69 protein-coding genes and 3 tRNA genes (1 of these 72 running past the window's edge) are annotated in these 86,167 nt (G+C 39.6%); 20 read left to right on the top strand and 52 right to left on the bottom strand.

Features of this window, described 5'->3' with window-relative positions:
- Positions 1–138: 138 nt before the first annotated feature.
- Positions 139–450 carry a hypothetical protein gene (locus ABJE44_RS10840; protein WP_348110752.1) on the bottom strand — a complete coding sequence of 104 codons (312 nt, stop codon included), beginning with the start codon at positions 448–450 and terminating at the stop codon, positions 139–141.
- Between the two features lie 450 nt (positions 451–900).
- Positions 901–1,362 carry a hypothetical protein gene (locus ABJE44_RS10835; protein WP_348110751.1) on the bottom strand — a complete coding sequence of 154 codons (462 nt, stop codon included), beginning with the start codon at positions 1,360–1,362 and terminating at the stop codon, positions 901–903.
- A gap of 245 nt (positions 1,363–1,607) precedes the next feature.
- Here ABJE44_RS10835 and ABJE44_RS10830 point away from each other — a divergent pair, with 245 nt between their 5' ends.
- Entirely contained in the window at positions 1,608–2,573 is a 966-nt protein-coding gene (locus ABJE44_RS10830; RefSeq protein WP_348110750.1) for an integron integrase, read from the top strand.
- A 26-nt stretch (positions 2,574–2,599) separates the two neighbouring features.
- Here ABJE44_RS10830 and ABJE44_RS10825 read toward each other — a convergent pair whose 3' ends face one another.
- The 12 genes from ABJE44_RS10825 to ABJE44_RS10770 form a co-directional block, all read right to left on the bottom strand.
- On the bottom strand, positions 2,600–3,082 hold the full coding sequence (locus ABJE44_RS10825; RefSeq protein WP_348110749.1) for an Lrp/AsnC ligand binding domain-containing protein: 483 nt from the start codon (positions 3,080–3,082) through the stop codon (positions 2,600–2,602).
- Between the two features lies 1 nt (position 3,083).
- Positions 3,084–6,890, bottom strand: a complete 3,807-nt coding sequence (gene putA / locus ABJE44_RS10820; protein ID WP_348110748.1) for a bifunctional proline dehydrogenase/L-glutamate gamma-semialdehyde dehydrogenase PutA — start codon at positions 6,888–6,890, stop codon at positions 3,084–3,086.
- 346 nt (positions 6,891–7,236) lie between these two features.
- Positions 7,237–8,709, bottom strand: a complete 1,473-nt coding sequence (locus ABJE44_RS10815) for a flavodoxin domain-containing protein (protein ID WP_348110747.1) — start codon at positions 8,707–8,709, stop codon at positions 7,237–7,239.
- Between the two features lie 42 nt (positions 8,710–8,751).
- Positions 8,752–9,585, bottom strand: coding sequence for a DUF4198 domain-containing protein (locus ABJE44_RS10810; protein WP_348110746.1), 834 nt, complete (start codon positions 9,583–9,585; stop codon positions 8,752–8,754).
- A 68-nt stretch (positions 9,586–9,653) separates the two neighbouring features.
- Positions 9,654–10,196 (bottom strand): DUF2271 domain-containing protein, encoded by a 543-nt coding sequence (locus tag ABJE44_RS10805; RefSeq protein ID WP_348110744.1) that lies wholly within the window; start codon positions 10,194–10,196, stop codon positions 9,654–9,656.
- A gap of 24 nt (positions 10,197–10,220) precedes the next feature.
- Complete coding sequence (locus ABJE44_RS10800; RefSeq protein ID WP_348110742.1) at positions 10,221–10,808, bottom strand: PepSY-associated TM helix domain-containing protein; 588 nt, start codon at positions 10,806–10,808, stop codon at positions 10,221–10,223.
- Between the two features lie 41 nt (positions 10,809–10,849).
- Positions 10,850–12,262: a hypothetical protein gene (locus tag ABJE44_RS10795; protein ID WP_348110741.1), complete on the bottom strand. Its 1,413-nt coding sequence runs from the start codon at positions 12,260–12,262 to the stop codon at positions 10,850–10,852.
- Between the two features lie 32 nt (positions 12,263–12,294).
- Positions 12,295–12,999, bottom strand: coding sequence for an energy transducer TonB (locus ABJE44_RS10790; RefSeq protein WP_348110739.1), 705 nt, complete (start codon positions 12,997–12,999; stop codon positions 12,295–12,297).
- Positions 12,996–13,403 carry a biopolymer transporter ExbD gene (locus ABJE44_RS10785; protein ID WP_348110737.1) on the bottom strand — a complete coding sequence of 136 codons (408 nt, stop codon included), beginning with the start codon at positions 13,401–13,403 and terminating at the stop codon, positions 12,996–12,998. Before ABJE44_RS10785 ends, ABJE44_RS10790 begins: the two co-directional genes overlap by 4 nt.
- Before the next feature lie 5 nt (positions 13,404–13,408).
- Positions 13,409–13,804 carry a MotA/TolQ/ExbB proton channel family protein gene (locus tag ABJE44_RS10780; protein WP_348110736.1) on the bottom strand — a complete coding sequence of 132 codons (396 nt, stop codon included), beginning with the start codon at positions 13,802–13,804 and terminating at the stop codon, positions 13,409–13,411.
- Positions 13,804–15,267 carry a MotA/TolQ/ExbB proton channel family protein gene (locus tag ABJE44_RS10775; protein ID WP_348110735.1) on the bottom strand — a complete coding sequence of 488 codons (1,464 nt, stop codon included), beginning with the start codon at positions 15,265–15,267 and terminating at the stop codon, positions 13,804–13,806. The genes ABJE44_RS10780 and ABJE44_RS10775 overlap by 1 nt, the downstream gene beginning before the upstream one ends.
- Positions 15,264–16,139: a DUF3450 family protein gene (locus ABJE44_RS10770; protein ID WP_348110759.1), complete on the bottom strand. Its 876-nt coding sequence runs from the start codon at positions 16,137–16,139 to the stop codon at positions 15,264–15,266. The genes ABJE44_RS10775 and ABJE44_RS10770 overlap by 4 nt, the downstream gene beginning before the upstream one ends.
- A gap of 198 nt (positions 16,140–16,337) precedes the next feature.
- On the opposite strand from ABJE44_RS10770, the gene ABJE44_RS10765 reads away from it, so the two are divergent.
- Together ABJE44_RS10765 and ABJE44_RS10760 are read left to right on the top strand one after the other, a co-directional pair.
- Positions 16,338–18,554: a TonB-dependent siderophore receptor gene (locus tag ABJE44_RS10765; protein ID WP_348110734.1), complete on the top strand. Its 2,217-nt coding sequence runs from the start codon at positions 16,338–16,340 to the stop codon at positions 18,552–18,554.
- Between the two features lie 143 nt (positions 18,555–18,697).
- Entirely contained in the window at positions 18,698–19,378 is a 681-nt protein-coding gene (locus ABJE44_RS10760; protein WP_348110733.1) for a Fe2+-dependent dioxygenase, read from the top strand.
- A 77-nt stretch (positions 19,379–19,455) separates the two neighbouring features.
- Here the strand turns inward: ABJE44_RS10760 and dnaJ are convergent, their stop codons facing one another.
- From dnaJ to grpE, 3 genes are all read right to left on the bottom strand, one after another.
- Complete coding sequence (gene dnaJ, locus ABJE44_RS10755; RefSeq protein ID WP_348110732.1) at positions 19,456–20,595, bottom strand: molecular chaperone DnaJ; 1,140 nt, start codon at positions 20,593–20,595, stop codon at positions 19,456–19,458.
- 169 nt (positions 20,596–20,764) lie between these two features.
- Positions 20,765–22,696 (bottom strand): molecular chaperone DnaK, encoded by a 1,932-nt coding sequence (gene dnaK, locus ABJE44_RS10750; protein ID WP_348110731.1) that lies wholly within the window; start codon positions 22,694–22,696, stop codon positions 20,765–20,767.
- Between the two features lie 155 nt (positions 22,697–22,851).
- Complete coding sequence (gene grpE / locus ABJE44_RS10745) at positions 22,852–23,466, bottom strand: nucleotide exchange factor GrpE (protein WP_348110730.1); 615 nt, start codon at positions 23,464–23,466, stop codon at positions 22,852–22,854.
- Positions 23,467–23,679: 213 nt separating this feature from the next.
- On the opposite strand from grpE, the gene ABJE44_RS10740 reads away from it, so the two are divergent.
- Positions 23,680–27,051, top strand: coding sequence for a PAS-domain containing protein (locus ABJE44_RS10740; protein WP_348110729.1), 3,372 nt, complete (start codon positions 23,680–23,682; stop codon positions 27,049–27,051).
- A gap of 44 nt (positions 27,052–27,095) precedes the next feature.
- Here ABJE44_RS10740 and dld read toward each other — a convergent pair whose 3' ends face one another.
- A complete protein-coding gene (gene dld / locus ABJE44_RS10735) occupies positions 27,096–28,799 on the bottom strand; it encodes a D-lactate dehydrogenase (protein ID WP_348110728.1) in 1,704 nt (567 codons plus the stop codon).
- Between the two features lie 279 nt (positions 28,800–29,078).
- Between dld and ABJE44_RS10730 the strand changes: the two genes are divergently transcribed.
- Positions 29,079–29,324 (top strand): Rho-binding antiterminator, encoded by a 246-nt coding sequence (locus tag ABJE44_RS10730; RefSeq protein ID WP_348110727.1) that lies wholly within the window; start codon positions 29,079–29,081, stop codon positions 29,322–29,324.
- Positions 29,325–29,347: 23 nt separating this feature from the next.
- On the opposite strand, the gene ABJE44_RS10725 is transcribed toward ABJE44_RS10730, so the two are convergent.
- Positions 29,348–29,995, bottom strand: coding sequence for a response regulator transcription factor (locus tag ABJE44_RS10725; RefSeq protein WP_348110726.1), 648 nt, complete (start codon positions 29,993–29,995; stop codon positions 29,348–29,350).
- Positions 29,996–30,104: 109 nt separating this feature from the next.
- Positions 30,105–32,435, bottom strand: coding sequence for a TonB-dependent receptor (locus ABJE44_RS10720; RefSeq protein ID WP_348110725.1), 2,331 nt, complete (start codon positions 32,433–32,435; stop codon positions 30,105–30,107).
- Positions 32,436–32,619: 184 nt separating this feature from the next.
- Here ABJE44_RS10720 and ABJE44_RS10715 point away from each other — a divergent pair, with 184 nt between their 5' ends.
- The 7 genes from ABJE44_RS10715 (at position 32,620) to ABJE44_RS10685 (ending at position 40,325) form a co-directional block, all read left to right on the top strand.
- Positions 32,620–33,915 carry an SLC13 family permease gene (locus ABJE44_RS10715; RefSeq protein WP_348110724.1) on the top strand — a complete coding sequence of 432 codons (1,296 nt, stop codon included), beginning with the start codon at positions 32,620–32,622 and terminating at the stop codon, positions 33,913–33,915.
- Positions 33,916–33,937: 22 nt separating this feature from the next.
- Positions 33,938–35,134: a homoserine O-acetyltransferase gene (locus tag ABJE44_RS10710; protein WP_348110723.1), complete on the top strand. Its 1,197-nt coding sequence runs from the start codon at positions 33,938–33,940 to the stop codon at positions 35,132–35,134.
- Between the two features lie 23 nt (positions 35,135–35,157).
- Positions 35,158–36,156: a PHB depolymerase family esterase gene (locus ABJE44_RS10705; protein WP_348110722.1), complete on the top strand. Its 999-nt coding sequence runs from the start codon at positions 35,158–35,160 to the stop codon at positions 36,154–36,156.
- 2 nt (positions 36,157–36,158) lie between these two features.
- Entirely contained in the window at positions 36,159–36,926 is a 768-nt protein-coding gene (locus ABJE44_RS10700) for a 3-hydroxybutyrate dehydrogenase (RefSeq protein ID WP_348110721.1), read from the top strand.
- Positions 36,927–37,087: 161 nt separating this feature from the next.
- Positions 37,088–37,339 (top strand): hypothetical protein, encoded by a 252-nt coding sequence (locus ABJE44_RS10695; RefSeq protein ID WP_348110720.1) that lies wholly within the window; start codon positions 37,088–37,090, stop codon positions 37,337–37,339.
- A 317-nt stretch (positions 37,340–37,656) separates the two neighbouring features.
- Positions 37,657–38,457 carry a PHB depolymerase family esterase gene (locus tag ABJE44_RS10690; RefSeq protein WP_348110719.1) on the top strand — a complete coding sequence of 267 codons (801 nt, stop codon included), beginning with the start codon at positions 37,657–37,659 and terminating at the stop codon, positions 38,455–38,457.
- A gap of 80 nt (positions 38,458–38,537) precedes the next feature.
- Positions 38,538–40,325 (top strand): sodium:proton antiporter, encoded by a 1,788-nt coding sequence (locus ABJE44_RS10685; protein ID WP_348110718.1) that lies wholly within the window; start codon positions 38,538–38,540, stop codon positions 40,323–40,325.
- Between the two features lie 76 nt (positions 40,326–40,401).
- On the opposite strand, the gene ABJE44_RS10680 is transcribed toward ABJE44_RS10685, so the two are convergent.
- The 3 genes from ABJE44_RS10680 to topA all read right to left on the bottom strand — a co-directional run bounded on the left by ABJE44_RS10680 (position 40,402) and on the right by topA (position 44,486).
- On the bottom strand, positions 40,402–41,088 hold the full coding sequence (locus ABJE44_RS10680; protein ID WP_348110717.1) for a hypothetical protein: 687 nt from the start codon (positions 41,086–41,088) through the stop codon (positions 40,402–40,404).
- A 101-nt stretch (positions 41,089–41,189) separates the two neighbouring features.
- A complete protein-coding gene (locus ABJE44_RS10675; RefSeq protein ID WP_348110716.1) occupies positions 41,190–41,759 on the bottom strand; it encodes a DUF2058 domain-containing protein in 570 nt (189 codons plus the stop codon).
- An 84-nt stretch (positions 41,760–41,843) separates the two neighbouring features.
- The gene (topA, locus tag ABJE44_RS10670; protein WP_348110715.1) at positions 41,844–44,486 is read right to left on the bottom strand and encodes a type I DNA topoisomerase; all 2,643 of its coding nucleotides are present in this window, start codon (positions 44,484–44,486) and stop codon (positions 41,844–41,846) included.
- Positions 44,487–44,775: 289 nt separating this feature from the next.
- On the opposite strand from topA, the gene astB reads away from it, so the two are divergent.
- The gene (gene astB, locus ABJE44_RS10665) at positions 44,776–46,116 is read left to right on the top strand and encodes an N-succinylarginine dihydrolase (protein WP_348110714.1); all 1,341 of its coding nucleotides are present in this window, start codon (positions 44,776–44,778) and stop codon (positions 46,114–46,116) included.
- 64 nt (positions 46,117–46,180) lie between these two features.
- Here astB and ABJE44_RS10660 read toward each other — a convergent pair whose 3' ends face one another.
- Positions 46,181–48,364, bottom strand: coding sequence for an Ig-like domain-containing protein (locus tag ABJE44_RS10660; protein WP_348110712.1), 2,184 nt, complete (start codon positions 48,362–48,364; stop codon positions 46,181–46,183).
- A 190-nt stretch (positions 48,365–48,554) separates the two neighbouring features.
- On the opposite strand from ABJE44_RS10660, the gene ABJE44_RS10655 reads away from it, so the two are divergent.
- Positions 48,555–49,931: a dicarboxylate/amino acid:cation symporter gene (locus tag ABJE44_RS10655; protein WP_348110711.1), complete on the top strand. Its 1,377-nt coding sequence runs from the start codon at positions 48,555–48,557 to the stop codon at positions 49,929–49,931.
- 82 nt (positions 49,932–50,013) lie between these two features.
- Here the strand turns inward: ABJE44_RS10655 and ABJE44_RS10650 are convergent, their stop codons facing one another.
- The 8 genes from ABJE44_RS10650 to dnaQ all read right to left on the bottom strand — a co-directional run bounded on the left by ABJE44_RS10650 (position 50,014) and on the right by dnaQ (position 55,961).
- Positions 50,014–51,249, bottom strand: a complete 1,236-nt coding sequence (locus ABJE44_RS10650; protein WP_348110709.1) for a lipoprotein-releasing ABC transporter permease subunit — start codon at positions 51,247–51,249, stop codon at positions 50,014–50,016.
- Positions 51,249–51,941, bottom strand: a complete 693-nt coding sequence (gene lolD / locus ABJE44_RS10645) for a lipoprotein-releasing ABC transporter ATP-binding protein LolD (RefSeq protein ID WP_348110707.1) — start codon at positions 51,939–51,941, stop codon at positions 51,249–51,251. Before lolD ends, ABJE44_RS10650 begins: the two co-directional genes overlap by 1 nt.
- Positions 51,942–51,956: 15 nt before the next feature.
- The gene (locus tag ABJE44_RS10640; protein ID WP_348110705.1) at positions 51,957–53,021 is read right to left on the bottom strand and encodes a CNNM domain-containing protein; all 1,065 of its coding nucleotides are present in this window, start codon (positions 53,019–53,021) and stop codon (positions 51,957–51,959) included.
- Positions 53,022–53,186: 165 nt separating this feature from the next.
- Positions 53,187–53,263, bottom strand: a tRNA-Asp gene (locus tag ABJE44_RS10635).
- A gap of 29 nt (positions 53,264–53,292) precedes the next feature.
- Positions 53,293–53,369: transfer RNA gene (locus ABJE44_RS10630), tRNA-Asp, on the bottom strand.
- An 87-nt stretch (positions 53,370–53,456) separates the two neighbouring features.
- Positions 53,457–53,533: transfer RNA gene (locus ABJE44_RS10625), tRNA-Asp, on the bottom strand.
- Positions 53,534–53,725: 192 nt separating this feature from the next.
- Positions 53,726–55,147 carry a TIGR03503 family protein gene (locus ABJE44_RS10620; RefSeq protein WP_348110758.1) on the bottom strand — a complete coding sequence of 474 codons (1,422 nt, stop codon included), beginning with the start codon at positions 55,145–55,147 and terminating at the stop codon, positions 53,726–53,728.
- A 106-nt stretch (positions 55,148–55,253) separates the two neighbouring features.
- Positions 55,254–55,961, bottom strand: a complete 708-nt coding sequence (dnaQ, locus tag ABJE44_RS10615) for a DNA polymerase III subunit epsilon (protein WP_133469647.1) — start codon at positions 55,959–55,961, stop codon at positions 55,254–55,256.
- A 111-nt stretch (positions 55,962–56,072) separates the two neighbouring features.
- Between dnaQ and rnhA the strand changes: the two genes are divergently transcribed.
- Entirely contained in the window at positions 56,073–56,534 is a 462-nt protein-coding gene (gene rnhA / locus ABJE44_RS10610) for a ribonuclease HI (protein WP_348110702.1), read from the top strand.
- Between the two features lie 40 nt (positions 56,535–56,574).
- On the opposite strand, the gene ABJE44_RS10605 is transcribed toward rnhA, so the two are convergent.
- The 14 genes from ABJE44_RS10605 to msbA form a co-directional block, all read right to left on the bottom strand.
- The gene (locus ABJE44_RS10605) at positions 56,575–56,928 is read right to left on the bottom strand and encodes a VOC family protein (protein ID WP_348110700.1); all 354 of its coding nucleotides are present in this window, start codon (positions 56,926–56,928) and stop codon (positions 56,575–56,577) included.
- 212 nt (positions 56,929–57,140) lie between these two features.
- A complete protein-coding gene (locus ABJE44_RS10600; protein ID WP_348110698.1) occupies positions 57,141–58,382 on the bottom strand; it encodes an alginate export family protein in 1,242 nt (413 codons plus the stop codon).
- A 126-nt stretch (positions 58,383–58,508) separates the two neighbouring features.
- A complete protein-coding gene (locus ABJE44_RS10595) occupies positions 58,509–59,369 on the bottom strand; it encodes an ABC transporter ATP-binding protein (protein ID WP_348110696.1) in 861 nt (286 codons plus the stop codon).
- Between the two features lie 34 nt (positions 59,370–59,403).
- The gene (locus tag ABJE44_RS10590) at positions 59,404–60,321 is read right to left on the bottom strand and encodes an ABC transporter permease (RefSeq protein WP_348110757.1); all 918 of its coding nucleotides are present in this window, start codon (positions 60,319–60,321) and stop codon (positions 59,404–59,406) included.
- A gap of 122 nt (positions 60,322–60,443) precedes the next feature.
- A complete protein-coding gene (locus tag ABJE44_RS10585) occupies positions 60,444–61,868 on the bottom strand; it encodes a CmpA/NrtA family ABC transporter substrate-binding protein (protein ID WP_348110694.1) in 1,425 nt (474 codons plus the stop codon).
- Positions 61,869–62,189: 321 nt separating this feature from the next.
- A complete protein-coding gene (locus ABJE44_RS10580; RefSeq protein WP_348110692.1) occupies positions 62,190–63,899 on the bottom strand; it encodes a bifunctional protein-serine/threonine kinase/phosphatase in 1,710 nt (569 codons plus the stop codon).
- 93 nt (positions 63,900–63,992) lie between these two features.
- Positions 63,993–65,459, bottom strand: coding sequence for a NarK family nitrate/nitrite MFS transporter (locus ABJE44_RS10575; protein ID WP_348110690.1), 1,467 nt, complete (start codon positions 65,457–65,459; stop codon positions 63,993–63,995).
- A 318-nt stretch (positions 65,460–65,777) separates the two neighbouring features.
- On the bottom strand, positions 65,778–66,863 hold the full coding sequence (locus tag ABJE44_RS10570; protein ID WP_348110688.1) for a CmpA/NrtA family ABC transporter substrate-binding protein: 1,086 nt from the start codon (positions 66,861–66,863) through the stop codon (positions 65,778–65,780).
- A 14-nt stretch (positions 66,864–66,877) separates the two neighbouring features.
- Positions 66,878–67,495: an ANTAR domain-containing protein gene (locus ABJE44_RS10565; RefSeq protein WP_348110687.1), complete on the bottom strand. Its 618-nt coding sequence runs from the start codon at positions 67,493–67,495 to the stop codon at positions 66,878–66,880.
- A 315-nt stretch (positions 67,496–67,810) separates the two neighbouring features.
- A complete protein-coding gene (locus ABJE44_RS10560) occupies positions 67,811–68,473 on the bottom strand; it encodes an SDR family oxidoreductase (RefSeq protein ID WP_348110685.1) in 663 nt (220 codons plus the stop codon).
- Between the two features lie 2 nt (positions 68,474–68,475).
- Positions 68,476–69,237 (bottom strand): 3-deoxy-manno-octulosonate cytidylyltransferase, encoded by a 762-nt coding sequence (gene kdsB, locus ABJE44_RS10555; protein ID WP_348110683.1) that lies wholly within the window; start codon positions 69,235–69,237, stop codon positions 68,476–68,478.
- Between the two features lie 49 nt (positions 69,238–69,286).
- On the bottom strand, positions 69,287–69,484 hold the full coding sequence (locus tag ABJE44_RS10550; RefSeq protein WP_348110681.1) for a Trm112 family protein: 198 nt from the start codon (positions 69,482–69,484) through the stop codon (positions 69,287–69,289).
- Positions 69,485–69,494: 10 nt separating this feature from the next.
- Positions 69,495–70,502, bottom strand: a complete 1,008-nt coding sequence (gene lpxK, locus ABJE44_RS10545; RefSeq protein WP_348110679.1) for a tetraacyldisaccharide 4'-kinase — start codon at positions 70,500–70,502, stop codon at positions 69,495–69,497.
- Complete coding sequence (gene msbA / locus ABJE44_RS10540; protein ID WP_348110677.1) at positions 70,499–72,271, bottom strand: lipid A export permease/ATP-binding protein MsbA; 1,773 nt, start codon at positions 72,269–72,271, stop codon at positions 70,499–70,501. The genes lpxK and msbA overlap by 4 nt, the downstream gene beginning before the upstream one ends.
- A 175-nt stretch (positions 72,272–72,446) precedes the next feature.
- On the opposite strand from msbA, the gene ABJE44_RS10535 reads away from it, so the two are divergent.
- Entirely contained in the window at positions 72,447–73,475 is a 1,029-nt protein-coding gene (locus tag ABJE44_RS10535) for an energy transducer TonB (RefSeq protein ID WP_348110676.1), read from the top strand.
- Between the two features lie 45 nt (positions 73,476–73,520).
- On the opposite strand, the gene ABJE44_RS10530 is transcribed toward ABJE44_RS10535, so the two are convergent.
- The gene (locus tag ABJE44_RS10530) at positions 73,521–75,800 is read right to left on the bottom strand and encodes a DNA internalization-related competence protein ComEC/Rec2 (protein WP_348110675.1); all 2,280 of its coding nucleotides are present in this window, start codon (positions 75,798–75,800) and stop codon (positions 73,521–73,523) included.
- A gap of 51 nt (positions 75,801–75,851) precedes the next feature.
- Here ABJE44_RS10530 and ABJE44_RS10525 point away from each other — a divergent pair, with 51 nt between their 5' ends.
- Positions 75,852–76,385, top strand: coding sequence for a DUF2062 domain-containing protein (locus ABJE44_RS10525; protein ID WP_348110756.1), 534 nt, complete (start codon positions 75,852–75,854; stop codon positions 76,383–76,385).
- A 36-nt stretch (positions 76,386–76,421) separates the two neighbouring features.
- Here the strand turns inward: ABJE44_RS10525 and ABJE44_RS10520 are convergent, their stop codons facing one another.
- From ABJE44_RS10520 to ABJE44_RS10505, 4 genes are all read right to left on the bottom strand, one after another.
- Positions 76,422–77,705, bottom strand: coding sequence for an ATP-binding protein (locus tag ABJE44_RS10520; protein ID WP_348110674.1), 1,284 nt, complete (start codon positions 77,703–77,705; stop codon positions 76,422–76,424).
- A gap of 6 nt (positions 77,706–77,711) precedes the next feature.
- Positions 77,712–78,293 (bottom strand): chemotaxis protein CheC, encoded by a 582-nt coding sequence (locus ABJE44_RS10515; protein WP_348110672.1) that lies wholly within the window; start codon positions 78,291–78,293, stop codon positions 77,712–77,714.
- Positions 78,290–78,655: a response regulator gene (locus ABJE44_RS10510; protein WP_289031405.1), complete on the bottom strand. Its 366-nt coding sequence runs from the start codon at positions 78,653–78,655 to the stop codon at positions 78,290–78,292. Before ABJE44_RS10510 ends, ABJE44_RS10515 begins: the two co-directional genes overlap by 4 nt.
- A 406-nt stretch (positions 78,656–79,061) precedes the next feature.
- Positions 79,062–80,159: a M20 family metallopeptidase gene (locus ABJE44_RS10505; protein WP_348110671.1), complete on the bottom strand. Its 1,098-nt coding sequence runs from the start codon at positions 80,157–80,159 to the stop codon at positions 79,062–79,064.
- A 419-nt stretch (positions 80,160–80,578) separates the two neighbouring features.
- On the opposite strand from ABJE44_RS10505, the gene ABJE44_RS10500 reads away from it, so the two are divergent.
- The 3 genes from ABJE44_RS10500 (at position 80,579) to ABJE44_RS10490 (ending at position 85,719) form a co-directional block, all read left to right on the top strand.
- Positions 80,579–81,511 carry a sugar-transfer associated ATP-grasp domain-containing protein gene (locus ABJE44_RS10500; RefSeq protein ID WP_348110670.1) on the top strand — a complete coding sequence of 311 codons (933 nt, stop codon included), beginning with the start codon at positions 80,579–80,581 and terminating at the stop codon, positions 81,509–81,511.
- On the top strand, positions 81,511–82,962 hold the full coding sequence (locus tag ABJE44_RS10495; RefSeq protein ID WP_348110668.1) for a hypothetical protein: 1,452 nt from the start codon (positions 81,511–81,513) through the stop codon (positions 82,960–82,962). The genes ABJE44_RS10500 and ABJE44_RS10495 overlap by 1 nt, the downstream gene beginning before the upstream one ends.
- Before the next feature lie 90 nt (positions 82,963–83,052).
- Complete coding sequence (locus ABJE44_RS10490) at positions 83,053–85,719, top strand: M14 family zinc carboxypeptidase (protein WP_348110666.1); 2,667 nt, start codon at positions 83,053–83,055, stop codon at positions 85,717–85,719.
- A gap of 82 nt (positions 85,720–85,801) precedes the next feature.
- Here ABJE44_RS10490 and ABJE44_RS10485 read toward each other — a convergent pair whose 3' ends face one another.
- Positions 85,802–86,167, bottom strand: partial view of an amidohydrolase family protein gene (locus ABJE44_RS10485; RefSeq protein WP_348110665.1) — the 3' portion only. Its footprint extends 1,035 nt past the window's final position; the window shows 366 of its 1,401 coding nt (coding positions 1,036–1,401); its start codon lies beyond the right edge, outside the window; its stop codon occupies positions 85,802–85,804.

Genomic DNA, 86,167 nt, shown 5'->3' with positions numbered 1-86,167 from the left:
ATGTGTTTGCTGTAGGCGATTACCTAATAGCCACAAAGACAGATGAAGTAAACGGCTTAGCTCAGAGGTTTAGATTGATCCTGAAAAAATGATCAAAAGATGACTAGTACCTATTGACCAACCAGAGGCTCATATGTGTTAGCGAGAAATGCTGGCAAACCAATGTAAACCCGGTATCCCTAAGATTACTGGCCCCTCAAGAACTTCATGAAGCTTAACCGAATTTGGGGCTGACAATAACTTAACTTTTAATTTCTTGTTGCGACGAATTCCCTTAATAGATTGAACTAGGACTAACAAATAAAAACAAAATCCGATAGTTCCCCACAGACTGGCCTGTGTTAGCGCAAGTATAAATAACCCCAATATCGGTGCAACAACAGCAGAAATCCAATACTTCATGTTTTCTTTACTAATTGCTTCATAAACCTTATTTGCTTCCCTACTCATATATTTTCCCGCTAACACTTAATATAACTGGAAAATACGAGCGCTTTACAGCGAGTAGTTTTCCAGTTGATGTTTTTGTTATGTTTAAATGCTGCATAAATTGAAAAAATTGAAAGACAAAATACATGCTATTACCACAACAATGCTAGTAATAAAGACTGGTCGCCACTTTACCCCTGTATTATTCAAATACTTTGAACTAAGCAGAATGTGAAAAGGGCCAAATAATTCAAACCAAAACCATTTACCTTTCTCAGGTTCAATTTCATTCGTGAATACAATAAATCCACTTACGATTGTCATTAGAGTCGCAATTACGGAAACTAAAAATACAATTTCATCAATCAACTGTGTGCAATCGCTGAAAAATATAGTCATAAACTCTTTTTAAACATAACGCTTCAAATATGGGGCGCGCGCTGTTTGCGCGTCCCTGCCATAATTTGTTTGTTAGCTTTCATCTTCTAAGCCAATTACACTGATTTTGTAGTCACCAGCTTCTTCAATCTTGTCATCAATATCAGTTTTAATTTCCAAGGCATTTACATTCCACTTGTCATTTGGTTTATAGAATTCAAAGTATAAAACTACTGGCTGTCTTTCAAATTTTAATAAGTACCATCTAGCCCAGTAGTCTCCTTTTAAGCCTTGTTCATGAATTAATTTATACGAATAGTAATTTCCAAAAACCTTAAAATAATTCTCGAACTCACCATCGACTTGCTCAAGATCTGCCGGACTAATATATTTGATGGCAGCTCCTTTTGACAAAGCATTGGAAGCTATGTTTTTGTACTTTCCTTTTTCAATTAACTCAAACACTGGCTTTACAAGTTGATCCAGTGTTTCACTTTGTTCCGCGTAAACGTTTAGGGATAAGACAAAAAGTAAAATAATATATAAATTTTTCAAAGATTCCTCCGATGAAAGCTAACAATATTAATAGGCGGAAAAATTCCGTGTTTAAACACGGAATTTTTCCGCCTTTCTACATATCCCATTTCTACCATAACCTCTAACCCTTTGTACAGGCTAACTTTATTGCCCTCTATGGATCTAGCACATGGAGAAATACGGAATATTTCCTAGATCTTGCTGTTATGCGGATTATTAACTATAACTGTATAAATAAACATGCAATTTAGTAAGGATACTTTGTGCCTAAATCAATGTTCTTGAATATGATAAAAGATGAAATGTATAAATTACGTTATTCTAAACGCTCGATTAAAGCTTATCTCAAGTGGATCAGTAGCTATATACATTTTCACCAGAAAAAACACCCAAATTTAATGCATGATAGAGAGGTAGAAGCTTTCCTTTCACATTTAGTATTAGAGTTAGATGTGGCTGCAGCAACACAAAAATCAGCACTAAATGCCTTGGTATTTCTGTATCGGGATATCATTCATCAGCCTTTAAGCTTTAAGTTAAATTTTGTTAAAAGTACTCGACAACAAAAACTTCCAATCGTACTAACTACTGATGAAATGCGGAACTTATTAGTGGTTGTAAACGCTCAACAAAAGCTAGCAGTATCCATTTTATATGCTAGTGGTTTGCGCTTAATGGAATGTATTAGATTGAGAGTCCAAGATATAGACTTTGACTTCAAATCTATTCGAGTTTGGAATGGCAAAGGCGGTAAACATAGAGTAGTTACGTTAGCAGAAGAGCTTATACCTCCTCTGCAACAACAAATCACTGTAGTAAAACAATATTTGGAAGCGGATCTGCTTAATCCTGAATACAGTGGCGTCTATTTACCTCATCGTTTAAGGCATAAATTCAAGCAGGCCAATCGTTCGATACAATGGCAATATCTGTTTGCTTCTAGTCGATTATCAACAGATCCTGAAGACCAGTCATTAAGGCGCCACCATATTGATGCATCTGCGGTACAAAAAGCAGTACGAAATGCCGCCAAAAAAGCCAGCATTCCAAAAACCGTTACACCTCACACTCTACGCCACAGCTTTGCCACTCACCTATTACAATCTGGTGCGGATATTCGCACAGTACAAGACCAATTAGGCCATGCCGACTTGCGTACCACTCAAATATATACGCACATTCTACAACGTGGCGGCAACTCTGTAGTTAGCCCTTTATCTAGGCTTTAATCTCTATCCCATAAGCTTTTAGTAAACTACTTAGTGTCAACTGGCACTATATGGGTAGATTTTATTTCTTCCATCACCACATAGGTGAATGTTTGGGTTACCCCTTTGATATCTGCAAATTTTTCACCCAAGAACTTTCTATAGGTTTCCATATCTTGCACCCGTATTTTAAGCAAATAATCAAAGCCCCCTGCCACTAATGAACATTCTATTACTTCGTCTAACTTTCTAACCTGTTGATTAAACTGGTTCAGTGCTTGGGTGCTGGAGTTTTCTACCGACACCTGCATGTAGGCTGTTAGTTTAGCATTTAATTTTTTAGCATTGAGATGGGCCACATATTTGTCTATGTAGCCATTTTTCTCTAAGCGTTTAACCCTTTCTAAACAGGGAGTTGGACTTAGATTGACTTGATTAGCAAGCTCCACATTTGATATGCGGCAATTACTTTGCAGCATATCAAGAATTTTGTGATCTATACGGTCAAGCTCGGTTGAGTATTTTTTCATATTAGCTTTCTTTTAAATTCAATAACATGGCGTTACCACCTGTCGCCACAATGTTATTGGTTTTGGTTTTTTCAATGGCGTAAGGCGATAACGCAAATTGACTTTGAACATGATTGATCACAGGTACGATTGCCCCGTCTCTTTTAGTTAACACTGGCCAAAGGCCGTTGGTATCATGGCAAGCGATTAAAGCAATTTGGTTATGGAGCAACCACTTGCCCATATCCTCAAACTCGCCTGCTACATGCACTAACCCAGCAGGAATATGACCTTGAAAGATACTCGCGATGCTTGATATAAGGTCGTGGCTAGGTTGATCTCGACCTATAACAACCACACCATTACCAGAAACTAATGCACTGATAAACTGCAGTATTGAGTGCCCATTCGTTAATGACTCTGTATCAGCGATTAACAAAGCGACACCTCTGGCATGTAAGCTAAGCTCATTGGTTTCGCCAGTTGGGCCGGGTAATTCTGTTACGTCTTTAAACAAGGTATTGGCTTGGGTGAGTCTATTTTGACTCAGCGCAACGCGGGCTTTATCAAGCTGCTGATTACCTTCTAACGCACTTATGACTTTTGTTAGTGCATCACATCTCGTAGCCACGGGGGTTTGGTCCCAAGTGTGCTGTATGCCGGTGATATTATTTAAAAACTGCAGACAATCTTGAGAGACTGGTTGTGAGGTTTGCGCTTCTGCTATTGAGTTGTCTCCAATATCTACACTTTGCCATAAATCGGTAAAGCGCAATAAGTAATGAGGCCCGCCTGCTTTAAACCCAGTGCCTGATAAACCATGGCCACCAAATGGGTTTACGCCTACCACAGCCCCTACAATATTACGGTTAATGTAGGTGTTACCCACCTTAGTTTGCTCGAATACTTCATCAGCGAATTGTTTAATACGGCTATGCACACCAAGTGTTAAACCGTACCCGGTATTATTTACGTCTTGGATCACTTGCTTAATATCGGCAGCTTTATAACGAATGACATGCAATATAGGACCAAAGACTTCTCGCTCAAGCTGATTAATATGTTGAATTTCATACACTTGTGGCTCGATAAACGCACCATTTTCACACTCAGCTGTTAACGACCCTTTAGTAACTAAGGTTGCTTCTTTTCGCATTTTAGCACTATGGGCTTGCAGGATTTGCTGGGCTTTGCCGTCGATAACAGGGCCTAAGTCACTATTTAATTGCCATGGGTAACCCACTTTCAAGGTATCGATAGCCCCTTGCAGCATACTTAACATATTATCTGCAATATCTTCTTGTAGGTACAAAACCCGTAATGCCGAGCAGCGCTGCCCTGCGCTCAAAAATGCCGATTGTATAACGCTATCTACCACTTGTTCAGGTAGTGCCGTCGAGTCAACTATCATGACGTTTTGACCACCAGTTTCAGCGATAAACGGTGGCATGCTAGTCCCTCGTTGTACTAAATCATTTTGAATACGTTTTGCGGTTTCTGTTGAGCCGGTAAACGCCACACCAGAGACAAGGGGACTTGCTAATAATTTAGGACCAATATCAGCTCCTGTGCCTGTCAATAACTGCAATGCCTCTACTGGAATACCCGCTTGGTGCATTAACTCTACTGCATACGTTGCCACTAAGGGAGTTTGTTCTGCAGGCTTGGCAATTACACTATTACCTGTTACTAACGCGGCCACCACTTGGCCCACAAATATCGCCAGCGGGAAGTTCCAAGGGCTAATGCACACGAATACACCTTTACCTTGAGTTAAACCATGATTTCTACCATGTTCGGCGTGTAGTAATCTTGCTTGCAAGGCGTAGTAACGGCAAAAGTCTACGGCTTCGCGTACCTCAGATATACCATCACCTAAAGTTCTGCCAGCTTCGTAGCTTATTAGCGTTGTGAGAGTGTGGGTATATTGTTCAAGTAAATCTGCTGTTTTTTCTAAGGTATCAGCTCTTTGTTCAACATTTTGAGCCCCCCATTCGATTTGCGCTGCAGCGGCACTTTGTAAAGCATTGCTAATATCATCGGGAGTCGCATCAGTGCACTGCCCTACTTTTAGATTGGCATCTGCGGGAGAAAAAATGCTGTAGCTAGGCTCAATTCGTTTTATACCATTAACTATGGGGCCGGCAGACCAATTTTGCTTTAAAGCATTATTTACATGATCTTGTAAATCAGAGAAAACCAATGGGTCATCCAAATCAAGACCTGTCGAGTTGTCTCTTTGCTCACCATGGTCAACAAACAAATCTTTAGAAACAGGAATTTGAGTGTTTCGATTGCCAGGCATATTCTCAATAACTTCTTCAACACCCTGTACTAGGTTTTTAGCAGGTACTTTACCGTCTAAGAATTGATTAACAAACGAGCCGTTTGCACCATTTTCTAATAATCGCCTTACCAAATAAGGCAGTAAGTCTTTATGCACTCCAACAGGGGCATACACTCGCAGCGGTAACTCAATGCCCGTTGACTTACTTACTTGAGCATAAAGTAGCTCACCCATGCCATGTAAACGTTGAAACTCAAAGGTCCCCATGCCCTTAGTGCCAGCCAACTGCATAATCAAGGTCATGGTATAAGCATTGTGTGTCGCAAATTGCGGGTAGATGTTTTCTTTATTGGCTAATAACTTTCCAGCACAGACTTGGTAACTCAAATCGGTATTAACTTTACGGGTAAACACTGGGAATTCATCAAAGCCCATTTCTTGGGCATGTTTAATTTCTGCGTCCCAATACGCCCCTTTAACCAGTCTTACCATTAGTTTTCTGTTTGATAACTTTGCAAGTTCAACCAACCAATCTACCACATAAAGGGCACGTTTTTGATAGGCTTGTAGCACAAAACCTAAACCATCCCAGCCTTGTAATTCTGGGGCAAACGCTAAAGCTTGAAAGATATCTAATTCAATGTCTAATCGAGCAGCTTCTTCAGCATCTATAGTCAAGCCTATGCCTAATTCTTTAGCCCGTATGGCAAGCTGCAAAACACTAGGTAATAATTCTTCGAGTACTAACTCCTGATGACTAAATTCGTACCTAGGGTGTAATGCACTTAATTTTACGGATATGCCGTCAGCTGCATAAATATCTGATTCTTTATTCTTTTTACCAATGCTCTCAATGGCATGTAAGTATGACTGAAAATATTTTTCACCGTCTTCGTAGGTTCGCGCCCCTTCACCTAACATATCAAAAGAAAAGCGTGTGCCTTTGGGGTTACCTTTGCGGCCTCTTTTCGCGGCTTCATCTATATCTCTACCTAAGACATATTGCTGCCCCATAAACTTCATCGCTTCTAGTGTTGCACGGCGCACCACTGGCTCGCCAACACGAGCCATAAATTTACGAAGCCAGTTACTAGATTCACCGGGCTTATCATTACTTCGATTGAGGATTTTGCGTGTGAGGGCCAAACCTGTACTGGCTGCATTCACTAAAAACTCCGAAGAGTGCCCAATGTGCGTGTCCCACTCACCCATGTGTATTTTTTCTGCAATTAATTTATCTACTGTAAAGCTATCTGGCACCCGCAGCAATGCTTCTGCAAGGCACATCAGCACTACGCCCTCTTGGCTAGACAAGCTATATTCTTGCAAAAACACATCAAACAAACCTTGTTTATCTGGGTTAGCACGGCATTCTTCAACAAACTTTAAGGCACTCTCTTCTACTCGACTTTGGGCGTCTACACTGAGTGGATTTTGTTGCAGCAAGTTTTCTACACTTTGCTCTTCTTCTGTCACAATATGTTGACGTACTGCTTGCCTAAAGTTCTGTAAACTAGGGTAGTTCTCTGTGATGTTTTGCATGAGCTGTCACTCTGGGTTCGTTAAATAAAGTCAAGGTATATTGGCGGTATTTTAGACACGAATTATTTTATATGACTCTAAAAACACCTAAATAACAAGTTTTTTAAACTGTATTTTTGGTGTTTAACGATATTTATCACTAAGTAATAAAGAAATAGTTGTAAATTAGTGCTTTGCAAACGGTGAACTAGTTCGCAGATATCTATAGGTATTTTCAGATCTTAGTGAAATGATTTACACGACATTAAGCGCAGCATAATCAAGACAATTAAAACAGGGCCGAAATGAGCTGGTTGTATGCAGTGAACAAACCAGTCAATATTTATTTGTTAAGGATCAGCTGCCCTCAATATAAATCTCTACGATAACGACCAGAGCTTAGCAAAGCTGATACATTTTCTTGGCCTAGGTGTTTACTCAATACCTGATGCACGCCGTCACCCATTCCTGCTTTGCTACCACAAACATATATATCTGCTCCTTGATGAACAATTGCTTGTATTTTATCTGCATGATGCGCCACTACGTCTTGCACATACGTTGGGCTTTCTGGGTGCTTTGAATAGGCAAAAAATAAATCAGTGACTACACCTTGTTGTTGCCACTGTAGCAATTCGTCTTTAAGCATTTGATCATGATGCGGGCTTCGTTCTCCATAAAACATGCACACTTTACCGGCTTTCGGGTTTATGGCTCGCTCTGCAAGTTGCGCTCGTAAGCCAGCTAGGCCACTTCCGGAGGCTATTAAAAGCAATGGGTGATTAACGTCAGTGATATGACACCGTTTATTACTACGAATATGCCCTTGGGTGATATCGTTCAACTCACTAAACTGAGTTAACCATCCAGAACCAATACCTGCTTGACCATTAAGCTGTTTTTGTAACCTTACAATTAACTTAAGATGGTTTTCATGGTGGGCCGATGCCACCGAATACTCTCGTTTTGGCAATAGCTTAAGTGAATCTAGCCAATTTAGTGGTTCACTAGCAGAGACCTGCAAATGTTCTGGCAAAGCATACTCAGTTAAATATTCTTTGAGGGTGACAGTTAGGCCACCTTTAGCAATAGCCCGCTCACCATCTAACTTGTTAGCTTGCAGCCAATCTTGTATGTTTTTTGGGTTATGTTTAGGTTGAATTGAAATTACGTCACCTGCACGCCACTTTGGCATATCTACTGATTTAGTGGCCTCTGTTGAAAACGTCAGTAAATAAAGGGGTGCATTGGCACTATTAGGATTTAAGCATTCTCTATGAGTTAGTTTCCAATTAGTGACTGCCGCCACCGATGCCACTTGGGAGCTAAAGCTACCATCCTGTTGGCTATCTATTTCTGTAACAGCGGCTTCTGATTGTGCCCCCAAAGTAGCCAATCGTTTATTGAGGTTATGACCAAAAGCACAAAAATGCTCGTAGCTACTATCTCCTAAAGCAGTTACCGAATACCGCAAATGGGAAAGATCAAAAAATGCATCCTTCTTGGATAGCTCAGTGTAGAACCTATGGCCATTGTCTGGTGGCTCGCCTTGGCCATAGGTACTAACTATAAAATGTGCTTCTTGGGTATTACCTAACGTTTTTCGGCAAACACTATCTAACGGCAGTAAATTAACCTTACCTAATAACTCTAGCTCTTCCGCTTTTTTAGTTGCCAAAGTAGCCGCGGTGCCACTTTGGCTAGCATAAGCCACTAAAATTCGAGCTAGCGGATCAACACTGGGGTTGTTTTGTCTTTGACGCACCAACAACCAAAGACACCACACACACCATGCGCTTACTAAAAGCACTGCTAAACTAATTCGGTTCAGTTCACTCACCGGCTATTCACCTACCCTTTGACACATTTTTAGCAACATTCATTACATTGGTAATACTTCGAAAACAGCAACATAGGTCCCGGTGCGCTTTGTCGCTGGAGCCTTAGCTTGCTCGTCTTCGTAAGATGCTTCTACAAAGTAGCGACCAGCTTGTGGCCAAGTAACCGAAAATTCGCCTTTGTCGTTTGCCGTTACCTTAATTTCATTTTGCTGGTCACGGTAGCGCGAACCACCTTGAATGATTTCAACGCTAGCACCTTTAGCAGGTTTGCCGTCAATCAGTAATGTAAAGGTTGCTTCTTCACCAGAAAACAAATCGTTGGGGTGAGTCACAGGTACCATTTCTAAACCTTGGTTAGTTGGTTCAAAAACTGAATCAGTAGGTGCACCAAGAGTTACAAAGGTTTCAACACGGCGAGAACTTTGGCTTACTTGTAATTTTTTAGCTGTTTTTGGTACTGCTTTAGCAAAATCAGCATCCGTAGTGTTTTGTCCACGTCTAGGCCATCTTTGACGTTTGCCATCTTCATCTTCCCACCTTGCGCGTAAACCACCGCTGGCAGTAGCGACTTTATAAGTACCTTGTTCATTTAGTTGAATATCAAAGGTACTACGGTATTTACCTTTTGACGTATTTTCTAACTCAACAGGGCTTCCTTTTGGATCAACCACAGTCACACCTTGAATATTCAACGCAGCATGATCAATTGAGAAAATGCTATTTGAAACAGCCGCGTCAAATGTCACGTAAGGAGCATCTCCCGAAAGTACGGTTGAGCTTGGTAGAATCCAAGCTTTGTGAGCTTGGGCTTGCATAGTGACAGAACTGGCTATTACACCTGCAGCAATGAGTTTAAGTAGTAATTTAGATTTCATATTGTTTCTCCCAAAAGAATGTATGACTGCCAAAAAAATAGCAGTGTTAGATGAGTAATAAAGTTGTGTTATTGAACACTTAAGCGAATGCTACCTAATTCGGTTTTACCGGTTTCTGCGATAGGTAATAAAGACGTCTCAAGTGGCAAAGTAATTGGAATAACTACGTTCTCGCGACCACCAACTTCGCGTACAGCTTCAATTCGTAATTTGTAATCGCCAGGTGCTAACCCCTTAAAGTCTCCTTTTGATAGGTCTATGGTCACCTCATGACTGCCAGGCCCCTTAGTTGCCGAAGTTAAACCATCATAGGGTAAGTCAAGGCTTCGGCCACCTCGTCTCCACCATTGGCGTAAGTCTTTAAGCCACTCTAAGCCTTCGTTATTCTTTTTATTAATTTGATACCAAACGGCTATTGGTGTGGATTGCCGGGTTGAGTCTTCAAGCCAAACTGCTACATAAGGTTTATGGTATTCGGCTGTATCTAGCTGTGGGATTTCTACAGTCAATGCCAAGGTATCAGCTTTGGCGTATGCTTGACTGACTGCAGATGCAGTTACTATGGCTCCAGCCAAAACACTTAACATAATTAGCTTTTTCTGCTTTTGCATATATCTCTCTCTTTAATACGCTTGTTAATGTACAAATAATAAAATCAAGACCAAGGGAATTAGCACACCTAACACCGCTAATGGCCCAGTAGATTGGCGACTAGACGTCTGACGCCACAATAAAACTAACCCCGTAATACTAAAAATTACGCAGCCACCGGCAAACACATCAATAAACCATGCCCAGGCTGAGCCAGTATCTCGACCTTTGTGCAAATCATTAAAAAATGCGATCCAACCTCTGTCAGTATCTTCATATATAAATTCACCACTCTCAGTATCAATAGCTAACCATGCGTCACCGCCAGGCCTGGCAAGTGGCAGGTAAAATTCACCGTCTTCCCATTCGCCGACTGCACGTTTATAGATTTCAATATCGTGGACCTGCTTAAGCCATTGATTAAGTGCCGACGGCAGATGACTTGTGGATGTTTCTTTACTAACCCATTTTTGCAGCAAAGTATTAGGTACTTCGCCTTCAATACTTATACGCTGAGGCGTACTAGCAATATCAGCAGCATGATTCAAAGTAATGCCCGTTATAGAAAACAAAAACATACCCGCCATACACAAGGACGCACTAATCCAATGCCACTGTCTTATTGATCCCATCGAAATCACCATCACTACACCCTACTCATTATTCGATTACCCTAGCTTTCATTTCTAACTAGGTTATTTAAAGACTGAATATTCGCTAAAACGTCTTGTCTAGCGGGGTTTAGTTGAATGACTTTTCTTAATAACCTCAAAGCGTCAGAGTATTTTTGACGATCAATTTCTAATTGGGCTTGGCCTAGCAGTGCACGCTCTTTAAATGCAGCTAACCCTTGGGCACGTGCGTAATATTGAACAGCTTGCGCTGACCGCTTTTTGCTATGCATTAATTTTGCGAGTGTTAATAAGGCTTCGCCATTAGTTGGGTCGGCGTTAACGCTACTCATTAGGCTTTTTTCAGCTTTCATTGAGTCGCCTTTAAGTAAGGCTAATTTGCTGCGATAGACATCAAAGCGGGATAAAAAATAGCTCGATGTGTGCTTACGGTAAGGCGCTAGCGCTGTAAGCAGTTGTTCTAGTGGTTGCCAGCGCTGGTTGAAAACCAACCATTGACAGATTTGATCAATGGGCTCTACCTCAAAGTGGGTGTTGTTATCCTTTTGGTTCGACTTTTTAGATAAAAATAGCGACAGGTTATTATCTAGTAATTCAACGGCCCGCTGTGCACTACCACTTTGAATATGTAATTGAGCTAGGGTAACTATGTTGTTTAGGTCGTGAGTAATATTAGCATCGTCATTTAACAATAGCGCACTTTCTAAACTGCTAAGTGCTTGTAATGATTGGCCCTGCTTCAAGGCTAGTTGGCCTCTTTGTAACCATAATTCAGCATTATCAGGGCTAGACATTAGCATGCCTTCAAGTAAGGCTTGAGCTTGGCTAAAAGCCTGTGCGTTAATCAATGCGTACAGTAAACCTTGTTTCCACTGCAAGTTGTCTGGTTCTAAAAATAATGCATATTGATAACCTGCTATGGCACTAGCACCTTGTTTTAATTGCAAATTAACAAAGGCTAATTGACCATAGACTTGGGCGTCTGCCACACCAAGTTCAATGCTTTTCTTTAGGTGTGTACGAGCTTTTAGGTAATCTTTATTCACCATATACACCATGCTTAAACTACGGTGTGCTAAGGCTAAGTCTGGCATTAATTGCAAGGCTGATTTAAGGGCAACTTCAGCTTCAGAGTATTGCTTTAAACTAATTAAGACTTGGCCCCGCAGCTGTCTTAAAGCCGCACTGTCTTGTTCAATATCTCTTTCGCTAAAGGCTTGCTCAATTGCCTTATGGTCTTGCGTGGCTAATAAAGGTTGGAGCTCTTTAGCAAAGCTACTTTCAGACGAATCTAATTGTGCCTGAGTTTCACCTGAGGCTATATTTTTTAACAGAAACTCCCACTTTGGGGCGGCAAGGTTTACGGTAATATCAGCGGTGTCATCTGTGGTGGCAAATACAGATGAGGATAGACTCGTCCATAGCACTGCGCATACAGTTAGGTTTTTTATCATCAAATTATAAGTCTTATACATTGGTAAATTTCTCATGAGCCAATATCTACAGGCAATATAAATTTTGCCCTAGCTGGCTGTCCGTCTTTTTGTGGTGGAGTGAATCTAATGCGACGCACTAGATTTTTAATTTCACTTTCTAGCTGTGGATAGGGGTTGGTAACGATTTTGACTAATGTTGCTTTACCTTGTTCGTCAATGACTAACTCAAATGCAACTTTTACTTTTTTAATGCCCTTTCTAGTGAGGCTTTTTGGTAATGTCACTTTTAGGATAGTGAGTAGCGTTGGTAATCCATCTAAATCACTTAAGTCAAACGCATCCCAATCAACCTCTAACGATTGCCACTGGTTCTCTTGAGGCGTGAAATCAGGCATATCGGGCTTATCAATAGTGATATTTTGTACAACTTTAACCATTTGAATACTGGCACCCGCTCCTTCAACCTGCACAGTAACGGGTGCAACGACAGCCTGTTGCTGTACCACAGGTGGAGGTGGCGGCGGAGGCGGTGTCGCTATCGTTATTTCTCTAACCATAACGGTGTCTTGTGGTATTTGGCTTAACCCATGACCTACCCATAGCGTTAATAACGCCAGTACCAAAATGATGATACTGGCGATACTCGCTATAGCTTGGGCTTTTGAAAAAAATCGAAATTTCTGAAGTACAAATAAGCCAGTAGCCTTGCTAATATTGCCATCTGTATTTCCATTTTTTTGCGCGTCTAAAGTCATCCTTTCAGTGCTGCCAAATTTACAGTTTTTGCGCCAGCAAGCTTAGCGCCATCGATCACCTCTAACAGTAATTCTGTAGGTACAGTTTTATCAGCTTGAATAACCACAGGCCTTGGCTCGCGGCGCTGCAGCTGTTCAACTATGCCACGTACCCCGGCCACTCCAACATTACTGCCGTCATAGAACACCTCACCGTTATCTGTGATAGCCAATAAAATTGCAGTTTGTTCCATCTTCTGAATAGAAATAGCTTGAGGCTTGTCTACCTCAACACCTGTTTCTTTAACAAATACTGTAGTGACAATAAAAAATATGAGCAAAATAAACACCACGTCTAATAGCGGCGACATGTCTATACCTTGTTCTGGTTGTTGCTCCAAGCGTCTTTGTAATCTAGTTGGCATTGTTGTTATCTCGATATTTCGTTCGGTACTAATGCAGCATGTACTGAACGCACATAAGAGTGCAGTAACCATGCTGGAATGGCACAAACTAACCCTAGTTGGGTAGTAAGAAGTGCATCAGCTATACCTGCACTCACTAATTCGCTACTGGCACCTTGACTGGCGATACCAATAAAGCAATCAAGTAGCCCAATAATAGTGCCTAACAACCCGAGTAATGGCAGTGCGCCAATCAAAACACCAGTAGATTTTTGTTGAATTTGAATGTTTTCAGCATCAATAACGCCGCGATTAAAGGCGCTAAAAGATAGAATGTAACTCATAGATATTTGGTAATAACAAATCAGCGCTAAACCCAGAATGCCCCAACAAACCCAGTTACCATATATTGGCTCAAGCATTATGTAGCACTCGACTCTTGTAGTGATGCTTGAGCAATACTAGGCTTTGGTATAGTAGTTTTTTCTTTAGCTTGAGTTGTGGCTGTAGACTCATTAATCAGGTTTGCTGTATTGCTAGTATTAACCTGCTCATCAGATTTACTGATTAAAATAGCGAAGCTTTCTAAATCGTTGTAGTAAGACTTAGCTTTGCGAGACAACACCGCATTTAATATCAGTGCAGGAATGGCTACCACTAAACCAAGCTCGGTAGTGACTAACGCTTGTGCAATACCGCCAGATACGACCTCAGGATCTCCTGACCCAAACAAGGTCATCATTTTAAAGGTTTCTATCATACCGCTAACCGTTCCAAGCAAACCTAATAAAGGAGACACCGCAGCGGTCATACCGATAGCGCCAATCCAACGTTCTAAACGGGTTTTGTCATCTTGTAACTGCATAAAGAGTTGATCGTCACGCTCATTTGCAGATTTGGCTGTTACCGCAATATCTAATAAGCGTTTTTGCATACCCTTTACTTTACCTATGATTTGAGATTGCGCAGTGTCTTGATTTTTAGCTAAAGCATTGCTCAAAATTGATGGGGTAAAGCGAATTACCTTAGATAAACGGCCTAGTTGTACAACTTTAACTAGGGCAATGATTAATGCAAATACTGCAAAAAACACAATAGGAATAGCCCATTTACCACCTTTTAGGACATGCTCAAAAAAGCTTTCGGAATGTTGTTGCCGTGCCATAGCGCGATTCATAGTTGGGTCAAATACAATTGAACCTGCGGCCTGCTTATGTAAATCACCAATTGTGCTGTTAGCAGCGCCTTTAAACTGCACGTTACTTTTTAACAAACCAGCTTGACCAGCATGGGCACTAGCAAGGCCTGCATAACCACTAGTTTCGTTCCAATACCATGAGATAGGTCCCATCGATAAAGTTGCTAACTCAGTAATATCCCCACTGGGTAAAATTACTTTTGATTGTTGCCAGCTAGGTGCAAAGTATTGCTCGAATTGCTGACTACTGATTAAGACTTTATCGAGCTTATCTGCTAAAGAGCTTCGGTCGATAATTGATTGGTCGGTACTATCACCTTGTTGCTGTAAAAAGCGGCGCAATAATCCTTGCTGATAAGCTTGTTGTTGGTTCCAACTATTTAAACGCTCTTCAAGTTGCGACAAACTTAAGGTTTTTTCGTCTGACAAACGTCTTACGGCAGCGGTTTTTTCACGTAAAGCCAATACCTCAGTTTCTAATTTAGATAGCTGACTTGACAATGCTTGGCGCTGCTTAGCAATGTTTTGTTCTGCCTTTGTTAATTCTTTTTGGGCAGTACTTATTTTGTTTAATAAACTCTCCGCTAGTTGCTCCTGAGCATTTACAGAAACATTGATTACCAAAGATAACGCCAAGGCAAATACACTGACCTTTGTAATCGTTCGTACATTTACTATGCTAATCATTGTAAACCGCCTACTGTTACTTTTGAGGCTACTAAGTTGACTGGTAGCTCTACAAAATTGGCCTGTTTACGTTTCTCGAATATATCTATCGCTTTTTTGATTTCAGTAGCGCGTATAGATTCACCTTCAGTCCAAACCCATTGATTATCTTGAACCTGCCCTTGCCCTTTAAGCTCTCCATCGGCGCTAACAAACCATGCAGCACTGACCCCTAGATAAAGTTGCTTAACCATAACGTCATCAGTTGTAGATACAGAGATTGGGCCTTCGTGAACAGAAATACGGTTTTGGAAATCCATAAGACTATTCAACTTAGCCAAAACAGCCTGCAAACTTATAGAGGTTTGGTTATCGTCAGAAGAGTCGTCTTGTTGTTGTAACCAAACATTCTTTAACGGCGGCGGCAATAATTCACTAAGGTGCTCTACTTGATTAAGCAGTAAAGCCAATTTATTAGATAAAGCGGCTTGTTGTTGCTCGAGATTTGATTGTTGTTCTAATAATTCAGTACGACGCTTAGTGACATCTTCTTGACTGTCTTTACTGTACTTAAGAACGTCTTCTAGCTGCTTTTTTTCAGCGCTGAGTAAGGTCAGCCTTTGATGTAGAATGGGCTTACTGGCCTGCCAATCCGCCAATAGATGACTGGTTTGTCGCTGAGTATCTAACCACTGACTCGTTAGCCTATCAATTTGAGTTAGGTCTGTAGCGAGTGCTGAAGGCATATTGACTGTGCTACCTAGAAAACTAAAGAACACTACAGTAAATATCGATAAAGCATTGATACTATTAGATATTGTTAGAATAACAACACTACCAGCTCTGATGTTTTGGAGTATTCTATCTAATGTTATACAGATTAACCTTGTCACATATTTCAACTTTTATCTCTCTTACTAGTCACAAACCATGAGCTTTGTAGCCTGGTCTTAATTACCCCATTTTGATAATCCGCCATTATCCACACAACCAATGTAATTGCAAATGATAATTACTTGCATTTAGATTATTAAGTGTTAGTCTGCGCCCCGAGAAATGCAATTAACACATAACAAATGGAGAATTTCTAAATGAGAAACCTAACTGGCATGCCTGCGAATATTGGCGTAAAGCGTAGTGCAATTACCCTAGCTATCGCAGCGGCTTTCCCTCTAGGTACTGCTATTGCGCAAGAAACCCAGCAATTACCTACTGCAAAAGCGACGGTGCAAACAGAAAATAGCTATAAAGTTGATAACTCTGCTTCAGTTAAATATACGCAACCGTTACTTGATACGGCTAAAACAATAACGGTAGTGTCGCAATCTGTTATGCAAGACCGTAATGTTGATAGTTTAAAAGATGCCCTTCGCAACGTTCCAGGCATTTCATTAGCGGCTGGTGAAGGCGGTGCACCTCCCGGCGACAGCATGTCTATTCGCGGTTTTAGTGCTAGTAACAGCATTTTAATTGATGGTGTACGTGATATCGCGGGTTACTCTCGTGATACATACAATGTGGAATCTGTAGAAGTTGCAAAAGGGCCAAGTTCTGCTGTTGCTGGCCGAGGTTCTGCTGGCGGTACAATCAACTTACAAAGCAAAACCGCTAAGTTAGAAGACTTTACTGATGTGAGCCTACGCTTAGGTAGTGAAGGAGATTACCGTGGTCAAGTTGATGCCAATCTTGCATTAGGTGATACCACTGCACTAAGGGTTAATGTATTAACAGATGATGGTGACGTACCGGGACGTGATCAGGTATTTAACTCTAAAAATGCTATTGCTGCTTCTTTAGCAACGGGTATTAATACAAAGTCTCGATTAACTGTGAATGGAGAATATCAAAAACAAGATAACTTACCTGATTATGGTATTCCATGGGTGTCAAATGGCTCTACGCCAGTGGCTGAGTTGGTAGACTATGTTGGTTCTGCGCCACCTGTAGATTTTGATAATTTCTACGGTAATGTTTATCGTGATTTTGAAGACATCACGGCTAGATCCCTTACCGCAAAATATGAATATGACCTGAGCCCTAATACTACTCTTAGAGCGTTAGCTCGAACAGGATCAATCAAGCGACTAAATATAGTAACCGCTCCTCGCTTTATTGATAACTCTACCACTACAGATGTGCGTTTAAGTGATGAAAAAACTCGTGATACACAAGATTCACTGAATGTATTTCAGTTTGACGTAATTGGTAGTTATCAGGTTGGAGACACCACTCATGATTTGGTTGCAGGTGCCGAATTTGCAAAAGAAAAATTCGAACGTTGGAATTATACCGCGGTTGTTGCTGATAACTTGAATGATACCCCCGAACTAGTTGATCTATACAATCCAGATTCGTTTGTTGAATATACAGGAGAATATGCCCGTACTGGCAAAAGCCAAGAGGCAACGGGTGATACCACCGCTATTTATGTTTTTGATACGGTGACCTTAAATTCGCAGTGGGAAGTAACAGCAGGGTTACGTTATGACATCTTTGAAACTGAATATTTCTATGACCTAGATGGCGATGATCCTACTGTAAAATTTGTAAACGAAGTGAAAGAGTTAACATGGAATGCAGGTGCAGTGTATAAACCTGCTGCCAACGGCTCTATTTACTTTGGTGCTGGTACTTCATTCACTCCCGCAGCAGAAGACTTAACCATATCTACCCGAGGAAATGCCGGTGATTTGGAACCAGAAAAAAATGTCAGCTACGAAATTGGGACTAAGTGGGAGCTGCTTGAAGGCAAAGTGTTAGCGAGTGCGGCTCTTTTCCGCAATGAGAAAACCAATGCATTAACCGATGACCCATTTGATGGGGTTGATGGCGATGATACTCGAGCTGATTCGTTAAATGGTGAGCAACGTGTAGACGGGTTAGAGCTGGGTTTGACCGGACAGTTGAGTAAAGAGTTACAAATATCAGCAGCCTATACCTTTCAAAAGAGTGAGGTCTTGAATGCTGAAGGTGATGATGAGACACAAATTGGCCTTGAATTACCGAGAACACCAGAGCACTCGTTCAGTTTGTGGGGAAGTTATGAACTTTCTGATGATGTATCATTTGGCTTAGGTGCTCAGTATATAGGTGACCGTTATAATAGCTCTAGTCTAACAGGCCGTGAACTGGCTGATGATTACTTAATTTTTGATATGATGGTGTCATACCAAGTTACTGAAAAACTAAGTGCTCAGTTAAATGGTAGTAACCTAACCGATGAAGATTACATTGATCAACTCGGTGGTGGTCACTTCTTACCGGGTGAAGGTCGTTACATTAGCGTAACAGCGACTTATTCGTTTTAGTAAGCTGGTAACAGCAAGCTAATTGTACGTATGCAGAGACATGAATACAGGGATGTATTCTTAAGCTGTAAGTTTCAAATTATTTAAAACAAACCGGGTACTTATCCGGTTTTGTCTTTGTTGTATTTCATGGGGATAAAGCCTTGTTAATAAAAGTTGCAAATGTATTAAGCCAAGAGCAAGTGCGGCAAGCCAAAGGGATCATGCTTGATGCCGATTGGACCGACGGTAATGTCACAGCTGGATACCAAAGCTCCCAAGCAAAAAATAATTTACAACTGCCAGAAGACTCTGAAGCTGCCCGTCAGCTAGGTGATATGATTTTACTGGCATTGTCTAAAAGTAATGTGTTTATGTCGGCGGCCTTGCCTAATAAGATATTCCCGCCTTTGTTTAATTGCTATCAAGGAGGTCAGTCTTTTGGTACCCATGTTGATAATGCCATCCGCCAAGTGCCGGGTACCCCTGTTAAAGTGCGTACCGATATATCAATGACCTTGTTTATCTCTGAGCCCGATGAATATGAAGGGGGCGAATTGGTGATAGAAGACACCTATGGCTCACAAAGTGTGAAATTTGCAGCAGGTGATATGGTGTTATATCCATCCACTAGTTTGCATCATGTTACCCCTGTGACTAAAGGTAGGCGGTTAGCTTCATTTTTTTGGCTGCAAAGTATGATCGCCAGTGATGAAAAACGTAGAATTTTATTTGATATGGATACAGCCATTCAAGGTTTAAGGCAGAGTATTCATGACAGCCCTGAAATTGTTCAGTTGACCGGTGTTTACCACAACCTTTTAAGGCAATGGGCACAAACCTAATATTAGGTTTAAACATAAATAACGGACACAAAAAAGCCGCTTACAAGAGCGGCTTTTAAATTATTGCTTTTCAGTACTTAATGGGTCAAATCATCAAAAAACTTTTTAACACCATCAAAGAAACCACTTTCTTTAGGGCGGTTCTTAGCGACATCCTTGCCAGTACCCATAGATTCTTCTAATTCGTTAAGCAGTTCTTTTTGACGAGAGCTTAAGTTAACCGGAGTTTCGATTACCACTTTACAAATTAAGTCACCTACACTGCCACTACGAACAGATTTAACGCCTTTACCACGTAAACGGAACATTTTTCCAGTTTGAGTTTCAGCGGTGACTTTAAGTTTAACCTTGCCTTCAAGTGTTGGTACTTCAATTTCTCCACCAAGTGCAGCACGGGTGAAACTTAGAGGTACTTCACAATATAGGTTATTACCTTCACGGGTGAATATTTTGTGGTCACGTACATGAACTTGTACATACAAGTCACCTGGTGGTGCACCGGTTTCTCCGGCTTCACCTTCACCTGTTAGGCGAATTCTGTCGCCAGTGTCGACACCAGCTGGTACTTTAACCGATAAGGTTTTGGTTTTTTGAACTCGACCTTCACCATGACATGCTTTACATGGATCGGAGATAATCTGTCCTTTACCAGAGCACGTTGGGCAAGTCTGCTGAACAGCAAAAAAGCCTTGACGCATTTGTACTTGGCCTTGGCCATGACAGGTTGGGCAAGTCGTTGGCTTAGACCCTTTTTTAGCACCAGAGCCATCACACACTTCACATCCGACTAATGTAGGAACGCGAATTTCTACGCTTTTACCTTTAACCGCTTCTTCAAGAGAAAGTTCTAGGTTATAGCGTAAGTCTGACCCTTGACGAGCACGAGATTGACGTCCACCGCCTCCCCTGCCACCGCCAAAGATATCACCGAAAACGTCACCAAAAATATCACCAAAGTCGCCACCTTGACCACCGCCACCGCCGCGATTTGGATCGACACCAGCGTGACCGTATTGATCGTAGGCCGCACGTTTTTGCGAATCGGTAAGCATTTCGTGTGCTTCTTGCACTTCTTTAAATTTTTCTTCCATAGCTTTATCGCCCTGCGTTCTATCAGGGTGATATTTCATGGCTAGACGTTTGTACGCCTTTTTTATTTCGCGTTCGGTGGCACTTTTGTCCACGCCTAACACTTCATAATAATCTCGCTTCGACATCTCGATTCGGTATCCTGCGGTCTATGTATGTTCACAAACTAGCTAAATTGCTAACTTGTATGACTACTATTTTTGATAATTCTTAAAACAAACAAGGCGCAAACAATGTGACTTGCTGCGCCGAGTTGTACTGCCGAGAAAACTCGGCAGTCAGTATGTCTAACAACAATTATTTTTTGTCGTCTTCTTTTACTTCTTCAAACTCAGCGTCAACTACATCTTCATCTTGTGGAGCTGCGCCCGCATCTGTTGCTTCTGGGCCAGCTTCAGCACCTTCAGCAGCCGCTTTAGCTTGAGCAACTTCCATCAATTTAGCTGATGCTTGGATAAGCTCTTGAGTTTTAGCGTCGATGGCTTCTTTGTCGCCTTCTTTCACTGCTTCTTCAAGGGCTACAACCGCAGCTTCGATTTGAACTTTATCTTCTTCACTTAACGCATCGCCTGCTTCTTCAACTTGCTTACGTGTACCGTGGATCATACCGTCAGCTTGGTTGCGAGCCTGAACTAGTTCTTCGAATTTAGCATCAGCGTCTTTATTTGCTTCTGCATCTTGAACCATTTGTTCAACTTCTTCTTCACTTAAACCTGAAGAAGCTTGGATCGTAATCTTCTGCTCTTTACCTGTATCCTTGTCTTTAGCAGATACATGTAAAATACCATCAGCATCGATATCAAAAGTCACTTCAATTTGCGGTGCGCCACGTTGTGCTGGGCGAATACCTTCTAAATTAAATTGACCTAGAGATTTGTTACCTTGGGCTTGCTTACGCTCACCTTGAAGTACATGAATCGTTACCGCAGACTGGTTATCTTCAGCTGTAGAGAAAGTCTGTGACTTTTTAGTAGGTACAGTTGTGTTCTTCTCGATTAGCGCAGTCATTACGCCGCCCATAGTTTCGATACCTAGTGAAAGTGGCGTTACGTCAAGTAACAATACGTCTTTAACATCGCCAGACAATACACCACCTTGAATTGCAGCACCTACGGCAACCGCTTCATCAGGGTTTACATCTTTACGTGGCTCTTTTCCGAAGAATTCAGTCACATATTTTTGTACTAGTGGCATACGTGTTTGACCACCAACCAAGATAATATCGTTGATATCACCTACAGAAAGGTCTGCATCAGATAATGCTTGCTTAAGTGGCTCTAGGGTAGCTTTAACCATAGCTTCAACAAGTGACTCTAATTTTGCACGAGTAAGCTTGATAGTAAGGTGCTTAGGACCAGATGCATCAGCTGTGATGTAAGGTAAGTTAACTTCTGTTTGTTGTGCAGAAGACAATTCAATCTTAGCTTTTTCACCCGCTTCTTTTAAACGTTGCATAGCTAATGGATCTTTACGTAAATCCATACCTGAGTCTTTCTTGAACTCATCTACTAAGTAATTAATAACTTGGTTATCAAAATCTTCACCACCTAAGTGAGTGTCACCGTTAGTCGCTAGTACTTCAAAGGTGTGCTCGCCATCTGCTTCGTCGATTTCGATGATAGAGATATCAAATGTACCACCACCTAAGTCATATACTGCAACAACGCTGTCGCCTTTCTTCTTGTCCATACCGTATGCAAGTGCAGCGGCAGTTGGCTCGTTGATAATACGCTTAACTTCAAGACCAGCGATACGACCTGCATCTTTAGTAGCTTGACGTTGAGAATCGTTGAAGTATGCAGGAACAGTAATAACGGCAGCGTCTACTGTTTCACCTAGATAATCTTCAGCGGTTTTCTTCATTTTTTTCAACACTTCTGCAGAAATCTGCGGCGGTGCCATTTTCTCGCCTTTCGCTTCAACCCATGCATCGCCGTTATCAGCTTTAACAATGTTAAAAGGCATAATGTCGATATCACGTTGAACTTCTTTATCTTCAAAGCGACGACCGATTAAACGCTTAATAGCGAATAAAGTGTTTTGTGGGTTAGTTACAGCCTGACGTTTAGCTGGCTGACCAACTAAAGTTTCGCCGTCTTGACTGTATGCAATAATTGAGGGGGTAGTACGATCCCCTTCTGCATTTTCAATAACTTTTGCTTTATCGCCATCTAGTACTGCCACACATGAGTTGGTAGTACCCAAATCTATTCCAATGATTCTACCCATTAGTTTTTCTCCAAAAAATTGTTCATAAAAGCTTGTACACTTTGTGGGGTTATTCTTGTGCTTTTCAACATCTTAATTAAAAAAACCTTCACAAAATCGTAATTATTTTCGCCAATTCGTCTCTATTGGGGTTAAGTCCCCAAATTGCAGACCAATTATGCTTGTGTATCTACACCACCTTCAGGTGCGCGGGTTACCATAACCATGGCTGGTCTTAACAAACGGCCATTTAATTCGTAACCTTTTTGCATCACTGCCATGACTGTATTTGGTGGCAGTTCTGCGTTTTCTTGCATCGACATAGCTTGATGCTGCTCTGGATTAAAAGGCTGACCTTGAGGGTCAATCACTGTCATTCCAAATTTTTCAATAGTGCTTACAAAAGACTTAAGTGTTAATTCAACGCCATCAACAACCGGCTTGATTGCTTCGTCTTCTGGATTAGCAACTTGTAAAGCACGCTCTAAATTATCAGCAACAGGTAATAACTCACCGGCAAATTTTTCTAATGCAAATTTACGAGCTTTGTCTATTTCGCCTTGAGCACGTTTACGGGCATTGTCAGACTCTGCCATAGCGCGAATTACTGAATCTTTTTGATCCGCTACTTTCGCTTCTGCTGCAGCAACGGCCGCTTCCAATTCAACAATACGTTGTTGGTCTTCGGTTAACTCAACTACTTCTTCAGATATTTGTTCTGCTGCGTGTTGCTCAGCTTCTACACCTGCTTCTAATTCTTCACCTTGTTGAGGTGTTTGTTCATTTGACATGCTTAGCTCCGTTTACTGTTTTCTTTAAGCAAAGTTATAACTGCCACTTTTAATGGGGTTATATTTTTAAGCTTCAAGGCAGGTAATTGATGTTTTTTTGATTTAAATTAAATATCGAGACTATAGGGCGATTAAAGCACGCTTTTATATTATTGAAGCTAAAGGTACAGTACAGAAACTTAGTTAGTTTCAAGAGCCCTATTTAAATAAACAATGATTAACGTTTGGACAGTTTCTACAGTAGTAATATGTTACTTACTCGTATTGTTCGGTTTAGCGTTTTGGGCTGAAAAACGCTACAAAGGCCAACAACAGCACCCTTTTATTTATAGTCTAGCATTGGGCGTTCACTGCACTTCTTGGGCTTTTTTTGGAACAACCACACAAGCTACTCAATATGGTTGGGCGTTTATACCTACTTATTTGGGGGCAATTTGTGTCTTTTTATTTGGGTATCCAGTCTTACGTAAAATAAGCTCTTTGTGCCATCAACACCAAGTTAATTCTCTTGCTGACTTTATTAGCTTACGATTCGAGAAGTCTTATTTATTAGCCGCAATTGTCACCTTGTTATGTTTAGTGGGCGTTATTCCATATATTGCACTGCAACTAGACTCAGTTAGTCAAAGCGTTTCATTACTAGTAGGTAATGATGTGACTTGGAGTACCAACATAGGTGCATATGTCGCCATCTTTATGGCAATATTTACTATTCTTTTTGGCCTAAAATCCTTAAGCGCTAGCGATAAACACCCTGGTTTAATGGTTACCATCGCTTTTGAGTCAATTGTCAAATTAGGCGCACTATGCATTATCGGCGGGTACATATGCTACGTCATGTTTGATGGAGTATTAGACTTATTTGGACAAGCTCAGTTGCACCCCAAAAGTCAAAGTATCATACAGGCGGACTCGGCCATATGGGTATACTTAAGCCATATGTTACTTGGGGTATGCTCAATGTTTTGCCTACCTAGGCAGTTTCATATCAATTTTGTTGAAAATAATGGCACTGAAGAACTCAGAACAGCACGTTGGTTTTTTCCTCTATATCTGTGTTTAATGACTATTTTTGTTTTACCTATAGGTGTTGCCGGTCATATTATATTTGATACGACATCTGTAAGTACCGATACTTATGCGTTAGCCCTGCCCTTATATGACCAAAATCCAAGCCTTGCCTTAATTGCATTTATTGGTGGACTGTCAGCTGCTACCAGCATGGTCATTATTGCGACCTTAGCTATGGGTATTATGATTTCGAATAATTTAGTCACGCCACTTAGACTAAAAATTCAATTACAGAGATTGCACCAACATAACCTGACTCCTAAAGCCATGTTATTTACTCGTCGTATTACCGTGGTGTTAGTCATGGGAATAGCCTATCTATATCACCTCGACATCAGTAAAACAGCCCCCTTAGTAAAAAGTGGCATAATTGCCATCGCCTTATTATCGCAAACATTTCCTATTATTATTGGTGGGTTATATTGGCGCGAACGTAACAAAAACGCCGCTATGATTGCTTTAATGGCGGGCTCATTATGTTGGGCTTACTGGTTACTATGGCCTAGTATCACTGCAAGTTACTATTTTGATACCCCTCCTAGCGACTTTCAACTTGCCTTTGGTTTTGTAAAAAGTTTATTAATTAACTTAAGTTGCTTTGTCGCCTTTAGTTTAATTTTTCCTAGCACTAAAAAGCACCCAACCAAAACTTTAGCAAAGCAGAGCTTTTCAACTCAACACAACGCCACGAAAATTTCTAAATTACTAGCGATCACAGAGAAAGTATTAGACAAAGACAGACACCAATATTTATTGAAGAATTTACCTTCAGAACAAACATCTGCCTATGCCAGTCCAAAATTACTCGCCAATTTTGAAAATGAAATAGCCAATCAAGTGGGTAATGTTAGTGCCAGAATTCTTCTGTCTGCTATCGCTGAAAAAAAGGATGTCGCCCTTGCCGAGTTAGTTGAATTGGTTGAAGAGGCCAGCCAAACATTTCACTTTAATCATGAAGTATTACAATCTTCGGTAGAGCATATTCAGCAAGGGATTTGTGTAGTAGACGTAAACTTAAACCTTTTGGCATGGAACCAACGTTATATCCAAATGTTTAATTATCCTCCGGGGTTAGTCACTGTAGGTATATCCATTGAGAACTTGTTAATCTTTAATGCTCAAAGAGGCTTATTTGGCAACAAACAACAAATCGATGCAGAAATTAGTAAACGCATGCAATTTATGCGAGACGGAAGCCTGTATAAATATGTCAGAGAGCAAAAAAACGGTAAAACGATTGAGGTTAACGGCAGCCCTCTTCCCGGCGGTGGGTTTGTCACCACTTATAGCGACATTACCGACTACATTAGTATTCAGCAACAATTACAACAATCAAAACAACATTTAGAATCTAGAGTCGCCCAGCGCACCACTGAACTAGAAACAGCCAATATTGCTCTAGAAGAAGCCAGACAAGAGGCCGAACAAGCTAACGAAAGTAAAAGTAAATTTTTAGCTGCTGCTGGACATGATTTAATGCAACCCTTTAATGCAGCCAGTTTATTTGCGTCTTTGATCAAAGAAAAAGCCCCTAACCAAGATCTAAAAGAAATGAGCCAAAGCTTGGTTCAATCTTTAAGCAATGCTGAGGAGTTACTATCAACCTTATTAGATATGACACGGTTAGACTCGGGAGTACTCGTACCTAAACTACAAAAATTTCCACTCAGTGAGGTACTCACCCCCTTAATACAAGAGTTCTCGGTTTTAGCGACTCACAAAGGGTTAATTATAAAATATGTAGCCTGTAGTTGTGTGGTGACGTCGGATAAAAAATTACTTAGACGTATTTTACAAAACCTTATCTCTAATGCCGTTCGATATACAGACTCAGGAAAAATCTTAGTCGTAGCTAAACGCCTCAATCAAAACCTGAATATTAGAGTGTACGATACGGGTAAAGGAATAGCTGAAAACCAGCAAGGTGCTATTTTTGAAGAATTTAACCAGCTAGACAAGCAGAATAACAATCAGGGATTAGGCTTAGGGCTAACCATAGTAGAAAGGTTTAGTGCATTACTTCATTATTCAGTAGCAGTAGAATCAAAATTGGGGCAAGGAAGTTGTTTTCACATCACGCTACCTAGAACAACAGCGACCCAGACCATTAAACCTATACCTAATATCACGCAATCAAATTCATCAGAATTAATGCGTGGTAAAGTGGTGGTCATTATTGAAAATGACTCAGATACCATTGAGGCCATTCGCCATCTATTTTTAAGCTGGGGCGCTTCAGTATATCCATTCAACAGTGCATCAGAAGCATTAAAATACTGCCCAACCTGCCCTAACCTATTATTTTTAGATTACCACTTAAACAACAACGAGACGGGTATTCAAGCAGCAGAGTTAATTAGAAAAAAATGGCAACAAAGGATACCAGCGGTGCTCAGCAGCGCAGATCGCACTGAAGCTGTCCGAAACCTAGCGGTTGAGGGACAGCTACATTATTTACCTAAACCTATAAAACCCGCAGCATTAAAAAGATTTATCATACAAACGGGTATCTGACGTGATTATGAGCGAAGACAAAATCAACAAAACTCAATTAAGGGTTAAACACAGCAGGCACAATTACGTTTTGTTTTTTCCATCTTACCGATCCCCGGATTAAAGGTATTGGTAGGGTCTAGTTTTCTATAAAACTTCTGTAAATCACTCTCTGCCTCGTACAGGTGGCCAACGTTATGTTCTGCTGGATATTTAGCACCTCTTGAATCAAGTAAAGCTAGCATTTGTTTTTTCACCTGTTTGGCATCTGTACCCTTTTTAAGTACATAGTCTTGGTGAAATACATGGCAAAAAAAGTGGCCGTAATAAAGACGCTTGTCAATATGTTGTGAAATACTCTCAGGAAACTCTTCCACCCACTCCATATCGTTGCGGCGAAGCGCAATATCTAAAGCCAAAATATCGCCGACGCTTTTAGATTTTAAAGTTTGATAACGAATAGCCGCCCCTGCTGCGGCAAAACGATGTAAAAATGCTCTTGAAGACTCATCTTCATCACATGCAAAATAGTCACCTGCTTCTGGGTTGTTAGTAAAAAAATCACTCAAGTACTGTTTTGCTTCAGCAATACCTGCATCACTCATCTTCAGTAAGAGGTGATGCTCGTATTTATCATTATAATCTAGCATCCTTTTCGGCAGGTGAGCTGGAAACAAGTAACTCACACCCTGCATGACTCTGTCTGTTAGGAACTTTGGTAAAAATGGCACCTTGTTAAGTGCGGCATCAATGCGGCCTTTTATAGCGAACATTTTAGGTAACGCGTCAGTTCCTAAGTGTAATATGCTCAAAAAAGTATCTTTACCGTATTGGTTGGCGATATCGAAACAATCTCTGTGCAGGTATTCGCCCACCTCAGGTAAATTTTTGAAGTTTGATAACATATCTTTACGTATGGTGCTAAGTGTATGCGGGTCGTTTGTGCCAATATAAAAAGTTTGTTCTTTTTTAGCCACACTAAATGTATCTAATCTCACAGCAAATACTGCAACTTTTCCAGCACAACCACTGGACTCAAAAAGCCTTTTAGGATCAGCGTTAAAACGACTAGGCGTATCTGCATTTACATCGCGGATAAGATCAACATAATCTGTTGCTGAGGCTTTTTTCTCGGTGCTAAAGTTACTATCATCAAAATTTCCTGACTCTAGGTTCGCCAGAATCTCTTCTGGCTCTTGACCTAAGTCAATACCAAGGTGATTAACCAAATGTAATTCACCTTTAGCGTTTACCCATGCAAATATTGACAACTCTGTATAAGCTGGGCCTCTTTTGACTAGGGCACCACCAGAGTTATTAGCAACACCGCCCACTACAGTGGCTCCTAATGATGATGAACCAATCACAGAATGAGGCGCTCTATTCAATGGTTTAAGTGTTTTTTCAAGAGTATGTAAAGTCGTGCCAGGCAGACCAATAACCTGCTCACCTGCGCCAAGCATTATCAGTTTGTCCATGGCCAAAGTATTAATTACAACCACCTCACGATCATAATCATGACCACTTGGGGTCGAGCCCTCGGTTAGGCCAGTTTTAGCCGCTTGCATAACAATAATACAATCAGCTTTAATGCAAGCTTGTAACACCTTCCAAAATTCAACTAAGGTTTGCGGGAAAACCACTGCAAGTGCTGAGCCTTCCCCTGACCGCCAACCCTTCCGATAATATTCGGTACTACGCTCACCAACTGCGACATTATCAGTCGTTAAAATGGAAACTAACTCACCAATAACTGAGTGTGGTGACATGAAACTCTCCTAATAAAAAATTTAAACTATTGAAACCAACTCTACAGTTGGCAAACTTTATAATTGTATTATGTCAAAAAGGTTAATCTGCGGGCCACATAAATACAGAAATCTTTTTTATGTGCATTTACAAAAGTTAAATTAATGAATATCCCATTAGATTAAGGCAATTATTCTAAAGGCGTAATAAAAAATAAGGTAACCTTGACTTATATCTACACTTATCTTGAATTGACTCATATAGTCGTATCTTGGGCATTCTAACTAGAGATAATATTAATGATATCTTGTGAGTATTATGACTACATAGAAGTAGCTTGCATGTATGGCTACACAATAAGGCTAACGTTAAAGTCCGGGGCAAGCGTGCTCGGTACCGCTGTGGATACCAGCCGGAATGAGCAGTCAGATGAGTGTATAAAAATGAAAGTTGATGATAACCATATGTTAGTGACTTTGAACTCAATCACAACTATGCACGTTCTAGATAATTATGCTCAGTTTAAGGTCGTAAACTTTAAATAGCCCCCTCAAAAAACTCAAATACATTATCCTTCTGTTGTATTCATGACACTTTTAAACATGACTCCGGCTTGGGTTCGGTTGTTAAAGTTGAGTTTATTAAGAACAGCAGAGACATGTTGTTTTATAGTGGATTCACTGACTTGCAACTCATAGGCGATTTGCTTATTTAGTAAGCCGTCAGCCATCATTTGCAATACTCGAAATTGATGGGGAGTGAGCAGTGCTAAGCGATTGGCAAAGCCTTTAAATTCAGAATTATCATGCTCTTGAACATCATTCATCATATCTTCCGGCACCCAAATTTGACCATCTAAAATTTGTGTCACCGCAGACGTAATGAGAGGTAAAGGCGTGGACTTTGGGATATAACCACTGGAGCCGAAATCAATAGCCTTTTTGATAATTTCTGAGCGCTCATCAGCAGATACAATAATGACCAAAACATCGGGATAGTTATTACGCAAGGTAGTTAAGCCAGTTAACCCCATATTGCCTGGCATATTAAGATCTAAAAAAACCAACTCAATTTCTGCATGTACCGAGAGTAAAGCTTCGGTTTCAGCAAAATTAGATGCTTCTAGGATATTATCACCCAAGCTTTCAAATATGGCATGCTTTAGTGCACTTCGAAATATCGGGTGGTCATCTGCAACAATCGCTCGGGCTAGCATGAGTAAGTCCTTAAAAAGCACTGGCACTAAAGCCTGAAGAGTAAAATAGATAGTGGTTTAAAAGCAATAAAAAAGGCAGCCGAAGCTGCCTATATATAAAATACTTGAATTAAAACCTATATCCTACCGTTAAGCTGATTGTTAATGGATCGCCATAATAACCAATCAAGGTGTTATCTCCGCCGGTACCTGCGGTATAACCTGTAGGGTCGTCGGAATTTTCAGTCACAAATTGATAGCCACCTACAACATATTCTTCATCCGTGAGGTTTTTAGCGTGTATACCTCCATACCAATCACCTTCAACACTGGTCCAAGATACACTCATGTTCAGTAGACCGTACCCATCTTGTGTAATTAAGCTATTTGCGGTTTCAGTAATGGTGTAATCATCTCGGTAATAGTAATTAGCACTGAATACTAGATCGCCAATATCAGAAGACCATACATAATTTGCGGCGAAATTTGCGGTGTACTCTGGTGTGTTAGCAATGGCAAATGCGTCAGAAATATCGACAGGTCCATCTACCGTTTCTTGTATCACTTCACTAAATTCAGCATCAATATAACCTAGAGCAATATCAAAAGTTAGGTCGTCAGTCGCTGCATAGGTAAACTCAGCTTCTACCCCTTGACCTGTTGAACTACCCACATTCCCCAATATCTGCTGTAAGTCTTCAGGAGAACTGACGGGCAGCACAGAAATATATTGACGGTCTTTGTGGTCTAACGCAAACAAAGTGACATTAGCCCTTAGGTTGTCATTCCAGTCACTTTTCATCCCAACTTCAAATGAATCAACCACTTCAGGGTCCACTGACGGCTCATTTATGGTCGCCCTAGGATTGAATGTTCCTGATTTAAAACCCTGAGCATAACTGGCGTAAAACATAATGTTTTTAGCATATTGGTATTCAACACTGAAACTAGGGGTTAACCTTGACCAGTCGTCTTTTGCAGGGGCATCTAACACGCCATCATTGTTACTATCTGTCCCTAAAACTTGTGGCACTATGTCACCCTCTGGTCTTACATATCCCGGGATCCAGTCAGAATAAGGGTAAACATTATCAAAAATAAGGCCATTATTTACAGTAGCTGACTTTTCTTCTTTGGTATAACGAAGGCCAACTGACATAGACAGTTTATCTGACACATCGAAACTACTTTGCCCATACACTGCTTGGCTTTCACTATTATTACACCCAGAAACTTCTCTAGTAAGACCTGGTGTGGCAAATGCAGCCCTACCTAAAAATCCTAAAATAGCATCAAAATTGCCGCATGACTCTCCATCATAAAAGTACACCCCCGCGACGAAAGACAAACCATCTACGCCATAACTCAGGTTAACCTCATGTGTATCATTACTATCGTCATATTCAGCCGGAACATCAAAGATATCTAAAGCAGTACTATCAAAATCTATGTTTGTAGCCGAATAGCTCTCTCTGTGGGAGCCTATATATTTTACTTGTAGTGCTTCTAATACATCATATTGGGCTAACCAACTATAGCCGTCTAGCTCAACACTATTAAATGTTGGTAAGCTGGTGTAAGAATCGAACACACTATTAGGAACAGGGGCGTCAGTTAAACGGCTGGGTAATAAACGATACCCCCCTTTAGAATTAGATGTGTCCTCTGTTTTATCCCACCGTACTCTGAAAAATAAATCATCAGTAGCATGAAACTCAACATTGAACCTAGCAGCCCACAGGTCTTTATTGTAATTTTCTAAGTCTTGATTGGGTAAGTCTGACTCCAAATACTGACCAAAGCCATCTCGATTTAGATTGGCATAGCCAAGGCCTACATATAACTTATCTTCAATAACAGGTATTTGACCGGTAACCTTAATATCACGTTGAGCGTAACTCCCAATAGTCCCCGACATATTAAAAGCGGTGTCACCTGACATTTCTTTAGTGACGTATTTTATGGCTCCGCCAATTGTATTTTTGCCATAAAGTGAACCTTGCGGCCCTCTTAGGACTTCAATTCGTTCTACATCAAGTAAATCTAATACGGCTCCTTGAGGACGAGCAACGTATACATCATCCACATAGATACCCACTCCTGGTTCATATCCCCATAGCGGGTCTTGCTGCCCCACACCACGAATGAAAGCCGTTAAGGTAGAGTTGGTGCCTCGACTATTTTGTAGAGTTGTATTTGGTGAAAATTGTTGAATTTCGGTGATCACCGCAATCCCTAAAGCATTCAATTCCATTTCGCCAATCGATGTCACTGCAATTGGTACTTCTTGTAGACTTTCTGTCGTTTTTCGAGCCGTTACCTCAATACGCTCTAGACCAACATTGTCCTGTTGAGCATAGACATTTGTACTAATTATGGCGCCTACGGCCATAGCGCAAAGTGATTGATTGAATAGCTGTTTAGTGTCTGTAATACGGGATGTGTTATTTATAATTTTCATTGTGTCCTCGGATATCAGTTTTATATTGCTCTGTATGCTGCGGTCTTAATTACCTTAATCCAGAACAATCAATTCGTCCTTAGTACCATAGTACTATGGGCTTTTCTCACCCTTTGACACACACTTCAACTCATCCTTTCTGTTGGTCTGCGGTCTCAGACTCAATTTTAAGGAAACATAACATATGCTTAGTTTAATTGGCCTAATAGGTGGATTATTACTACTTATAGTTCTAACTATTCGTGGAATGAATTTATTTATAGCGGCGCCACTTTGTGCTTTGTTGGTTACGATAACCAGCGGTTTACCTGTCTTCATAGGTGAACATAATTTTATTGAAACCTACATGCAGGGATTTTCTGCTTTTATCGCTGCTTGGTTCTTCATGTTCTTACTCGGTTCACTCTTCGGGAAATTTATGGAAGATACCGGTGCAGCTGATGCTTTATCTCAATGGATCATTAATAAGTTAGGGCGAAAACAAGCCGTATTAGCAGTTGTAATAGCTTGCGCGGTTTTAACCTACGGTGGAGTGAGTGTTTTTGTGGTGGCTTTCTCTGTATACCCTATGGCTGTTAGTTTATTTAAAGATGCTAATTTGCCTAGGCGATTCATACCGGCAACTTTGGCTTTTGGTTCAGTCACATTTACTATGACATCTGCTGGCTCACCTGAAATTCAAAATTGGATCCCTATTAAATACCTAGGCACCTCACCTTTTGCTGGCTGGGAAGTGAGCTTAGTGGTAGCTATATTTATGGCTAGCTTCGGTTTTTGGTGGATACGGCGCATGCTTAACAAAGCGGTAGCCAATGGCGAATGTTTTGAAGTACGAGACCATGATCCTATAACTAAGACGCGAGATTACCCACACCCATTTACAGGTATATTACCGTTACTGGTGGTATTAGTTTTATCATTTATTCTACATACACACTTGCAGCAAATGGCATTGATTGTGGCCTTAGGTGGCGGTGTGTTATGCCTTATGCTAGTCAATCGCAACTATTTTAATAATGTACAACATGCCATAACGGCAGGCACCACTGGTGCACTTATCGCTATAGGGAATACCGCAGCAGTCGTGGGCTTTGGCAGCATAGCGAAATCAACCACAGCATTTCAATCTGCAGTGGAGGTTATGACCCATATTCCCGGTAACGAATTAATAGGAGCGGCTATAGCCATAAGTGTTATCGCTGGATTAACAGGCTCTGCATCCGGCGGACAAGTCATTGCTCTACCTCTCATAGCTCCTCACTATGTTGACCAAGGTGTCGACCCCGAAGAATTACATCGTATTGTAGCCATTTCGTCAGGAGCATTAGATTCATTGCCTCATAATGGTTATGTTGTTACAACCATAAGGGCAATTTGCCACGAAACACACCAAAGGGCGTATTGGCCATTGGGGGCGCTAACCGTTGTTGTTCCTTTATGCGGCGTCGCCCTTGCGATTGCCATTTTCAGTTTTGTTTAACTTTTTTAGGAACATAATTTTTATGCAATTCATATTTTTCGTTATCAAGCTTTCATTATTTATCTACCTTACTAGCTTTATTGCTATTGCCGAGACTACGCCACTTGTAATTAAACAACGTTTTGAGACCGAAAATTTCAAAACGTTTAACCAACAAGAAATTAAAAAAGTAGCAGTTGGTTGGGAGAGTTATGGAAAGTTAAATGCTAATAAAGATAACGCTATATTAATAACCCATTACTTTTCAGCGAATTCTCACGCAGCAGGAAAATACTCAGAAGACGATCCCCAAGCGGGTTATTGGGATAACCTAATTGGGCCAAACAAGGCAATTGATACCAATAAATATTTTGTTATTAGTGTGGATAGTTTAGCTAATTTAGGTGTTTACAATGAACATGTAATTACCACAGGTCCCGCGACCCTGAACCCTGACACTGACAAACCCTACGGCCTTACTTTTCCGGTTGTAACCATCAGAGACTTTGTGAATATACAAAAATTAGTGCTTGAAAGTTTAGGGATTGAAAAATTACATACTGTAATAGGTGCATCTATGGGCTCTATGCAGGCTATAGACTGGGCAGCAACTTACCCTAAATGGGTCCCAAGGATGATATCTGTAATTGGTAATGCACAAACTGATGCTTGGACGACAGCACTTATAGAGCGATGGACTATCCCAATAAAGCTCGACCCAGCTTGGAATAATGGTGACTACTACGACCAAACCCCGCCAACAGAAGGCTTAATAGCCGCGCTGATGTTTATTACTCAAGATGCACTGACACCAGAGTTTATTAATGAAGTGGGCGGTTCATCATCAGTAAACCATCGGCCCCTAGAGGCCAAATCATTGGCTTCGATATTAGACTCTCATAGAATCGTACAATGGTTAAGAACCCGGGCCACCACAAGAGCGAAAACCTTTGACGCCAACCACCTACTCTATCTTGCGAGAGCTTCTCAATTATTTATAGCTGGGCACAAAAATAATTTGAATAAATCACTCTCAGAAATTAAAGCTAAGACATTATTTTTACCTTCAGCGAATGACTTATTGCTCATGCCTTACCTTAGTGTAGAAGCACACCAAAGCCTAAAAGAGCTAGGTAAGACAAGTGAACTTGAAACATTGACAGGTAATTTAGGACATTTAAATGGGGTATCAGCTATTACAGAAAAAGCCCTAAAAATAAAAAACTTTATAGAGCAATAGTGGCACCTAACTAGAGATTAACTATGATAAAAACAAGCTTATTAATACTTGGCAGTTTAGTTTCTGTCATCACAAACCTAGATGCAGCACAGTTAAACTTGGACACGCAGAAAATTGCAGTGTCTGGTTTATCTAGCGGTGGATACATGGCGAATCAATTTCATATAGCCCATTCTAAGTGGGTTGATAAAGTAGGAATTATCGCCGCTGGCCCCTATTATTGTGCCAACAATAGTATTAAAGAAGCCCTTGAAAAATGTGTTAATAAAAGTACAGAAACCACTAACAAACACCTTTTTCACCAAGCCAATAACTATGCTCAAAGTGGCGATATTGATCCTCTTGAAAATATAGCAAATAGCAAGGTGTGGTTATTAAGAGGTATCAAAGATAAAACCATTGCCCCTGAGGTAAACCAAGCTTTATTTACTCAATATCAAAACTGGTTAAATGAAGCACACCTCAAATTTATTACAGACCAGCCTTTTGGGCATCACTTTCCTACACTAGCAAACGGCACAAAATGTGATGTTTCTGAGCCTCCATTTATTGGTAACTGCAACTACGATGCAGCTGGTGAAATGTTGAGCTATTTATACGGCTCATTAGCACCGAGAGTCACTGAAACAACAGGCAAACTACAACAATTCGACCAGCATAGTTTAGGAGGCGATTCTGCCCAGTCATTGGCTAAAGACGGTTTTGCTTATATTCCGAAGACTTGCCAACAAGGTGAAATGTGCAATATTCATGTTCACTTTCATGGCTGCCAGCAAAACCTAGAAACCATAGGTACGCAATATATAACCCAAAACGGCATCAATAATTGGGCAGATAACAATCACCTAATTGTCATATACCCCCAAACAAAGAACTCAATATTTATGCCCTTAAATCCACAAGGGTGCTGGGATTGGTGGGGCTACACTGACGATAAATACGCAACAAAAAAAGGACAACAAGTTATGGCTATTAAAAATATAGTGACGTCATTTTCCTCTAAAATTAAGATAGGAGAATAGCCATGGAAAGCAGAAATATTCTCATAACAGGTGGAGCCAGTGGTATAGGTTTTGGCATAGCGGAGCATTTAGGCCGTTTAGGTCATCATATTGTTATTGCAGATATTAATTTAGCTGCGGCAGAATTAGCTTCACTCAAACTGCATAAAAAAAATATCAAAGCTACTGCCCTTCAGTTGGATGTCACTAATGCAATAAGCGTTGCTTCTTTACCCCAAACCTTAGGGCCAATCACAATAGATGTATTGATTAACAATGCTGGAATTCAACACGTTAGTAAACTGGAAGACTTTCCACCACAAAAGTGGCAGCAGTTGATAGATATAATGTTAGTTGCACCAGCATTATTGAGCCAAGCGTTATTACCCGCAATGCGACAACAAAACTATGGCCGTATTATTAATATAGGCTCGGTACATTCTGTTATCGCCTCCCCCTTTAAATCCGCTTATGTTGCAGCAAAACATGGCTTGTTAGGCTTTTCTAAAACCTTAGCCTTAGAAACTGGTGATTGTGATGTAACAGTGAATACACTATGCCCTGCATATGTGAAAACCCCTTTAGTTGAAAACCAGATAGCAGCCCAAGCGATTGAAAATGGCATAAGTCAGCAAGAAGTGGTTGATAAAATTATGTTAGCGCCAATGCCTAAAAAGTCATTTATTGATATAGAGGAACTCGGCGCATTAACTGCTTTTTTATTAACAGGAGCTGCTAAAAACATCACGGCTCAAGCATTAGTCATTGATGGGGGGTGGACTGCCAGATAAATTTATAGTTACTTTGACTAAACATTAGTGAGTTTGACAGATTTATTATCTGCAAAAAACCTTAAAAACAATCTAACCACTTGTTTATATTGCACATTTAAAATATGACGCACACTATGCAGAGTATTTGTAAGATAATTTATAAACGTTAGGAATTTTGTATGGATATTGGGATGATTTTTGTATTAATTATTTTATTCGCTTTTGTGTTACCCATAGTTATTTACGGGACTTGGAGCACCCATAAAAAAGACATGGCTAAATTAAGTGCGAGCTTGAATGATTCTGAAAAAGAAAATTTAAAAAATGAATTAAAGGCGGTTAAAACTAGATTAGAAGTACTAGAAGCCATAGTAACCGACAAAAAATATCAACTAAACCAAGAAATTTCTGAATTGAAGTCAGTTAAATAGTATCTGTATATTGTAAGCTCATTTAGGTTTGAGGTGGCTAAACCACCTAATTAGTGAGTTACAGGCACCATAAGCATACCCTTAAGGTGCCTCTCCTAGGAAGTTTTAAAAAGTGCCAGTTAACATTTAGCTGTTAAAGATTTAGTACAGTTTACTATCACCTAGTAAAATGACACTGCATTCTACATAATCTAATTTGCTAAGGATTACATGGATTTAGAAATCAGTGGAAATAACTAATATCTAGTTCGCTTTTTATTGTTGTTAGCCTTTTTTGTGCGCTTTCAAAATCGGCCCAAGCACCATTGCATAGTCTTATGGTTGAGGCTGACAAACGCTATTACAGACTTTTTATACCTGTAAAATATAATCCGCAAACATCTTACCCATTGGTACTTAATTTTCATGGCACCAATAGTGACCCCTTTAACCAAGAAGTCTTAACAAGGTTCGAGAAATTAGGTCAACAGAAGCAATTTATAGTGGTATCTCCCTTGGCATTATTTACTCGTAATGACGGAGAGCCAATTACGTGGAACGTAGACTATGAGCCGGGACCTGATGACGTAATATTCGTATCGCATTTAATCAAGCACTTGAATCGAACCTTCAACATTGATGGGAATAAAATCTATGCGACAGGCTTCTCAGGTGGAGCAAGAATGTCTAGCAGACTAGCATGTGCAATTCCTGACACAATAGCTGCTATAGCACCCGTTGCTGGGTTAAGGTTTCCAGATGCCTGCAAACCTAGTCATGGTGTGCCAATAATAAGTTTTCACGGTGAAAAAGACACCATTAATCATTACAAACTACAACACGACTCCCCCGTCTATTGGAAGATGGGTTTTGATGAAGCTTTAAGTAAATGGGTAAAAAACAACCAATGCACCGAGACTAATATCCAAAAATATTCAGATACTATACTGGAGCAGCGATATTCAGGCTGCGATGATGGTGCAGATATATTATTCTACAAATCATCAATAGCTGGCCATACTTGGCCTGGTTCATCACAAGCTGATAAATTTTTAGAATACGGTTTGGGTACCACTGAAAAACAATTAGATGCCACTAATTTAATTTGGGAGTTCTTTAAAAACCATCAAAAAAACTAGTTTGCCACGAACTCTGTAACATACATCACTATAACTGGCGCCCAAGTTGAGCGCCTAACTATTTTAATTGAGGACTTAATTTGAGCGATCCTATCATTTCATTAGTCGCAGTGGGACTTATTTCCATAGCCTGCCAATTTTTTGCCTATAAAATAAAATTACCCGCCATTTTACCTTTATTAATTGTAGGTATTACTGTGGGCCCGGTATTGGGCCTACTAAATGCCGACCTTTTACTGGGTGACTTGTTATTTCCTATTGTCTCTTTGTCGGTAGCAATTATTTTATTTGAAGGTTCATTAACCCTCAAAGTTAACGATTTAAGTGGCCATGGCTCCATGGTACGAAATTTATGCACAGTAGGCGCGTTAATTACTTGGGTAGTCGCCGCCCCAGTTGCGCATTATGCCCTTGGAATGTCTTGGGAAATGGCGTTCTTATTTGGCGCAATTGTTACAGTAACTGGCCCTACAGTGATAGTTCCTATGTTACGTACAGTTAGACCCAGCTCCAAAATATCCAATATATTGAGATGGGAAGGCATTATTATCGACCCTATTGGTGCTTTGTTAGCGGTATTAGTATTTGAATACATAGTATCCACCCAAGATGCTTTGACCCATACCCTCTTTGCTTTTGCAAAAACCATAGGTGTAGGTACCGTCTTTGGAGTTTTGTCAGGTTACCTAATGGGGCTGGTATTACGAAATAACCTAGTCCCCCACTACCTAGTGAATACTGCCGTACTCACCTTAATGTTAGGGGTATTTGAAGGTTCTAATCTCATTGCACATGAGTCAGGTTTGTTAACTGTCACGATTATGGGAATGTGGTTAGCCAATATGAAACGGGTTGAAGTTGAAAGTATTTTAGAGTTTAAAGAAACCCTGAGCGTACTATTAATTTCAGGTTTGTTTATTCTTCTTGCATCAAGGATTGAACTTGGCAGCATACTTAACTTGGGTTGGGGATCTGTGATTGTTCTCTTAGCCATAATGTTTGTCGCTAGGCCGATTTCTGTTTTTATCTCTTCTATTGGTAGCAAGTTTACATGGCGGGAGTTAGCACTATTAAGTTGGATCGCCCCAAGGGGAATAGTAGCAGCTGCGGTATCGGCTCTATTTGCGTTGAAACTGGAAGCTTTAGATTACGCCCAAGTGGATTTGTTAGTGCCAATGGTCTTTTTAGTCATTATTGCAACCGTAGTAGTGCAAAGCTTGACTTCAGTGAGAGTAGCGAAACTGCTTGGACAAAGGGCACCTGCCCCACATGGTTTTCTAATCTTTGGAGGCGGCTTATTCGCTAGAATGTTTGCTAAAGAATTAATAAAACTCGATGTTAGGGTTAGCATAGCAGATACAAACTGGGAATCGATAAGCAATGCGCGCATGGAAGGCATTCCCACCTATTTTGGCAATCCTATGTCTGACCACGCCTCTAGAACCTTAGACTTATCTATCTTTGGTAAGGTATTAGTCATATCCCCTTACAAGCAGCTCAACCCATTAATAACCTACCATTTTGAACATTTAATTGGTAAGGGCTCGGCAATCAGCTTAAGCAATGATGAATCAAAAAAACTCGCCAGCCATCAACTTTCAGAATCCTATGCTAAAAAGCTAGTGTTGTTTTCAGAGGATGTAAATTACAGTAAGTTAGCAGGTTATGTTGCCAAGGGTAGCGTTATTAAAACCACTAAAATTTCAGAAGAGTTTACCTATGAAGACTATGAACAAGAATATGGCAGTCGTTTAGTACTTTTATGTGCAGTAGAACCTAAGGGCCGCGTGCACATATACACATCACTTCAGAAAGTAAAAGTTAAACCAGATTGGAAAATTGTCAGCCTAATAAAGGCAGAAAAATAGTAAAATCTTAGGTTAGATAACCTGATAAGTAATCAGGTTATCTAAAGCGAAAACCTCAGTCATATTAAATACTGACTTATAGGCTATTAACTTCAGCCAACTTAACAGTTAATTCAGGGAGCAAGTGTGAATGCTTTTTATGTATGTAAGGATAAAACATATGCTTCTCAACGGCAGGCTCTAACCTTACAACACCGCTTATATCGGCTTGTTTATTTAAGGCTTTAAAAAGACTGGTAGACCCCACTAGCAAGTCAATTCTATCAAACATTAACATTTGCAAAGATTGGTCTAAATTATCAATTGAATATAATTTAAATGGGTATTTTTCAGAAGCAAATTCGATATATTTCATACCTTTACGATAACCTAATAGGTAATCAGCAGGTATGCTTCCCCACCCATCTACAGTGAACTCTTTACCTGACTTAACATAAAAATACACCAGGTGGCTATAACAAGACTCGTTAACTTGAATCAAGTTGGGATAGTCTTTATCAAGCCCTCCTATCCGGGCAACTTCTCCGTTGGTTGTGCCATTGTTCGACATCAATAAGGCACGTTTAGCCGGCATTAAGCTCACTTCAAATTTATAACCTATTTGGTTAAAAGCACGGGTTAATTTATCTTCACAAATAACCCTAGCACTGTTATTTTCAATGGGAGCAGAAAACACAATCCTGCCTTTACTATTAGCGCAAACAGAAGTACTCAAAAAAGCACAACAAACTAATGAAATAATAAAAATCCGTTTAATCAACATCTATCGCTTCCTTAGCATTGAAAGAATCACTTAAATTAGGTCATTCTTGATACTTCACTGTAATACAAACATCATCATAAACAAGGTACTGGAAGGCTGAATTACCAATTTAAATCATCTGGAATTTCATAATCCGCATACCAATCATCATTTTCACTTTCTTGTTGGTCTTGCTGACTGATAATATCAGCTCGGTATACCACTACGTTTTCATCTCGCTCTGCTATTTTATTAGCGACGGGCATAGGCACAAGTTCATAACCATCGTTTAGCTTAACTATGGCAAGCTTACCTTGAGTGATTTGTTTGTGCGTGGCTTGACTTACATACATGCGCTTTATCAAAGTACCATCAGTAAAGTTACACACTAAGTCTTCACCACTTTTACCGGCAAACTTAGGTTGTTTGTTCACCTCTATTAATTGTTTTATTTGCGCAACCACAGCTTTTTTATCGGCCTCTTGTTTGGCCTTTTGATTAAGCTCGCGGTCTTTTGCTTTTTTGGCTTCAATTAACTTTTCAGCGGAAAGTTTTGCTTCGTTAGTTTCTACTATTTGTTTGTTATTCTTTTTAGCAATAGCTTGTTTGTGTTTTTGTTGTCGAACCTGTTTTGCTTTTTTCTTGTCAGCTAAACCAGCCTTGAGTAATTGTTCTTGAAGAGATAGGGCCATATCTAATTGCCATTATTAACAAAGTTATAAAAATATGGCAGCACCCTAGGGTACTGCCATGTTGTTTATCGCAGAAAACCAAGCTTACTTTTTAGGTTTCTTACGTTTATCTTCTACTTGCCATTTTCCGTCGGTACACCAAGCAGACCAGCCAGTTGCTTTACCTTCTTCATTTTCAGACATCACATATTGTTGCTTCGTCTTACGACTATATCGAACAATAGTAGGGTTACCATCTGGATCTTTATCTGGAGCATCCGCTAAATAATAAAACTTAGGTGATATTCTGTCTCTAAATCGTGCTAACTCAGCCACTTGTGGTGCACGAGTCTCTCTAGATTTAGGGAAGTTATGGGCCGCCAAAAATATACCCGAGGCACCATCTCGCAATACAAAGTGAGCATCTGATTTAACACAAGGTAATTCAGGTAAATCTGTTGGATCTTCTTTAGGTGGCGCAGCTTCACCATTTCTGAGTAATTTACGAGTATTTTTACAGTCTTCGTTAGTACACCCAAAATACTTACCAAAGCGCCCACTTTTTAGCTCCATGTCAGATTGACATTTATCGCACTCTATAATTGGACCTTCATATCCTTTAATTTTAAAGGTGCCCGATTCAACCTCAACGCCTTCACAGGTTGGTGTGTTACCACATACATGCAGTTTTCTAGTTTCATCAACTAAATAACTATCCATAGCAGTACCACATAAATTACAACGACGTTTAGAACGCAATGCTTCAGTTTCTAACTCTTCTTCATCATCGACCTTAACGACTTCATCACCAGAAGTAAGGTTTCTGGTGCCAGTACATCTCTCTTTCGGCGGCAGGTTGTAGCCTGAACATCCTAAAAACACCCCTGTACTGGCGGTACGTACATTCATAGGACGGCCACACTTAGGGCATTCTATATCGGTGGGAACAGCTTGATTTAAGCGCATTCCGCCTTCTTCAGGTGCTTTCTCTGCTATATGAAGTTTCTGCTCAAAGTCTTCGTAAAATTCGTTTAACACGCCTTTCCAAGAAGCATTTCCGTCAGCTATTTCATCAAGCTGTTGCTCCATATTCGCGGTAAAGTCGTAACTAATAAGATCATCGAAATTCTCCAATAACCTGTCATTAACAATTTCACCCATTTTCTCTGCATAGAAACGTTTATTTTCAATTCTGGCGTAACCTCTGTCCTGAATCGTTGAAATAATACTGGCATAGGTAGATGGGCGACCAATACCTCGTTTCTCTAGTTCTTTTACTAACGACGCTTCATTAAATCGTGCTACGGGTTTAGTAAAATGTTGTTTGGGATCTAAGCCGTTAAGCGTTAAATTTTCGCCTTCTTTAACATCTGGCAATAATAGATCTTCATCGCCTTTTTTACGCTGAGGATTCTGAACTTTGGTCCAACCATCAAATTTTAAAACACGGCCTTTGGCTGTCAATTCAAATTCTCCAGCCTTAACACGTATGGTACTTGCATCGTATTTTGCAGGTGTCATTTGACAAGCTACAAATTGACGCCAAATTAGTTCATATAAACGCTGTGCATCTCGCTCAACATCGCCTAAAGATTCTGACTTCACCAGAACATTAGAAGGGCGAATCGCTTCATGGGCCTCTTGCGCCCCTTCTTTACTTCCATATTTAAGTGGATTCTCAGGCAAATACTTATTGCCAAAGTTATCGGTAATATAATCACGACAGCTATCAACTGCGTCTTTACTTAAATTGGTAGAATCTGTTCGCATATAAGTAATGTGACCAGCTTCATACAAACGCTGTGCCATCATCATGGTTTTCTTGACGCCAAAACCCAACCTAGTACTAGCCGCTTGTTGTAAAGTTGAGGTAATAAACGGTGCAGAGGGCTTACTTTGAGTAGGCCTAGATTCGCGACTTGCAACTTGATAGTCAGCTTGCTCTAAAAACTTTACCGCTTTATCCGTTTGCTCTTTGTTGGTGGGTTTAAATGCCGCGCCGTTTTCTTTTACGACTTGCATTTTCAGCTTGGCTTTTTGGGCTGTATTTAGATCAGCATGCACATCCCAGAACTCCTCAGGAACAAATGCTTTAATTTCTCTTTCTCGTTCAACCACAAGCCTCACAGCAACTGACTGCACTCGCCCAGCAGATAGACCCCTAGCGACCTTCTTCCATAACAAAGGCGACACCATAAAACCCACGATACGGTCTAAGAAGCGTCTAGCTTGCTGAGCATTCACCCGTTCAATGTTCAACTCACCTGGGGCAGCAAACGCTTCTTGGATAGCATTTTGAGTGATCTCATTAAACACAACCCGTTGGAACTCTTTCCCTGGCTCATCAATGAGTTCACGAAGGTGCCACGCTATGGCTTCTCCTTCTCTATCCAAATCCGTTGCGAGATAAACGGTATCGGCGTTCTTAGCTAATTTTTTTAATTCATTTACAACTTTCTCTTTACCTTCTAGTACATCGTAATGAGCTTTCCAGTCGTGTTTTGGATCGATACCCATGCGATCTACAAGTTTTTTGTATTCGTAATCTCTAAGGTAATTTTCACGTTTCTTTTCTGATAATAGTTTTAATTCTTTTGCTGGTTTTTTAGGCGCAACTTTCCCAACAGCCTTATGAGGAAGATCCCTAACGTGTCCGACACTAGATTTAACAATAAAATTTTTGCCGAGATATTTATTAATTGTTTTTGCCTTTGCCGGTGATTCGACAATGACCAATGATTTTGCCATAAATTGATTTTAACCTTTGATTTTTATAGGTTTTTAATAATAAGAGGGTCTAAAGCTAGTCCCTGCCTCTTTAAAATGCTTTTTAACATATATCGACAAAATGAATAGAAAACAAGTTCTTCTTCATACTTATTTATTTATGCCTTTTACAAACACAAGAATACTGTTTACTTTTTGACCGCACGGATTGGCAGGGCAAACAAAAGCAGTATAATGCCCCGCAAAAGCCAATAAGTTAACTAAAAACTACACCTAATTACTAAGGCACCCTGCCTAATGAGAGATATTTATGAAGCAATTTGAAGCCAATTTTGACGGTCTAGTCGGCCCGACTCACAATTATGCTGGTTTATCTGTTGGGAACGTCGCATCCTTAAGTAATGCTAGCGCTTCTAGCAGCCCTAAACAAGCCGCTAAGCAGGGGTTACGTAAAATGAAGGCCCTAGCCGACCTAGGCATGGTTCAAGGTGTCCTCGCCCCTCAGGAGCGCCCTGATGTAACATCTCTACGTCGCTTGGGCTTCTCTGGCAGCGATGCAAACGTTTTAGCGTCTGCTGCAAAACAAGCTCCGGCTATTTTTCAAGCGTGTTGCTCAGCTTCAAGTATGTGGACCGCCAATGCAGCTACTGTGTCACCTAGTGCCGATACCGAAGATGGAAAAGTCCACTTCACACCAGCAAACTTAACCAATAAATATCACAGGTCACTAGAGCCCCAAGTCACAGGAAACATATTAAAGGCGACATTTAACGATAGTCATTATTTTAGTCATCATACTCACTTACCAGATAATGAGCATTTTGGTGATGAAGGCGCTGCTAACCATACCCGTTTATGCTCTGAGTATGGAGAAGCTGGAGTGGAGCTGTTTGTATATGGCCGTCACGCATTTGATCATAGCAAACCTGCCCCAAGCAAATTCCCTGCAAGACAAACGCTAGAAGCAAGTCAAGCTGTGGCGAGGTTACATGGTTTGTCAGATAAAAACGTGGTTTATATTCAACAGAACCCTGACGTAATTGACCAAGGTGTATTTCATAATGATGTCATTGCAGTAGGTAATCAAAATGTGCTTTTTTATCATGAACAAGCATTTCTAGACTCTGCCTCAGCTATGGACGAAATCAAACGAAAATTTGGTCACAACGAATTACACTTACTATGTGTAAAAACAACTGAAGTAAGTGTTGAGGATGCCATTAAAAGCTACTTGTTTAATACCCAAATTATTACTTTGGCTAATGGTGAAATGGCCATTATTGCGCCCACGAATTGCCAGGAAAATCCAAGGGTTCACAAGTATTTATCAAATATAGCGGCACAACATACCCCCATAAAACATGTTCATTACTATGATGTTAAAGAAAGTATGCGTAATGGTGGTGGACCAGCTTGCTTGCGCTTACGAGTAGCCATGACTGCAGAAGAGCACCAAGCTCTAAATCAACATACTTTGATGAATGATGCTCAATTCGAACGTTTAAATACTTGGGTAGATAATCACTATAGAGATACTTTAAATGTGGCAGATTTAGCCGACCCACAATTATTAATCGAGTCCAGAACGGCTTTAGATGAACTGACTCAATTATTAAAACTAGGTTCCGTATACCCGTTTCAGCAGGATTAAACTTTTAAATCTCTAAGAATAAAGCTCGGATTAACCGAGCTTTACTTTTTACATAATGATTAATTTAATTAACATCATTACAATTAACGCCGGTTCCATAAGGGCTATTAGGGGGAGGTGATGTTTCATCTGTTAGGTCAGAAGACGCAACAGTTAAACTAAAGTTTTGAGTTTCTGATGCTTCACTACCGGCAGATTCGCCATTGACGGCAATGGTTATATCTACCCATGCACCAAACTGTTTAGCATAACTCACATCAATTAACATTTGACCATTTTCATCGGTTAAACCCGTTGCTGGAATTGAAGCTACATTACCTGGTGTTAACTGTTCATCACCATTCTCATCTTCTCCTTCATCTAACAAGCCATTACCATTTATGTCCTCGTTATCGCAGGTAGCGGTGACAATTGAATACCAAACATCTTGATCTTCATCAAATTCCCAATAGCCTTTGCGGTAAACACCCCCAGAAGAAAAAGACTGTGGAGTGGCAGAAAAAGATAAGTCTACGTTTTCAACTGGATTTGAATTGGGGTCCGTTACAAAAATTGAGAACTCTTTTGAATATGAGGAATCAGTAGGGATCTCAATCAACCTACCGGTACCAATAGAGATATCAAATGCACGGTTACCAACAGTTAAACTTACAAATTCAGACACCTCTGGAGATGATCCATCAACGGTAGCGTAAACTTTCACAGCTTCAAAGGTGCTTACCGCATTTGATGTATAAACTGTGGTTGCGATGCCGCTGCCATCAGTAGTTGCTTGATTCACAGAAATATTGCCACCGCTAACATCGTCTACCAAAAAGTTAATGACTTTACCTTTTACTAGGTTACCTTCTTCATCTCGAACTACTGCAGTGATAGTACTGGTTTCACCATCTGGACCCACTGAATCAGGAGACGCATCAACAATAATACTATTGGCTTCGGCTGCAATAAATTCAACTTCGGTTGATGCACTTACTTGATTACCATCACCGTCAACACCTGTGGCTGATAAAGAAGCAAAACCAGCATTATCTGAGCCTAGGGATACGGTGACTTGGCCGTTTGCATCCGTAATTGAATCCGACGCTATAATGTTACCTCGGGAGGTCGTAAAAGATACAGTGCCCCCTGCAAAAGCTTCACTATCTTTAAGCCACGTAAGGGTAAGAGTAACTTGTTCATTTAGGGTCACCTCACGAGCTGGTAACGCAGTAAAAGAGAAGTCATCCTCTTGGATAACAATATCAAAGCTACCTTCTGCATTAAGTGCTGTGGCAGTGACTGTATCTGTACCTGAAACACTACCAGAATATTGGACAGTGGCTTGTCCACTCGTGTTAGTGGTTACGGACGTAGAACTTACCGTCCCATTGATTGTACTAACTGTAACAGGTTCGTTTTCAATGCCATTCCCATCTGAGTCTACCAAACTAATGGTTACTGTGACGGGTGCATCGATAATAGCAGATGACGCGGCATCAACATTCACCTCTGTACCAACAACATCTATATCAATTGATTCAGAAAACACTGAGGACTGTGCTGAAACAACAATAGTGCGGTTTTCTTGGTTATTTTGGGTGGTTAAAGTTGCTCTTGCTGTTCCATCTGCTTCAGTTGTACCTTGTGTTATTTGTAAACTTGCACCTGAATCTGCTGAAAAAGTTACATCTATACCTTCAAGCAACACATTATTTGCATCTTTAACTAAAGCAATTAATTCTATTTCATCTGTACCACTTGAAGCGAGTTGGATAGCACTGGCATATAAGTCTAATGATGCTGGTTGTTCACTCACTTGAGTCGTACCGGTTGAATTGTAAGTAGTTGTTTCTGTTTCACCAGAATCAAGTTGTGCAGTTATCAGTCCTGCTCCAGAACTGGCGCCTACTAAAATTTCTATTGTAGCTACACCATTACTGTTGGTAGAAGCCGTACCCGCATCGTTTCCAAATTCTGCCAGCCCTTCGGGTTGCAACGAGTAGGTAATTAAACTATCGGTTACTGGGTCACCGTTAGAGTCATAAACAAGTGCGGTTAAAGTTAATGGTGTACCTTCTGCTAAGTCCGATGAAACATCTCCATTAGCATCTGTTAATGTTAACTCTATTGTCGTTGTCACTGAGACATCAGTATCAGTATCTGTAGTGCTGTCATCATCATCTCTGGAAATGCTTCCCCCACCCCCACATGAAAAAAGACTCACCAGAGCCAATACACCAAAAAGAGTTTTAAAACGTAAAATCATATACCTTTCCTATCCAATTATAAGGTTTGAGTTTGTTACTGATGTACTTTAACTATTCAGCTTAGCGAACAAACTTGGTAATCTATAGTTGATTACTTTACTAAAGCTAATTAAATGGCTCGTGTATTAAGGTTTATCGCAAACATTTAATCACAGCGTCAACTAACAAAAACAAAAGCTTAGGATTTTCATGACCAAATCTAATCATGTATCACCACCAAAATCAGCAAATCCCAAAATGGGTCTTACCGCTCGTATCTTTATCGGCATGATCGCCGGAATAGTTATCGGAGCATTACTAAATCGGTTATTTGATGATAGCGGAGATTTTTCGTTTAGTGTATTGGGGATACAGGTTTCTACGTATGCACTTTTAGTCGACGGTATATTTAACGTAATTGGTTCAATTTTTATTGCCAGCTTAAAAATGCTTGTTGTCCCCCTGGTATTTGTATCTTTAGTTTGCGGTACATCAAGTTTATCTGATCCCTCCAAACTAGGTCGTTTGGGTGGTAAATCTATTTTACTTTACATAGGCACCACAGCCATTGCCATCAGCTTAGCAGTAGGCTTTGCTCTATTGGTTGCACCTGGAGATGGACTAAACCTGGAAACAAATGCAACCTACGTTGCCAAAGAAGCGCCTTCATTAGGCCAAGTTATTATTAACATGATGCCTACCAATCCAATCAATGCAATGGCCCAAGGCAACATGTTGCAGATCATTGTATTTGCTGTTTTATTCGGTATTGCGATGACTATGACAGGGGCAACAGGGAAACGTCTAACTGCGGTGTTTGATGACCTAAGCGTGGTTATTATGAAGTTAGTCACAATATTGATGAATTTAGCCCCATATGGCGTGTTCGCACTAATGGCAAAGTTATTTTCAACTGTTGATTTTGATACGATAAAAAGTCTAATTAAATACTTTGCGTTAGTAATGTTTGTGTTAGGTGTCCATGCGTTTGTTTCTTACCCAATAATTTTAAAATTATTAAGTGGATTAAACCCTCTAATTTTACTTAGAAAAATGCGAGATGCAGCATTGTTTGCATTTAGTACATCCAGTAGTAGTGCTACCTTACCTATTACTATGGAAACAGCGACCAAAAAATTAGGTGTCAAATCATCTGTTGCATCTTTTACCGTGCCATTAGGTTCAACCATTAACATGGATGGCACCGCAATTATGCAAGGTGTCGCTACTGTATTTATTGCTCAAGTTTACGCTGTAGATTTAAGCTTAAGTGATTATATGATGGTGATCCTAACGGCAACATTAGCATCTGTAGGTACCGCTGGCGTGCCAGGTGTAGGTCTGATTATGCTTGCTATGGTGTTACAACAGGTTAATTTACCGGTAGAGGGGATTGCGTTAATTATCGGTGTGGACAGATTACTGGATATGACTAGAACCGCAGTTAATGTAACTGGTGATTGTATGGTGGCCTGTATTGTAGGAAAAAGTGAAAACGAACTTGATACCCATACCTACAATGATTTAGAAGCAGGATTGAAAGAAGAAGAACTCCACTTGGAAGATATAAATAAAAAATCTAGTTAAAAAAGTGGTGTGATAAAAAAAGGGCTACAAGGTTTAACTTTGCAGCCCTTTTTTAATAAACATAATTTAATTTCTCGGGTTATCAATGACCTAAAACTTTTGCAGGGTTTATTCTAGAAGCCTTAATAGCAGGGTAAATAGTAGCCAAAATACTCAATCCAATCGCTATAGACGCAGTCAAATAAACATCATGCCACTCTAATTTTGATGGCAAAAAATCGATAAAATAAACATCCCCTGATAAAAACTGGATACCAAATAGACCTTCAATAAATAGTGAAATATCTGCCAAATATATAGAGAACATAACGCCTAATACAACTCCACATAAGGTCCCTATAATGCCATTGAAGGTACCTTGCATCATAAACACTAATATAATCAAACTGTTGTCTGCTCCTATACTTTTGAGCATAGCAATTTCACTTTGTTTTTCGTTCACTGCCATGACCAAGCTGGAAACAATATTAAAACACGCTACAGCGATAACCAAAGATAAAGCGATATATACGACCGCTCTTACTAATTGAATATCTTGGTATAAATTCCCATCGCTAATTGTCCAATTAGACATATATACCTCAGGTTTTAATCCATACCCAATTTCTTGAGTTAGGTTCTGAGCTTCAAAAGGATCGTCAAACCTCAAGCGAATACCTTGGGCTCCTTGTGTAATATTTTGGGTCTCTGCTGCCAAAGACATATGCATAAAACCTGTATAGTTATTTAGTTCCCCTCCAAGTTCTAAGCTGCCCACAACCTTAAGAGTTAATGACTTAGGAGCACTCAAACTTAAATCGTCTGTTAACTGAGGTAAGAGTATTTGAACCTTATCCCCTACTTTTAAACTGAGTGTTTTAAGTAAGCCTTTTCCTAAAAAAACACTAGAAGGGTCATCTTTAAAATCTTGCCATTCACTTGTAGAGACCAAAGCCGGTAAAAAACCACTTGCGGCATAAGAAGGTTCGAGCCCAGTTATTTCCACGGTTTTCATTTTATTGCCCTTTTGTAACATACCAGTTGCTTTTACATAAGGCTCAACAAATGTCACTTTTGGATGAGCTTTCAATTGAGTTATTTCACCTTCCCAATCGTTAATACCTTGACGATATACCGACTTAAACTCAGCATGAGGGATTATAGACAGAAGCTGTTCTTTTAACTCTTTTTCAAAGCCATTCATAACTGATAACAGTAAAATCAACACAAAACAGCCCAAACCAATACCAATAGTCGATGAGGCTGAAATAAATGAAATGAAGCCATTTTGGCGTTTATTAGAACGAAAACGCCAAGCTAACAACCAAATTAAGTGCACTAAATGCCACTCACATCATTTGCAGTTAACGTACCTTCAATCAAATTTAGTGAGCGGTCTAAACGGCTAGCTAATTTGATGTCATGGGTGACAACCACAAAGCTGGTTTGCATTTGTGTACGTAAATCACTTAATAATTGATAGATACTTTCACCGGTTTTTTGATCTAGATTACCCGTAGGTTCGTCAGCCAAAATTAATTGTGGCTCTGTCACTAGGGCTCGCGCTATTGCAACCCGCTGTCGCTCACCACCAGACAATTCAGATGGTTTGTGAAGACTTCTGTTTGCTAACCCAACTTTCTCCAACATAGCCGAGGCCCTTTGATTTGATTCTTTGATAGAGACTTTACCAATCATCAATGGCATGGCTACGTTTTCTAAGGCGTTAAACTCTGGTAGTAAATGATGGAATTGATAAACAAAGCCCAAAGACTGGTTTCTAAACTGCGCTTGCTGACGCTGAGAAAACTCGAATATATTTTTACCTTCAAATAATACACGACCTTGAGTAGGCTTATCTAATGCACCTAAAAGGTGTAGCAAGGTACTTTTACCAGAGCCAGAACTGCCTACAATAGCCACCTGTTCCGCTTTGTTAATTGAAAAATTGAGATTACTTAAAACGGTTACGCTATTTTCAGCTTCGTTATATTCTTTACTTAAGCCTACGCAAGACAGTAACTCACCCATAATCAAAATCTAATCCTAATCAACTTTTTGACCCTTAAACTTACTCAATCGTTTTCGTTCTCGTCTTTTAGACAATATTTTAGCTAACTTACGCATACTCACGACCTGATCTTTCTCATCAATAATATCAATGCCGAATAAGCTTTCTACTAAGTCCTCAACGGTTAGTATGCCTTCAAGGCCTCCGTATTCATCAACTAACAACAGCATGTTACTACGCTTAGAATGCAATAATTCAAAGCCTTTTGCTAATGGCATACTACTTAATATTGTTACCATTTCATGGGCGTAAGTTTTAACTAATTTATCACCATGCCCTTTAGAAAAGGCCAACAACAAGTCTGATTTAAGAACATAACCATTAATATTTTCAGGCTCGTTGAATTCATAAATAGGAATACGTGAAAACGTAACTTCCCCATGCTTATCGATAAATTCTGCAACCGTCATAAGCTCAGGAATTGAAAACACCACTGTTCGATGGGTCATCGCTTCCCGAACTTTTATATTTTTGAGGTTGAGCAGATTTTGCATTACTGTCGCTTCAGTAGCCGCAATTTGTCCTTCTTCCTGAGACAAAGCAGCCATAGCCGATAGCTCATCCCTACTCAAGCCTTTTAATGGTGACTCATCGTGCATTCTAGAGGTCAACATATTTGCAAGCCTCACTAAAGGCCACAAAATAAGGATCAAATATTTTAGAAAGTAAGCAGTTGCCGGTGCCAACTGACGCCAATAAGTCGCACCTAAGGTTTTAGGAATAATTTCAGAAAATACTAGTATCAACAAAGTTAAAACAGCAGAAGCAACGCCTAAATAAGCATCTCCAAATACAACAGCAGCTTGAGCACCTGCACCTGCAGCCCCCATTGTATGGGCTATAGTATTCAAACTTAAAATAGCTGCCAATGGCTGATTGATGTCTGTTACTTGTGAACGTAACAAACTCCCTGCTGCACCATTACCTTTTTCGAGAACTGAGATATAGGCGGAAGAAACACTCAGAATAACGGCCTCGGCAACTGAGCAGATAAACGAAAATCCCAATGCAATAAAAATATATAGTAACAACAAAAGCATTTTGATGACTTCTCTGGCGGATATGTAAAAGCTAGTAAATTTAGGAGGTAAAGCTTATCAAAACATTGATCTGCAAGCTAGGTAACAATAACGCCTAGTTAGATAACCCATGAATTAAATTTAATAAAAGAAGTAAATAAGATGATTTAAAACTAGCAAATTTATTGGCGGAGTGGACGAGACTCGAACTCGCGACCCCCGGCGTGACAGGCCGGTATTCTAACCAACTGAACTACCACTCCGCATATAAATTGCATATTTGTTTTGATGTTGGCGGAGTGGACGAGACTCGAACTCGCGACCCCCGGCGTGACAGGCCGGTATTCTAACCAACTGAACTACCACTCCAGCCGTAATCAAAACATTACTGTTTAATCAAATCTATAACACTAAGGTAAAATAAGTCTAAACAAGCAATATTGACAAAATTGAAATTGGCGGAGTGGACGAGACTCGAACTCGCGACCCCCGGCGTGACAGGCCGGTATTCTAACCAACTGAACTACCACTCCACAATCTTCAACATTATCAAACGGTTAGATAAGAAATATTGGATATCCCTCCTCAACCGCGGCGCAGATAATACGGGTTCGCATCATACTAGTCAATAGGTTTTTAGCATGAAATTCGCTTTAAATCGTTGATTGCTGCAGGATTAAGCAATTTGTCTAAATCTACAGCGAAGACACACTTATAAAAAGCATTTAAATGCTTAAATCTTTAAAACCTTCGTCTGCTTGTTTAGGTTTTTCTTTAATTTCATCAGCAGCCTGCTTTACTACTTTTGGTTGGCGCTTAAATAACTTCGCAAAAAATCCAGCGGGCTTTTCTGTTTCAGTCTCATCCTTAATATTAAGTTTCGGTTCTGGCTTTATTCTTTGGACTAACTTCCTAATAGAAAACGTAGGCCTTTTTCCCAATATAAACCAATAAATTAAAGCACCACCAACTAAAATCAACAATCCGTTAATAGCAATCACTAAACTGTACAAACTGGCCTTGGACATCTTTTCATCTTCAAGCACCTGCTGATCCACCTGAAGATTATTGCCTGTGGTATCGTAGGGGTTACCTGCAGCCATAGATGTTTCTGTGACTTCTGGTTCAGGCTCTTCTGATAAAAATGTATACTCAGGAACATCTAAAATAAACTCTCTACCGTCTACAGTATTTCCGTATGCTGTAAGCTTGACGCGATATACCCCATAGTCATAGTTAACGATTAAATATTCCCGTACATCCGCAGACATATCGGTAATAGAAAAATTTTGGATATCTCCATTTGGAAAACGCACTTTGCCATCAATAAGCAAAGTTGAAATATCTACATGTTCTCGCAGAGCATCTACCTTTAACTTATGGTAACCGTCTCCCCCTCCATCTAATTCCACATCTACTTTAATGGGATTTGCAAATAATTTTATTGGGGGGTCCACCTGTTCTCTAGAATACATGGGAGTGGACACCTTAAACATAGGGATCCACTCTCCATCAGCAATGGCCAAATTGAATTGCCCCGTAAATACACCATCTAAAGGAACTTCATCCATGCCCCTACCATCATCTTCAAAAGTGGCTACCGTTTCGATTTTGGCCCCAAAGTTATTAAAGTCTGGGTTATTGGTACTCGCTAACGTAATAGTTAACTCAACTACATCGCGAAAAGCAGCGTAGTCGATTGGTACACCATTATTGGTTAGATAAGCGGTTTGTTTTAGAATTTCACCAGAAAAAACTATGTTAGGTAAAGGATCTGCGTGTAAAGCTAAATCACTTATAACCATAACACGACTACCATCTTGAATTTGACCAACGGCTTGCCATGGACCAGGAGTCGGCTTTTTTAGACTAACCATGTCGTAGGTAGCAGTATCAAACCAGAAAATATCTTCGCCATTAGCACTTGATTGAAATATCTTTGAACCATCCGGTTTTACAAGGACGACGGGCGCTGAGCCATACTCTCGGAAGAAAATCATAGTGACCTCTTCCACTTCATAATCAATTCTAAAGCGGTTTTGCAGTAACTCAATATTATTGTGAAATTCATTTCCTAATTGAGTCAATGGCGGCTCTTTAGTCTGGGGTAACACTGAGCTGTCAGATTGGGAAACAGGCGCTATCATTTCATCCGCGGCATAAGTACATACACTTAGTAATGTAACCACAGATAACAAATATGCAGATATAAGCCTTTTTGACATTTACTTTCAACTCATAATAAAACGGCGATTATTGGCGCCACAAACTGACACCACCTTCTTTCACAACTAAGTCTAAACGGCTTTCATGTTGTTCTAATTCATCGGCCGTTGCCTTTACAACCTTTAGCGGTTTTCTATCTATGGGCAAGCGACGAATCATTTCTACTTGCACACCTGAGTCTCCACTTGACTTACCACTTAGGTTTAGATCAGTTTGTCCGCCAGTCATCATTAGATAAACATCGGCTAAAATTTCTGAATCGAGTAAGGCTCCGTGCTTCTCTCGGTGAGAGTTATCAATACCATAACGTTTACAAAGGGCATCAAGATTATTCTTTTGACCAGGATGAATCTTCCTAGCTAAGTCTAATGTGTCTAAGACAGTGCAAATTTGCGACGTTTCTTTAATATGGTTACCCAGTAACCTTCGAAACTCATGATCCATAAAGCCAATATCAAAGGGGGCGTTATGAATAACCAATTCAGCCCCATTAATAAACTCGATAAAGTCTTTTGCAATATGACTAAATAAAGGTTTATCGGCTAAATATTCATTGGTAATCCCATGTACTTCAATCGCCTCTTGTTCCACTAAGCGTTCTGGGTTGACATATACATGATAGGTTCGACCCGTTAATTTACGGTTTATCATTTCTACGCATCCAATTTCAATGATGCGATGCCCTTGCTTTGGATCTATTCCTGTGGTCTCTGTATCTAATACTATCTGACGCATTTCACTCTCTTTTGCTTGAGTAGCTAGTTTTACTTTAAGTTATTATACTGGGCTAAATTTTTAATTCTCGAAATTTATCTAATTTCTATTTACTTAAACTAATAGGCACTTATGAAACAAGTTGACATTTATACAGACGGCTCGTGTTTAGGCAACCCAGGGCCAGGCGGCTATGGTGCCGTGTTAAAATTTGATAAACACCGCAAAGAGCTTAGCCAAGGCTTTAAACACACCACTAATAACAGAATGGAATTATTAGCCACTATAGAGTCACTGGCAACATTAAGTGAGCCTTGTGCAGTAAATCTAACCACTGATAGCCAATATGTAAAAAATGGAATTAATCAGTGGATAAAAAACTGGCGTAAAAATGGCTGGCGAACCGCGGCTAAAAAACCAGTTAAAAATGTAGATATGTGGAAGCGTCTTGATGAACAAGTTAATCGCCATAAAGTGAGTTGGTTTTGGGTTAAGGGCCACTCTGGCCACCCTGACAACGAAGCTTGTGATCAACTCGCTAGACAAGCAGCTGAGGGTAAAAATTTAATTGAAGATGTGGGCTTTTCAGAATAAAAGACACTCAAAACCATGGCGATAAGGTTACACCCTATCGCTATTTATCGCTCCACATAGCGTATTCGTTATTATTTCTGTCAAGAAAATGAAAGCGCCGCCCTCCAGGGAAATTAAATATAGGTGTTTTGATACTACCGCCGGCAGAAAGAATCGCCTGCTCGCTCTTGATTAGATCATCACTATACAAGACCACTAAAACACTACCGTGATCTGCAGACACACAGTTTTCAGATACATATAAGCCACCGTCAATGCCTGCACCACTTATTGCAGCATAATCGTCACCATAATCCACAAAATCCCAACCAAAAGCCTTTTTAAAAAAAGCTTTACTAGAAGCCAGAGCTTTCACAGGGATTTCAATATAATTAATTTTATGATGTTGACTCATGATTACCACCTTAATTAGTACTGCTATTAATTTCTTCGACAGCTAATAATTAACTTAATAGTTATGAGTAAGCAAGTATCCGTAGCTAAATTCTGTTTAAGTTTTTTGTGAAACATAAAAAAGCCCCCCAGTAATTAGTATATTCAATTATTGGGGGGCTCTTCAAATACCGACCTTAAAGGTAGCTCAAAGGAATAACTCTAGGTCAAACCCTAAAACTTAACGCCTACCCATGCCCACAACTTATCGGTGTCGTACTTTTTAAAAGTATCACTAACATCGCCAGCAGAATAAGCAGCATATTTAATGCCTGCGTTAAAATGTTTTCCAAATGCCTTAGCATAAGACACATTTAATTCAGACCCTAAGTCGTCGATTCCAGTATCAGCGGCATCATCAGCATCAAACATGTGGTAAGCTATTTTCCAGCCTCCACCGAATGCCTTACCAGCGAGTGAAACATTAGTATCCACTAGGCCTTGAGTTGGAGTAGCCAAAAACTGATCTGACCATCCATTGAATTTATGAAGCGTCGCCAGAGGCGTAGAAAATCCATAAGCACCATCATCAGAACCTAAGATCTCATAACCCAATTTTGCAGTGATACCAGAGAAAACCGCACCAGCTTCTAGATTTAAATATGAAGCGTCATATTCAGCAGTAGCAGATTCACTTGTTTGGCTTGCATACTCAGCGCGATAAATAATTTTTGCATCTCCAGCCTTGGTTGCACCAGCAAAACTAATACCAAACGTATCTAGAGCATTGTCAGTATCGTTATCTACTTCAAGTAAATAGCCATACCCTGTCAATGTACCCACTGATGTTTTGTAAGAAGCATTAATAAGGTGATCTTTAGCATCAAAGTCCGCGTCTTGACCAAAAATACGATTACGCTGAGTAATATAAGCGTATTGCAATGTTAAGTCTTTATTTGGTGTAACTTTGAAAGATGCTGCATCAAAAGTTTGTCTGTCTTGCCTCCAACCAACGTGACCAATAAAACGATGACCGTCCATTGTTATCACCTGACGCCCAACTTTTGCTGTTACCACATCATTTTTATATTGAACGTAACCTTGATCTAGCTCTGTATGCTCTGGGTCAGCAATGACCGAATAAACACCGGGATTATATCCACTTGGCCCTACAGTATAATCTCCCTGACCTAACACAATGCGAGAATCTTCTAATTCAACAGTTGCAGAAAATCCGCTTACGCTGCCCGTAGTGTAACCGAGACGTGTTCTTACAGTCAGTGCACTGGCATCTTTTGACTCGTTATCTTGTTCAACACTTTCATAACGTAGATTTAAATTTGCACTAGCCTTACCTGACGTTAACGCTTCAGTAATGCTATTTGCTTGTGCAGCAAAACTAGATGTACCTAATAATGCTAACCCTAGAGCAATGTTAAGGGCCGTTTTTTGAGGTTTAGTATTTAAAGTTTTCATGGTTTCTCTCTAATTTTAGGCGCAGTTAAAGAGTACGCCGATAAAAATCGGCGATCTAATACCGCTATTTTTTATAAATTATTTAACAATATTTAAATCTATATGACTGATTAATATAGACTTTACTTAAGCTACGCTGGCTCCATTGGAACTCGCTTTATTCTGCTTAGCTAATTTTTTACGGTGTTCATCAACCGACTCAACTTTGCGCTGTTTTTCATACAAAAATTTCAGCACTTCGTGGCGGTAATGATTGTATTCAGGGTTATCCGCAAGTTCGATTCGATTTCTAGGTCTAGCCAACTCAATAGGTAATATTTCACCTATCGTTGCAGCAGGCCCATTAGTCATCATCACTATCCGGTCTGATAACAACACAGCTTCATCTACATCATGGGTAATCATAATAACGGTATTGCCCAACTCAGCATGGATTTCCATTACCGAGTCTTGTAAGTGAGCACGAGTCAAAGCATCCAATGCGCCAAATGGTTCATCCATTAATAAGACTTTGGGCTCCATTGCTAATGCTCTAGCGATCCCTACCCTTTGCTTCATACCCCCAGAAATCTCAGCAGGCAATTTATCCGCAGCATGACTCATATGAACCAGCTCTAAATTATGTTCAACCCACTCTTTAATTTCTTTCTTAGAACGGCCATTCGGAGTCTGCTTTACCGCAAGCTCCACATTTTTATAGGCACTTAACCAAGGTAATAATGAATGGTTTTGAAATACTACAGCCCGCTCTGGGCCAGGTTCATTCACTTCTTGGTTATCTAATATCACACCACCATTAGTCGCTTGATAAAGCCCAGCCACTATATTCAACACCGTAGATTTACCACAGCCTGAGTGTCCAATTAATGAAATAAACTCGCCCTTATCAATACGTAAATTTACATTTTGAAGAGCAGTAAATGGCCCTTTAGGAGTAGGAAAATCAATGCCTACTTGAGTTAGTTCTAAATGATGTTTATTACTCATAACCTTTCCTTAAAATCGTTTTTAGTGACTGGATTTAACGCAATACAGCGCTTTTGTCCCAACTAACTTGTTTCTGTAGCATCAACATTAGTCTGTCTAAAATAAAACCAATCACACCTATGGTAAGAACCGCAACCATAATACGAGCTAGTGATTCTGAGCTTCCGTTTTGGAATTCATCCCAAACAAATTTTCCCAATCCGGGATTTTGAGCCAACATTTCTGCAGCAATGAGTACCATCCAACCTATCCCTAAGGACAATCTAAGACCGGTAAAAATAGCCGGTATAGAAGATGGAAGTACAATCTTGGTAACATGAGATAAAGCATTTAAACGTAAGACTTTACTCACATTTATCAAATCTGACTCTATGCTAGATACACCCACAGCCGTATTTATCAAGGTTGGCCATAAACAGCATAAAGATACAGTTACAGCTGAGGTGATAAATGACTTTGAAAACATAGGATCTGACGTGACATACACAGCACTGACCACCATAGTAACAAGTGGTAACCAAGCCAAAGGGGATACAGGTTTAAACAACTGAATAAGCGGATTAATGGCGGTATAAGCATTTTTACTCAAGCCACAAATAATTCCGATTGGTATGGCAATCAAAGACGCAACGACAAACCCAACTAAGACCGTATATAAACTGGTCCATATTTGCTCAAAGAATGTAGGCGCACCTGTAAAAGCTCGAATTTTTGGCTCATATGTTGGATCTTGCGCTACCCTAGCTGCGTTTCGCTCTTCTTGACGGGTGTAAAACACATCAGCTTTATCCATTTGTGCGTTATGTTCGTCAATTAAGGTCGTAGCCTGTTCCCATACGGCTGCAGGCCCAGGAAACTGCCCTAAAGAAGTATCAATATTCTTAGCCATTACACTCCACAAGCCAAGAAAAATAACTAAACCAATGAGAGGTAAAGCTGTAGCCCTCAACATGTCATTGATAGAAGGAATACGGATTTGTTTTACTTGACTAAAAATCATGGGAACCGCTTGTTGTTTAAACATTTTTAACACTCCTCGCAGGCGAGACTCCTCTCGCCTACATAAAAAACCGTTTAGATTTTGCTATCGCTTTTCAGTCCGATAGTAAATTTTTCTAAATAGGCATTAGGTTGAGTACCGTCGTATACTATGTTGTCAATAAAGTGTTTTTGAGCAGGTTTGAAACCAGACTCTGTAGCAAACTCTGGAAATTCTGAAGCCTTTGCCTTACCCTCAGCAATCAAAGACTTAGCAGCTTGAGCATAAATATCAGGGCGATAAACTTGCTTAGCAATATCTTTGAACCACTCATCAGACTTAGGCTCAGAGATTTGTCCCCATCTACGCATCTGAGTTAAGTACCAAATAGCATCACTATAGAAAGGATAGGTCGCGTTATAACGGAAGAATACGTTAAAATCAGGAACAGAACGTTTATCGCCTTTTTCATATTCAAAAGTACCTGTCATGCTGTTTGCAATGACTTCGTAATCTGCACCAACATACTGGCTTTTAGACAATATTTTTACAGCTTCAGGGCGGTTAGCATTATTATTCTCATCTAACCACATGGCCGCTCTGATCATTGCCTTAACCACACGAATATGAGTGTTAGGATATTTCTCAGCCCAAGTTTTACTGACACCAAAGACTTTCTCAGGATTGTCTTTCCAAATTTCGTAATCGGTTACCACTGGCACACCAATACCCTTAAATACTGCTTGCTGGTTCCATGGTTCACCTACGCAATATCCGTATATTGTTCCAGCTTCCATAGTAGCCGGCATTTGTGGTGGCGGTGTAACCGATAACAAAGCGTCAGCATCTAAAATCCCTTTGGTATCAGTACTGATCCCTTTAACGGCACCTTCAAGTGACGCATAGTAACCAGGGTGTATTCCACCCGCGGCTAACCAATAACGTAGTTCATAATTATGAGTAGATACAGGAAACACCATTCCCATGTTGAAAGGTTTACCTTTGCTCTTAAAGTCATCAACTACTGGTTTTAAAGCGTCGGCTTTAATAGGATGAACCGGCTTACCACCTTCGTGTGGCACATGCTTCTTCATCTCTTTCCAAATATCGTTAGAAACAGTGATGGCATTACCATTTAAGTCCATACTAAAAGCAGTAATGATGTCTGCTTTAGTACCATAACCAATAGTTGCACCAAGAGGTTGACCAGCCAACATATGAGCACCATCTAATTGGCCGTCAATAACCCTGTCTAATAGCACTTTCCAATTAGCTTGTGCTTCGATAGTGACGTACAAACCTTCATCTTCAAAGTAGCCTTTCTCATAAGCTACGGCCAGGGGTGCCATATCTGTTAATTTAATAAAACCAAACTTTAATTCTTCTTTTTCAGGCCAGCCCAATTTTTCCGCTGACGCTATATTACTGACTAAAGACCCAGTAAGCACAGCAGAGACTGCACCAACCCGAAGTACTTTAACCGCTGATTTTAATGAACTTAAAACTTTAAGACTTGCCATTACCGACTCCGAATTTTTTCCAAAAAAAAACCCGCAAAGACTCCAGGACATGGAAAGTCTTTGCGGGCTACATTGCCATGTAATCTTTTTTGCGTCATCGCAATAAAGATTACAAATAAATTTTTTAGAGCGCTGAACGCTTCTAATTATATAACGGTTAATATTTTAAGTATTTAAGTACCGTATGTACACGGATTAGCATCAATGATGCCAACTTTTAAAAACCATTAATTTCAATAGGTTACAACAAACTCACAATTTGAAACATTTGATATCTTTACCAAACAGGTGCATTGGTGCACCCATCAAGTGCTGTATTAGTTACTGAAATGCCAACAACATACAAATCAGCACAAACTGCCCGACACACAGAGCTTTATAAAACAACAAAGGGTCACGCTCTAATAAAGGACGTTTTGCCACTGCTCGCAACATGCCTTTATTAGGCTGCGACAAGTCCTGTAAAAACTCAGAGTAAGATTGATAACGTAACTCTGGGTTAGGCTGTAAAGCTTTACGTAAGGTTAAATCGAGCCATGGCGGCAAATCAGTTCGATACTTATTAAGAGGCTGATACATCCATTCGCTGTAAGATACGGGGATATAATCTTGATATTTAAATGCTTTGAAGGGTAAGCTTCCTGTCAGCATTTCGTAAATCACTGTCGCGACAGAAAACATATCACTCTGATGCGAACTAGTATGTTTAATCAGATACTCTGGGGCAATATAATGTACTGCGCCTACTACTACTTTTTCTACGGGTAATGAATTGGTTTCGGCTAAGGCCTTTACTAATACAGTTCCAAAGTCGATTAATTTTACTTCGCCTTGGTGGGTTATCATAACATTTTCGGGTTTTACATCTCTGTGTACCATATCTTTGCGCTGTAGCACTCTAAGTGCAGTTATAAGCTGAGTGATGATTTTACGGACCTGTTCTAAACTTGGCTCAGGGTTATCAAGCATCCATTGACGCAACGTTTGACCGTCAATATATTCGCAAATGTGATACATAAATCGAGCATCTTCTTTGCGTTTATATATCCCCATTACATTTGAATTCTTTATATGTTGACCTACCCATTCCTCCCGTAAAAAACCTGCTAAAAATACCGGGTCATCAGCAAAGTTTTGAGAGGGTGTTTTTAAGCCAAACACTTTACCATCTTCATCATTAACGACTTTATACAAACTGCTTCGGGTACCATTAAATACAGTTTGTATTATTCGGTACCCTTCTAACTTCATACCCACTTCTAAAGCAGGTGGTATAGCCAAGCGATTTATTTGCTTAGAGTGTTCATCTAAATCTGCCAAGGGTAGGTTTTGAACCTCAACTAACAAACAAGTCAGGTTGTCATTACTCCCCAATCTGAGTGCTTCATCTACGATATTCTTAGCACGCTCTTCAAGAGAGCCAGCTGCGGTCAAAAGTTGTTTAATTGTTTTATTTGATAAAAATTCATGCACACCATCAGAAGTAAACACAAATAGATCTTTTTGTTGTAACTCTACATTCGTCAAATCAACATCTAGATGAGCTTCAATACCCATAGCTCTGGTCAATACGTTTTTGCCCCCCTGACGTGATACATGATCTTTTGTAAGCTGTTCTAACTCACCACCTTGGAACCTTGTAATTCGACTGTCACCTGCGTGAAAGATAAACCCAGAGGTAGACTTAAAGATCATGCCACTAAAAGTAGTAATCATTTGGCTATGACCACCGTGCTCATAATCATGTTGGCCATGACACCAACGGTTTAACCCGTGAAGAACTTTTCCCGCAGCTCGTTTTACCGTCCATGTGGGTGGTGTTTGGTAATAATCTTGAATAAAGTTAGTGACACAGGTAATGGCGGCCTCTCGACCTCTAGCACAAACACTGACACCATCCGCAAGGGCAGCTACACCACCCTTAACGTCAGCATAATGATCTTTAGGAAGATAAGCTGCAAACGCATCCTGATTTTCTTCTTTAACGCCTTTGCAAGAAAAGCCACCAAACCCTAACTGTAATTTTTCCATGGAAAATCTGTGACCTATTGCAAAAGGTTAAACGCAAAAAAGGATAACAAATGACTGCTATCCTTTTTGATAATCATTAATGCTCTAGTAAATTTAGGTAACGTCTATTAATTCCACACTACCATCTTCACGTACTTCAGTCATAGAGCCTTTTGGCTCTTTCATAAACAACAAGGTCACAAATCCCAATACAGCTGTAGCTGCGATAACCATAAAGAAAGTTGAAGTATCGACTATCGAATAAACAGTAAGATACACCACTGCGCCAACATTACCATAAGCTCCGGTCATACCCGCAATCTGCCCTGTTAATCGGCGTTTAATTAATGGTACAGCAGCAAAGACCGCACCTTCGCCAGATTGCACAAAGAAAGAACACGCCATAACGGCTACCACTGCCAACCAGATAGGCCAAGTAGCATCAATGAAGCTCAAGCTCCAATAACCTAATGCTAAACCCGCAGTGAGAATTAACAGTGTTTTTTTACGGCCAAACTTGTCTGACAACCACCCACCACCAGGACGAGACATCAAATTCATAAATGCATACATACCAGCTAATAATCCAGCAGTAGCCATACTTAACTCAAAGGTTTCAGCAAAAAACGCTGGTAACATAGACACAACTGCCAACTCTGAGCCAAAAGTAGCAAAATATAGAATATTTAAAACTGCAACTTGCTTAAATTGATACTGATGAATCTCAGGAACTGGATTCACAAAAATATCTTTATTTACCTTATAAGTGGCAAAAGAATCATAAAGATATAAAGATGCTAAGGCCACATATAGCACCAAAGCAACATTCTCACTCAATAATGAAACACCTTGAGGAGATAATTTCCAATTAAGCAATGCTAGCGCCAAATACATAGGGGTTTTCATTAATAACAAGAGGTAGAAGTCTTTCACACTGGTGACTTCCATGCCGCCTAGATTTTTAGGTCGAAAGTACGTTGAACCTTTAGGCGTATCTGTGGTGTTTTTAAAATAAACAACACTGAACAATAAACTCATTAACCCAGTTAGTCCTACAGCATAACGCCAGCCATCTTCACCACCAAATAACAAGGCAAGAGTCGGTAAAGTAAATGCCGCAGCTGCTGAACCAAAGTTACCCCAGCCACCATATACACCTTCTGCAGTACCTAACTCTTTCGGAGGAAACCATTCACTAACCATTCTAATGCCAACAACAAAGCCAGCACCAATACACCCTAAAGCAAATCGAGCAATAACCAACTGTGTAAAGCTGTCAGCTAATGCAAAAGCAAAACAAGGGATAGAGCAAATAGCCAATAGACTTGAGTAAATAATACGAGGACCAAACTTGTCTGTTAAAGCCCCAATGATAACCCGAGCAGGAATAGTCAAAGCCACGTTGATAATCAGTAAAGTTTTCCACTCACTAAGCGTTAAGCCAACACCGTCAACTATGGCTCCTTTTAAAGGAGCCATATTAAACCAAACCATAAAGGTAATAAAAAATGCCATCCATGACAGATGGAGAGTTTTCATTTTCCCTGTAAATGACAGAATATTAAATTTTTCACCGCTCATGAGTTTTACTCTTTTAATGAAATTACAAACAAAAAAAAGCCCATAAAAACAACATAACTTCTATGCTATTTAAATGGGCTTCATTGCCTGCTGTCAGTATTATCTACTGCAACATGGTTTTAATTTTTAAGGCTGCTAACGCCGTGTTAGAACCTGACCTGAAAATAATAATGCAATTTTCAAGCCACATACCTAAGCACATATAGATCAATAACTTATAAAAATAACAAACACAAAATGTTATTAGCAGTAAAACTTCCTGGTGCAATGAGCACTTAATAAGTGCGATTTATATTTAGCTAAATTGAATAGGATTGCTCAAGAGACACTCTCTAAATGCAGCCGCATTTGTTGATAAATATCTGGCCTAAACACATTTTTAACCAAGTCATTTGGCACCTTTACTCCTGACAATTGTCCCGCTTTTTCCATTTGGCTTAGCAACCATTCTCCACGAATATATTCAGGCACATTAATAGAGCCATTATTTGCTTTTGAGAACTGATTGTAGGATGGAATTGCCCTAGGAGGTAGATTTACATGAGTCAAGCAACTACCAATTAAAGACGGGGCAATAACATCAGTCGAAGCATCCAGATACTGTTCTGCACTCAAAAGTCGTGCAGCCTCAAACCTATTGGGGATTGTTTCCAGCCAATTACAAGCTTGCTTTAATGCAGCGCTTAATGCCAAAACAGTGTTTGGTTTCTTTTTTTGCCAACTATCCAACAGACCTAACACTTTTTCTGGAGAATCCTGCCAGATATCAAATGATGTTAAAGCCGTTAGTCCAATACCCGCCCTTACCGCTTTAGCGTTCCACGGACCTCCAACACAACAACCATCTATTTCACCACTTTCTAAAAACCCCACCATATTGACAGGAGGTACAACCATAATATCTACATCGAGCTCAGTAATGTTCGCAGAAGCAAGCCAGTCTTTTAACTGATAATAATGACAGCTATAGGGAAACACCGTACCAAACTTAAGTTTAGGCCTATTTTGCTGCTTTCTAACACTGATAACTTTTTGTAACAAATAGGCGGCTAAAGGTAAGGTTACTTCGGATAGTCCATTATCTTTTAATACTTCTTGATGTAACTTTTCGGATAACGTTATTGCGTTACCATTTAAGCTAAGGACTAAAGGGGTAATAACCTTTGTAGGCGAACAACGCAACCCTAAAGAGCTAGCCAAAGGCATGGGGGCTAACATTTGAGCCGCGTCTAACAGACCTGCATGTAGCTTATCTCTTAAGGTTGACCAAGAATTTTGTTTTTGTAATTTAACATCTAGGCCCCATTGCTCAAAGAACCCCATATTTTTAGCAACAATGAGAGGAGCTGAGTCGGTTAGCGGGATAAAGCCCAATGTTAATTTAGATTGTTCGGGTGTAATCATTATAAATAAAAACCTTAAAAATTATCGAGCAAAGATATTAATGTTTTGGCTACATCATCCAACTTTTGACCTGTATCCATGGCAGTTTTTCGCATGGTTTTAAATGCCTCGTCTTCAGACAGTTTCTTTTTCTTCATTAACAACCGCTTTGCTTGGTCAATTGTATTTCGTGATGCTAGTTGTTGCTTAGTATCACTTAACTCAGTCTTTATCTTTTGGTATTCACGAAAACGCGCAACTGCCGCATCTAAAATAGGTTTAACCCTTTCTGGCTCTAGATCCCCTACCACGTATGCGCTAACACCAGATGCAATAGATTGATTAATAGTATTGGTATCTTCTTGCGCTGAAAACATTACAACGGGTTTGGGGTTATAGTGAGAAATGGTACTTAAGCTATCTAATATATCTCGACTAGGTGATTCAATATCAATTACAATTATATCTGGCTTAATGTCGTCTACCTGTTTTAATAAAGCCATATCAGGGCTCGCCAAATGAATAACTTTATATCTTGAGTTATTTAAAACAGATGTAATAGAGTCTGCACGCTGTTGATCATCATCAATCAACAAGATACGAAGCAATGGTGTCCCTACCTGTTTGTCATTAGTTAAAACATTATGTCGCAAGTTGATACTCCAACCTTGACGGTAAAATCTTATACCGATGGAATAGCAATTCATGAGCCAATTTAAAAATTAATTTAGCTCTTGTATTTATAGGGCTAAATAGCTTTAAGCACTTAGTCCTAAAAACCAAAAAAGTGCAATCGCACCAAATCGGTACAGGCATTAATAAAAGATTAACAATTGAGGTAGGTAATTTAAAATTATCTGTTACTTATTAGGAGGAACGAGTAACTAGATGTTTAAGCTGAAACTACAAAAAATAAGAAGCGATAAATGGCATACGAATACTTGCGCTCACTCTCTAAAAAGGAGTCACTACCAAGGTAACACTTCTCCATTTGCATGCCAAAATGTTCCAGAATTATCTAGGTTTAGCTCATCTATTCTTTCCATTAAACGGCTTGCTGATTGGTTAGCCGAAATATCACCATTATGGTTAACCATCTCAGTCTGCACATATCCGGGGTGTAAAAGTGCCACTGCAACACCAAAGGGTTTTAAGTCATGGGCTAATGAAACTCCTGCGCTATTTAGGGCAGCCTTTGACATACGGTAACCATAACGACCACCTGATGTATTATCAGCAACAGACCCCATTCGGCTAGTAATCAAAGCAACCTTAGCCCCACTACTTAATTGATCTTTTAGTAATTGTGTAACCAACAATGGTCCCAAAGCGTTAACCCGGAATTGATAGTCGATGGTAATAGCCGACATATTATTCAAACTTTCATCAGCTAACACTCCAGCATTATTAATTAAAACATCAATACTAATAGTAGTAACTTTCTCTAGGCTATATTGCAATGAATCAATATTAGCCACATCAACATTATCAATGACGATGGCTTTAGTTTGATTTAATTCATCACTACTATTTCTGCAAAGAGCAAATACCTTGTGTCCCTTCGCTAAATACTGCTTTGTTAAGGCTAAGCCTATGCCCCTATTTGCGCCAGTGATCACCACATTTAACATATTCAATCCTTGTCAATGACTTGCAATAAACGGTTTAAGTCTTCAGGGGTATCGATTCCTGTTGGTGGAGTTATTTTTGCTTCTTCAACATGAATTTTTTCACCATGCCATAACACTCGCAGCTGCTCTAATGATTCAATCTGCTCTATACCAGAGGGAGACATATTAATGTATTGTTTAATGAAGCCGGCCCGATAAGCATAGATCCCAATGTGCCTAAAATAAAAATCGCCAATTTCATCAATAGAATCAGCATCTAAAAATCGCGCTCTATCATAGGGAATAGTCGAGCGAGAAAAATACATTGCATATCCAAGCTTATCCATAACAACTTTAACCGTATTTGGATTAAAGGCCTCTTCAACATCTGTAATCTTCACAGCCAATGTGGCCATTTCTGCTAACCGATGTTGATGCAGGTTTTCAGCAACTTGTTGAATATTTTCTGCGGGTATAAAAGGCTCATCCCCTTGTACGTTGACAACTATTTCATGGGATAACATATTCTGCAGCTCAACAACTTCAGCTAACCTTTCAGTACCTGATTCATGGTGTTCACCTGTCATACAGTATTTACCACCAAACGCCTCAACAGTATTCGCTATCCGTACATCATCTGTAGCAACCACAACATTACTCGCACCTGATTCAATTGCTCTTTCATAAACATGCTGAACCATAGGCTTGCCCTTTATTTTTACCAAAGGTTTACCAGGGAATCTGCTTGAAGCATATCTAGCCGGAATAATGACACTGAATTGCATAGAGTTGTCTCGTTACTTGTTTGTTGTATTTACAATAAAAGGGGGCAGTCTATTTTAAGAGTTGTTCTAATTCATCACTTGAGACTTCTTTCGCTTCAGATTCTAGTAACACCGGAATATTTTCACGAATGGGAAAAACCAACCTATCAAACTTACAAATCAACTGATTATTATTAGACTGGTATATTAACTTGCCCTTGCATGCAGGGCAGGCCAATATTTCTAATAGTTTTTTATCAAAAGCCATAAAGGGTCCTTTATTTAGAGAGTCTCTTTTTGTTCTCTGAAACGTGTTTTAAATTTTGAATAAGTTTTGTATCAAACTGTTGTGGTAAATGAGCATTAACCGGTAAATACCAACAATCCTTATGTGCGAACTCTCGGCACTTTACAGCATCTTTCTCTGTCATTACCACAATGCCATCTGGTATGTCTTTTATAGTAAATTGATGGTGGTCCACAAAACTGGTACAGGCTTTAAGTTTAACCTGCTTTTGCTCTAACATTGTAAAAAATCGCTGTGGATTACCAATTGCTGCAATGGCAGTGACATCTTGACTGAGATCATGTATCGATAAACTTTTATTTGGATTACTGACATTCACTAAACGGCCCGATTCTAGCGCCATTAAATACTCACCATTGTTTGCTAAACCGCCGTTTAAGACCACAAAATCTACTGATTTCAAGCGCCACTGCCCTTCACGTAGAGGACCAGATGGTAGCAGGCAGCCGTTACCCGTAAGACGTTGCCCGTCCATAACTACGATTTCAATGTCTCGCTCTAAGGCGTAGTGTTGTAGGCCGTCATCACAAATAATCACGTTACATTTGTGTTCATTAACTAATTTATTGGCCCCCCTAGCGCGAATGGGATCGATCACCAACGGGCAATTTATATGTTGGCGCATTAATACCGGCTCATCACCCACTTGATCGGCTGTACATGAAACAGTGACAAAATGGGGAAAAGACATCTGTTTCGCACCATAGCCACGGCTAAGCACCCCAGGGTGATAACCTTCTTGTCTCAAGCGTTTTGCTAAATAGACAACTAAAGGCGTTTTTCCATTACCACCCACACTAATGTTACCTACAACAATTACTGGAGCGGCTACAGATGTTGACTTTTTAACTCCCGCATTAAAAGCAAGTCTTCTACTGGCAGACATCCCCCAAAACAACAGAGTTAGTGGCAGAAGTAATATTATTAAAGGCCAATGATACCAACTAGGCGAGTACCAAAGTTTATCAATGAAACTCACGCTTCTTTTGGCTCCTCGCTAAATTGCATTTGATATAATTGAGAATAATGACCATTAAGAGCCATTAAGCTTTTATGCGTCCCCTGCTCGAATATCTTCCCACCCTCAATCACTAAAATGGTATCGGCATTTTCTATGGTTGATAAACGATGAGCTACCACTATGCTGGTACGATCTTTTTGTAGTTTCTCTAACGCATCTTGAATTAATCGTTCAGACTCAGTATCTAAAGCTGAGGTTGCTTCATCTAAAATTAAAATAGGCGCATCCAATAATAAAGCCCTAGCTATGGCTAAACGTTGACGTTGACCTCCGGACAACATAAAACCGTTTTCACCTACCATGGTATCTAAACCATCAGGTAATTCATCTACAAACTCCAATATATGTGCGGTTTTAGCTGCAGCAAGGATTTGCTCACGACTAACGACTCCCTCAGACCCATAAGCAATATTGTTCGCAATAGTATCGTTAAATAACACCACATGTTGCGAAACTAAAGCAAATTGTTTGCGTAGACTTTTAAGTGGCAATTCCTGTATCGGCAAATCATCAATTAATATATCCCCATACTGATGATTATAAAAGCGGGTCAATAAGCTCGAAATAGTCGATTTACCACTACCTGAACGGCCCACTAAAGCGCAGGTTTCACCAGACTTCACCGAAAAAGTAATATCTTGAAGCGCTGCTGTATCTTTGCCGGGGTAGCTAAATGTTACGTCTTTAAAAGTAATTTTTCCTGCCACTCTCTCAACCAAAGTGGTTCCATTATCTAACTCAGGTTGCTGATCTAATACTTCAAAGATACTGACACAAGCTGTCATACCTTTTTGAAATTCACTGTTTACTGTAGTGAGTTGCTTTAAAGGCTTAAGTAACATAGTCATGAAGACTACAACACTAACAAATACCCCAGGCGTTAAAGACTCAACCAAATTAGGGAAGCTAGCGACATACAAAACAACAGCAAGGGCGATAGAGGCAATAACTTGAATTGACGAAACACTTAATATCCTAGCGACAATCAGCTTCATGTTCTGTTGACGATTGTAATTGTTCTTACTGGCGAAGCGCTTAGCCTCTAAATCTTGGCCGCCAAACATCAATACCACTTTATGGCCTTTAATCACCTGCTCTACAGAAGAAGTTAAATCTCCCATCACTTCTTGAATCTTTTTACTTACCTTTCTAAAACGTTTACTTACCACAGAAACAATCACAGCCACCAAAGGGCCGATAAGTACAAAAATTAGCGATAATTGCCATGAGTAATAAAACATTGCAATCAATAAGCCCACAACAAAAGCCCCATCACGTACAAGAGTTAACAATGCTTTAGCAGCGGCTACTTTAACTTGCTCAGTGTCGTAAGTGACTTTAGATATAAGTTGCCCTGTTGCATTTGTATCATGAAACTCTACGGGCAAATGAGTATATCGACTAAACAACTCTTGGCGCATTTCCATCACTACATGATTACCTATCCATGCTACTGTGTAGGTGCCCAAAAAATTGCATATGCCACGTAATACAAAAATGGGCACAATAAAAAATGCAGCTAAACGTAAATACCCGTAATCACCATTGCCTAAACTATCATCTACTATAGGCTTTAATTGCGCTACGACTAAAACGTCAATAACGGAATATCCAATCATCCCTAGAACGGCAAGAAGAAAGGCAAGTTTGAAATTTTTAAGGTAGCCACGAAAGCGCTTAAATACGCTAGAAGTTAAGTCAGGGTTTGCGGGTTTGTTTTTACTCATGAAAATGTAATTATTTGAACTCAATTAGGAAAACGAGGCTAGTGTAACTGGTAGAACGATAATCCCCAAATAATCAGTCACTAATAATTCGCTAATATAGATTTTAGATTAGCCTTAGTTAATTGCACAGTGATACCATTTGCCCAGTTTAGTAAATTCAATTTAGGGAGAAAACTTGAAAAAAGTTAAAATTTCGCTAGGTATTACACTCTTGATATTAAGTACCTATGTATTTGGAAATACCACGCAATTTATAGCCGCTAAAATAATTGATAACGATAACCAAACAGAGGAAGCATTCACCTCACGAGGCGGAATGGAAGGGTGGGCAAAAGTTTCTTTCATTATAGATGAAGATGGTAATACTCGAGATATAGTCGTTTTTGATAATTCAGGAAAAGATAGGTACACCACTAAAACAATTAGATACATAAAGAATCTTAAATATGCGCCAGCACGAGCAAACGACAATCCAGTGAGCAGTGCTAAAAATATGTTCATTACCCACACCTATTCAGAAGCAGGACACAGCGAAGCGAGTATAACGCCAGCATTTGCTAGAGAATACCAACTAATCATGGACTCGTTTGCCAACTCTTCAGCAAATATGAATGATGTAAACCAATTGATAGATAAATTAGTAGATGATCATACTAAAAACCTAAATGAGCACGCTCTCGCTGCATGGTTAAAATCAATTTATTATTATAAAATCCAAGATTTCTTAGAATATATGCGCCAATCTCAAATCACGGTTGACCTATATCAATACTTGCCCATCGCAATACTCGCTAAATCTTCGGTAAACCTGTTTGAATCCCAGCTTTATTACGGTTACTTTTCTGAAGCAAAACAAACCCTTTCTCGCATGGGAAATACTGACGGTCTTAACCTGTCAGAGCAAACACAAGCCGAATTTTTAGGTTTACTTAAAGATAAAATGGCTTCTGAATCAGACAAGGTTATAAAAGGAAAACTAACTCATTTAGGTGCTTGGTCTTATGATCACCAAATACCAAAATTTCAGATCAAGTTAACCAACGGCAATATTGATTCAGTAGAGTTGAGATGCAACCGATTTCAACAAAAATATACGAGTAACAGGCAAAATACAATGGAGATACCATCACAAGCGAATGGATGTATCTTGTTAATTCAGGGTGACGTAGGTACAACTTTCGATGTTATTGAAACTGCCATATAGGGAAACAGCATTTTAAGAAGCCTTCCCATTTAATATGTAAAGGCTTTACATATTGGCATACCAATAGGGATAAATGTCTTGCCTGTGGGTTTTCACTTGAATTGGTCCGACTGAATCAAAGGGCAAACTGAAAGACACTTGCCCTGTTTCAGACGTAGTATAAGTCCCCTTTAGTGGGATGTGGCTCTGCTTAAATACTTGTTGGTATCTTTCAATTACCTCTGTACGAGGAAATCGCCAGCGATTCATAAAGCCTTGACTAAAAACCACAAATTGTGGATTAACCGCTTCTATAAATACTGTTGAAGAGGATGTGTTACTACCATGGTGAGGGGCGAGTAAAATATCTGCGTTAAGATTTTCACCATATTTTTCGACTAAGAGATCTTCTATACCTTTATCTATATCACCGGGTAGTAAAACAGCATGGGTTTTATCTGATACTTTAACCACGCAGGAACTGTTATTATCATCGTATTTAAGGGGGTCATCAGGCCAAAACACATCAATATTCAAACTTTGCCAATTGAATTGATATCCTTCGCGGCATAACCCAGCTGTGGTCATAACCTTTTTTATGGCGATCCCGTTCAGCAAAAATGGTAAACTCCCAGCGTGATCGTTATCACCATGGCTAACAATGACAATATCAACCTCTTTAATGCCTTTAGACTTTAATATTGGCAATAACACACTGTCTGCCATGTTGAACCCACTAGGATAACTTGCCCCTACATCATAAATAATTGCCTTAAGGTTTTTAGTTATGAGAACCGAACTCCCCTGTCCAACATCTAAAATATCAATTTTCCAGTTTGTATCTTTGCTATGCATTAAAAAACTTAAAAACGGTAAAAATAGCAGAACAATGCATTTTTTAGACACACCAAAATTAGGTAAGAACACCAAAATCATGGCAATAAACACCTGCGCCCAAACAACAAAAGGCATTGCAGCTAAGTCTATCGAAGCCCATGGAAATGCTATAAAACTTTTTAAAGCGTTTAAGCTTAATCCAATTAAATAGTCAACCCACCCAAATAACAATGCAGCCAAATCTGGATATACCCATAGTAACAGTGTCGCTAGTAAGCAAAGAGGTAATAGACATAAAGTAACCAAAGGAACAGCGATTAAATTAATAAAAGGAGACACAATCGAGACATAAGAAAATTGCCATGCAACAATTGGTAACATTAAAAAAGTTAAACAAAGTTGCACCCGCAACATGCTTGAAAATGCAGTAGTAAACGAAAAACCGGCTTTAGTTACTGGCCAACGCCAAAATACAAAACAAATGATAATCACTGCTGTATAACTTAGCCAAAAACTTAAGCCAAATATACTCAGTGGAAACAAAATTAAAAATACACTAAATCCAATCAATAATTGCCTATAAATCTTTATGTTTTTATTATTTACAACTAATAAAGCCGCAATACTTAGCATCAGCCAAGCTCTAAGTGTGGGTAAACCAAACCCCGCTATAGATGAGTACCAAAAAGTAGTCAATATTGTCAAAACCATAGCCACAATATGTAAATTAAGGTGGTGTAGTCTATATACTCGACTGACAATAGCGGCTGCGACCCAGGCAAATATAAAATAACTTGCACTCGCCACCATAGCTAGATGTAGCCCAGATATAGCAATTAAATGCGCTATACCTGATTGTTGTACCAACAACCAATCTTGTTGCTCTAATAACCCTCTATATCCCACAGTTAAAGCACTTATCCAAGCAACATTATCTAGTTCTAAGTTAAGTATCTTATTTAGCAAGGCTTGACGGCTAGTAATTACATTTTGCAGTAACTCATTTTCACTCGTTCCTTTAACGTACCCTGTGGCGATTATTCCTTTGCTGAATAACCACTGCTGATAATTAAATCCCGCTTCGTTAGCTAATCCATGGGGCGGTTTGAGTTTCACTTCAAGTTTAACTATTTGCCCTTGCTGCACTAACCAAGGCGGCTGACGCCAACTCACTCGAATATTCCGAGATAAGGAAAGCTTGTTAGTGTTAATTTGTGTTACTTTAAGATTAAAACGTACTTCTTGTCGCTTATGAATTAGGGTAGTAATTTCACCTATAACAACAATTGATTTAGAGGTCTGCTCTGATGACAGTTGCAAAGAGTATTGCCAATGGCCTACACTCGCCATCCAGACAATGCCAATAAAGAAATAAGCTAAATGAATAAATTGTTTGGCGAATAGAAAACTGGCGCCAAGAAGTAAAATAATGCTAAAAATGGAAGGTAAATTAGTCCAAATAAGGCTAGATATTGCAGCTGCAATAAAACTGAAAAGTTTACTGTCCATAGTAGGTGCATCATGCCTTCCATTGCTTGACTAAAATAAGTATAGAGAATAATTCTGAAAAAGTTTATTAAGCGATTTTTGCCTAGCCCGCAAAAAATAAAAGAACATAAGGTACTGTCAATCTTTGGGACATTATTACATGATCCAAATTTATGGCATTTAAATAGACGTTCAGCAGCGGGAGCCGTGGCTGTGGGGTTGTTTTTTGCTTTTATTCCATTGCCATTTCAAATGTGGTTGTCAGCAGGAATAGCCATTCCTCTGCGCGTTAACTTACCGCTATCAGTGGCCACAGTATGGATAACTAACCCCTTCACCATGCCTCCTATTTTTTATGGCGCGTATCTGATAGGAGCAACGGCACTAGGTACCACAACTCAAGAGTTTACTTTTGAGCTAAGTTGGCACTGGGTAATGCAAAGTATGGAAACCATTGGGCCAGCATTTTTAGTGGGCTGTCTAATTTGCTCGGTATTTTTTAGTACCGTGGGATACTTTACATTTAATTATTTTTGGAGATTATCAGTCTCAAATGCTTGGCAGCAGAGAAAACGCAAAAAGAAGCGTGACGCAGAAGGTCTTTAATTTTTCAAAATAAGTGTTAACCAAAACCAGAAGCATTTAATCCTTAGCATGGTTAATTGGAATACTGACAATGAACTCGGTACCCTCACCTACCGAACTTTTAACGTCAATTTTACCATTATGATTTTTAATAATATTGTAAGAAAGTGATAAGCCCAACCCAGTACCTCTTCCAACTGGCTTTGTTGTAAAAAATGGATCGAATATTTTTGATAAGTTATTTGCATCAATTCCAATACCTGTGTCTCTTACACTTACTTTTTGAAACTCGCCATCACTAAACACCTTAATAAAAATGGAACCATTCTCACCTACCGCATGAGCCGCGTTTACAAGTAAGTTCATAAAAACCTGATTTAACTGCATCCCCATACAAAATAAAGGAGTTAAGCCTTTTTCATAATCTTTATGTAAGCTGACATTAGCCTCAAACTGACTACTGACTATTTTTAACGTGCTCTCGATACCATCAACTAAGCTACTTTCCGCCCAATGTTTTGCATCTGCATGGGAGAACTCCTTCAAACTTTCAACTATTACTTTTACACGTTTAACACCATCTAACGACTCATCTACCAGCTCGACTACATCCTCTTTTATATAATCAAACTCATGACGCTCAAAGAAATCCTTCTTCAATTTCTGATGGATTTCTTGTCCAATTTTATCTATCAATTTATCTGAAAACTGAGTGATTTTTACAAGTTTTCCAATGTAATCTTGGAGGATTTCAATATTTGAGTATACAAATCCAATTGGACTATTAATTTCATGAGCTACACCAGCAGCCAATTGACCAATAGAAGCCATCTTTTCGGAGTGAACTAACTGGCTTTGCGTATCTTTCAATTTGCTAATAAGACTCGCTTGAGCTTTATGCTCTAACTCCAACTCATCAGCTACTTTAGATAAATCATTGTAATAACTGGCTTGCGCTGTTACGTCTTGAATAGTAATACATGCATAAAGTACCTCATGACTATCATCCATTAGAGGTAATACTTCCATATTTTGGAACATCAAGGACTCCTCTCCAGTTACTGGACGAGAACTCAAAAAATTGAAAATATGTGGGCGTTGCTCCCAGTAAGAAAAGCTTTCATTTTTTAAAATAAAAACACTATTAATTTTCTTTTTTAAAAACCTAGCTTGATCTGGGAAAAGTTCTAACAAAGACTTTCCAAGAACGTCCTTTTCATCACAATCCATTCGGTCAGCAAAAAAGTCATTTAAAAAAACAATGCGATACTCTTTATCTACCATGCAAGCTCCCATAGGTAACTTGCGTAACAGACTTTCTAATAATTCAGGTTTGTGCATTCTGAATCAACTTAATAAGGCATCTAGACTAGCTTTCAAAGCAACAATTGAGTTTTCTTCTAGGCAAATAACCACCCTTGCGTTAAAACTAAAACTTTCAATGCTAAAACATACTTCAACTAATAGTACCGTAGCCCAATTATAATTGGATTTTCCATTTGTTAAGGAGTTAAATAAAGTTGGCATATTTAGGTGGGACTTTAACTCTAGCTGACTTGATAAACCACTCAAGCATGCACCAGATAATATATTTGTTAACTCTAAAATTAACTCTTGGGTTTGTGCGTCACACAAAGGCTCATCATAATCCATTAATTCAGCCATAGCATCACAACCCTCTTTACTTATTAAAGAGAGAACTTCTCCTTTAATTTGTCCTAGAAAAGACTGCCTAGCATACCAAGTGTCATCACTATGATTTAATATCTCAACTAGATCATCTGGACTCGCTTCATTAATTGTCGGAATCGATAAGGTTATTTGAACATCAATTAACTGTGCTAATGATTTTGCTGCTTGCCCCATCGAAATATTCATCATTTCTTGTAAGGCATCTCGCTGGTCTTCTGTTAATAATAAATCTTTCATAGTAAACCTACTTCATGCAACGTCTGTTTTAACTCCTCAGCTTTTAATGGCTTTTGTAAAAAACGAAATGCTCCTAAAGAATTTACCAGCTCTACTGATTTTGGTTGTATATCAGCACTAATCACAATAACTACGGTTTTTTGATGGTTATCTTTGACATAACGAAGTACGTCAAACCCATCTAACACAGGCATTGTGAGGTCTAAAAATAAGATATCAGCTAAGCCTGCTTCTACAGCGTCAATGGCCTCTTGCCCATTGGTCGCCTCAGATATAGTCACATCCCAATCTTCAGGGATTGCACGTCGTACATTTTTGCGAGAAAGCGCAGAATCGTCTGCAATAGTTACAGGTATTGCCATTAATTTTTCCTATTCAGTTTGAAACTATTAAATAAAGGTATTTAACTAATAGTAGAACAAACCTGTAAACGCCCACTAATTTGTTAAAAACGCGGTCTAACTGGTCAAATATCGCACAAAAACCTGAAATATTAATATGTTTAATTCAAAACAATTCAATAGGAATAATCTTGGCTAAAGAAAAGCCCTGTTTAATATGAACCAGTACCGCTGTGAAAATAGGAAACCCATAGCTGTCTACCAACATAAAAGCGGAATTGGGACTACCTATACAAAATAATATTTCAAACGATATAGAAGATACTTATTTCTTGGAATGTTTACTCTATGGATAGCGCAAACACCTTGTTTACACTATCCAGCACAGCAGAAGATATCCTTCAATTGAAGCTAAACCGTCAATAAATTAGCCAGCATTGAAATCTAACAATATTTTAGTCACCTCATCTATACGCCTTGAAAAACTAGCCTTACTTGCACGTTCAGTAATGGTATGGTCACCATCTCCAAACGGACCAAAACCATCCAAAGTAGCTACGCCAACCGACGATACTATATTAGCGTCACTTACCCCACCACGTTTTTCAGTCTTCAGGGGATACCCTAAAATACTGGCAATTTGTGCCAATAGCGTCATTTGATTGGGCGAACTTTGCATCACATCCCTTTGAATACCACCTGACAATGTCGCAGTTACACCTTTTACGGCTGGATTTGCACAGATTTCTTCTAGACTGGCTAATAAGCGTTCTTTTTCAACTTTTTGGGTATAACGAGTCTCCACTATGATTTCCGCTTTAGGAGAAATGGTATTGGCCCCAATACCACCACTCATTTTACCAGCGTTAACCGTTGTCCCTTTTGCCAAGTTAGTTAACTCAGTCAATGCAATAATCATATGGGCCGCAGCCAAGTTTGCATTACACCCATCCACATAATGATTACCGGCATGGGCGGCTTTCCCTTCAAGGTTAACAAAAAAGGTCCCTACACCTTTTCTTGCTATGACCACTTCATGATCGACACCAGCAGCCTCAAAAACTAAGCAAATATCATAATTTTTGCCCAACTCTGCGCTCAAATATTTACTATCGTCACTACCACTTTCTTCATCACTTACTAACAACATGTCAATATTAGCAATTTCACCTTGTTGTGCTTTAACATTACGCAAGGCCTCGAGAGCAACAACATTGCCCCCTTTCATATCACATACACCAGGCCCATATACCCATTCTGCGTCTTCAGAAAAGTCAGTGAAAGTCCCCGGAGGAAATACAGTATCCAAATGCCCTAATAATAAAACACGTTTTTTACCTGCAACGATTGGAGACTTAAATAACAAGTGATCACCGATATGCTCTCGAGTAAATGCTTCAGTCTCAAAACCTAAAGCCTCCATCCATTCACTAAAAATTTTTCCATTTTCATCGACACCCGGTTTATTTTTAGTATAAGAATTAAGATTTATAATTTGTGCTAGCTCAGTAAAGTTCAAAATCACTCCAACCATAGTTAATAAACATGAATGTAATCCTCTGTAGCAATTGAAATACCAAGATCATTATGGTGGCATACTATTGAATATCGAAGGTTTAGTTATCTATATGTTCCTAGTGCACCTGCTTTACGCACCAACAAGATACACTAACAACTAATATCAGTTCAGCTTTGGTGCGTCTGCTATTTGAAATGAATATAATTTGACTTAAGTTATTGAGTTATAGCCGATTTAAAATAGTATATTAGTCTTTGGACTTTCTCCGTCTCAATTTGTCAATATAAGACTAAAGTTGCAAGTCTTATTAGCTATTGGCGTTAAAATTGCTGTCTACTTTTGTACATATCAGAAATGAGCGGTGTATAACTACACCAATTTTATAGTGTAGCTGGGCCCTATTCAGTTTAACGGAGAAATTTTTTATGCATTCGAATACAAGTTCTGGGTTAGAGCCGACCATAGGTATGTGGATGTACCAAAATAGTGGTGGGAATGAAATTCAAAGGCAAATCATCGACCTTTTAAGCCAAAAGAACATAAAAACCATACCTAGTCTAGACATGGCTAATGCCTCAGCTCACGGCGGTGAGATCGTGTGTAATGGAATTTGTATGGAAGAGCTTTCAGCATTTTTCTCATATAATGCAGGTGGTCAAACAGCCTATCAGGTATACTTGTATAATGCCCTTAGCCGCTCTGTGCCAACCATAAATAATTATGACGCTTTTGCACTAACAGAAGATAAATTTCTAACCGCTCACATGTTGAACAGAGCAGGAATTCGAACAGCAGATTATCGTTTAATAAACCACATAGACATTCAATTATTAAAAAATACAGTACGTGAATGGCAAGGACAAGTAGTCTACAAACCCACAGATGGATGGGGCGGCAATGGTATAGTTAAGATAGAAGATGAGCGATCATTAGACATTCTTATTCCGTTTCTAAATAGAATGGATATGAAACATTTTTATTTGGAAAAATTCATTAATTACGACAAAACCGATTACCGCATTGATGTTGTTGATGGAGAATTTGTTGGATGTTACGGCCGCAGTGCTCCTGAAGATGACTGGAAAACTAATATTACTAGTGGTGGCTCTGTCATATTACGTCAACCTGATGACGCTATCATTGAATTGGCTATCAAAGCCGCAAAAGTATCAGGACTAGAGATTGCTGGCGTTGACCTTTTATATGACCTAGATACAGAAGAATATGTAGTGTTAGAGGTCAATGGTATTCCAGCATTTGCTACACCAGAACAAGAAAAATTAGGATTAGATTTTAACGCCCTTAAAATCAATAAAATTGTTAATTTAATTGAAAGAATTGTAGAAGAGAAACAGTAATGAAAAAAAATACGAAATCTCCATTACCTAAAATAGGCCTATTATACTTAGATCACGTATTAAGATTTTTCGACAAATCTAACTTTAAAGGCTGGCCAGACAAAATTGAAACCGTCACTTACCATTGGCGAAATGACAAGCAGCGGTTTATCAACGAAGTTAAACGTAAAAAAATTAATGTTTTGATAGGAAATGTGCCAGCCACAGCCTATGAGACATTTAGAGAAATTAGTAATGCATTGCCTAATGTACAATTTGTACCCTCACTCGATACACAGTTTTCAAACAAATCAAAAGAAAATGTGACACTATTTTGTGAGAAATACGACATCCCTATTCCAAAAACCCGTATATTTTATGAAAAACAAGAAGCTGACGATTTTTTAAAACAAACTACGTTTCCAAAAATAATCAAGAAGTCCTATGGACCATCAAACTATGGGGGCTACTTTGTACATAAAGTAGATAGTTACAAAGAGGCCCGAAGTTTACTTGATGAGAAGAAATACTACCCAGTTTATTTACAAGATTTCGTGCCTATGGCAGCAGACATTCGCGTTATGCTTATTGGCCACAAGCCAGTGTGCGCCTTTTGGCGTCGACCACCTGAAGGCGAATGGTTAACCAATACCAGCCAAGGTGGCTCAATGGACTACCAAGATGTTCCCCAAGAAGTTTTAGACTTATCGGTTAAGGTATCTAAAGCGGCAAAAGCCGAATATTGGGCTTGCGACGTTGCGGTGGGTGTAGACGGTAAGTACAGAATTCTAGAGTGTGCAACAGCCTTTGCAGCATTTCCTTATATTAGGGATTGGATTGGCCAATACCTGATGTGGAAGTTTTCTAATGGTCAGTTCAAGCTTCCCTATATTCCATTATTTAATTGGGAAGAGTTGAGCAAAATGAGCTCCAATGTTTTGCGCACAATGCGCAATATAACCTTTGGTAAACAAGTCATTCCAAGCTGTGATGGTGGAGAATTATTCACTGAAATCAGTGATGACAATTACCCAATATTAGCAACCACAGCCATGGCTGGTGAAGAATGGCCAAGTGATATTTGGAACCGCCAAGACAATTATTTAAAAAACAAAGAGGATACAACGGCCAAAGTTTCACCACCTCAAGAAGCAGAAACCTTGGACGCATCTGAAACCGCGACTATAAAAATAACCGACGAAGCAGAAGAATCGCCAGAAATAGTAGAAAATGAGCAAAATGTAGAAACTGTTGAGCTTAGTGCTGAGGCATTCTCCGAATTTTTTGGTAGTATTAAGGGCTTTGGTAAACAACAGGTTTCACTAATATTTGAAACATTGGATTTACCAACGATTCACCAAGCATTACAAAGTGATGGTAGTGAGTTTTACAAAGTAAAAAATATTGGTGAGAAGAAAGTAATCAGCATATTGGAAACATGGCAAGAATACATTCACTCATCGCCTCAGTAATTATGGAACTAGTATTGGCGCATTTATTTGCGCCTATGAGGCTAATGGGGCCTATAGGCTAAACATTACTCAAAATAGTTAAGAGAAAAGATGAAAAAACAGTATTTTTCGTACAAAGAAACCATGGAGTTTTTAGACGATGCAGCCCGGGATTACCCAGACTTAATAAAAGTTCAAAGCATCGGTGAAACATGGGAAGGACGCCCTATTATGTTGGCGACCATCAGTCTTGACGTACACAATGCCGACAAAAAGCCTGCACTGTTATACACAGGAACTATTCACGCCCGTGAATGGATAGGCATAGAATTAGCCAATAGCTTTATCAAATATATAATTGATAACTATCAGTTTAACCCTAAGTTACAAGATGCGTTAACCCGCAATACACTATACATAGTACCCTGTCTTAACCCTGATGGTTTTGAATATTCCCGAACCCATTTTTCATTTTGGCGTAAAAATCGTCGTAACAATGGTGACGGTACTTTTGGTGTCGATCTTAATCGAAACTTCGGTGTAAGATTTAAAGAAAGAAGCGACCCATCATCGAATATTTATGGTGGCCCTAGTGCGTTTTCAGAACCAGAAACCCAAGCCATAAGAGATTTTGTGGCGGATCATAGCAACATTACGGTTTCTCTGGATTACCACTCCCAAGGAAATGTGTTTTTCCCCGCCCATAAATTTGATCACGAAGCTGAAATCGACACCACAGATCTAAATACCCTTTGTGCCAACATGGCATTTGAAATTGAAAAAGTGACCGGCAGAAAATACGGAATTCATAGAGGTAAGCCCCCCACAAACCTAATCAATGGCAGTGGCCGCGAGTATTATTACAGTAAGGGCATATTAGCCACTGTTGTAGAAGTAGGGACCAAAAATATTCCAGACTATATGGAAAACATGTCTGAGAGTGTGAACGAAAACATTCCAGCCTTGGTTCATGCGCTGCGCTCTGCAGTTAATTATTCAGATCTAGCACCTAGCAGACCTGATAACTTCAATATGTCTGAAGTAACCGAAAATAGTATAACGCTAGAGTGGGAATACCCAGAAGATGCAAATGTGTATTTTGAGATCTATCGAAATACCCATCATAAAAGCCCCTGTACCGATGATAATTTAGTCGGTATTACTAAATCATTAAGTTTTAGCGACATACAGCTTAAAAGTGGGCAATTGTATTTTTATAAAATTCGTAGTGTTTCCTTAGAAACCAAAATAAAAGGCCCATACGCCCCTGAAGTAAAAATTAGAACTTTATTGGCCCACGAGCAGTTTAGCAAAACTCTGTTTCCGCCAGCTAACCAAATTGGTTACGTGGGGCAGTATACCCAAGAAAAAAACCATGAACACTTTGGATTAAACTCGCTGTTTATTGGTGTAAATAAATTCCGCGGTGCTTGTTATGGCGTAATTGAATTTTCTCTTGATAGGTTACCTGACGACGCAGAAATTAAAGAAGCCTGCTTCTCTTTGTATCCAATGAACCGAGTCAGTGCCAAATTAGAAGGCTATGGTGAGTGGGGGATCTCATTCTTAGACGCGTCCAGTGTGCCTAATATTCGTGATTATAACGACATTGCTAACGCGACTGTCATTCATTCTGGGCAAACAATAGAATCTGACAGAGTAACTCAGGGAGTGTGGAGTGATTGGCCTTTAAACGGTAAAGAGCGCGCTATTCTGCAAGAACAGTTAAAAACTGGGAAAGTATTGATGCGTATCGACGGACCAACCACTTTACCCAATGGCGCAGATTCTCAAATGATGCAGTTTGACATTGGTTATGGCCGCTTTGGTTCAGGTATACATTACCGCCCTAACCTTGAAATTATCTATACCCGTCAAGCAAATAAAGTTGAGATATCACCAACCAGTATCAATACCATAATGGCTGAAGGTAACGTCACCAGAAAATTACAAACTGGATACGACAAAGATGGCAACAAAATATACGGACAACTTGCATTTGCCATGCACTCGATGCCAGACCCTAAACGCACAGTGATTACCAATGCCTACTTGCAGCTGTCTAATCACAACTCACTTGGGCCTAAGAAAGATATTCGATTTACAGTTGAATTGGCTGATTTTGAAGAACTCAGTTTCGAGAGCATGAAACAAAGGGAAAGTATTCAATATATTGGTTATGAAGTCAGCAATGCAGAACTTCGCAATAAAAAGACCCATTATTTTGATTTTGATAGTTATAGCCGAGGTGAGTTAGAAAACCTTTATCAAGACAATAAACAAGCTTTCTTTTTAATTCGAGCAACTTCAGGCTTTAGAGATGGCCAAGATGAATTAGTTGAATGGGTAAATAGTCCTACTGAAAACTTACAACCTAAATTGGTAGTAGAGTATATTGAGCGCAAGAAAACGCCGCTAGAGTCACCTACGAACATTCGTACCAAAATTGAAAATAACAAAGTTAAAATCCTTTGGGATAACCCTAAAGATCCTGATTTTGTAGGCTCATTTGTAGTGAGAAACTGTTTTCATCCGCCGCGTTCACCTTTTGACGGAGTAAAGTTGTACGGTGGGCCAGATGAATACACCTATGATAGTTTTGGTAACCCTAACAAACCTAAATATTACGCAGTATTTAGTTATGATAACGTACCAAATTTTTCTCAATCAAGCTGTGTACACTTTAGCGTAGATCAAACCATTCCTGTGATAGAAATTGACCCGGAAGATGTTGAAAGCCAACAAGGTGATGATTTAGAAAACTATTTAGATAGCTAAATAGTTAGTCTCCCTCTTTAACCTGCTAGTTCGTAGTTAAAGGGGGAAACATCGTTCACAATCTTGAAAGTTATTTAAACATTTAAAAATTACCAACCTTTTCCTTTAACCTGACTAAACCTTGAATCAAACTGCTCTGAGTTTTATCTAGGTCAATACCTTTAATCTCCCCATTATTTACAATCATTCTGCCATTAACTAATACTGTTTTTACTTCTACTGGCTCACCAGCAATAACGGGAGCTAAGGTCTGGCTATGATTACCCCAGTATCGATAGTGACTCATATCAAACAAGACTACATCTGCCGCTTTACCTACCTTTATTTCACCAATGGCATCTAAACCTAAAAGCTTTGCCGCATTTTGACTCCCCCACTTCACTATTTGCTCTGCACTGGTAGCCTCGGGCCCATGAATACTTCTATGTAACAACCAAGCTAAGTTTAG

This window comes from Paraglaciecola sp. (genome assembly GCF_039942875.1).
Classification (GTDB): Bacteria; Pseudomonadota; Gammaproteobacteria; order Enterobacterales; family Alteromonadaceae; genus Paraglaciecola.
Note: the sequence above shows the minus strand (reverse complement) of the source record. Positions and strands in the feature narration are given on the sequence as shown.

What these genes read in the sequence shown, in the direction of transcription:
- astB (WP_348110714.1), top strand. Translation starts at nt 44,776, where the DNA reads ATGAAGCAATTTGAAGCCAATTTTGACGGTCTAGTCGGCCCGACTCAC.
- ABJE44_RS10500 (WP_348110670.1), top strand. Translation starts at nt 80,579, where the DNA reads ATGCATTCGAATACAAGTTCTGGGTTAGAGCCGACCATAGGTATGTGG.
- ABJE44_RS10705 (WP_348110722.1), top strand. Translation starts at nt 35,158, where the DNA reads ATGATAAAAACAAGCTTATTAATACTTGGCAGTTTAGTTTCTGTCATC.
- dnaJ (WP_348110732.1), bottom strand. Translation starts at nt 20,595, where the DNA reads ATGTCGAAGCGAGATTATTATGAAGTGTTAGGCGTGGACAAAAGTGCC.
- ABJE44_RS10785 (WP_348110737.1), bottom strand. Translation starts at nt 13,403, where the DNA reads ATGCCAACTAGATTACAAAGACGCTTGGAGCAACAACCAGAACAAGGT.
- dnaQ (WP_133469647.1), bottom strand. Translation starts at nt 55,961, where the DNA reads ATGCGTCAGATAGTATTAGATACAGAGACCACAGGAATAGATCCAAAG.
- ABJE44_RS10800 (WP_348110742.1), bottom strand. Translation starts at nt 10,808, where the DNA reads ATGGGATCAATAAGACAGTGGCATTGGATTAGTGCGTCCTTGTGTATG.
- rnhA (WP_348110702.1), top strand. Translation starts at nt 56,073, where the DNA reads ATGAAACAAGTTGACATTTATACAGACGGCTCGTGTTTAGGCAACCCA.
- ABJE44_RS10530 (WP_348110675.1), bottom strand. Translation starts at nt 75,800, where the DNA reads ATGGACAGTAAACTTTTCAGTTTTATTGCAGCTGCAATATCTAGCCTT.
- ABJE44_RS10715 (WP_348110724.1), top strand. Translation starts at nt 32,620, where the DNA reads ATGCTTAGTTTAATTGGCCTAATAGGTGGATTATTACTACTTATAGTT.
- dld (WP_348110728.1), bottom strand. Translation starts at nt 28,799, where the DNA reads ATGTCACCACACTCAGTTATTGGTGAGTTAGTTTCCATTTTAACGACT.
- ABJE44_RS10775 (WP_348110735.1), bottom strand. Translation starts at nt 15,267, where the DNA reads ATGATTAGCATAGTAAATGTACGAACGATTACAAAGGTCAGTGTATTT.
- ABJE44_RS10550 (WP_348110681.1), bottom strand. Translation starts at nt 69,484, where the DNA reads ATGGCTTTTGATAAAAAACTATTAGAAATATTGGCCTGCCCTGCATGC.
- ABJE44_RS10680 (WP_348110717.1), bottom strand. Translation starts at nt 41,088, where the DNA reads ATGTTGATTAAACGGATTTTTATTATTTCATTAGTTTGTTGTGCTTTT.
- ABJE44_RS10840 (WP_348110752.1), bottom strand. Translation starts at nt 450, where the DNA reads ATGAGTAGGGAAGCAAATAAGGTTTATGAAGCAATTAGTAAAGAAAAC.
- ABJE44_RS10570 (WP_348110688.1), bottom strand. Translation starts at nt 66,863, where the DNA reads ATGATTACACCCGAACAATCTAAATTAACATTGGGCTTTATCCCGCTA.
- ABJE44_RS10520 (WP_348110674.1), bottom strand. Translation starts at nt 77,705, where the DNA reads ATGCACAAACCTGAATTATTAGAAAGTCTGTTACGCAAGTTACCTATG.
- putA (WP_348110748.1), bottom strand. Translation starts at nt 6,890, where the DNA reads ATGCAAAACATCACAGAGAACTACCCTAGTTTACAGAACTTTAGGCAA.
- ABJE44_RS10725 (WP_348110726.1), bottom strand. Translation starts at nt 29,995, where the DNA reads ATGCTAGCCCGAGCGATTGTTGCAGATGACCACCCGATATTTCGAAGT.
- ABJE44_RS10740 (WP_348110729.1), top strand. Translation starts at nt 23,680, where the DNA reads ATGATTAACGTTTGGACAGTTTCTACAGTAGTAATATGTTACTTACTC.
- ABJE44_RS10695 (WP_348110720.1), top strand. Translation starts at nt 37,088, where the DNA reads ATGGATATTGGGATGATTTTTGTATTAATTATTTTATTCGCTTTTGTG.
- ABJE44_RS10810 (WP_348110746.1), bottom strand. Translation starts at nt 9,585, where the DNA reads ATGAAATCTAAATTACTACTTAAACTCATTGCTGCAGGTGTAATAGCC.
- ABJE44_RS10600 (WP_348110698.1), bottom strand. Translation starts at nt 58,382, where the DNA reads ATGAAAACTTTAAATACTAAACCTCAAAAAACGGCCCTTAACATTGCT.
- ABJE44_RS10495 (WP_348110668.1), top strand. Translation starts at nt 81,511, where the DNA reads ATGAAAAAAAATACGAAATCTCCATTACCTAAAATAGGCCTATTATAC.
- ABJE44_RS10765 (WP_348110734.1), top strand. Translation starts at nt 16,338, where the DNA reads ATGAGAAACCTAACTGGCATGCCTGCGAATATTGGCGTAAAGCGTAGT.
- ABJE44_RS10580 (WP_348110692.1), bottom strand. Translation starts at nt 63,899, where the DNA reads ATGGAAAAATTACAGTTAGGGTTTGGTGGCTTTTCTTGCAAAGGCGTT.
- ABJE44_RS10805 (WP_348110744.1), bottom strand. Translation starts at nt 10,196, where the DNA reads ATGCAAAAGCAGAAAAAGCTAATTATGTTAAGTGTTTTGGCTGGAGCC.
- msbA (WP_348110677.1), bottom strand. Translation starts at nt 72,271, where the DNA reads ATGAGTAAAAACAAACCCGCAAACCCTGACTTAACTTCTAGCGTATTT.
- dnaK (WP_348110731.1), bottom strand. Translation starts at nt 22,696, where the DNA reads ATGGGTAGAATCATTGGAATAGATTTGGGTACTACCAACTCATGTGTG.
- ABJE44_RS10790 (WP_348110739.1), bottom strand. Translation starts at nt 12,999, where the DNA reads ATGACTTTAGACGCGCAAAAAAATGGAAATACAGATGGCAATATTAGC.
- ABJE44_RS10585 (WP_348110694.1), bottom strand. Translation starts at nt 61,868, where the DNA reads ATGGCAAGTCTTAAAGTTTTAAGTTCATTAAAATCAGCGGTTAAAGTA.
- ABJE44_RS10675 (WP_348110716.1), bottom strand. Translation starts at nt 41,759, where the DNA reads ATGGCCCTATCTCTTCAAGAACAATTACTCAAGGCTGGTTTAGCTGAC.
- ABJE44_RS10795 (WP_348110741.1), bottom strand. Translation starts at nt 12,262, where the DNA reads ATGATAAAAAACCTAACTGTATGCGCAGTGCTATGGACGAGTCTATCC.
- ABJE44_RS10620 (WP_348110758.1), bottom strand. Translation starts at nt 55,147, where the DNA reads ATGATAGCGCCTGTTTCCCAATCTGACAGCTCAGTGTTACCCCAGACT.
- ABJE44_RS10720 (WP_348110725.1), bottom strand. Translation starts at nt 32,435, where the DNA reads ATGAAAATTATAAATAACACATCCCGTATTACAGACACTAAACAGCTA.
- ABJE44_RS10560 (WP_348110685.1), bottom strand. Translation starts at nt 68,473, where the DNA reads ATGTTAAATGTGGTGATCACTGGCGCAAATAGGGGCATAGGCTTAGCC.
- topA (WP_348110715.1), bottom strand. Translation starts at nt 44,486, where the DNA reads ATGGCAAAATCATTGGTCATTGTCGAATCACCGGCAAAGGCAAAAACA.
- ABJE44_RS10700 (WP_348110721.1), top strand. Translation starts at nt 36,159, where the DNA reads ATGGAAAGCAGAAATATTCTCATAACAGGTGGAGCCAGTGGTATAGGT.
- ABJE44_RS10660 (WP_348110712.1), bottom strand. Translation starts at nt 48,364, where the DNA reads ATGATTTTACGTTTTAAAACTCTTTTTGGTGTATTGGCTCTGGTGAGT.
- ABJE44_RS10825 (WP_348110749.1), bottom strand. Translation starts at nt 3,082, where the DNA reads ATGAAAAAATACTCAACCGAGCTTGACCGTATAGATCACAAAATTCTT.
- ABJE44_RS10490 (WP_348110666.1), top strand. Translation starts at nt 83,053, where the DNA reads ATGAAAAAACAGTATTTTTCGTACAAAGAAACCATGGAGTTTTTAGAC.
- grpE (WP_348110730.1), bottom strand. Translation starts at nt 23,466, where the DNA reads ATGTCAAATGAACAAACACCTCAACAAGGTGAAGAATTAGAAGCAGGT.
- lolD (WP_348110707.1), bottom strand. Translation starts at nt 51,941, where the DNA reads ATGGGTGAGTTACTGTCTTGCGTAGGCTTAAGTAAAGAATATAACGAA.
- ABJE44_RS10640 (WP_348110705.1), bottom strand. Translation starts at nt 53,021, where the DNA reads ATGCTTTTGTTGTTACTATATATTTTTATTGCATTGGGATTTTCGTTT.
- ABJE44_RS10605 (WP_348110700.1), bottom strand. Translation starts at nt 56,928, where the DNA reads ATGAGTCAACATCATAAAATTAATTATATTGAAATCCCTGTGAAAGCT.
- ABJE44_RS10595 (WP_348110696.1), bottom strand. Translation starts at nt 59,369, where the DNA reads ATGAGTAATAAACATCATTTAGAACTAACTCAAGTAGGCATTGATTTT.
- ABJE44_RS10515 (WP_348110672.1), bottom strand. Translation starts at nt 78,293, where the DNA reads ATGAAAGATTTATTATTAACAGAAGACCAGCGAGATGCCTTACAAGAA.
- ABJE44_RS10780 (WP_348110736.1), bottom strand. Translation starts at nt 13,804, where the DNA reads ATGCTTGAGCCAATATATGGTAACTGGGTTTGTTGGGGCATTCTGGGT.
- ABJE44_RS10655 (WP_348110711.1), top strand. Translation starts at nt 48,555, where the DNA reads ATGACCAAATCTAATCATGTATCACCACCAAAATCAGCAAATCCCAAA.
- ABJE44_RS10690 (WP_348110719.1), top strand. Translation starts at nt 37,657, where the DNA reads ATGGTTGAGGCTGACAAACGCTATTACAGACTTTTTATACCTGTAAAA.
- kdsB (WP_348110683.1), bottom strand. Translation starts at nt 69,237, where the DNA reads ATGCAATTCAGTGTCATTATTCCGGCTAGATATGCTTCAAGCAGATTC.
- ABJE44_RS10590 (WP_348110757.1), bottom strand. Translation starts at nt 60,321, where the DNA reads ATGTTGAGGGCTACAGCTTTACCTCTCATTGGTTTAGTTATTTTTCTT.
- ABJE44_RS10510 (WP_289031405.1), bottom strand. Translation starts at nt 78,655, where the DNA reads ATGGCAATACCTGTAACTATTGCAGACGATTCTGCGCTTTCTCGCAAA.
- ABJE44_RS10730 (WP_348110727.1), top strand. Translation starts at nt 29,079, where the DNA reads ATGATATCTTGTGAGTATTATGACTACATAGAAGTAGCTTGCATGTAT.
- ABJE44_RS10575 (WP_348110690.1), bottom strand. Translation starts at nt 65,459, where the DNA reads ATGAGCGGTGAAAAATTTAATATTCTGTCATTTACAGGGAAAATGAAA.
- ABJE44_RS10710 (WP_348110723.1), top strand. Translation starts at nt 33,938, where the DNA reads ATGCAATTCATATTTTTCGTTATCAAGCTTTCATTATTTATCTACCTT.